The sequence below is a fragment of the Mesorhizobium sp. ESP-6-2 genome, from assembly GCF_020164675.1.
Classification (GTDB): domain Bacteria; phylum Pseudomonadota; class Alphaproteobacteria; order Rhizobiales; family Rhizobiaceae; genus Mesorhizobium.
This window is the reverse complement of record NZ_JAIUGT010000001.1, coordinates 1-112816: the sequence shown is the minus strand read 5'-3', so window position 1 is coordinate 112816 and position 112816 is coordinate 1. Positions and strand designations below refer to the sequence as shown.

At 63.6% G+C, this 112816-nt stretch carries 105 protein-coding genes, 1 tRNA gene and 1 pseudogene (1 of these 107 cut by a window edge); 69 read left to right on the top strand and 38 right to left on the bottom strand.

Annotation, left to right across the window (positions count from 1 at the left end; genetic code table 11):
- From LB532_RS00535 to tkt, 5 genes are all read right to left on the bottom strand, one after another.
- Window positions 1–179: the start of a class I fructose-bisphosphate aldolase gene (locus LB532_RS00535; protein WP_224556297.1), read on the bottom strand. Its footprint begins 847 nt before the window's first position; 179 of the gene's 1026 nt are visible here — the first part of the coding sequence; it begins with the start codon at window positions 177–179; its stop codon lies off the left edge, out of view.
- A gap of 125 nt (window positions 180–304) precedes the next feature.
- The gene (locus tag LB532_RS00530) at window positions 305–1501 is read right to left on the bottom strand and encodes a phosphoglycerate kinase (protein WP_140643625.1); all 1197 of its coding nucleotides are present in this window, start codon (window positions 1499–1501) and stop codon (window positions 305–307) included.
- Between the two features lie 155 nt (window positions 1502–1656).
- Window positions 1657–3540, bottom strand: a complete 1884-nt coding sequence (locus tag LB532_RS00525; RefSeq protein WP_140643624.1) for a potassium/proton antiporter — start codon at window positions 3538–3540, stop codon at window positions 1657–1659.
- Between the two features lie 213 nt (window positions 3541–3753).
- Window positions 3754–4764, bottom strand: coding sequence for a type I glyceraldehyde-3-phosphate dehydrogenase (gap, locus tag LB532_RS00520; protein WP_140554200.1), 1011 nt, complete (start codon window positions 4762–4764; stop codon window positions 3754–3756).
- 211 nt (window positions 4765–4975) lie between these two features.
- On the bottom strand, window positions 4976–6967 hold the full coding sequence (gene tkt / locus LB532_RS00515; protein ID WP_140643622.1) for a transketolase: 1992 nt from the start codon (window positions 6965–6967) through the stop codon (window positions 4976–4978).
- Window positions 6968–7226: 259 nt separating this feature from the next.
- On the opposite strand from tkt, the gene LB532_RS00510 reads away from it, so the two are divergent.
- The 4 genes from LB532_RS00510 to LB532_RS00495 all read left to right on the top strand — a co-directional run bounded on the left by LB532_RS00510 (window position 7227) and on the right by LB532_RS00495 (window position 9786).
- Window positions 7227–7499, top strand: coding sequence for a DUF4164 domain-containing protein (locus LB532_RS00510; protein ID WP_023763725.1), 273 nt, complete (start codon window positions 7227–7229; stop codon window positions 7497–7499).
- Between the two features lie 4 nt (window positions 7500–7503).
- Window positions 7504–7869, top strand: coding sequence for a cell division protein ZapA (locus LB532_RS00505; RefSeq protein ID WP_140500552.1), 366 nt, complete (start codon window positions 7504–7506; stop codon window positions 7867–7869).
- A 169-nt stretch (window positions 7870–8038) separates the two neighbouring features.
- A complete protein-coding gene (locus LB532_RS00500; RefSeq protein WP_140500553.1) occupies window positions 8039–8698 on the top strand; it encodes a peroxiredoxin in 660 nt (219 codons plus the stop codon).
- Between the two features lie 215 nt (window positions 8699–8913).
- Window positions 8914–9786, top strand: coding sequence for an MBL fold metallo-hydrolase (locus LB532_RS00495; protein WP_140643621.1), 873 nt, complete (start codon window positions 8914–8916; stop codon window positions 9784–9786).
- An 87-nt stretch (window positions 9787–9873) separates the two neighbouring features.
- On the opposite strand, the gene rpoH is transcribed toward LB532_RS00495, so the two are convergent.
- Window positions 9874–10785, bottom strand: a complete 912-nt coding sequence (gene rpoH / locus LB532_RS00490) for an RNA polymerase sigma factor RpoH (protein WP_027023478.1) — start codon at window positions 10783–10785, stop codon at window positions 9874–9876.
- 209 nt (window positions 10786–10994) lie between these two features.
- A complete protein-coding gene (locus LB532_RS00485; RefSeq protein WP_140643619.1) occupies window positions 10995–12050 on the bottom strand; it encodes an RluA family pseudouridine synthase in 1056 nt (351 codons plus the stop codon).
- Between the two features lie 25 nt (window positions 12051–12075).
- Here LB532_RS00485 and LB532_RS00480 point away from each other — a divergent pair, with 25 nt between their 5' ends.
- The 4 genes from LB532_RS00480 to LB532_RS00465 all read left to right on the top strand — a co-directional run bounded on the left by LB532_RS00480 (window position 12076) and on the right by LB532_RS00465 (window position 13855).
- Window positions 12076–12474, top strand: a complete 399-nt coding sequence (locus tag LB532_RS00480) for a fimbrial protein (protein WP_140500558.1) — start codon at window positions 12076–12078, stop codon at window positions 12472–12474.
- A gap of 38 nt (window positions 12475–12512) precedes the next feature.
- Window positions 12513–12920 (top strand): VOC family protein, encoded by a 408-nt coding sequence (locus tag LB532_RS00475; protein ID WP_140554190.1) that lies wholly within the window; start codon window positions 12513–12515, stop codon window positions 12918–12920.
- 90 nt (window positions 12921–13010) lie between these two features.
- Window positions 13011–13085, top strand: a tRNA-Glu gene (locus LB532_RS00470).
- A gap of 392 nt (window positions 13086–13477) precedes the next feature.
- Complete coding sequence (locus LB532_RS00465) at window positions 13478–13855, top strand: hypothetical protein (protein ID WP_140643617.1); 378 nt, start codon at window positions 13478–13480, stop codon at window positions 13853–13855.
- 184 nt (window positions 13856–14039) lie between these two features.
- Here the strand turns inward: LB532_RS00465 and LB532_RS00460 are convergent, their stop codons facing one another.
- On the bottom strand, window positions 14040–14243 hold the full coding sequence (locus tag LB532_RS00460; RefSeq protein WP_140500562.1) for a hypothetical protein: 204 nt from the start codon (window positions 14241–14243) through the stop codon (window positions 14040–14042).
- 262 nt (window positions 14244–14505) lie between these two features.
- On the opposite strand from LB532_RS00460, the gene LB532_RS00455 reads away from it, so the two are divergent.
- From LB532_RS00455 to phoB, 8 genes are all read left to right on the top strand, one after another.
- Entirely contained in the window at window positions 14506–15471 is a 966-nt protein-coding gene (locus LB532_RS00455) for a DUF2865 domain-containing protein (protein WP_224556294.1), read from the top strand.
- A gap of 606 nt (window positions 15472–16077) precedes the next feature.
- Window positions 16078–20214 (top strand): PAS domain-containing protein, encoded by a 4137-nt coding sequence (locus LB532_RS00450; RefSeq protein WP_181169564.1) that lies wholly within the window; start codon window positions 16078–16080, stop codon window positions 20212–20214.
- Window positions 20215–20731: 517 nt separating this feature from the next.
- Entirely contained in the window at window positions 20732–21790 is a 1059-nt protein-coding gene (gene pstS / locus LB532_RS00445; protein ID WP_140643612.1) for a phosphate ABC transporter substrate-binding protein PstS, read from the top strand.
- A gap of 65 nt (window positions 21791–21855) precedes the next feature.
- Window positions 21856–22845, top strand: a complete 990-nt coding sequence (gene pstC, locus LB532_RS00440) for a phosphate ABC transporter permease subunit PstC (RefSeq protein WP_140643611.1) — start codon at window positions 21856–21858, stop codon at window positions 22843–22845.
- A gap of 3 nt (window positions 22846–22848) precedes the next feature.
- On the top strand, window positions 22849–23700 hold the full coding sequence (gene pstA / locus LB532_RS00435) for a phosphate ABC transporter permease PstA (RefSeq protein ID WP_140643609.1): 852 nt from the start codon (window positions 22849–22851) through the stop codon (window positions 23698–23700).
- Window positions 23697–24500 (top strand): phosphate ABC transporter ATP-binding protein PstB, encoded by an 804-nt coding sequence (gene pstB, locus LB532_RS00430; protein ID WP_140554179.1) that lies wholly within the window; start codon window positions 23697–23699, stop codon window positions 24498–24500. Before pstA ends, pstB begins: the two co-directional genes overlap by 4 nt.
- A gap of 25 nt (window positions 24501–24525) precedes the next feature.
- A complete protein-coding gene (gene phoU / locus LB532_RS00425; RefSeq protein ID WP_224556292.1) occupies window positions 24526–25233 on the top strand; it encodes a phosphate signaling complex protein PhoU in 708 nt (235 codons plus the stop codon).
- Window positions 25234–25252: 19 nt separating this feature from the next.
- The gene (phoB, locus tag LB532_RS00420; RefSeq protein ID WP_010911896.1) at window positions 25253–25942 is read left to right on the top strand and encodes a phosphate regulon transcriptional regulator PhoB; all 690 of its coding nucleotides are present in this window, start codon (window positions 25253–25255) and stop codon (window positions 25940–25942) included.
- Window positions 25943–25949: 7 nt separating this feature from the next.
- Here phoB and LB532_RS00415 read toward each other — a convergent pair whose 3' ends face one another.
- Window positions 25950–27191: an ROK family protein gene (locus LB532_RS00415; protein WP_140643606.1), complete on the bottom strand. Its 1242-nt coding sequence runs from the start codon at window positions 27189–27191 to the stop codon at window positions 25950–25952.
- Between the two features lie 259 nt (window positions 27192–27450).
- On the opposite strand from LB532_RS00415, the gene xylF reads away from it, so the two are divergent.
- The 4 genes from xylF (at window position 27451) to LB532_RS00395 (ending at window position 32568) form a co-directional block, all read left to right on the top strand.
- On the top strand, window positions 27451–28491 hold the full coding sequence (gene xylF / locus LB532_RS00410; protein ID WP_140500579.1) for a D-xylose ABC transporter substrate-binding protein: 1041 nt from the start codon (window positions 27451–27453) through the stop codon (window positions 28489–28491).
- A gap of 141 nt (window positions 28492–28632) precedes the next feature.
- Window positions 28633–29985, top strand: coding sequence for a sugar ABC transporter permease (locus tag LB532_RS00405; RefSeq protein WP_140643604.1), 1353 nt, complete (start codon window positions 28633–28635; stop codon window positions 29983–29985).
- A gap of 15 nt (window positions 29986–30000) precedes the next feature.
- Window positions 30001–30801 (top strand): ATP-binding cassette domain-containing protein, encoded by an 801-nt coding sequence (locus tag LB532_RS00400; RefSeq protein ID WP_140554172.1) that lies wholly within the window; start codon window positions 30001–30003, stop codon window positions 30799–30801.
- Window positions 30802–30945: 144 nt separating this feature from the next.
- A complete protein-coding gene (locus tag LB532_RS00395) occupies window positions 30946–32568 on the top strand; it encodes a CHASE domain-containing protein (RefSeq protein ID WP_140643602.1) in 1623 nt (540 codons plus the stop codon).
- 173 nt (window positions 32569–32741) lie between these two features.
- Here the strand turns inward: LB532_RS00395 and LB532_RS00390 are convergent, their stop codons facing one another.
- The 5 genes from LB532_RS00390 to LB532_RS00370 form a co-directional block, all read right to left on the bottom strand.
- Window positions 32742–32987 carry a YMGG-like glycine zipper-containing protein gene (locus LB532_RS00390; RefSeq protein WP_140643600.1) on the bottom strand — a complete coding sequence of 82 codons (246 nt, stop codon included), beginning with the start codon at window positions 32985–32987 and terminating at the stop codon, window positions 32742–32744.
- Window positions 32988–33169: 182 nt separating this feature from the next.
- Window positions 33170–33376, bottom strand: a complete 207-nt coding sequence (locus LB532_RS00385) for a hypothetical protein (RefSeq protein WP_140643598.1) — start codon at window positions 33374–33376, stop codon at window positions 33170–33172.
- An 88-nt stretch (window positions 33377–33464) separates the two neighbouring features.
- On the bottom strand, window positions 33465–34496 hold the full coding sequence (locus tag LB532_RS00380) for a sensor histidine kinase (protein WP_140643596.1): 1032 nt from the start codon (window positions 34494–34496) through the stop codon (window positions 33465–33467).
- Between the two features lie 177 nt (window positions 34497–34673).
- Window positions 34674–34838 carry a DUF1328 domain-containing protein gene (locus LB532_RS00375; protein WP_006203859.1) on the bottom strand — a complete coding sequence of 55 codons (165 nt, stop codon included), beginning with the start codon at window positions 34836–34838 and terminating at the stop codon, window positions 34674–34676.
- 184 nt (window positions 34839–35022) lie between these two features.
- Window positions 35023–35817 carry a response regulator gene (locus LB532_RS00370; RefSeq protein WP_140500589.1) on the bottom strand — a complete coding sequence of 265 codons (795 nt, stop codon included), beginning with the start codon at window positions 35815–35817 and terminating at the stop codon, window positions 35023–35025.
- Window positions 35818–36036: 219 nt separating this feature from the next.
- Here LB532_RS00370 and LB532_RS00365 point away from each other — a divergent pair, with 219 nt between their 5' ends.
- The gene (locus tag LB532_RS00365) at window positions 36037–36240 is read left to right on the top strand and encodes a NepR family anti-sigma factor (protein WP_140643594.1); all 204 of its coding nucleotides are present in this window, start codon (window positions 36037–36039) and stop codon (window positions 36238–36240) included.
- 3 nt (window positions 36241–36243) lie between these two features.
- Window positions 36244–36795 (top strand): RNA polymerase sigma factor, encoded by a 552-nt coding sequence (locus LB532_RS00360; RefSeq protein WP_140500591.1) that lies wholly within the window; start codon window positions 36244–36246, stop codon window positions 36793–36795.
- Window positions 36796–36866: 71 nt separating this feature from the next.
- Here LB532_RS00360 and LB532_RS00355 read toward each other — a convergent pair whose 3' ends face one another.
- Window positions 36867–37316, bottom strand: a complete 450-nt coding sequence (locus LB532_RS00355) for a response regulator (RefSeq protein WP_140643639.1) — start codon at window positions 37314–37316, stop codon at window positions 36867–36869.
- Window positions 37317–37360: 44 nt separating this feature from the next.
- Between LB532_RS00355 and LB532_RS00350 the strand changes: the two are divergent.
- The 3 genes and pseudogenes from LB532_RS00350 (at window position 37361) to LB532_RS00340 (ending at window position 39060) form a co-directional block, all read left to right on the top strand.
- Window positions 37361–38066: pseudogene (locus LB532_RS00350) on the top strand (Crp/Fnr family transcriptional regulator).
- Window positions 38067–38258: 192 nt separating this feature from the next.
- Window positions 38259–38585 carry a YqjD family protein gene (locus LB532_RS00345; protein ID WP_140500593.1) on the top strand — a complete coding sequence of 109 codons (327 nt, stop codon included), beginning with the start codon at window positions 38259–38261 and terminating at the stop codon, window positions 38583–38585.
- 10 nt (window positions 38586–38595) lie between these two features.
- Window positions 38596–39060: a hypothetical protein gene (locus LB532_RS00340; protein WP_140643592.1), complete on the top strand. Its 465-nt coding sequence runs from the start codon at window positions 38596–38598 to the stop codon at window positions 39058–39060.
- 28 nt (window positions 39061–39088) lie between these two features.
- Here the strand turns inward: LB532_RS00340 and LB532_RS00335 are convergent, their stop codons facing one another.
- Window positions 39089–40621, bottom strand: coding sequence for a sensor histidine kinase (locus LB532_RS00335; RefSeq protein ID WP_140643637.1), 1533 nt, complete (start codon window positions 40619–40621; stop codon window positions 39089–39091).
- Window positions 40622–40779: 158 nt separating this feature from the next.
- On the opposite strand from LB532_RS00335, the gene LB532_RS00330 reads away from it, so the two are divergent.
- On the top strand, window positions 40780–40953 hold the full coding sequence (locus LB532_RS00330) for a hypothetical protein (protein WP_181169562.1): 174 nt from the start codon (window positions 40780–40782) through the stop codon (window positions 40951–40953).
- Window positions 40954–40982: 29 nt separating this feature from the next.
- Here LB532_RS00330 and LB532_RS00325 read toward each other — a convergent pair whose 3' ends face one another.
- Entirely contained in the window at window positions 40983–41903 is a 921-nt protein-coding gene (locus tag LB532_RS00325) for a diacylglycerol/lipid kinase family protein (RefSeq protein ID WP_140643590.1), read from the bottom strand.
- A 276-nt stretch (window positions 41904–42179) separates the two neighbouring features.
- Here LB532_RS00325 and LB532_RS00320 point away from each other — a divergent pair, with 276 nt between their 5' ends.
- Complete coding sequence (locus LB532_RS00320) at window positions 42180–43475, top strand: PRC-barrel domain-containing protein (protein WP_140643589.1); 1296 nt, start codon at window positions 42180–42182, stop codon at window positions 43473–43475.
- A gap of 59 nt (window positions 43476–43534) precedes the next feature.
- On the opposite strand, the gene LB532_RS00315 is transcribed toward LB532_RS00320, so the two are convergent.
- Window positions 43535–45100, bottom strand: coding sequence for an alkaline phosphatase family protein (locus LB532_RS00315; RefSeq protein WP_224556291.1), 1566 nt, complete (start codon window positions 45098–45100; stop codon window positions 43535–43537).
- 220 nt (window positions 45101–45320) lie between these two features.
- On the opposite strand from LB532_RS00315, the gene LB532_RS00310 reads away from it, so the two are divergent.
- The 4 genes from LB532_RS00310 (at window position 45321) to LB532_RS00295 (ending at window position 48399) form a co-directional block, all read left to right on the top strand.
- Window positions 45321–46253, top strand: coding sequence for a VOC family protein (locus LB532_RS00310; RefSeq protein ID WP_140643587.1), 933 nt, complete (start codon window positions 45321–45323; stop codon window positions 46251–46253).
- A 12-nt stretch (window positions 46254–46265) separates the two neighbouring features.
- Window positions 46266–46895 carry an alpha/beta hydrolase gene (locus LB532_RS00305; RefSeq protein WP_140643586.1) on the top strand — a complete coding sequence of 210 codons (630 nt, stop codon included), beginning with the start codon at window positions 46266–46268 and terminating at the stop codon, window positions 46893–46895.
- Window positions 46888–47187 carry a GNAT family N-acetyltransferase gene (locus tag LB532_RS00300; RefSeq protein ID WP_140500600.1) on the top strand — a complete coding sequence of 100 codons (300 nt, stop codon included), beginning with the start codon at window positions 46888–46890 and terminating at the stop codon, window positions 47185–47187. Before LB532_RS00305 ends, LB532_RS00300 begins: the two co-directional genes overlap by 8 nt.
- Window positions 47188–47340: 153 nt before the next feature.
- Window positions 47341–48399 carry a dipeptidase gene (locus LB532_RS00295; RefSeq protein ID WP_140643584.1) on the top strand — a complete coding sequence of 353 codons (1059 nt, stop codon included), beginning with the start codon at window positions 47341–47343 and terminating at the stop codon, window positions 48397–48399.
- Between the two features lie 5 nt (window positions 48400–48404).
- Here the strand turns inward: LB532_RS00295 and LB532_RS00290 are convergent, their stop codons facing one another.
- The 4 genes from LB532_RS00290 to LB532_RS00275 are packed head-to-tail and all read right to left on the bottom strand — an operon-like array spanning window position 48405 to window position 53108.
- Entirely contained in the window at window positions 48405–48659 is a 255-nt protein-coding gene (locus tag LB532_RS00290; protein ID WP_140517897.1) for a hypothetical protein, read from the bottom strand.
- 2 nt (window positions 48660–48661) lie between these two features.
- Window positions 48662–49885 carry an aminomethyltransferase family protein gene (locus LB532_RS00285; protein ID WP_140643583.1) on the bottom strand — a complete coding sequence of 408 codons (1224 nt, stop codon included), beginning with the start codon at window positions 49883–49885 and terminating at the stop codon, window positions 48662–48664.
- 51 nt (window positions 49886–49936) lie between these two features.
- On the bottom strand, window positions 49937–51502 hold the full coding sequence (locus LB532_RS00280) for a phytoene desaturase family protein (protein WP_140643581.1): 1566 nt from the start codon (window positions 51500–51502) through the stop codon (window positions 49937–49939).
- On the bottom strand, window positions 51489–53108 hold the full coding sequence (locus LB532_RS00275; protein WP_140643579.1) for a phytoene desaturase family protein: 1620 nt from the start codon (window positions 53106–53108) through the stop codon (window positions 51489–51491). Before LB532_RS00275 ends, LB532_RS00280 begins: the two co-directional genes overlap by 14 nt.
- A 200-nt stretch (window positions 53109–53308) precedes the next feature.
- Here LB532_RS00275 and LB532_RS00270 point away from each other — a divergent pair, with 200 nt between their 5' ends.
- From LB532_RS00270 to LB532_RS00255, 4 genes are all read left to right on the top strand, one after another.
- On the top strand, window positions 53309–53587 hold the full coding sequence (locus tag LB532_RS00270; RefSeq protein ID WP_224556289.1) for a methyltransferase domain-containing protein: 279 nt from the start codon (window positions 53309–53311) through the stop codon (window positions 53585–53587).
- Between the two features lie 85 nt (window positions 53588–53672).
- Entirely contained in the window at window positions 53673–54359 is a 687-nt protein-coding gene (betI, locus tag LB532_RS00265) for a transcriptional regulator BetI (RefSeq protein ID WP_224556287.1), read from the top strand.
- A gap of 34 nt (window positions 54360–54393) precedes the next feature.
- The gene (locus LB532_RS00260; protein ID WP_140643575.1) at window positions 54394–55494 is read left to right on the top strand and encodes an ABC transporter substrate-binding protein; all 1101 of its coding nucleotides are present in this window, start codon (window positions 54394–54396) and stop codon (window positions 55492–55494) included.
- Entirely contained in the window at window positions 55491–56801 is a 1311-nt protein-coding gene (locus LB532_RS00255) for a flavin monoamine oxidase family protein (RefSeq protein WP_140643573.1), read from the top strand. The genes LB532_RS00260 and LB532_RS00255 overlap by 4 nt, the downstream gene beginning before the upstream one ends.
- Here LB532_RS00255 and LB532_RS00250 read toward each other — a convergent pair.
- From LB532_RS00250 to LB532_RS00240, 3 genes are read right to left on the bottom strand one after another with little or no spacing between them, the layout of a single operon-like run.
- The gene (locus LB532_RS00250) at window positions 56765–57838 is read right to left on the bottom strand and encodes an ABC transporter ATP-binding protein (protein ID WP_140643635.1); all 1074 of its coding nucleotides are present in this window, start codon (window positions 57836–57838) and stop codon (window positions 56765–56767) included. The two genes, LB532_RS00255 and LB532_RS00250, sit on opposite strands and share 37 nt — an antisense overlap.
- A gap of 37 nt (window positions 57839–57875) precedes the next feature.
- The gene (locus LB532_RS00245) at window positions 57876–58700 is read right to left on the bottom strand and encodes an ABC transporter permease (RefSeq protein ID WP_140643572.1); all 825 of its coding nucleotides are present in this window, start codon (window positions 58698–58700) and stop codon (window positions 57876–57878) included.
- Window positions 58697–59614: an ABC transporter permease gene (locus LB532_RS00240; RefSeq protein ID WP_140643570.1), complete on the bottom strand. Its 918-nt coding sequence runs from the start codon at window positions 59612–59614 to the stop codon at window positions 58697–58699. The genes LB532_RS00245 and LB532_RS00240 overlap by 4 nt, the downstream gene beginning before the upstream one ends.
- 337 nt (window positions 59615–59951) lie before the next feature.
- On the opposite strand from LB532_RS00240, the gene LB532_RS00235 reads away from it, so the two are divergent.
- Entirely contained in the window at window positions 59952–61370 is a 1419-nt protein-coding gene (locus LB532_RS00235) for an aminotransferase (RefSeq protein ID WP_140643568.1), read from the top strand.
- A gap of 48 nt (window positions 61371–61418) precedes the next feature.
- Here LB532_RS00235 and LB532_RS00230 read toward each other — a convergent pair whose 3' ends face one another.
- On the bottom strand, window positions 61419–62621 hold the full coding sequence (locus tag LB532_RS00230; RefSeq protein ID WP_140643566.1) for an aromatic ring-hydroxylating oxygenase subunit alpha: 1203 nt from the start codon (window positions 62619–62621) through the stop codon (window positions 61419–61421).
- 67 nt (window positions 62622–62688) lie between these two features.
- Between LB532_RS00230 and LB532_RS00225 the strand changes: the two genes are divergently transcribed.
- The gene (locus tag LB532_RS00225) at window positions 62689–62925 is read left to right on the top strand and encodes a hypothetical protein (protein ID WP_224556286.1); all 237 of its coding nucleotides are present in this window, start codon (window positions 62689–62691) and stop codon (window positions 62923–62925) included.
- Window positions 62926–63061: 136 nt separating this feature from the next.
- Window positions 63062–63472: a hypothetical protein gene (locus tag LB532_RS00220; protein WP_140643564.1), complete on the top strand. Its 411-nt coding sequence runs from the start codon at window positions 63062–63064 to the stop codon at window positions 63470–63472.
- Between the two features lie 135 nt (window positions 63473–63607).
- Here LB532_RS00220 and LB532_RS00215 read toward each other — a convergent pair whose 3' ends face one another.
- On the bottom strand, window positions 63608–65695 hold the full coding sequence (locus tag LB532_RS00215) for a sensor histidine kinase (protein WP_181169560.1): 2088 nt from the start codon (window positions 65693–65695) through the stop codon (window positions 63608–63610).
- Between the two features lie 158 nt (window positions 65696–65853).
- Complete coding sequence (locus tag LB532_RS00210; RefSeq protein WP_181169558.1) at window positions 65854–66627, bottom strand: response regulator transcription factor; 774 nt, start codon at window positions 66625–66627, stop codon at window positions 65854–65856.
- A 45-nt stretch (window positions 66628–66672) separates the two neighbouring features.
- Here LB532_RS00210 and LB532_RS00205 point away from each other — a divergent pair, with 45 nt between their 5' ends.
- Window positions 66673–67374, top strand: coding sequence for a response regulator transcription factor (locus tag LB532_RS00205; RefSeq protein ID WP_140643562.1), 702 nt, complete (start codon window positions 66673–66675; stop codon window positions 67372–67374).
- Window positions 67375–67458: 84 nt separating this feature from the next.
- Here the strand turns inward: LB532_RS00205 and LB532_RS00200 are convergent, their stop codons facing one another.
- Window positions 67459–67626 carry a hypothetical protein gene (locus LB532_RS00200; protein WP_140554276.1) on the bottom strand — a complete coding sequence of 56 codons (168 nt, stop codon included), beginning with the start codon at window positions 67624–67626 and terminating at the stop codon, window positions 67459–67461.
- Window positions 67627–67953: 327 nt separating this feature from the next.
- Between LB532_RS00200 and LB532_RS00195 the strand changes: the two genes are divergently transcribed.
- Complete coding sequence (locus LB532_RS00195; RefSeq protein ID WP_181169556.1) at window positions 67954–68115, top strand: hypothetical protein; 162 nt, start codon at window positions 67954–67956, stop codon at window positions 68113–68115.
- A gap of 272 nt (window positions 68116–68387) precedes the next feature.
- Window positions 68388–68852: a L,D-transpeptidase gene (locus tag LB532_RS00190; RefSeq protein WP_140517911.1), complete on the top strand. Its 465-nt coding sequence runs from the start codon at window positions 68388–68390 to the stop codon at window positions 68850–68852.
- A gap of 131 nt (window positions 68853–68983) precedes the next feature.
- Here the strand turns inward: LB532_RS00190 and LB532_RS00185 are convergent, their stop codons facing one another.
- Together LB532_RS00185 and LB532_RS00180 are read right to left on the bottom strand one after the other, a co-directional pair.
- A complete protein-coding gene (locus tag LB532_RS00185) occupies window positions 68984–72067 on the bottom strand; it encodes an efflux RND transporter permease subunit (RefSeq protein WP_140643560.1) in 3084 nt (1027 codons plus the stop codon).
- Window positions 72064–73377, bottom strand: a complete 1314-nt coding sequence (locus LB532_RS00180; protein ID WP_140643558.1) for an efflux RND transporter periplasmic adaptor subunit — start codon at window positions 73375–73377, stop codon at window positions 72064–72066. The genes LB532_RS00185 and LB532_RS00180 overlap by 4 nt, the downstream gene beginning before the upstream one ends.
- Before the next feature lie 145 nt (window positions 73378–73522).
- Between LB532_RS00180 and LB532_RS00175 the strand changes: the two genes are divergently transcribed.
- The 8 genes from LB532_RS00175 (at window position 73523) to LB532_RS00140 (ending at window position 82545) form a co-directional block, all read left to right on the top strand.
- A complete protein-coding gene (locus LB532_RS00175) occupies window positions 73523–74092 on the top strand; it encodes a TetR/AcrR family transcriptional regulator (RefSeq protein ID WP_140643556.1) in 570 nt (189 codons plus the stop codon).
- 149 nt (window positions 74093–74241) lie between these two features.
- Entirely contained in the window at window positions 74242–75843 is a 1602-nt protein-coding gene (locus LB532_RS00170) for an inorganic phosphate transporter (protein ID WP_140643554.1), read from the top strand.
- A gap of 139 nt (window positions 75844–75982) precedes the next feature.
- Complete coding sequence (locus tag LB532_RS00165; RefSeq protein ID WP_140643552.1) at window positions 75983–76771, top strand: 3-hydroxybutyrate dehydrogenase; 789 nt, start codon at window positions 75983–75985, stop codon at window positions 76769–76771.
- A gap of 517 nt (window positions 76772–77288) precedes the next feature.
- Window positions 77289–78617, top strand: a complete 1329-nt coding sequence (locus tag LB532_RS00160) for an NAD(P)H-dependent oxidoreductase (protein WP_140643550.1) — start codon at window positions 77289–77291, stop codon at window positions 78615–78617.
- Between the two features lie 2 nt (window positions 78618–78619).
- Window positions 78620–79648: a thiamine pyrophosphate-dependent dehydrogenase E1 component subunit alpha gene (locus LB532_RS00155; protein ID WP_140643548.1), complete on the top strand. Its 1029-nt coding sequence runs from the start codon at window positions 78620–78622 to the stop codon at window positions 79646–79648.
- Window positions 79648–80646 carry an alpha-ketoacid dehydrogenase subunit beta gene (locus tag LB532_RS00150; protein WP_140643546.1) on the top strand — a complete coding sequence of 333 codons (999 nt, stop codon included), beginning with the start codon at window positions 79648–79650 and terminating at the stop codon, window positions 80644–80646. The genes LB532_RS00155 and LB532_RS00150 overlap by 1 nt, the downstream gene beginning before the upstream one ends.
- A gap of 3 nt (window positions 80647–80649) precedes the next feature.
- Complete coding sequence (locus LB532_RS00145) at window positions 80650–82062, top strand: pyruvate dehydrogenase complex dihydrolipoamide acetyltransferase (RefSeq protein WP_140643544.1); 1413 nt, start codon at window positions 80650–80652, stop codon at window positions 82060–82062.
- A 114-nt stretch (window positions 82063–82176) separates the two neighbouring features.
- A complete protein-coding gene (locus tag LB532_RS00140) occupies window positions 82177–82545 on the top strand; it encodes a hypothetical protein (RefSeq protein WP_140643542.1) in 369 nt (122 codons plus the stop codon).
- Window positions 82546–82563: 18 nt separating this feature from the next.
- On the opposite strand, the gene LB532_RS00135 is transcribed toward LB532_RS00140, so the two are convergent.
- A complete protein-coding gene (locus LB532_RS00135; protein WP_140643541.1) occupies window positions 82564–83541 on the bottom strand; it encodes a sugar-binding transcriptional regulator in 978 nt (325 codons plus the stop codon).
- A gap of 264 nt (window positions 83542–83805) precedes the next feature.
- On the opposite strand from LB532_RS00135, the gene LB532_RS00130 reads away from it, so the two are divergent.
- The 6 genes from LB532_RS00130 (at window position 83806) to LB532_RS00105 (ending at window position 90793) form a co-directional block, all read left to right on the top strand.
- On the top strand, window positions 83806–84792 hold the full coding sequence (locus tag LB532_RS00130) for an ABC transporter substrate-binding protein (RefSeq protein ID WP_224556285.1): 987 nt from the start codon (window positions 83806–83808) through the stop codon (window positions 84790–84792).
- 76 nt (window positions 84793–84868) lie between these two features.
- Window positions 84869–86572, top strand: coding sequence for an ABC transporter permease (locus LB532_RS00125; RefSeq protein ID WP_140584507.1), 1704 nt, complete (start codon window positions 84869–84871; stop codon window positions 86570–86572).
- Window positions 86560–87636, top strand: a complete 1077-nt coding sequence (locus tag LB532_RS00120) for an ABC transporter ATP-binding protein (protein WP_140643538.1) — start codon at window positions 86560–86562, stop codon at window positions 87634–87636. Before LB532_RS00125 ends, LB532_RS00120 begins: the two co-directional genes overlap by 13 nt.
- Window positions 87636–88802, top strand: a complete 1167-nt coding sequence (locus LB532_RS00115; protein WP_140643629.1) for an MBL fold metallo-hydrolase — start codon at window positions 87636–87638, stop codon at window positions 88800–88802. The genes LB532_RS00120 and LB532_RS00115 overlap by 1 nt, the downstream gene beginning before the upstream one ends.
- Window positions 88799–89554: a 5'/3'-nucleotidase SurE gene (locus tag LB532_RS00110; protein ID WP_140643536.1), complete on the top strand. Its 756-nt coding sequence runs from the start codon at window positions 88799–88801 to the stop codon at window positions 89552–89554. Before LB532_RS00115 ends, LB532_RS00110 begins: the two co-directional genes overlap by 4 nt.
- A gap of 189 nt (window positions 89555–89743) precedes the next feature.
- Window positions 89744–90793: a DUF930 domain-containing protein gene (locus LB532_RS00105; RefSeq protein WP_224556284.1), complete on the top strand. Its 1050-nt coding sequence runs from the start codon at window positions 89744–89746 to the stop codon at window positions 90791–90793.
- Window positions 90794–90835: 42 nt separating this feature from the next.
- Here the strand turns inward: LB532_RS00105 and LB532_RS00100 are convergent, their stop codons facing one another.
- The gene (locus tag LB532_RS00100) at window positions 90836–91510 is read right to left on the bottom strand and encodes an HAD family hydrolase (RefSeq protein ID WP_140643532.1); all 675 of its coding nucleotides are present in this window, start codon (window positions 91508–91510) and stop codon (window positions 90836–90838) included.
- An 86-nt stretch (window positions 91511–91596) separates the two neighbouring features.
- Window positions 91597–92238 carry a hypothetical protein gene (locus tag LB532_RS00095; protein ID WP_140643530.1) on the bottom strand — a complete coding sequence of 214 codons (642 nt, stop codon included), beginning with the start codon at window positions 92236–92238 and terminating at the stop codon, window positions 91597–91599.
- A gap of 192 nt (window positions 92239–92430) precedes the next feature.
- Between LB532_RS00095 and LB532_RS00090 the strand changes: the two genes are divergently transcribed.
- The 5 genes from LB532_RS00090 (at window position 92431) to ptsP (ending at window position 97258) form a co-directional block, all read left to right on the top strand.
- Window positions 92431–92868: a transcriptional regulator GutM gene (locus tag LB532_RS00090; protein ID WP_140643528.1), complete on the top strand. Its 438-nt coding sequence runs from the start codon at window positions 92431–92433 to the stop codon at window positions 92866–92868.
- 52 nt (window positions 92869–92920) lie between these two features.
- Window positions 92921–93688: a PTS glucitol/sorbitol transporter subunit IIC gene (locus tag LB532_RS00085; protein WP_140625045.1), complete on the top strand. Its 768-nt coding sequence runs from the start codon at window positions 92921–92923 to the stop codon at window positions 93686–93688.
- 16 nt (window positions 93689–93704) lie between these two features.
- Window positions 93705–94709 carry a PTS glucitol/sorbitol transporter subunit IIB gene (locus LB532_RS00080; RefSeq protein ID WP_140558471.1) on the top strand — a complete coding sequence of 335 codons (1005 nt, stop codon included), beginning with the start codon at window positions 93705–93707 and terminating at the stop codon, window positions 94707–94709.
- A 145-nt stretch (window positions 94710–94854) separates the two neighbouring features.
- Window positions 94855–95235, top strand: a complete 381-nt coding sequence (locus LB532_RS00075; protein WP_140643526.1) for a PTS glucitol/sorbitol transporter subunit IIA — start codon at window positions 94855–94857, stop codon at window positions 95233–95235.
- A gap of 52 nt (window positions 95236–95287) precedes the next feature.
- Window positions 95288–97258, top strand: a complete 1971-nt coding sequence (ptsP, locus tag LB532_RS00070) for a phosphoenolpyruvate--protein phosphotransferase (protein WP_140643524.1) — start codon at window positions 95288–95290, stop codon at window positions 97256–97258.
- Between the two features lie 19 nt (window positions 97259–97277).
- Here ptsP and LB532_RS00065 read toward each other — a convergent pair whose 3' ends face one another.
- The gene (locus tag LB532_RS00065) at window positions 97278–98078 is read right to left on the bottom strand and encodes a hypothetical protein (protein WP_140643522.1); all 801 of its coding nucleotides are present in this window, start codon (window positions 98076–98078) and stop codon (window positions 97278–97280) included.
- Window positions 98079–98233: 155 nt separating this feature from the next.
- On the opposite strand from LB532_RS00065, the gene LB532_RS00060 reads away from it, so the two are divergent.
- Window positions 98234–99244, top strand: coding sequence for a sugar-binding transcriptional regulator (locus LB532_RS00060; protein WP_140643520.1), 1011 nt, complete (start codon window positions 98234–98236; stop codon window positions 99242–99244).
- Here LB532_RS00060 and LB532_RS00055 read toward each other — a convergent pair.
- From LB532_RS00055 to LB532_RS00045, 3 genes are read right to left on the bottom strand one after another with little or no spacing between them, the layout of a single operon-like run.
- The gene (locus LB532_RS00055; protein WP_140643519.1) at window positions 99231–100082 is read right to left on the bottom strand and encodes a TIGR01459 family HAD-type hydrolase; all 852 of its coding nucleotides are present in this window, start codon (window positions 100080–100082) and stop codon (window positions 99231–99233) included. The genes LB532_RS00060 and LB532_RS00055 overlap by 14 nt on opposite strands.
- The gene (locus LB532_RS00050; protein ID WP_140643517.1) at window positions 100079–101404 is read right to left on the bottom strand and encodes an FGGY-family carbohydrate kinase; all 1326 of its coding nucleotides are present in this window, start codon (window positions 101402–101404) and stop codon (window positions 100079–100081) included. Before LB532_RS00050 ends, LB532_RS00055 begins: the two co-directional genes overlap by 4 nt.
- Before the next feature lies 1 nt (window position 101405).
- On the bottom strand, window positions 101406–102449 hold the full coding sequence (locus LB532_RS00045; protein WP_140643515.1) for a class II aldolase/adducin family protein: 1044 nt from the start codon (window positions 102447–102449) through the stop codon (window positions 101406–101408).
- Window positions 102450–102638: 189 nt separating this feature from the next.
- Here LB532_RS00045 and LB532_RS00040 point away from each other — a divergent pair, with 189 nt between their 5' ends.
- From LB532_RS00040 to LB532_RS00005, 8 genes are all read left to right on the top strand, one after another.
- A complete protein-coding gene (locus LB532_RS00040) occupies window positions 102639–103421 on the top strand; it encodes a DeoR/GlpR family DNA-binding transcription regulator (protein ID WP_140643513.1) in 783 nt (260 codons plus the stop codon).
- Window positions 103418–104785 (top strand): carbohydrate kinase, encoded by a 1368-nt coding sequence (locus LB532_RS00035; RefSeq protein ID WP_140643511.1) that lies wholly within the window; start codon window positions 103418–103420, stop codon window positions 104783–104785. The genes LB532_RS00040 and LB532_RS00035 overlap by 4 nt, the downstream gene beginning before the upstream one ends.
- Window positions 104782–106353, top strand: a complete 1572-nt coding sequence (locus LB532_RS00030; RefSeq protein WP_140643509.1) for a sugar ABC transporter ATP-binding protein — start codon at window positions 104782–104784, stop codon at window positions 106351–106353. Before LB532_RS00035 ends, LB532_RS00030 begins: the two co-directional genes overlap by 4 nt.
- Window positions 106350–107348 (top strand): ABC transporter permease subunit, encoded by a 999-nt coding sequence (locus tag LB532_RS00025; protein ID WP_140554329.1) that lies wholly within the window; start codon window positions 106350–106352, stop codon window positions 107346–107348. The genes LB532_RS00030 and LB532_RS00025 overlap by 4 nt, the downstream gene beginning before the upstream one ends.
- 80 nt (window positions 107349–107428) lie before the next feature.
- Window positions 107429–108367 (top strand): ABC transporter substrate-binding protein, encoded by a 939-nt coding sequence (locus LB532_RS00020; protein WP_140517934.1) that lies wholly within the window; start codon window positions 107429–107431, stop codon window positions 108365–108367.
- Between the two features lie 73 nt (window positions 108368–108440).
- Window positions 108441–109334 (top strand): sugar phosphate isomerase/epimerase family protein, encoded by an 894-nt coding sequence (locus tag LB532_RS00015; RefSeq protein ID WP_140643507.1) that lies wholly within the window; start codon window positions 108441–108443, stop codon window positions 109332–109334.
- Between the two features lie 310 nt (window positions 109335–109644).
- Window positions 109645–109998, top strand: a complete 354-nt coding sequence (locus tag LB532_RS00010) for a cupin domain-containing protein (RefSeq protein ID WP_140643505.1) — start codon at window positions 109645–109647, stop codon at window positions 109996–109998.
- A gap of 920 nt (window positions 109999–110918) precedes the next feature.
- A complete protein-coding gene (locus LB532_RS00005) occupies window positions 110919–112496 on the top strand; it encodes an alpha/beta hydrolase (RefSeq protein ID WP_181169553.1) in 1578 nt (525 codons plus the stop codon).
- The last annotated feature ends 320 nt before the right edge of the window (window positions 112497–112816 follow it).

Sequence of the window (112816 nt, the reverse complement as noted above, 5' to 3'; positions counted from 1 at the left end):
GTCATGGCGTCGCTGGTGCGGAACATCATCTCGCGGTAGTCGCGCCGGCTGTCCGCGGTCGATTCGACGCCGATGACGTCGAAGCGCTTCTTGATGGTTCCCGAGCTTTCGTCGGCGGCCAGCAGACCCTTGCCGTTGGCCACCATCGCGGCGGCAATGTCTTCGAGACGTTCGCTCATCGTGCTTCTCCTTGACGGTGTTGTTCTGCGCCTGACAGAACACTACCGCCAAAGGAATGACGCCGGAAAGCTCGAATCGATCGAAAGTCCCGGCAACGCCGTGCGCTCGCCTCGAGTTGATCGTCTCAATGCTTGAGCACGTCGACGCCCGGCAGCGGCTTGCCTTCCATCCATTCGAGGAAGGCGCCGCCGGCGGTCGAGACATAGGTGAAATCGTCGGCAACCCCGGCCTGGTTGAGCGCCGCGACGGTATCGCCGCCACCAGCCACCGAAACCAGCTTGCCGGCCTTGGTGCGCGCCGCCGCATGCCTGGCTGCCGCCATCGTCGCGCGGTCGAAGGGTTCGATCTCGAACGCGCCGAGCGGGCCGTTCCAGACCAAGGTCGCGGCGCGGTCGATCCAGTCGGCAACGGCCCTCACGGTCTTTTCGCCGACATCGAGGATCATGCCATCCGCAGGCACGTCGGCTATGGCCACGGTTTCGCTGGCCGCACCCGCCTTGAATTCCTTCGCCACGACACCGTCGACGGGCAGGATGATGGCGCAGCCGGCCTCGGCCGCCTCGATCATGATCTGCTTGGCGGTAGCGGCGAGGTCGTGCTCGCACAGCGACTTGCCGACGTCGGTGCCGCGTGCGGCGAGAAAGGTGTTGGCCATACCGCCGCCGATGACCAGCGCGTCGACTTTCTTGACCAGGTTCATCAGCAGGTCGATCTTGGTCGAAACCTTGGCGCCGCCGACAATGGCGACCACGGGGCGAATAGGATTTCCAAGACCCTTCTCCAGCGCTTCCAGTTCGGCCTGCATGGTGCGGCCGGCAAAGGCTGGCAACAGATGCGCCAGTCCCTCGGTCGAGGAATGCGCCCGGTGGGCAGCGGAGAAGGCGTCGTTGACGAAGATGTCGCCATTGGCGGCGAGCCGTTCGGTGAAGGCCGGGTCGTTCTTCTCCTCGGCCTTGTAGAAGCGGGTGTTCTCGAGCAGCAGCACGTCGCCCTTGTTCATGGCGGCGACCGCACTTCCCGCCGTGTCGCCGACGCAGTCGCCGGCAAAGCCCACGGGGCGGCCAAGCACCTCGGCCGTCGCCCTGGCGATCGGCTCCAGCGAGAATTCCGACGAGGGACCGTCCTTGGGCCGGCCGAAATGGGCGAGCAGGATGACCTTGGCGCCCTTGCCTGACAATTCAGCGATGGTCGGCGCGATGCGTTCGATGCGGGTCGTGTCGGTGACCTTGCCGTCAGCGACGGGAACGTTGAGGTCGACGCGCACCAGCACGCGCTTGCCATTGATGTTGCCGATATCGTCCAGTGTCTTGAAGCTGGCCATGCTGGTTCCTTTCGCTGAGAAATCGCCGGGACCATACCCCGCACCGACGACGATGCAAGACTTGGCTGGGGAGGGCGCGAAATTTTCAAGGCGAAGGCGTTGACGTCGCGAAGCGTCACGGCAGGCGGATGGGTGCGGCGCAAAGGATCGCCGTGTCAGCTTTCGGTCGTTGCTTTTTCCACCGCCGGCTCGGTTTTCTCGTCTGCGCGTGCCGCGGTGATCGGTGTTTCCACCGGCTTGCGCCAGGTTTGGACGAAAGCCTTGATCTGGTCGGCGATCTCGCCTGCGCTGAGGAAGACCGGTACCCGCGCCACGGGCGCGGTCGGTTCGAAGGAGAGGCCCAGGCCTGTGATCCTGCCCTTGTCGTCGACGTCACGCACGATCAGCTCGATCGGGCCGATCAGAACGCGATCGGCGTATTCGACATGACCGCCGAGCCGCGCCGTGACCAGAGCGCCGACGGTCAGGTTCTGTTCCGCCTCGCTCAGGCCCGGCGCGTAAGCGGCTTCCAGTTCGGCAGCGGAACGCGCCGGATCGACAGCAAACGCACCGAAGAAATCGGCATCCTCGGGGTCGACGACGGCGCGGCTGGCGAACAGCTTGTCGAGGAGGCGTGGATAGCGGTCCGGCACGAAGATGTAGACCTGGTCGCCGGCGGCAAGCCTGCCCATGTCTTGGAAACGCATCGAGCGTCCGTCGCGCAACACCAGCGAGGGCCGCGCCCAGCGAGGGATGCGCTCGCCGCGCGCCACCGGGCTGCCCGGCGCGACGCGGTAGGCGAGGAGCTCGTGATGGGCCGAGCCCGGCAGTTCGAGCTCGACCTTGTCCAGAGGTCCGAGCCGCGCCGGCACGATCAGGCCGAGACGGCGCGCCAGCGGACCAACGGTCCAGCCCTGGATGACGAGTGACACCAGGACGATGATGAAGGCGGCGTTGAAGATGGTGCGGCCATTCTCCAGCCCGCCGAGCAAGGGAGTGATGGCAAGCAGGATCGAGACGGCACCGCGCAGGCCGACCCAGGAAACGAAGGCGACTTCGGGGCGCGGCAGACGAAACGGGATCAGGCAAAGCCAGACCGCGATCGGCCGGGCGACGAACATCAGGAACAGGCCGAGCAGCACCGCCGGCACCATGATTGCCGGAAATTGCGAGGGCGTCGCGAACAGGCCGAGGATCAGGAACATGATGATCTGCGCCAGCCACGACATGCCGTCCTGGAAGCGTTTGAGGATAGTGACGGCGCGGATGTCGGAATTACCCGCGATGAGACCGGCAAGATAGACCGCCAGGAAACCGGAGCCGCCGATGGCGCCGGCGGCGGCGAAGACCATCAGCGACAGGGTCAGCACGAAGATCGGCAGCAGGCCATGGTCGAGATTGAGCCGGTCGACGAGGCGCACGATGGCGAGGCCCCCCAGCGCGCCGACAATGGCGCCCAGGCCCATATTGATGAGGAAGCCGAGCATGAGGTTGGTGACCAGGACATTGGCCTCGGGGTCGGCATGGGCGGCTATGATCTCGACCAGGGTGATGGTCAGGAAGATGGCGATCGGATCGTTGGTGCCGGACTCCACCTCCAACGTGGAGCGCACGCGCTCGCGCAGATTGATCTCGCCGGCGCGCAAAAGAAAGAACACGGCGGCGGCGTCGGTGGAGGCGACGGCGGCACCGAGCAGGAAAGATTCCAGCCAGGTGAGATCGAGCATATAGTAGGCGGCGGCGCCGAACAGGCCAGTGGTGAGGATCACGCCGAATGTGGCCAGCGACAGCGCCGGCCCGGCTGCCTGCCGCAAGGCATTGAGAGGCGTGCCGAAGCCGGAATCGAACAGGATCACCGCCAGCGCGAGTGAGCCGGCAAAATAGGCGATGCGGGCGTTGTCGAACTCGATGCCGAGGCCATCGGTTCCGGTGGCGAGCCCGATGCAGAGAAACAGAAGCAGCAGCGGTGCGCCGAAGCGGAAGGCGATCAGGCTCGAAAACGCGGCGACGACGACAAGCGCGGTGCCCACCAGCGTGACGAGATAGATCGCATGCTCCATCCGTGATTTGTCCCCTGCCTCTTCTCTCGATTCAAGGAAGAGTGGGGCGAAGGCATGGCCGGCGCAAGGCGGGAGAGCGGTTTTTTGGCCGAAGCCCTACAACTTCGTCGTCCTTAGGCTTAGCAGGAGCGAAGCGACGCCTTGCCGAGCACTCCGACGAAAAACGCCCGGACGAAGCCGGGCGTTTCAAGTCTCTGGAAGATGGGCCCGCGATCAGGCGATGGTCTTGCCGAAGGCGACCGCGGTATCGCCCATGCGATTGGAGAAGCCCCATTCATTGTCGTACCAGGACAGCACCGAAACGAAGTTGCCGTCCATCACCTTGGTCTGGTCGAGCGCCACGATCGAGGAGTGCGGGTCGTGGTTGAAGTCGATCGACACGTTCGGATGATGGGTAACCGACAGGATGCCCTTGAGCTTGCCGTTGGAGGCGGCGATCACCGCCTCGTTAATCTCCTGCGCCGACGTCGAGCGCTTGGCGATGAACTTGAAGTCGACGACCGAGACGTTCGGCGTCGGCACGCGGATCGAGATGCCGTCGAGCTTGCCCTTGAGCTCGGGCAACACCAGCCCGATAGCCTTGGCGGCACCGGTCGAGGTCGGGATCTGCGAGAGTGCCGCGGCGCGGGCGCGGTAGAGATCCTTGTGCATGGTGTCCAGCGTCGGCTGGTCGCCGGTATAGGAATGGATCGTCGTCATCATGCCCTTTTCGATGCCGACCGTCTCGTGCAGGACTGCGGCCAGCGGCGCCAGGCAATTGGTGGTGCAGGACGCGTTCGAGATAACGATGTGGTCCTTGGTCAGTTTGTCGTGGTTGATGCCATAGACGACAGTGAGGTCGGCGCCTTCGGCCGGCGCCGAAACGAGGACGCGCTTGGCGCCGGCGGTCAGGTGCGCGGCGGCCTTGTCGCGGGCGGTGAAGATGCCGGTGCATTCGAGCGCGATGTCAATGCCGAGCTCCTTCCACGGCAGCTGGGTCGGATCCTTGATCGCCGTGACCTTGAACGTCTCCTTGCCGACGGTGATCTGATCGCCGGAAACCGACACTTCGTGCGGGAAGCGGCCGTGTACGCTGTCGTAGCGCAAAAGGTGGGCGTTGGTTTCGACCGGGCCGAGGTCATTGACGGCGACGACGTCGATGTCCTTGCGGCCGGATTCATGGATGGCGCGCAGGATGTTGCGGCCGATGCGGCCGAATCCGTTGATGGCAACTCTGACGGTCATTTTTCTCTCCTTGGGAGCTGGAGGGCAGACGATTGGTCCGCAGCTTCATAGCGGCGGAAGCGGAAAGAATCCAGCCGCGGCGACGTGGATTTAAATCGATTAGGTCAGGCCAGTCCGGCGGAACCGCTGTACGCGGTTTCGCCGGGCGTTCTTGTTTCATACATGTCGCTGTCCCAAAATCGAGATACACTTTTGGGCAACATGCACGGCCTTACTTGCCATGCAGGCGGGCTTCCGCCGCCTTGGCGGCCGCCTCCGCGGTGATGCCGAAATGCGGATAGAGCTGCTCGATCGTTCCCGAGGCGCCGAAGCCGGTCATGCCGATGAAGATGCCATCGGAGCCGATGATATGATCCCAGCCTTGGCGGATGCCGGCTTCGATCGCCATCTTCACTTTCGCATTGCCGATCGTCTTGCGGCGGTAGTCCTCGCTCTGCTTGTCGAACAGTTCGAAGCAAGGAACCGAGACGACGCGGGTCGGATGGCCGTGCTTCTCCAGGAGGGCGCGGGCGCCGAGCGCGATCTCGACTTCCGAACCCGTGGCGAAGATCGTCACCGCGGCTTCGCCACTGGCGGCGGCGAGCTCATAGCCGCCTTGGCTGCTCAGGTTCTTCTCTGTGAATTCGGTGCGCACGGTCGGCAGGTTCTGTCGGGTCAGCGCCAGCGTCGACGGCGTCTTTTGCGATTCAAGGGCCAACTGCCAGCATTCGGCGGTCTCGACCGCGTCCGCCGGACGGAACACGTTGTGGTTCGGGATGGCGCGCAGTGCCGCCACATGCTCGACCGGCTGATGGGTCGGGCCGTCTTCGCCGAGACCGATGGAGTCATGGGTCATGACGAAGATCGAGCGGATGCCCATCAGCGAGGCCAGCCGCATCGAGGGGCGGGCGTAGTCGGAGAAGCACAGGAAAGTGCCGCCATAGGCGATCAGGCCGCCATGCAGCGTCAGACCGTTGATGGCGGCAGCCATGCCGTGTTCGCGGATGCCGTAGTGAACATAGCGCTGGCCGTAATCGTCCGGCGTGATGTTCTTGGTCTGGCTGGTCTTGGTGTTGTTGGAGCCGGTAAGATCGGCCGAGCCGCCGATGGTTTCCGGCACGGCGCCGTTGATGACTTCCAGCGCCATTTCGGAAGATTTGCGGGTGGCGACCTTCGGCTTGTCGGTGGAGAGCTTCTTTTTGTAGTCGGCAATGACGGCGTCGAAGTTGGACGGCAGCTTGCCGGCAACGCGGCGCTCGAACTCTGCCCTGAGCTTGGCGTCGGCCTTGGCGAGGCGGCCTTCCCAGTCGGCGCGCGCCTCGGCGCCAGCCGTGCCGGCGCTGCGCCAGGCATCGAGGATGTCGGCTGGAACCTCGAAGGGGGGTGACTCCCAGTTGAAGAACTTGCGCGCGCCGGCGATCTCGTCGGCGCCGAGCGGCGAGCCATGCGCCTTGTTGGTGCCGGCCTTGGTCGGGGCGCCGAAGCCGATGGTCGTCTTGCAGGCGATCATCGTCGGCTTGTCGGAATGGCGGGCGGCTTCGATCGCATAGGCGATGGCTTCCGGATCCGTGCCGTCGATGTGGCTGGCGTTCCAACCGGAAGCCTGGAAGCGCGCGACCTGGTCGGTGTTGTCAGCCAGCGACACCGGGCCGTCGATCGAGATGTTGTTGTTGTCCCAGAACACGATCAGCTTGTTGAGCTTGAGGTGGCCGGCAAGCGCGATCGCCTCCTGGGAGACACCTTCCATCAGGCAGCCGTCGCCGGCCAGCACATAGGTGTAGTGGCTGACGAGGTCGTTACCAAAGGCGGCGTTCATGATGCGCTCGCCGAGCGCGAAGCCGACAGAATTGGCAAGGCCCTGGCCGAGCGGGCCGGTGGTCGTTTCGATGCCGGCGGCGTGGCCATATTCGGGATGGCCGGCGGTTTTCGAGCCCAACTGGCGGAAGTGCTTGATCTGGTCGATCGTCATGTCTTCGTAGCCGGTCAGGTAGAGCAGCGAGTAGAGCAGCATCGAGCCATGGCCGGCCGACAGGATGAAGCGGTCGCGGTCGGCCCAATGCGGCGCCTTGGCGTCGAATTTCAGGAAGCGGGTGAACAGTACCGTGGCAATGTCGGCGCAGCCCATGGGCAGGCCGGGATGGCCGGAATTCGCCTTCTCGACGGCGTCCATGGAGAGAAAGCGTATCGCATTGGCCATCCGGTCATGTTGTTCACGCGACGTCATGGTTCCTCCGGGGTGGGGTTCGGGGCCTTGGGAGAGCCCTTGAAAAGCGTGCGCGACACATAGCAGGCGCGCACTTTTAGTCAACAAACCGGTGCGCATTTGCCGGCCTTGTGATGCCGCGGGCAGGCCTATATTAGCGTTAGCAGGGGACAGTCGCGAGAGCTTTGTTGACGTCGCCTTCACCCGGTGCCTAATGTTTCAGAGATAACGCGTTCTGAACGCGAACGATTCGGTGATGGGCAGGGCACAGGACGAGGCCATGACCGGGGAAACGACACTCAAGGAAGTCATCGCAAGGCTGGGCAAGGCCATGGAAGGCCTGGAAAACGCCGTCGCGGCCAAGCTCGAGCACGAGCGCGATTATTCGGAAGCCGAGGCCGAGGTGCAGCGGATGAATGCCGACCGCTCGCGGCTGGCGCAGGAGCTCGACAATTCCGAGGCGCGCGCCGAGCGGCTGGAGGATGCCAACAAGGAAGTGTCGCGACGACTGGTGACCGCCATGGAAACCATCCGCGCTGTGTTGGATAGGTAGGCTCATGGCACAGGTCACGGTTTCCATCGACGGCAAGCAGTATCGGATGGCCTGCGACGAAGGCCAGGAAGAGCATCTGATCGATCTCGCCGAGCGTTTCGACCGCTACGTCTCGCATCTGAAGGATTCATTCGGCGAGATCGGCGACCAGCGGCTGACGGTCATGGCCGGCATCATGGTCATGGATGAACTCTCGGAGCTGCAGAAGCGCGTCAAGGGCATGGAAAGCGAAGTGCTGACCTTGCGCAAGACCCGCGACGAGGCGCTGACCAAGGCCGACAAGAGCGACAGCGTGCTGACCAACGCGCTTGGCGCGCTGGCGCAGCGCATGGAAGATCTTGCGGCGACGCTGGCCGTCAACAAGGCATAAGCGGTCTCCCCGGAAAATCCTGCCGAACTTGGCGGCAAGATGAGAAATTTTTTCGCGGGCGCGACGGGCGCCTGTGGCTTTAGGCATTTGTGGGTTGCCGCCGAGGTGTTAAAAAGATTTGAGCGCTCGCCAGCCGTTGCCGGCATCATTTCAAGGGTAGGGAAACATCATGAGCCTTCGCATCAACGATATCGCCCCGGATTTCACCGCCGAGACCACGCAAGGACCGATCAGCTTTCACCAGTGGATCGGTGACGGCTGGGCGGTGCTGTTCAGCCACCCGAAGAATTTCACCCCCGTCTGCACGACCGAGTTGGGCACGATGGCGGGGCTCGAGGGCGAGTTCAAGAAGCGCAACGTCAAGATCATCGGCATTTCGGTCGATCCGGTCGAAAGCCACGGCAAATGGCAGGACGACATCAAGACGGCGACCGGCCATTCGGTGAACTATCCGCTGATCGGCGACAAGGATCTCAAAGTCGCCAAGCTTTACGACATGCTGCCTGCTGGTGCCGGCGAGACCTCGGAGGGTCGCACGCCCGCCGACAATGCCACCGTGCGTTCGGTCTATGTCATCGGGCCCGACAAGAAGATCAAGCTGGTGCTGACCTATCCGATGACCACGGGCCGCAACTTTGACGAGATCCTGCGCGCGGTCGATTCCATGCAGCTGACCGCCAAGCACCAGGTGGCGACGCCGGCGAACTGGAAGCAGGGCGAGGACGTCATCATCACCGCGGCCGTTTCCAACGAGGACGCCATCAAGCGCTTCGGCGCCTACGAGACCATCCTGCCCTATCTCCGGAAGACCAAGCAGCCTTCCGCGTAGACCATTTGTTTTTGCCCAGTTCCCTGGGCAAAGCGCTATGCGCTTTCCCGGGAAACCGCTTGGAATTGCTCCAGTTGCCTGGACGGCTTTTTTCGACTTCCGTAGCTTTTCTGGCAAGGCGTGCTTGACGGCAGCGCCCTGCTAGACAAGCATGCTCTTATGTTGCTCTGGCAGAGAAAATCATTCCTGCCCGGCTAACGGGAGGGGAAGTCGGATTGGACCTAGGTTCGGCAAAGCCTGAAGTCACCGGTTTCCACGACAAGCCGACCGGCGCCATCCAGTATGTCATCGCCGACCGGGTGACGAATCGGTGCGCCATAATCGATCCGGTTCTCGATTTCGACGAGAAGTCCGGCGCCACCTCGACCGGCAATGCCGATGCGCTGCTGGATTTCATCAGGGCGGAGGGACTGAGCGTTGAATGGATCCTCGACACCCATCCGCATGCCGACCATTTCTCTTCCGCGCAGTACCTGAAGCAGAAGACCGGGGCGCCGACGGCGATCGGCGAGAGGATCGTCGACGTCCAGAAATTGTGGAAGGCGATCTACAATTGGCCGGACTTTCCCGCCGACGGTTCGCAGTGGGATCGGCTGTTCGGTGACGGCGAGACTTTTCGGGTGGGGACGCTTCCAGCAAGGGTGCTTTTCTCGCCCGGGCACACGCTGGCGTCGATCACCTATGTGATCGGGGATGCAGCCTTCGTGCACGACACGCTGTTCATGCCCGACAGCGGCACCGCAAGAACGGATTTTCCCGGTGGCAGTGCCGCGCGCCTGTGGCACTCGATCCAGGACATTCTAGCCTTGCCGGAGGACACGCGCGTCTTTGTCGGCCATGACTATCAGCCCGGCGGGCGTCAGGCGCTATGGGAGAGCACGGTTGCCGCGCAGAAAGCCGACAACATTCATCTTGCCGCCGCGCGCAGCGAGGCCGAGTTCGTTGCCCTTCGCGAGGCGCGCGACCGGACATTGCCGATGCCGAGGCTGATCCTGCATGCGCTACAGGTCAACATGAATGGCGGACGCCTGCCGGAACCGGAAGCCAATGGCCGACGGTATCTGAAATTTCCGCTGGATGGGCTTTGAAGCAATCACGGCAGCCGATGCGGTATACGAAAAAGGCGGCGCCAGTTTCCTGACGCCGCCTGGATGTTTCGTTGCCGAACTTGGCTTTTAAGCCGCCGGCTGCGCCTCGATGGTGCGCAGCGCCTGGGTCTGGCGCTTGGCGGCGGCCTTGACCGCATCCTGCACCTTCTCGAAAGCGCGCACTTCGATCTGGCGCACGCGCTCGCGGCTGATGTCGAACTCGGCCGACAGTTCTTCCAGGGTCAGCGGCTCATCGGCGAGGCGGCGCGCCTCGAAGATGCGCCGTTCGCGTTCGTTGAGCACCGCAAGGGCGCCTGACAGCATGCCGCGCCGGTTTTCCAGCTCGTCCTGCTCGATCAGCATCTCTTCCTGGCTTTCGTGGTCGTCGACCAGCCAGTCCTGCCATTCGCCGGACTCGCCTTCCGTCGCCCGGATCGGCGCGTTGAGCGAGGCGTCGCCCGACAGGCGGCGGTTCATCGACACGACTTCCGCTTCCGAGACGTTCAGCCTCGTGGCGATTTCGGCGATCTGGTCGGGCTTGAGGTCGCCGTCGTCAAGCGCCTGGATCTTGCCCTTCACCTTGCGCAGGTTGAAGAACAGACGCTTCTGGTTGGCGGTCGTGCCCATCTTGACCAGGCTCCACGAGCGCAGGATGTATTCCTGGATCGAGGCCTTGATCCACCACATGGCGTAGGTCGCGAGGCGGAAGCCACGCTCGGGCTCGAATTTCTTGACGGCCTGCATCAGGCCGACATTGCCTTCCGAGATCACTTCGCCGATCGGCAGGCCGTAGCCGCGATAGCCCATGGCGATCTTGGCGACGAGCCGCAAATGGCTGGTGACGAGCTTGTGCGCGGCGGAAGTGTCCTCATGCTCGGCATAACGCTTGGCGAGCATGTACTCTTCCTGCGGCTGAAGCATCGGAAAGCGGCGGATCTCTTCCAGGTAGCGGCTGAGGCCGCCTTCGCCGGAAACGATACTGGGTAGTGACTGGGCCATGATAGCGCCCCCTCTCTATTGGAGTGATGCCCCCGAAACGAGGCGGGCATGTGACGCGAGCACCAAAGGCTTGCTCGCGACATCGGATATATACAGGAACAAAACCAGAAAAGACAGGCATTTGTTCAACACGAAACAGTGTGTCACGCTGAAGTGAACAACGCCAGTCAGGTTTTTTGACGGTTGATTTGAAGCTTGCCAGTGGCGGATCACAGATTGCGCAAGCCGCCGACGACTTCCTCCATGTCCCTCGGTATCGGTGCCTCGAACCTCATGGATAGATGGGTAGTCGGATGGCGAAATTCAAGGAGCCAGGCGTGCAAAGCTTGCCGGGAAAATGCCTTGACCTGGCTTCTCAGCGGTTCGGGCAACCGGTTCGCCTTGGTGCGAAAGGCCTGGCCGTAATCGGGATCACCGAGTACCGGATGACCGATATGGGCCATGTGGACGCGGATCTGATGGGTGCGGCCGGTCTCTAGCCGGCATTCGACCAGACTTGCGGTTGCGAATTCCTTTTGGTTTTCGCCGAAGCGCTCCTGCACCGCAAAATGGGTGACGGCGTGGCGGGCATCGTCGCGTCCTTCGGGTACCACGGCGCGCCGTACACGGTCGGCGGCGCGGCCGAGCGGGGCATCCACCGTTCCGGCCGGCCGCTGCGGTATGCCCCAGACCAGCGCCAGGTAGGCGCGCTCGAGATCGCCTGTCAGGCCGTGATCGGCAAAGGCCTCCGAAAGCGCCTTGTGGGCGCGGTCGGTCTTGGCCACGACCATGACGCCGCTGGTTTGCTTGTCGAGGCGATGGACGATGCCCGGCCGGCGCACGCCGCCGATGCCGGACAGGCTGTCGCCGCAATGATGGATCAGCGCATTGACCAGCGTGCCGGTCCAATTGCCGGCGCCGGGATGGACGACAAGCCCGGCGGGTTTGTTGATGACGATCAGTTCGTCATCTTCGTAGAGGATATCGAGGGCGATGTTTTCCCCCTGTGGCTCCGCCGGTTCCGGCTCCGGCATGGCGACCGAGACAGTTTCGCCCGGCGACATCTTGCGCTTGGTCTCGACAACGGCCTTGCCGTCGACCAAGACCGCGCCCTGCCTGATCAGCATCTGCACGCGACTGCGCGACATGTCCGGGCCGAGCCTGCCTGCCAGCCACTGATCGAGGCGCTGGCCGGCATCGTCGGCTCCGGCCACGAGCACGGTCGGTTCTGCCTGCATGAATTGGTCCTCTATCAATCCGGGGGCCTCTTCGTTATGAGCGCTCATCGAGAATCGTTCCGGAATGTTTGCCATGGCCCGCCCCGCCGCCGACGAAGACGCCGTTGTTGAAGGCGGGGAAAAGCCGCTCAACCCCGAGATCGAAAAGGTGCGCGGCAGGCTCATCCGCTTCATGGCCATCAATCTCGGCCTGCTGTTGCTGGCCCTTATGGTGGTGATCGCGGCGATTGTCTACAAATCCCGCAAGGCAGCGCCGGTGAGCCCGCCGCTGGCCGGCGACATCCAGGTGCCCGCCGGCGAGCCGCTCAGCGGAGACATCGTGCTGCCGGTCGGCGCCAGGGTGGTCAGCCAGTCGCTGTCCGGCAATCGCGTCTCGATCGACGCCGAACTCGTTGATGGCAGCCGCACGATCTTCGTCTACGATATGGGCGAGCGGCGCATAATCGGCCGCTTTGCAATCCGCAACAAATGAAGCCCGGCGACAATGCAGCAAACAAGTTTGCCGCAGAAATGACCGGCTTTGCCGAAAACCGTCATATCGCCACCGTCGCGCTGGTCGTCGACAGCTATGACGAGGCGATCGACTGGTATGTCGGGCGGATGGGCTTTGTGCTCCTGGAGAATGTGGACCTTGGCGGCGGCAAGCGCTGGGTGACGGTGGCGCCGGCCAGCGGGCGCGGCGCGCGGCTGCTTCTGGCCGAGGCCTCCGACGAGGCACAAAGAAAGAGCATCGGCAACCAGACCGGCGGGCGGGTTTTTCTCTTCCTCGAAACCGACGACTTCGCCCGCGATCATGCGGCGATGGTGGCGAAGGGCGTCGAATTTCGCGAGCCACCGCGCTTGGAGCCCTACGGCACGGTGGCGGTTTTCGCCGATCTCCACGGCAATCTATGGGACCTGATCGAGCCCAAACGCTAGCACCGGCCGGCTTTTTCTTGATCCCGGGAAAGCCGGCGGAACCCCAGTTGCTTTTTCTCCGCCGCCAGCCTATATCGCCGGTTCTTGAACGCGCCCATCGTCTAGCGGTCAGGACACCGCCCTCTCACGGCGGGAACAGGGGTTCGATTCCCCTTGGGCGTACCAAGAAAAACGGCTTAGCCGTTGATCCCCAGCATCGAACAATATTCAGCCGCCCCCGCTCGAGCGCTCCGTCAGATACAGTGCATGGAACGCTGGCTGGAGCCGGGTTCGGAGCTATGGCGTGGAGGCGGGCGTCGGTTAAGGTTTCGTTTACCTATAACCTGTCTACTGGAGACAATTCACCCGCGACCACGGATGTACTGGCGCTGCGGTGAAAACAAAGGTCGGCTCACGCCGGCCTTTTGTTTTTTGGCCGGCCGTTGCGGTAAGGCCGCCTCCAATGCTTTCGGCAATACCTTCGTCAAAGCATATTGTCCTTGCCATTTCAGGCCCTACCATCAATCCTGCCGTGCGCACGTGGGCGGCTGGAGAGGGTCGAAGGTCGAGGAATTGCAATGAAAAGAACCGCTGGAATGCTCCTGATTGCCGGCGCGGTGGTGATGGGCGCCACATCCCCGTCGGCTGCCGCTCAGCTCAACACGATGGACGAAGTCGGCACGGCGATCCAGGCATGCTGGACGCCGCCAGCGGATGCTGGAAATTCCATCGTCACGCTGAGCTTCAGCTTCAAGCGCGACGGCACGCTGCTTGGTCCGCCACGGCCGACCGCCGCCAAGGTGGCCGGCGACGACAAGGCGCGAAAGTCGTTTATCGACGCCGCAACGGCCGCGGTGAAGAATTGCACGCCGCTCAGCCTTTCGCCGCAACTCGCGCAAGGGATTGCCGGCAACGTGTTCACCTTGCAATTCGTCTCTCCCAAGGTCGGCGAATAGCTGTTTTCCGCAACTCTCCGCGCAGGGCGCGCCGCGGCTTATGTGTTGCGCCGTTCGGCATTCGGCGGATCGCCGATCCCGCTTCCATTTTTTACGCAATTCCTGAGGGAAAACATCTGCCGGCGTCAGTGAGCCGCTCAGGTAGCTACTACCAAACCATCTCGCCCGGCACCGCCCTCATCGGTCAGTGGCTGGTACGCCGCGCCTCGGCGTGCCGCGCCAGGTCGGGTGTCTCGAAGACGTAGTCGTTCCAGGCCGATTCCGGGATTTGCCCGGCCAGATAGCATTCCAGCAGCAGGTTTTGCTCGGCGCTCAGGGGCCTCGGATCAAGTCCCAGGGAATGAAAAAGATTTCTTGTCAGTTCCGATACCGTGACCTGGATCGACATCTGCGTTCTCCTTCGCGCTTCAACGCGAAAGGCCGGGCAAAGGTTTCAGGGCCGGATGCCGATAACGCCGGAGTGATCCGGCAGGCCTGCCAGCCATCGGTCCGGCTGCATTGTTTTGCAGTTCGTCTCAATCTTGAAATAAAAATGCAATATTGAATTCACAGAGGTTCTTCTATTAAACTAGAGACAAGTCTCTCAATGCATGGAGGCTAGAAAGATTAGATAAAACTCATTTAGTGAAAGCTTACCGAAGTCGAAAGAGTTGTCATTCCAGGTTCTCAGCAACAAGGGCCGCGTCCTTCCGATGATCCGTTTCTGGTCCCCCATGATGATCGCGTTCGTCACCCTGACCGTGCTCGCGCTCGGCATGTCCAGTTCTTATGCCGACAGTTGCAGTGCAATAAGAAATCAGTTGTCTTCGGCCGGCCGTGGCGGCGGCACGAGCCCCGAGCTTGCCCAGTTGCACCGCCAGCTTGCCGCCATCCAAGGCATCGAGAGGCAGCGCAAGTGTACGGCGAAAAATTCCCTCGGTGGTTTCTTCAACGCATGCGCCGATCTTGCCAGGAACAGGAGCGAGGTGCAGCGCCGGATCGCGGCGGCCTCCAATTCAGGCCGGGACATGTCGGGGCTGCGGGCGCGTTTTGTCGCGCTTGGCTGCGCGCCAGCGGCAAAGCGCGCGGCGGCGAAGACCCAATCGGTGTCTGTGACGGCGCCAGCGGCGAGGGCAACGGGCGCCGGCAACGCTATGCTGTTCTGTGTGCGCCTTTCGGATGGATATTTCTTCCCAGCACCCAAGTCGCAGTTCGCCGGCAGCGACGATGTGAAGGATATGGCCGATCAATGCCGCTACATCTGCGACGAGCCGGGGGTCGACCTCTATACGCTCAGCGACGTCAGCCTCGAAACCGAAAAGATGGTCGCTCTCGACACGCGCAAGCCCTACACCGATCTGCCGACCGCATTCCGCTACCGCGACGACGTCAATTTCAAGGCATGTGACCTAAAACGCTACTACAGCAGGGTCGCCGAATTGAGGGCCAGAACGGTGACGCCCACAAACATGACCAATGCCATCATCCCCTTGCCGTCGGCCAAGCCGGATCTCGGCAGCGTCGCGGCAATTCCCGCGGCGGACGCCGAAGCCTCCGGGGCGGCCCAGCATCAGTCGGTAGAGGCCGGCAAGCGGCCGGTGAGAATAGTTGGCCCGGCCTTCTTCCCAGCCGAATGATCATCCGCTCCGGGCGTAGGCGCGGTTTCCCAGCCAATGTCAATTTTGGGTGGCATCCATCAGTCGCAGACCATGCGAACCCTCTTTCCGGGTTCGCTGACATTCCTGCATGCCAGCGGCTTTTCCTCATCGGAGGACGGCGGAGGTGGCCTCGAAACTCTTGAAAGATGACGTCTCGGTGCGGCGCGCGGCGCGGTCCTGCGCTCGGAAAACCGGGCTGGCGGTTGTGGCGGCGCCGGAAAAGCGTCGTTTTCCATTCCGGACGGCCCGTATTCCACATTGGGCGGCGGCCGGTCCCAGAAACGCCGGGCATCGAGCGGGCGCGGAATGACGACCGTGCCGTCATAGCTGCGCGAACAGCCACTGCCGAAAAGCAGCGCCGCGCTCAGCAAGCAAGGCACAATCCGTCCAAACATCAGCAACACCCCTGTTCGGGTTTATAGCGCGGCTTCGATCCAGCCGACAACCGGGCGCAATGGCGCAGGCCAGGGCCGGCCCGGTGCGCAACGGCTCGTTAAGGTTAGCGGATCGTTAATGCTTCTCGGGCACATTCCGCCGACGAACCGCGGAGGGAGGGTTCGGCCTTGGATTCGGGGTGGGGACGGCATGGCTGAAGCGAACGAGACAGCCGGCGTGCGCGGCGAGCGCGGGTCGGGCGAAATGGCGGTGAACGACGCGGCCTCGTTCGCCGAGGGCATGGACTTGGCTATGCTACGCCAGCTGGTTGAGACGGGCTCGGACTGGATCTGGGAGACCGATGCCGAGCTGCGCTTTTCCTGGCTCTCGCACAACTACCAGACGGTCACGGGCATCGACCCGGCCAACGTGCTCGGCCGTTTCCGTTTCGATTTTCTGAAGCAGGTCCTGAACGGCAACCGCAGCGCGGCAATGCATCTGGAGGATCTGCAGGCGCATCGGCCGTTCCGTGACTTCGTCTACGAACTGAAGGGAGGTCGCGCCGATTGCCGCTGGGTGCTGACCTCAGGCTTTCCACGCTTCGACGACGAGGGGAAATTTGCGGGCTATCGCGGCATTGGACGCAATGTCACGGGATTGGCCGCCGCCTTCGAAGAGCTGGAACAGAAGCAGCAAGGAGAGGCGTCTTCGGGAGGCCTTGCCGATCTTCGCACGATGGTCGATTCGATGCCGATCGGCATCATGGTCCTCGACGCCGACCTGCGCGCCGAAGTGATCAACCGGGCCTTCTATGATTTGTGGAAAATCGATCCCCAGCGCGCCGGGATCGGCTCGGGCTTCCGCGAGTTGATGGAGGCCAGCCGCGCCGTCGATTCCTACGGTGCCGACGACGTTGCCTGGCAGCGCCATACCGCCGAGCGCGAGGCCGAGATCAGGGCCGGCGTCGCCGGCTCCAGACAATTGCCGCACAATGACGGGCGCACCCTGGTCGCATCGCTGGCCCCGCTGGCCGGCGGCAAGCGGCTCATCTCCTATGTCGATGTCACCGACATGAAGGATCGCGAAGCCGAACTGGCCGAAGCGCTGGAAAAGGCGCGACTGGCGGAAGCGGTGATCAACGGCGTCAAGGATCCGATCTTCGTCAAGGACGACGATCTGCGCTTCGTCTTCGTCAACGAAGCGTTCGCGGGCCTGTTCGGCCAGACGCCGCAAACCATGCTTGGCAAGCCCGGCGGCAATTTTCTCGCACCGGCCGAGGTCGCGCTGTTCGAGGAAAGCGAGCGCGCGGTGCTGGCGACCGGGCGCCCTTACGAGGTGGAAGAAAGCTTCGAAGTCGACGGCGTCAACTGCTCGCGCGTCGTCAGGAAGAACCGCGTTAGAATGGCAAGCGGCCGCAGCTACGTGGCCGGCTTCCTCTTCGACGTCTCGGACATGAAGGGTCGTGAGACCGAGGCGCAGGACGCCCGCAAACACCTGGCCAGCGTGCTGGAATCGCTGCCGGCCGCCGTGATCATCTACGACCGCGACGACAATTTCGTTTTCGCCAACCGCAAGATGCAGGACACGCTGCCGGCGTTGAAGCCGGCATGGCAGCCCGGCCGCACCTTTCGCGACGCGCTATCGCTCGGTCATTCGGCCGGCTATTTCCGCTCGAGCGGCGATCCGCGGGTCGATGCGCTCTATGATGGCGATCTCGATCCCTGGCTGGACAGCATCCTCGCCCGCTACCGCCTGCCATACTCATCCTTCGAACGTCTCAATCCCGACGGCCGCTGGTATCAGGTCTACGACATGCGCACCGATGACGGCACGTTCATCGGCGTGCGTGTCGACATCTCCGAGATCAAGAGCCGCGAAAAGGCGCTGCACGATTCGATGCGGCAGATCGACCTGTTCCGGCACGTGCTGGACGAACTGCCCGTGGCCGCCTTCATCAAGGCGCAGGACCTCAGCATCGAGTTCGTCAACAAGGCCTGGTGCGCGATCACCGGGCTCGCCAAGGAAGACGTCATCGGCCGCACCGATCGGCAGCTGTTCGGCGACGGGGACGGAGAGAGCTACAGCCTGGACGACACCGAGGTCGCCCTCACCGGCAGCGTCAGGGAGGTCGAGGAGCCCGTCACCCATCGCGACGGCACGGTGCGGCAGTTGATGACGCGCAAGAGCCGGCTGGTGGCGCTGGACGGATCGGTGCATCTGGTCGGCTCCAGCACCGACATCACCGAGGTCAAGGCGCGCGAGCGGGCGCTGGAAGAAAGCATGCGCGAGAACGAGGTGTTCCGCAGCCTGATCGACAACGTGCCGGTGTCGATCTACGCCAAGCGCTCCGATCTCAGGCAATTCTACGTCAACAAGGGCTGGTGCGATCTCACCGGCTTCAGCAAGCAGGACGCGATCGGCAAGACCGACATCGAAATTTTCGGGCCGGACGGCGAAGCCTTCGTCGATGGCGACCTCGCGGTGCTGCGCAGCGGCGAAACCCAGGAGGTCGAGGAGACGGTGACACTCCCGGACGGCAGCGTGCGCCACCAGTTCGCCCGCAAGGGCGCGATGATCGCGTCCGACGGGTCGCTCTACCTGATCGGGTCGACCACCGACATCACCGAATTGAAGCTGCGCGAGGCGGAACTGCGCGAGGCGCGCCAGCGCGCCATACTTGCCGACCGCGCCAAGTCGGAATTCCTCGCCAATATGAGCCATGAGATCCGCACCCCGATGAACGGCGTGCTGGGCATGGCCGAACTCCTGGCCAAATCCGATCTCGATCCGAAGCAGAAGACCTTCACCGACATCATCGTCAAATCGGGCAATGCGCTGCTCACCATCATCAACGATATCCTGGATTTCTCCAAGATCGATGCCGGCCAGTTGGTGCTCGATCCCGCCCCTTTCAATCTCGCCGAGGCGATCGAGGACGTGGCGACGCTGGTATCGACGCGCGCCAAGGAAAAGGACCTCGAGCTCATCGTGCGCATTGAGCCTGGGCTCGAAAACCTGTTCATCGGCGATGTCGGCCGCATCCGGCAGATCGTCACCAACCTGCTCGGCAATGCGGTGAAGTTCACCGACGAAGGACACGTGCTCGTCGACGTCACCGGCGAAAGTGTGCCGGACGGAACCAGGCTGACGATCTCGGTCACCGACACCGGGATCGGCATCCCCGAGGAAAAGCTGAAACAGGTGTTCGAGAAATTCAGCCAGGTCGACACCTCCTCGACGAGGCGGCATGAGGGCACCGGGCTCGGGCTCGCGATCACCTCGCGGCTGGTCGAATTGATGGGCGGCGACATCGGCGTGGAAAGCGCCGAAGGCAAGGGGTCGACCTTCTGGTTCGCGGTCACGCTGCCCAGGGCCGGACAACAGAACGCGCAGCGCATCATGCCGGTGGATGTGACCGGCGCGCGGGTGCTGATCGTCGACGACAATGCCGTCAACCGCGCCATCCTGACCGAGCAGATGACGTCATGGACCTTCGATTCCTGCGCGGCCGAGAGCGGCGCCGAGGGACTGAAAGTACTGATCGCTGCCGCCGCCTACGGCGTGCCGGTCGATTGCGTCGTGCTCGACTATCAGATGCCCGAGATGAGCGGCGCCGAGATGGCAGGTGTCGTGCGCAACACCGCCGGGCTTGCCGACACGCCGATCATCATGCTGACCTCCGTCGACCAGTCGCTGGCCAACACCAGTTACCGCGATCTCGGCATTGATGCCCAACTGATCAAGCCCGCACGCTCCTCGGTGCTCCTGGAAACGCTGGTCGCCACCATCCAGCGGCATCGCCACGCTACCGATGTCGCCCAGCCGCTTGCTGTCGAGGGAGGCGGGGGGAACGGTCCGCAACCATCGCCAGCGGCGGCGTCGGGCCAACGCGCGTTGCTGCAGCCGCCGCCGGTCAGGCCTCGGCTTGCCGCGACCGGCGGCGAGCAGCGGCTGGACATCCTCGTGGCCGAGGACAATGAGGTCAACCAGATGGTCTTCACCCAGATCCTCGGCGAGACCGGCTACGGTTTCGAGATCGTCGGCAATGGCCGCAAGGCGCTGGACGCCTTCGGCAGGCTCAATCCGTCCATGATCCTGATGGACGTCTCGATGCCGGAGATGAACGGGCTCGAGGCGACCGCCGCCATTCGCCGGCTGGAGGAGGAAACCGGCACGCATGTGCCGATCGTCGGGGTCACCGCGCATGCGCTCAAGGGCGATCGCGAACGCTGCCTTGACGCCGGCATGGATGATTATCTGCCCAAGCCGATCAGCCCCAGGGCCCTGCTCGAAAAGGTCGAGCGCTGGGTCGGCGCCGGTCGCCAGGCCCGGCGCAACGCGGGATAGGCTTCGCGCCTTCCACGGGATTGCGGCGAGAATCAGTCGGGGTCGGCCGCTGCCCTTCGAGCAAGACTATGGTGCGATCGCACCATATCAAAGCCGGCGTCCAGCCGGGACAATGACGGCATCGAATTTCCGCTCTCTTCTAGTTACGGGCGGGAGCAGCGACCGCCAGTATGAAGCAGCGTCAATCTACCCCAACGGACCTGTTTTTGGCGATGGCCCGGCCAAGACATCCTCTGGCCTCGAGCAACGCGCTCCCGTCCGGCTTTTCTTCGATCAGCGCTCCATGCCGAATCCGAGGGCTGTTTGGGTGGCCAGATAGCGCAAGTCCCTGATTCCCGAAGGCAAACCGGCGCCATGCCGCAGCCGCCGATCGCCATCGCCTTTCCAAGCGCCGGCGACGCGTTACCGGGCTGACACGAAACTGTCATGCGACTGTTATAATCGAACGCTATTGGCCTCAGCGGGCGCTGGCAAGGAATGGCGCCGAGAGACCATCTTCCGAACAGGAGCAGGCCACATGAGACATTTCATCCGCTCGGCGGCCGTTGCGATCGCAATGGCTGCGGCGTCCACCCTCACCCTTTCAGCGGCAATGGCAGCTGACATTTCCGGCGCCGGCGCCACCTTCCCTTACCCGATCTATGCGAAGTGGGCCGATGCCTACAAGAAGGAGACCGGCATCGGTCTCAACTACCAGTCGATCGGCTCGGGCGGCGGCATCAAGCAGATCAAGGCCAAGACCGTCACCTTCGGCGCTTCCGATGCGCCGCTGAAGGGCGAGGATCTCGAATCCACCGGACTTGCACAGTTCCCGATGGTGATGGGCGGTATCGTTCCGGTCGTCAATCTCGAAGGCATCAAGCCGGGCGAACTGGTGCTCGACGGCCCGACGCTGGCCGATATCTTCGCCGGCAAGATTACCAACTGGAACGACGCGGCGATCGCCAAGCTCAATCCCGACGTCAAGCTTCCCGACCAGGCGATTGCGGTCGTGCATCGCTCCGATGGTTCGGGCACCACGTTCAACTTCAGCTACTATCTGGCCGACGTCAGCGCCGACTGGAAGTCGAAGGTCGGCGTCAACACCGCGCTCGAATGGCCGGTCGGTATCGGCGCCAAGGGCAATGAAGGCGTCGCCAACAACGTCTCGCAGACCGGCGGCTCGATCGGCTATGTCGAATACGCCTACGCCAAGCAGAACAAGCTGACCTATGCCGACATGATCAACAAGGACGGCAAGAAGGTCGAGCCGACGGCGGCGGCGTTCTCGGCGGCGGCGGCCAATGCCGATTGGAGCTCGCAGCCGGGTTACGGCGTCATCCTGGCCAACCAACCGGGCGCCGAATCCTGGCCGATGACGTCGGCCACCTGGATTCTGGTCTACAAGAAGCCCGGCGACGTGGCGGCGACCGGTGAAGCGCTCAAGTTCTTCGCCTGGTCCTACGCGAAGGGTGACGACATGGCCGGGGCGCTGGACTACGTTCCGATCCCCGACGCGGTCGTCAAGAGCGTCGAGGACATGTGGACCAAGGACATCGTCGGCGAAGACGGCAAGCCGCTCTATTCCGCCATGTAATCCCTGCTGAATGAGGAGGGCGCTTCACGGCGCCCTCCCTGTCTTCCTTGAAACGCGAGGGCCAGATGACCGCCGTCTCCGAAGCCATGCCATCGTCGGCCGCCATGCGGGCCAGGGAAGCGACGGTCCGGCGCTTCGCGCTCACCGATACGATTTTCCGGGCGGCGACACGCTTTTCCGCCATCCTCGTCCTGCTCATCCTCGGCGGCGTGGCGATTTCGCTGGTTGCCGGCTCGTGGGAAGCGCTGTCGAAATTCGGGTTCTCCTTCCTGACGACCGAATCGTGGAACCCGGTTACCGAGAATTTCGGGGCGCTGGCCCCGATCTACGGAACCATCGTCACCGCCGCCATCGCTATCCTGATCGCCGTTCCCATCGGCATCGGCATCGCCATCTTCCTTACCGAACTCTGCCCGCGGCCACTCCGGCGCCCTATCGGCATCGCCGTCGAGCTGCTTGCCGGCATACCCTCCATCATCTACGGCATCTGGGGCCTGTTCGTGTTCGCGCCGTTCCTGCAGACGACGGTGCAGCCCTTCATCATCAAGCTTTTCCACGACGTGCCGGGGCTCTCCAGCCTGTTTGCCGGTCCGCCCTACGGCATCGGCCTTTTGACCTCGGCGCTGATCCTTGCCATCATGGTCCTGCCCTTCATCACCTCGATCACCAAGGATGTCTTCGACACGGTGCCGTCGGTGCTGAAGGAATCGGCCTACGGCATCGGCTGCACGACCTGGGAGGTCACCCGCCGCGTCGTCATCCCCTATACCCGCGTCGGCATCATGGGCGGCGTCATGCTCGGTCTCGGCCGCGCGCTCGGCGAGACCATGGCGGTAACCTTCGTCATCGGCAACGCCCACCGCATCAGCGCCTCGCTGTTCGCGCCCGGCACGACGATCTCGGCAACCATCGCCAACGAGTTCACCGAAGCCGACGGCGATCTCTATACGTCTTCGCTGGTGGCGCTCGGCCTGATCCTGTTCGTCATCACTTTCCTGATCCTTGCCCTTGCGCGCTACATGCTGCTGCGCATGGACAGCCGCACGGGAGCCTGACCGATGTCGACGGCCACATCGCTTCACAATCGACGCAAGCGCAGGAATGCCGTGATGATGACGCTATGCGTCACGGCGGCGGGCATCGGCCTGGCCTGGCTGGCGCTGATCCTCGGCGCACTGCTCTATAAGGGCCTGTCGGGTGTTTCGCTCTCGGTGTTCACCGAAATGACGCCACCGCCAGGCGATGCCGGCGGCCTGCTCAACGCCATCTACGGCAGTATCATGATGACCGTCATCGCCGTCATCGTCGGCACGCCGATCGGTGTCCTCGCTGGGACCTACATGGCCGAATATGGCCGCTTCTCGCGCCTCACCACCATCGTGCGCTTTATCAACGACATCCTGCTGTCGGCACCCTCGATCATCGTCGGCCTGTTCGTCTACGAACTCCTGGTGCGGCCGATGGGGCATTTCTCGGCGATCGCCGGCGCCGTCGCGCTGGCCATCCTGGTCATCCCGGTCGTCGTGCGCACCACCGAGGACATGCTCAACCTCGTGCCGAACGCCCTGCGCGAGGCCGGCGCCGCGATCGGCGCGCCGCGCTGGGTGGTCATCCGCTCGGTCGCCTACCGTGCGGCGCTGTCGGGCATCGTCACCGGCATATTGCTGGCCATCGCCCGCATTTCCGGCGAGACGGCGCCGCTGCTCTTCACCGCGCTCAACAATCAGTTCTGGTCGAGCAATCTCAACGCGCCGATGGCCAGCCTGCCCGTCACCATCTTCCAGTTCGCTCTCAGCCCCTATGAGGAATGGCAGCAGCTGGCGTGGACCGGCGCACTCATAATCACCCTTACGGTTCTCGGGCTGAGCATCTTCGCCCGCAGCCTTACCGGACGCAGAGAGGACAGATGAAACCGATGTTGTCCACCGAGTTGAACACGCCCGAAGTCGCGGTCGAGAAAGCCAAGATCGAGGTCAAGAACCTCAATTTCTACTACGGCCAGTCGAAGGCGCTGAAGGATATCAGCCTGTCGCTGCCTGAGCGCAGCGTCACCGCCTTCATCGGGCCTTCGGGCTGCGGGAAGTCGACGCTGCTGCGCGTCTTCAACCGCATCTACGAGCTCTACCCGAAGCAGAGCGCCGAGGGCCAGGTGCTGCTCGACGGCCAGAACATCCTCGACCGGTCGCAGGACCTCAACCTGCTCAGGACCAAGATCGGCATGGTGTTCCAGAAGCCGACGCCGTTCCCGATGTCGATTTACGAGAACATCGCGTTCGGCGTCAGGCTCTATGAGAAGCTCAGCAAGGCCGAGATGGACGGCCGTGTCGAGCAGGCGCTGAAGCGCGCGGCACTGTGGAGCGAGGTCAAGGACAAGCTCAACGCCAGTGGCCTCAGCCTTTCGGGCGGCCAGCAGCAGCGCCTCTGCATCGCCCGCACGGTGGCCGTGAAGCCAGAGGTCATCCTGCTCGACGAGCCTGCCTCGGCACTCGATCCGCTGTCGACCGCCAAGATCGAGGAACTGATCGACGAGCTGCAGGCCGATTATACGATCGTAATCGTCACCCATAACATGCAGCAGGCGGCGCGCGTATCGAAGCAGACCGCCTTCATGTATCTGGGCGAGCTGGTCGAGTTCGACCGCACGGAGAAGATCTTCACGTCGCCCCGCGAGAAGCGCACGCAGGACTATATCACCGGCCGCTTCGGCTGATCCCACGCACACGAGGACCAAGATCATGGCCGAACATACAGTCGCAGCCTTTGACGAAGATCTCGGACAGATCAGCAGGCTGATCCGCGACATGGGCGATCTCGCCTCATCGATGGTCGGCGGCGCCACCAAGGCGCTCCTGAATTCCGACAACGCGCTCGCCCAGCGCGTCGTCTCCGACGACGCGATCATGGATGCGCGCCAGCGCGAACTCGACGACCGCGCCATCACCCTGATCGCCAAGCGGCAGCCCATGGCGGACGATCTGCGCCATGTCGTCGGCTCGATCCGCATGGCGGGCGATCTCGAACGCATCGGCGATCTCGCCAAGAACATCGCCAAGCGCGTCGGCACCGTCGGCCTGGCCGCCACGCCGCGCAACCTGTCGCACTCCATCGATGTCATGGCGCAGCTGGTGCTGATCCAGGTGCAAGGGGTGATCGAGGAGTATGCGGCGCGCGATTCCGCGGCACTTGCCAAGCTGCGCGCCGACGATGAACGCATCGACGTCAAATACACATCGGTGTTTCGCGAGCTGCTGACCTACATGATGGAGGATCCGCGCAACATCACCGCCTGCACGCATCTTTTGTTCTGCGCCAAGAATCTCGAGCGCATCGGTGATCACGTGACCAACATTGCCGAAAATGCCTATTATGTGCTGACCGGCACGCAATTGCCCGCCAATCGCCCGAAGCAGGACGAGACGGCGATGTCGGCGCCAGCGGCGTGACGGCAGGGGTGACCAGTCGATGATCGCGCCACGCATCATGGTGGTGGAGGACGAGGAGCCGCTGGGTGTGCTGCTCCGCTACAATCTGGAATCGGAGGGTTATCAGGTCGAGGTGGTGACGCGCGGCGACGAAGCCGAGATCCGCTTGCAGGAGAATGTCCCTGACCTTCTTGTGCTCGACTGGATGGTGCCGGCGGTTTCCGGCATCGAACTCTGCCGCCGTCTCCGGATGCGGCCCGAGACCGAGCGGCTGCCGATCATCATGCTGACGGCGCGCGGCGAGGAAAGCGACCGGGTGCGCGGTCTCTCCACCGGCGCCGACGACTATCTAGTCAAGCCGTTCTCAACCCCGGAATTCATGGCACGCGTCAAGGCGCTGCTGCGCCGCGCCAAGCCCGAAGTTCTGTCCAGCGTGCTCAAGGTCGGCGACATCGTGCTCGACCGTGAATCGCACCGGGTCTACCGCAAGAAGAGCGAGATCCGGCTCGGGCCGACCGAGTTCCGCCTGCTCGAATTCATGATGCGCCACCCGGGCCGCGTGTTCTCGCGCAGTCAGCTGCTCGACAATGTCTGGGGCGAAACGATCTATATCGACGAGCGCACGGTGGACGTGCATGTCGGCCGGCTGCGCAAGGCGGTCAACAATGGCCGCATGCCTGACGTGATCCGCACCATTCGGGGCGCGGGGTATGCGATCCGCGAAGACTAGGGATATGTCACGCAACGTTCTCGCCTATGCCTGATTTCGCTTGTGCCCCCGGCGCGAAAATTTCCTGGTCGACGAAGGTCAGCGCGCGCATGGCGCAACCCTCGCGGATCAGCGGCAGTTCGTTCGGCTCGGTGTCGAAGGAAATCGATTTCGAGTGCTGGCCGCCGGCGGTCTGGGCGATCGCCTCGCGCAATGCCGGCTCGATCAGGTCGAAGGCGGCCGCGCTGACGCCGACCATGGCGACCGGCGCCGGATCGATCAGGGCGAACAGGCTGCCAAGGCCATAGCCCAGCGCCTCGCCGGCCTTGCGGTAGGCTTCGCGCTCCGGCCCGTCCTTTTCGCGCGCCGAGGCCGCCAGGGTGCGCATGTCGGCGTCGCTGACGTCGACGGGCTCGGTGTCCTCGCCAAGCTGCCTAGCGTTGCGCCAGATGGCATAGTTCCCGGCATAGGCCTCGACACAGCCGCGCCGCCCGCAGCGGCAGAGCGCCCCGCCGGGGCGATGGATCATGTGGCCGAACTCGCCTCCGGATGAATGGGTGCCGGTGAACAGTTCACCCTTCAACACCAGGCCCATGCCGATGCCGTGCGACAAAAGGATGGCGATGAAGTCGTCGCGGTAGCGCTGGGGATCGCGCCAGCGCAGCGCCACCGCCATCATGTTGCAATCGTTCTCCATGGTGGCGGGAATGCCGAACTCGGTCTCCAGTATGTCGGCGAAGGCGATGTCGGTCTGCGGCGTGATCGGCGACCACAGCATGGTGCGCGCATCCGTGTCGGTGATGCCCTGGATCGCCAGCGCGATACGGGCGATGCTGCCGACGTCGAGGTCGGGATCCTCGAACCGCCGCCTGACGATGGCCACACATTCGCCGATCAGCGCCTCGCGCGACAGGGTCAGCGTGTCCAGCCGGCGCTGCTCTTCAGATATCACCTGGCCGGCATAGTCGATGACTGCGACGGAGAGGAAATTCAGCGACAGCACCACGGTCATCACAGCCGCGGCTTCAGGGTTGAGGCTGAGACCGACCTGCGGCCGGCCGCGTTTCAGCGCACCGGCCTCGCTCGGCTTGCTCTGCGCCAGGATGCCTTCGCCAATCAGGTCGGAGGAGATCGCCGATATGGTGGAATGGCTGAGCCCGGTGGTCGCGGCAATCTCAGTGCGCGAGGGCTGCCCGGCACGGCGCACGGCTGCGATCACCATCGCCCGGTTGCGTCGGCGCAGATCGTCGTGGCGGATTCCGACCGACATTCTTCTCGCATCCTCCCGGTCGCCGCGTTCTCTCCCCAGGCCTCGACGACCGTCAAATACTGGCAGAACCGGCCTTGGCTGTCATTATTTATTCCGGAGCTCGAAAAAAATTCCCGAGGACATCAAAATACATCAGAATCGGCGTTGACAGCGTTCCGACGATGGATCAGTGTTTTTTCGAGGCTCGAAAAAATAGAGCCTTTTGTGCCGGCCTAAGGGCCTGTTTGGTCGCGCCATACGCGGCGCAGGGAGGATTAAGATGAAGAGATTCACAGCCGCTATCCTGGCGGGTGTCGCCATGTCGCTGACGCTCGCGTCGGTCGCGCAGGCGAAGGACAAGGTCATCGGCGTTTCCTGGTCGAACTTCCAGGAAGAGCGCTGGAAGACCGACGAGGCCGCCATGAAGAAGGCGATCGAAGCCGCCGGCGACAAGTATATTTCCGCCGACGCCCAGTCCAATCCCGGCAAGCAGCTCACCGACGTCGAGAGCCTGATCTCGCAGGGCGCCAATTCGCTGATCATCCTGGCGCAGGACGCCTCCGCCATCGGCCCCGCGGTGCAGAAGGCGCTTGACGAAGGCATTCCGGTCGTCGGCTATGACCGCCTGATCGAGAATAAGGACGTCTTCTATCTGACCTTCGACAACAAGGAAGTCGGCCGCATGCAGGCCCGCGAAGTGTTCAAGGTGAAGCCGGAAGGCAACTACGTCTTCATCAAGGGCTCGGGTGCCGATCCGAATGCCGATTTCCTGTTCTCCGGCTCGATGGAAGTGCTCAAGGATGCCATCGACAGCGGCAAGATCAAGAATGTCGGCGAAGCCTATACGGATGGCTGGCTGCCGGCCAACGCGCAGAAGAACATGGAACAGTTCCTGACCGCCAACGACAACAAGGTCGACGCGGTGGTGGCGGCTAATGACGGCACTGCCGGCGGGGTCGTGGCGGCGCTGACGGCTCAAGGCCTGGCCGGCACCGTTCCGGTGTCGGGCCAGGACGGCGACCACGCGGCGCTGAACCGCATCGCCCTCGGCACGCAGACCGTGTCGGTTTGGAAGGACGCGCGTGAACTCGGCAAGAATGCCGCCGAGATCGCCTCGCAGCTGGCCGACGGCAAGAAGATGACCGATATCGCCGGCGTCAAGGACTTCACCACGCCCGGCGGGAACACCGTCAAATCGCTGTTCCTGACCCCGGTTGCGATCACCAAGGACAATCTCAACGTCGTCATCGACGCCGGCTGGATCAAGAAAGACGAGGTCTGTGCCGGCGTCGCGGCGGGCAGCGTCGCGGCCTGCAACTGATCTTCCATTTCAAGCGATGAACGCCGCGGCTGCCAAGCCGCGGCGTTTTTTCAAGAAGATTTGTTTTTCCGCCCCGGGCGGGTAACTTCTAGGCTGGCTTCCGGCATCCGCGTCAGACGGGCAGGCCGGTGGGAGAAAATCATGACCGACACGACGTCCAACCCGCAGGCCGACACCGCGCGTGCGTCGGAACTCGGCGCCGTCGCCCGGTTCCTGAAGGCGACCGAGATCGACACGCGCATGCTCGGCATGATCGGCGCGCTGCTGCTGATCTGGATCGGGTTGCATGTCCTGTCCAGCCTGCGTCTCGGCGTCAATCCGCTCGATTTCGACAGCCGTACCTTCCTCACGCCGCGCAATCTGTGGAACCTGTCGGTGCAGACCTCGGCCGTCGCCATCATGGCCTCGGGCATGGTGCTGGTCATCGTCATGCGCAATATCGACCTGTCCGTCGGTTCCGCCGAAGGGTTGATCGGCATGGTCATGGGCTTCGCCCAGGTGCACTTCCTGGTGCGGATGGTCGGTCTCGAGCTCGGCAACCCGTGGATCTGGGTCCTGGCGCTGGTCATCGGCCTGGTGCTCGGCCTGTTGATCGGCGCCTTCCAGGGCTTTGTCATCGCCTATCTCGAAGTGCCGGCCTTCATCGTCACGCTGGGCGGATTGCTGGTCTGGCGCGGTGCGGCATGGTGGGTCACCAGCGGCCAGACGGTGGCGCCGCTCAACACGACGTTCCAGCTGATGGGCGGCGGCCCGGCCGGATCGATCGGCGCAACCTGGAGCTGGGTGGTCGGTATCGCCGCCTGCCTTGCAGTGGTGCTTGCGCTGTTCAACGGACGGGTGCAGCGCAAGCGCTTCCGTTTCCCGCTGCGTCCGATCTGGGCCGAGACGCTGATCGGCGTGGTGACCTGCGCCGTCATCATGGGCGCGGTTTGGCTGGCCAATTCCTATCCGTGGCCAGTCGGCATCGTGAACAGATATGCAGCCGCCAACAACATCACCGTGCCCGAGGGCGGTCTGTTCATCGCCCACGGCATCGCCATACCGGTGCTGATGGCCATCGCCGTCGGGCTGGTCATGACCTTCATCACCAAACGCACCCGTTTCGGCCGCTATGTCTTTGCCATCGGCGGCAATCCGGAAGCAGCCAACCTCGCCGGCATCAATACGCGCTGGATCACGATGAAAGTGTTCATGATCATGGGGGTGCTGGCCACGATCGCCGCCGCGATCTCGTCAGCCCGGCAGAACTCGGCCACCAACGTGCTCGGAACGCTCGATGAATTGCTGGTGATCGCAGCGGCTGTCATCGGTGGCACGTCGCTCGCCGGCGGTTCGGGAACCATCATCGGCGCCATGCTGGGCGCGCTTTTGATGCAGTCGCTGCAATCCGGCATGGTGCTGCTCGGCGTCGACTCGCCGCTGCAGAGCATTGTCGTCGGCGCCGTGCTGGTGATCGCGGTGTGGCTCGACACCGTCTATCGCAAACGCGTTTGAGGGAGGAGGACAATCATGGCTGACAGGATCGCTCCCGCCGGCAACCCGCTGGTCGACATGCGCAACATCTCAATCGCGTTCGGCGGCATTCGCGCCGTCGACGATGCCTCGATCGATCTTTTCCCCGGCGAGGTCGTGGCCCTGCTCGGCCACAACGGCGCCGGCAAATCGACGCTGATCAAGATTCTGTCGGGCGCCTACAAGCGCGACGCGGGCCAAATCTTCGTCAACGGCGAAGAGGCCTCCATCTCCAATCCGCGCGATGCCAAGAAATACGGCATCGAGACGATCTACCAGACCCTGGCGCTCGCCGACAATGTCGACGCCGCCGCCAACCTGTTCCTCGGCCGCGAGCTGAGAACCGCCTGGGGGACACTCGACGACGTCGCCATGGAGGCCGAGGCACGCAAGGTGATGGGCAGGCTCAATCCCCGCTTCCAGCGCTTCAAGGAGCCGGTGATCAAGCTGTCGGGCGGACAGCGGCAGTCGGTGGCGATCGCACGCGCGATCCTGTTCAATGCCCGCATCCTGATCATGGACGAGCCGACGGCAGCACTTGGACCGCAGGAAACGGCCCAGGTCGGGGAACTGGTCAGGCAGCTCAAATCCGACGGCATCGGCATCTTCCTGATCAGCCATGACATCCACGACGTGTTCGAACTGGCCGACCGGGTGTGTGTCATGAAAAACGGCCAGGTCGTCGGCACTGCCCGCACCAGCGATGTGACCCAGGACGAGGTACTGGGCATGATCATCCTGGGCAAATGTCCGCCCGGCGCCATTCCCGGACCAGGCGCGCTGAAGATCGCTGCCTGAAGCCTGCCCGGTTACCGCCTGGTCGCAAGGTCCCGATCGCCGGTCATGTGATATGCCAGCCGGCGGGATGGCTTGGCCTTGCCATTGTATTGGCCAAGCGACTTGCCCATAAAGGGCGCACATGCTGATGGGCCGCATCATCCGTTGAAGAAGCTTTTTCCAATCGTCGCTTTCGTTGCCGTTGCGCTGATCAGCATGACGATGGCGGGGTTCGCCTATTTCGCGACGCAGGAGGCGGCTCGCATCAAGTTTGACGCGACCGCGGACGACGCGCTCAATCGAATCGAGAGCCGGATCGACCTGCAGCTGTCGCTGCTGCGCTCGTCGCAAGCCTTGTTCGACGCCCGTAATGGCGACATCTCGCAGAATGAGTTCAAAGCGTTCTTCGATGCGCTCGATGTCGATACCAATTTCGCTGGCCTGGGCGGCATCGGCGTTCTCCGGCTGGTGAAAGCAGGCGACGAGGCGACGGTCGAACGCGATATGCTGCATGACCAGGGCATCAGGCGTCCGATCTATCCGGATACGACGCAGCCATGGCGCACGCCCATTGTGCTGTTCGAGCCGCTCGGCCCGTCCAACAAGGCCAGCATCGGCTACGACATGTTCACCGAGCCGGTGCGGCGCGCGGCAATCGAAAAGGCAATGGGCGATGATCAGCAGCACGCGAGCGGGCTGGTGCAACTCGGCCAAGGCACGGGCGCGGCGCAGACCTTCACCGGCTTCTACGTCTTCGTGCGGCTCAACGTCGAAACCGCACCCTACGCCATAAACGCATCGCGATCCTCGACTGTAGGCTTTCTCTATGCGGCCTTCCGGGCCCGGGATCTGTTCCAGATCGCGCTCAGCCGCGCGCCGCTGCTGCCGGTCAACACCGAAATCTACGATGGCGCCGTCGATCCGGATCATCTGCTGTTCCGGTCGGAGACGCCGCCAGTCTCGGGCTTTGGCGACAGGCTGTTGGTCACACGCAAGATCAGCGTCGCGGGCCGCCCGTGGACCGTGCAGTTCAGGCCGACAAGCGCCTTCTCGCAGCCATCGTCGCGGGCCATTCCGGTCATGCTCGGTCTGTTCGGGCTGCTGCTGGCCGGCGCCATCGCGCTCGTCGCGCGCTATCAGGAGCGGGCCTACGAGGCGGCATCGCTGCTGCACGAGACGACGGAAAAGAGCCTGCTCGAAAAAGATTTGATGCTGCAGGAGATGAAACATCGCATCAAGAATTCGATCACGCGGGTGCTGGCGATCGCGCGGCAGACCGCGTCGCGCGCCAGCGACGTCAATGAGTTCTCGGCATCGTTCTCGGCCCGGCTGCAGGCAATGGCCGCGTCCCAGGACATGCTGACGCGCTCGCGCTGGCAGAAGGCGGATCTGGGCGACCTGCTGCGCATCGAGCTTGGCCAGGTGTTCGGAAAGGAGCTGCCGGAAGAGCTTTTGTCCGGGCCGGAGGTGCTGCTTGACGAAACCACGACGCAGGCTCTAGGCCTTACCTTCCACGAACTTGCGACGAATGCGCTGAAATATGGCGAAGCCGGCAATACGGTCGGCGCCCTCAGGATCGAATGGTCGGTCGAAGGGCGCGGGCGTGACCGGGTCCTGGCTCTGAGCTGGCAGGAAAGCGGGCAGAAGAAGGTCGACGCGCCGGCCACGACCGGCTTCGGCACCAAACTGATCGACCTCAATGTCACGCGTGAACTGCGTGGCACGATCCACCGCGACTATCGCGATAACGGATTGAATGTGGAAATCAGGATTCCGCTGCCGGCGTGAATGCCATAGGCCCTTGCCGGAATCGCTCCAGGCCAGCCGATAATTGCCGCACCGCTGTCGGGTTCGCGAAAGAGCCTGACAGCAGTGCGGTTCACTATGCCCGGAGCGGTTCAGCGTCTGATAGAATCGCCGGCCCGCTCAAGCTCTTTGTTTCGCAATTCCCAGGAATTGCCTTAGTTGCAGCGCGCCGTGTAGATGCGACCCCGATGATCGCGATACTGGCAGTAGCCATTGCGCAGGTTGCGGACCAGCAGGCCCGAACCGGCACCGACGGCCGCGCCGATCAGCGCGCCCTTGCCGCCGCCGACCAAGCCGCCCACGCCGGCGCCGATCAAGCCGCCCCCGACGACATCCTGCTCGGTCGAGGTGCAGCCGCTGACGGCGACCACGGCAGCCATGGCAATAAGAACTTTCCGCATAGGGTCACTCCTCACTTCGTGTCCTCACTTTAATAAGCTCCAGCCGTCACTTAGCATGAAAAAAAGGCCTTTGCTGCTCCAATTTATTGTTGGTGAAGAGAGTCTTTTTCTGGGCGCGGGGCTTGCCAATGCCTTGGCCACCGAAAATCGCGAGCGATGCGCGCGCCAACGCAGGAGCGGGATCAGGCCAGCTGGAACAGGGCGATCAGGACAATTGCCGCGGCCAGCGCTGGAGCAACGATGCGCAGAATGCCATGAGCAGCCGGCGATGCTGCGGATGTCCCGGGATCCTGGAATTCGCCCATCGAAATGCGGGCGGCCTGCTCCAGCCTGTTTATGTCGACGATCGTCAGGACGCTCCTCCGCTGCTGCAAAGCCCTCGAAAGCATGCTCCTCGACTCGGCAGTTCCGTCGTATCTGGGAAACACCGCATCTGCCTTTATGGTGAACAGCCGGTTAAAAGCATGGCCGGATCGCCTAGTCCGTCTCGAAATTGCCGTGCGGAACGACGAGGCGGTATTCGAGGCGACCATCCGCGATCTCGAGTCGCGCCGTTCCGTTCAGGGAAGAGGGCACCACGCGTTCCAGTGCGACGCTGCCGAAGCGCTTCTTGCCCTCTTGGTTGCTGTCGGTTCGTACGGTTTCGGCCCAAGTCAGCGACAGTGCAATGTCGCCATCGGTGGCGGCGTCGAGGACGGCGGTCACTTCGACGAAGCCGTCCGGCCGCGACAGGGCGCCGTAGCTGACCGAGTTGACGGCAAGCTCATGCATCGCAAGGCCGATGTGCAGCGCGGCGTTGGGGTTGAGGTAAGGATTTGCGCCGCGGAAGCGAAGGCTGTGCGACGCGTCCGTCCCGTAGCGGCCAACCTGACCGGCGACGAGTTCGCGAAGGGCAGCACCGCGCCAGTTGGAGGAGGTTACCAGATCCTGGGAGGAGGCCAGCGACTGGAGCCGGCCGCGAAAGCGGGTCAGGAAATCGCCGATGCTATCGGAATAGCGCCCCGTCTGGGTGGCGATGCTCTGGATGATCGCCAGCAAATTCTTCGAGCGGTGCGTGACTTCGCGCAACAGCGTCGTCAGCGTCTGTTCGCGGCGTCGCTGCTCGGTCGTCTCGACCATGGTGGTGATGACACCTTGCACGTCGCCGGCCTCGCCATGGTCGGCGTCGATCCAGACCTGAAACCAGCGCATGCCGTCCTCCATCGGGACGCCGATCTCAAGGCGCTGCGGATCGCCGCTTGCGACGACGTTGCGCTTGGCAGCGCCAATGCGGTCGGCCTGTGCCGGCGGCAGGATGCCGTCGCCCTCGCTGCTGTCGGCCCAGGGTGCGCGCATGTTGCGCGCCCAGACGGTTTTCATGTCTCGGTCCTGGTAGAGGACGGAAATGCCGGCATTGTGCAGTGCGTGGAGAAGCGCCCGGCCAAGTTGCATCCCGCTTTCGGCGGGATGCAGGGCGATGACCTCGTCGCCCCGCTCGTTCTTCTTGGTATCTCGAGCCCTGGAACGCATCCGACCTGTCCACCCAACTCAGGCTGAACGGCTCACGGTCCAATGGGTTCCAAGGCAGGTTTTACGGGAACCGGACGCCTAAAAGCGGTCCGCCGGGCGGCGTCCTTGAGGGACACTGCCCGGCGGTGGCTGGAAACCGTTTGAGGGGTGCGGCTTCCAGTGTTCGGCTGGTATCGCTCACGCCCGCCTGAAAAGGCCGGCGAGAAGCGAAATGATGAGGAAAGCGAGAAAGATGAAGAACAAAATCTGCGCTATCCCGGCAGATGTGCCGGCAATGCCGCCGAAACCAAGCGCGCCGGCGATGATTGCCACGACGAGAAATACGAGCGCCCAGTAAAGCATGGTTCCATCTCCTTCCAACTATGCGAGAAAAACGTGGGTGGATGCGGTTTGTTCCACTTTTTGCCGAAAAAGACGATCCCCCGCGCACCATCGTGGCGCGAAAAAGCAAGGCACGGCCAGCGGAACCGTCGGCTGGCCGTGCCTTGCTTTTTCGCGCTCTTGCGGCGGCTTCAGATGCGCACGGCTATGCGGCTGCTTTCGCCTGCCGGTCGAAGAACAGAGCCTGGCTGATCAGCGCCTTGACCATGTCCGGGTTGAACGGCTTCGTCACCAGGAAGGCCGGTTCGGGGCGCTCGCCGGTCAGGAGCCGCTCGGGAAAGGCGGTGATGAAGATCACTGGCACCGAAGTCGACGACAGGATCTCGTTCACTGCCTCGATGCCCGAGCTGCCGTCGGCGAGTTGGATGTCCGCCAGCACCATCTTCGGCCGCGTCTTGCCGAACATCGTCACCGCTTCGGCATGGGTGCGGGCCGTGCCGACGACGCGATGACCCAGGCTCTCGACCATCTCCTCTATATCCATGGCGATCAGCGGTTCGTCCTCGATGATCAGCACGTCGGTCGCCACCTGGCGGGAAATCTCGTTGCTCGCCTGGGCAAGCAGTTCTGAGAATTCCTGTTCGCCGACGCCAAGGATTTCGGCCGCCTCATCCTCGCTGAAACCCTCGACGGCCACCAGAAGGAAGGCCTGACGGGGGAGCGGCGCGATGGCATTGAGATTGGCCGCGGCGCGCTGTTCCCATGCCGATTGCGCCTGCTCCTGTGGAACGCGGATGGCGACGGACGTGAACAGTTTGGCGAAGACCTTGTACAGCGCGATGCGGTCGCTGGATGCCTCGGGAAAAATGTCGACATCGGCGATGATGGCCTCGAGCATCGCGGCAACCAGCGCGTCGCCGCTCTCCTGCGATCCCGATACGGCACGCGAGAAGCGGCGCAGGAACGGCAGATGCGGAGCGATGGTGGCGGATAAACTCATGACGGACGTCTCCCTCAGATGACGTGATTGACTAAAAATGCAGGTCAAGCCCCATTGCAAGCCCCAACGACACAAACGCGGGCTTTCGCAAAAAGTTCCGGGCCCGGGAACTAATACGCCTGAACGGCGTTTGAATTGGGGATGGGCAACCAGACGAGGATGCCGCTTGCGTTGTGTTGAGTTATGTTGAGCGGCTATGGGGCTGGATTAAAGGGCGAAATGAAGGAAATGACGAAAGATGTCTCGACTGGCGCCGCAAGCAGGCGCCGGAACGGCGTGGGCGACCCGCTCGGGCCGAATTCCGAAATCGGACGCAAACTCAAGCAGTATTATGACGAGCTGGTCTCCGACGATGTGCCGGATCGCTTCGCGCAGTTGCTCAGCCAACTGGAGCGGGCCGAGCCCGCACAGAAAAAGGACTGAGGCATGGCAACGGTCTCACAAGGCTTCAAGACCGATCTGCTTGGGGCAATACCGAGCTTGCGTGCCTTCGCAGTGTCACTGACGCAGAATGCCGACAAGGCCGACGACCTCGTTCAGGAAACGCTGGTCAAGGCCTGGGACAAGCATGAGAGCTTTCAGCCCGGTACCAACCTGAAGGCATGGCTCTTCACCATCCTGCGCAACGAGTTCTATTCGCAGATGCGCAAACGCGGCCGCGAGGTGCAGGACAGCGACGGCATCATGACAGCCAGGCTTGCGGTGCATCCCGCCCAGCACGGCCAGCTCGACCTCAAGGATTTCCGCGGTGCGCTCGAGCAGTTGCCCGAAGACCAGCGCGAGGCCATCATCCTCATCGGCGCCTCGGGCTTCTCCTATGAGGAAGCGGCCGAGATTTGCGGTTGTGCGGTCGGGACGATCAAGAGCCGCGTCAGCCGAGCCCGCACGCGCCTGCAGGAGATACTGAAAATTTCCGGCGAAGACGAGTACGGTCCCGATGCAATCTCAGCACAGGTCACGGGCACGGCGGCGCACTGAAACGCGTCGCATCGAAACGGCTGACAGGACCGCCATCGCGGCCGCTCCGGCTCTTACGCAATGCGGCGCCGTCAGGCGGGCGGGACTCGTCCGCAGGCCAGGGCCACCGCTTCCACAAGATCTTCGCCCGAATAAGGTTTGCTGACCAGCCTTATCCCTGGAAAGGCAGCCTTGATCTCGTCCGCATCCGAATAACCGGAGGCAAAGACGAAGGGCACACCCGTTTCGCGCAGGCGCGATGCAAAGTCGAAGGTCGGAGTGCCGCCCAGCATGAGGTCGACGATCGCCGCATCGAATTGGGTGGCAACCTGTCGGCCATCGATCTCGGCCAGGTCGCGGACAAGCACCACGTCGCCGGCGCCGTGATCACGGCAAAGCTGCTCGACATCCATGGCGATGAGAAATTCATCTTCCAGGACAAGAATGCGCAATCCGTCAAGCAAAGGCGACACAGGCAATGGCTCCTTGAAACGCAGCGAGTCATGATCGCTATTTGACGCGCTGTCATTTAAAAAAGACATGCCACCGCAGCGGCTGAGCCCGCGGTTCTCGAGGAGCGGTCGAAATGTCAATCCAGAACGGCCTTGCCAGCTCCGGCCGTCGCATTGATTGCGAGAATTGCCCATTGTGGCCGCTGCCGGGGTTCCGCAAATTCGAGAGATCGGAACTGGCCTTTATCGACAAATTGAAGAAAGGCGAACTCGCGGTCGACAAGGGCGCAACGGTGCTGGTGGAAGGACGCCGCGGCGCCCACTTCTACACGGTGCTGTCGGGCTGGGCTTTCCGCTACAAGCTGTTGTCGGATGGCCGCCGTCAAATCCTCAACTACGCCGTCCCTGGAGATCCCATCGGGCTGCAAGGCAGCGTGATGGGCGAAATGCAGCATTCCGTCGAAGCCTTGTCGCCGATGCTGCTTTGCGTGTTCAAGCGGGAGTCCCTGCATGAGCTTTTCCGCAACCATCCGGGTCTGGCCTATGATATCATCTGGATCGCGTCGCGCGAGGAGCGGATGCTGGACGAGAACCTGCTCAGCGTCGGCCGCCGCAGCGCGATCCAGCGCACCGCCTATCTCATCGCCTTCATCGGCAGCCGCAGCACATCGCCGATACGCTCGGCCTGTCGTTGGTCCATACCAACAAGACGATTCGCAAGCTGATGGGTCGCAAGCTGATCGCGCGGCGCCATGGCGGCTGCTAGATCAACGACCATGACGGGTTGAAGCAGCTTGCCGGCTGGGAGGGCTGGGCAAGGAACGGCGGCCGCTGATCTGAACGGATGCAGGAGGACCCATTTTGAGCTAGGGTCCAAATAGATGGAACCGGGATGGCCTCTATCCATTGGATTGGGCGTGATCTTTTCGGCAAACCGACACCCTCTTTGCGGATCATGTCCGTTTATCCGAGGGCTCGGAACCTTGAGACATGCAGCGCGTTGAAACCAAAGCAATCACAAGGAGTTAAGCAATGGCAGCGGCCGCAGGAAAGAACGCAGGCGAAGCGCGGGCGAATTCGGACCTCGAAGCCGATATCAGGCAGTTGAAGGCCGATATCGACAAGCTCACGAAGCAGCTGGCCAAGACGGGCGAGCATGGATACGGCACCGCCCGCCGTGCCGCCGCCGAAGGTGTCGAGCATCTGCGCGCCCAAGGCGAGGCAGCCTTTGACAGCCTGCGCAGCAACACCAGGGATATCGAGGCGCAGATAGCGGCAAGCGTGCGCGAGAAGCCGGTGACATCATTGGCGATCGCCGCCGGCGTCGGCTTCCTGTTCGCGCTCCTGGCGCGCCGCTAGTCCCGCTCAAATGGGATTGCTGGCTTCCCTTGTCTCGGGCCTGGCTTCGGGCGAAACTGTTGCAGCCATGCGCCGCGCGCGCACGGCTGCAATCGTCTATGCGCTTGCCGCGCTCGCGGCGCTGTGCGGTGTCGGCTTCCTGATCGGGGCCGGCTATATCTGGGCTGCGGGCCGCTATGGTCCGCTCGCGGCGGCGTTGGGATTCGGCGTCGGCTTTCTGATCGTCGCGGGCCTGATCTTGTTGGTCTATCGTTTCTCGGCCGGCTCACGCGCACGGCGCCGGGCAGAACGGCGCAAGGCCGACATGACGGCAATCGGCGTCACCGCCGCACTGGCCGCGCTGCCGGCGCTGCTCAAGGGAAAGGGCGGCCTCGGAGCTATTCTCGGTCCCGCCGCGGCGTTGGCGGCCTATGCCATCTACCGCGAGAATGTGAAACCAGGTCCCGACGGGCCGGCTGGCGGCGATCCTGATTAAGGGCTGACCGGGATTAAACCTGGGCCCGTCACTTGGAGAGATCCTCCAGTGGCATGGATATTTCGGCAAAGACGCCTTCCGGCCGGAACTCGTGCGCCACTTCGCTGGAGATGACCTTGGCCAGGCTGCGGCGGATCAGGATCGAGCCGAAACCATGCCGCTCGGGCGGGGCAACCGCAGGACCGCCGCTTTCGCGCCAGGTCAGGACAAGGCGCCGGTTGCTTTTCCTGCCTTGCGTCTTCCAGTTCAGATCGACCTTGCCGGATGTCGCCGACAGCGATCCATATTGCAGGGCGTTGCTGGCCAGTTCGTGCAGGATCAGGCCCAGCCCCACCGCCTGGTCGGGCGACAGCAACAGATCGGGACCTGTGATCGTCATGCGCAGCTGCTCGGCAGTGTCGAAGGGCCTCACCTCGATCTGGACGAGTTCACGGATGCCGATGCCACGCCATTCCCGGTCGGACAGGAGATTATGAGCGATGCCGAGTGCCTGCAGCCGGGCGCCGAAGGCCTCGAGGAACGCGCTCGGCTCGCGGGCGTGGCGCACGGTCTGCGTCGCCAGCGCCTGAACGGTGGCCAGCGTGTTCTTGACGCGGTGATTGAGTTCGCGCAGCAGCAGCCGCTGCCGTTCCTCGCCAAGCCTGCGCTCCGATATGTCGTAGTTGACCCCGAAGATGAGCGTCGGCTTGCCATCGCTATCGCGCTCGATGACGCGGCTGCGCGTCGCCAGCCAGCGCGGCGGATGGAGGCCTTTCACGCGGTACTCGCCGAAATAGTCGTCGCCGCCGGCCAAAGCGTCGCGGAAGCGGGTTTCGGTCTGATAAACGTCGCGTGGATCTATTGCCATCAGGATGTCTCGCGCCCGCAACCGGTTCGATCGTGGCAGATCGAACAATTCGGGCAGCAGAGCGTCGCATTCGATCATGTCGGTGCGGATGTCCCAGGCCCAACTGGCAAGCGATGCCGCATCGAGCGCTATGGCGCGCCGTTTTTCTTCACGAACCAGCGCCGCCGCGGCGATGGCGCCGCTGCGCGTCGCGTCCTTCAGCGTGAACAGGCTGGCGGCGAGGCCGGCCAGCGCCTTCAACTGGTCGAGCCTGGCGCGCGATGGATGGGGACGGGGTTTACGGTCGAAAACACAAAGCGTTACGATCCTGGCACCCGCGACGGTCACCGGCGCGCCCGCAAAGAAGCGGATGTGATGCTTGCCAGTGACCAGTGAGTTGGCTTTGAAACGCGGATCCAAGGTCGCGTCGGGTACCACCATCGGTTCGCCGCCCGCGGCAATCGCATGGGCGGAGAAGGAGATGTCGGTTGCGGTCTCAATCTCGTCCAGGCCGACACGCGACTTGAACCATTGCCGCTCGACGTCGACGAGCGTAACCAGCGCGATTGGCGCGCGCATGGCGGCCGCGGCAAGGCGGCTGACGCCGTCGAAGTCGGCGTCAGCCATTGTATCCAGCGCCTGCAAGCCGTGCAGCACGGCCAGCCGGCCGGCGTCGTTGACGACGCGCAATACTTCGGCCGGCAGGCCCGACGCCAATTTCGCCGCCTTGTTCACCAGCGCCCCCAACGCCTCCTCGCGAGCCCTCCGACTTCGCCTTGCCGGCTTGCCGGCGAAGAGCTTGGCCAAGCGCGGAACCTTCGTAGCAAGGAACCGTTACCCGAAGATGTTTTGCCAGAGACGCGCAACGCGTCCATATCGCATCGAGGCCGACCATGCCCAAGACCATTCCGGAAAACAAAGCGCGTCAGGGGCACTGGGGCTGGCACGGTTTGCGGATCCTGATTGCCGGACTTCTGCTGGCCTTCGTCGTCTGGGGTGTCGTCGAGATTTATGGCGAGTACACGAAATCGCCGACCACTGAACAAGGCAGCGCTCCGAGCGGCTAGTCGTCTGCTCCTCGTCGGCCGCCTCTGCATCAGGCCGCCTTTGCCCGCATGGCGTGCCGCGGCACCAGCACGTTCAAGGCGCCCGGATGGATTTCGATGGTGATTTCGTCCTCGAGCTTGATAAGTTCACCGTCGAGGACGGCGCGGTATTTCCTGGCCGCCGACCGGATCCTAAGCACAGCCCGCTCCGTCTGATGGATCTCGACATGCTCATTGTCACGCCATTTGCCACGCGCGACGTTGAAGAAGAACTTGACCAGTTCGGCGCGCTGCCGCGCTACCGTGACATAGATGCCGAGCACGCCGCCCGCCGGATTGTCGGCAAAGGGCAGGTGACCCTCGCCAAACAGGTTGTTGGTGACGCCGACGCCGGTGGTTCGCGCCGTGATCTCGGCCTCGCCAATGGTCAGGGTGACCGTCATCGCCGGCGGGTTCTTGATCGTCTCCCAAGCCGCCTTCACGGATGCCCGCATCTTTCCCAGCCGGGATCCGAACTCCATCTTCTGGCGTAGCTGCACCATCTTGGCGTGCATGCCGATCGAGAACTGATGCACGAAAGGCCGGCCATTGGCGGTGGCGATGTCCACCGCTATCACCTCGCCATCGGCGAAGGATCGCAAGGCCGCATCGAGCGTCTGTGGGATGCCGAGCCCGCGCGCGAAGAGGTTCATGGTGCCTGCGGGCAATATGGCCAGCGCCTTTTTCTTGCCCATCAGCCGGGCCGCCGCAGTCGATATCGTGCCATCGCCGCCGCCGGCGAGAACCACGTCGATGCCGCGACGCGAAACCGCGTTATCCAACGCCGGCACGATGTCGTTGCCGGCAACCACGTCGATATCGATGGAATGGCCTGCCGCCTCCAGCAGGTCGCGCATGCGATCGCGAAAGGCACCTAGGTCGGTGGTGCGCAACGTGCCACCGTCCCGGTTCAGCACCGCCGCAAACCGCATGCCCCCTCCATGTTCTCAAAAAAGCTCCAAGCCGGAGAAGCTCCAGCCGTCGGCTGAACGGCGCAAGCGGCAAAAAGGTTCCGGATGATGCGGGGAATTTCCCTTTGCAGCACGCAAGTTGCGAGCCACGTGTGCGGAGAATATGCGTCCTGGCTTTTGTCGGAACAATGGGCGCAGTCACGACGTTGTGATCACGCGAATGCCGCGTTCGCCCGTCCCGATGACGGCGGAGGCCGGTGCGGCATGCATGAAAATCAGGCACGAGGAGAAACCATCATGATCCGCAATCTTTTAGCCACGACTGCTCTTGCCATGCTCGTGGCGACGGGCGTGCATGCGCAGACAACACCGACACCGGCTGCGCCTGGCGCGGAGCAACCCGCCGCTCCTGTGGTGCACGCCGAGGGCAGCATCGCCACCAACATCGTCGGTGAATCGGTTTATAACGGCACCGGCGACAATGCCGAGAATATCGGCAAAGTAACCGACATCGTCTTCGACAAGGACGGTCAGGCCAAATCCGTAATCATCGGCGTCGGCGGCTTTCTGGGCGTCGGGACGAAGAATGTCGCCTTCGATTATGACAAGCTGCAGTGGGCCGAGAAAAACGGCGACCGGTGGCTGGTCGCCCAGACGACCAAAGACCAGTTGACGGCGCAGCCGGAGTTCGACACCAAGCCCTATGCTCCGGCACCGGCCGCATCGACAACCGCACAGGCGCCGTCCACATCCGCGCCGAGCGATACCGCCCAGGCGCCAGCCGACATGAACGCGGCTCCCGCGGAACCGGTGAAGCGCGCCGACGGCAATCTCGCCACCAACATCATCGGTGAGAGCGTCTATAACGGGACCGGCGACGATGCGCAGAACATCGGCAACGTCAACGACATCGTCCTGACCAAGGAAGGCAAGGCGCAATCACTGGTCATCGGCGTCGGCGGCTTCCTCGGCATCGGCGAGAAGAATGTCACCTATGATTTCGGCAAGGCCCAGTGGGCCGAGAAAAACGGCGACCGCTGGCTGGTGGCCCAAACCACCAAGGAAGAGCTGCAGGCATTGCCGGACTTCAACCGCAAGGCCTACGATCCGGCTCCGGTCACGACCGCTTCTAATGCGCCGGCGGCAACCGCGCCGGCTGCTACCACGGCTCCTGCCGCCGCTCCGGCTGACAAGACAGCCGAAGCTCCGGCAGCCACGACTCCCGACCAGACGCAGACGGCCGCCATCGACAAGTCGACGCTGACCGCTATGCCGGTTGGCGAAATCAGGGCCGACGATCTGAAGGGCACCACCGTTTACGGCGCCAACGACGCCAGGGTCGGCGAGATCGGCGATGTCGTGCTGACGCCCGACAACAAGCCCGACGCGGTCATCGTCGATGTCGGCGGTTTCCTCGGTATCGGCGAAAAGGAAGTCGCCGTCGGCATGGACAACCTGAAATTCATGACCGACAAGGACGGCAACAAATATCTCTACACGACCTTCACCAAGGAGCAGCTCGAGGCCCAGGCCGCCTATGACAAGGGCAGCTATGCGCAGAACCGCGAGCAGCAGCGGATGATCGTGAGATAGCTAGGGCAGTAGGGCAGTAGGGCAGTAGGGCAGTAGGGCAGTAGGGCAGTAGGGATTCCCTATTCCCCTACTGCCCTACTTACATAGCCCACAACGCCATCCCTGGTCAGCTCCGCCAGCGCCAGTGACTGGTCGAGATGTTCGGCCCGCCAGGCAAGCAGCCGTTCGGCGAATTCGAGCCTGATCGGGAGATAGGCGGGATCGGCGGCGAGATTGGCGAGCTCGGCGGGGTCCTTCTCCAGATCGAACAGCAATGGTGGCAGGCCGCCGCCGAAATGCACATATTTGAATTTTTCCGTGCGGATCACGGCGAGGTTGCACTGGCGCGCGGCAAGGCCGAAATGCCGTTCGGCATCGCCTTCCGCGATCGAGCGGAAATCGAATTCCCAATGCGCGGCATCGCGCCAGTCCGACGGCTCCTTGCCGGCGATGAACGGCTGCAGCGAATGTCCGTCGAGGTGCGGCGCCGGTTCGCCCTCCAGCAGGTCGAGCAAGGTCGGCAATATGTCCACCGCCTCGGTAAAGCGGTTGACGGCCACGCCCGCGGTGCGGCCGTGACGCGGGTCGCGGATGATCAGGGGGATATGATAGCTGGCGTCGAAGAAGCCGCCTTTGCCCAGCATGAAATGGTCGCCCATCATCTCGGCATGGTCGGAGGTAAGCACAATGACCGTGTCGTCCCAGGCGCCCGCCGCCTTGACCGCCTGCCAGATTCGGCCGAGCTGCGCATCGACTTCCGAGATCATGCCGTAATAGATCGCGCGGATGCGGCGGAAATCATCCTCGCTCCAGTCATGTACGCTGCCTGCGGCGCGAGGTCGAAACTTGTGCTTTTTCTGCCTGCCGAAGTCGTAAGCGAGATAGGGATGGCTGTCCGCCTCGTCGCGCCAGCTCGCCGCACGGCGAAAGCCGGGGCCGTCGGCGGGGTCGTACATGGTGTCGTATGGTGCAGGCGCGATGAAAGGCGGATGCGGGCTGATGAATGACAGATGCGCGAACCAGGGCGCGGCATGCTCCTGTTCGCCCAGCCATCGGATGAACTCGCCGGCGAGAAAAGCGGTCGGCGTCTGCTCCTTCGAATAGACAGGCGGCGCAGTCGTCACCGAGCCGGCATCGCCTGCCCCGTTCGCCGGCCGATGGATCGCGGGAGAGCCCGCGCCGGTGTCGATGCCCTGAATTCCCAGCCATGACAGCCACTGCTTCTGATGCTCGGGCAGCAATTGGCGCACCGTGAAGCCAGGCAGCACGCCTTCATAGCTTCGCAGCCGCGGATCAGCCGGAGCGAGCCGGCGCGGATCCAGCGACACGTCCGTGTAGCCAAACAATGTCGGGTCATAGCCCAGCGCGCGCGCCGAAAGCGCTATATTGCCATGACGGGCATCGAGCGGCGTGCCGTTGCGGCAAACCCGGTTGTTCATCTGGTAGAGGCCGGTATAGAGGCAGGCGCGGGCCGGCGAGCACGGTGCGGCGCCGCCATAGTGCCGTTTGAAAAGCACGCCCTCGGCGGCCAGCGCGTCGGCGTTCGGCGTTTTCACCAGGGGATGGCCGGCCGCCGAAAGGCAGTCACCGCGCCATTGATCGCAGGTGATCAGGAGAACGTTCGGACGCGTGCCTTTTGCGGTCACTGGCGATATCCTTGCCTTTATGTTCGAGCGCCGCTCATGGAACCGAAATCCAGCCGCGGCGCAAGCCCGGCCCGCTGGTGATTGGTGAACAAACTGCCTTCGATTGTTCACTTCCAGAGTACAGTCCATCTCGCCTTTGCCGCCTTTGACGGGGACAGGCCGATGCTCATATTGACGGGGACAGCGGCAGGGGCCGCAACAGAACAAGGGAGCAGCACTCATGCTCGACCAGATCAAGGGATTGCATCACGTCACCTCGATGGCCAGCGATGCCCGCCAGAACAATGAGTTCTTCACCGGGAAGCTCGGCCTGCGCCGGGTCAAGAAAACGGTCAATTTCGACGCACCCGACGTCTACCACCTCTACTATGCCGACGAGCTCGGCACGCCTGGTTCGGTGATGACCTATTTTCCGTTTCCCAACATCGGCAAGGGCCGTCACGGCGTCGGCGAAGTCGGCACCACCGCCTATTCGGTCCCAGAAGGCACGCTCGCCTATTGGGAAAGGCGCTTCGCCGAGGAAGGCATCACCGGCCTGTCGCGCGAAGAGACCTTTGGCGAGAAGCGTCTGGCCTTCGCCGGACCGGACGGCGACGGTTTCGCGCTTGTCGAGGACAAGGCCGACACCCGCGAGCCATGGACAAAGGGCGGCATTCCCGCCGACGAGGCGATCCGTGGTTTTCACTCCGTGTCGCTGCGTCTGAAGGATGGTGGCGCCACAGAGGAACTCCTTAAGTTCATGGGCTATGAGGAAGTCGACAAATCCGGCAATGTCAGGCGGCTGGCGATCAGGAACGGCAATGGCGCCGATGTCGCCGACATCGAATCGTTGCCCGGTGCGGCCTTTGCCGATCTCGGCGCGGGCTCGGTCCATCACGTCGCTTTCGCCGTCGAGGATCGCGCCAGGCAGCTCGAAGTGCGCAAGGCGCTGATGGATACCGGCTACCAGGTGACGCCGGTGATCGACCGCGATTACTTTTGGGCGATCTATTTCCGCACGCCGGGCGGCGTTCTGTTCGAAGTCGCCACCAACGAGCCGGGCTTCGACCGCGACGAGGACACCGCCCATCTCGGTGAAGCCTTGAAGCTGCCGGCGCAGCATCAGCACCTGCGGCCCTATCTCGAAAAGCATCTGCAGAAGCTGGAAGACTGAGGGGGCGGGGTCATGAGCACAGACAGCTACATCCACAAGGTGCTGCCCGGTTCGCCGGGCGGTCCGCTGCTCTTCGTCTTCCATGGCACCGGGGGCGACGAGGGCCAGCTCGTCTCGCTGGGTCGCGATCTCGCGCCCCAGGCAACCGTCATCTCGCCACGCGGCGATGTGTCTGAACAAGGCGCCGCGCGTTTCTTTCGTCGCACCGGCGAGGGCGTCTATGACATGCAGGACCTGGCGCGCGCGACGCGGAAGATGGACGGCTTCGTCAAGGCGCAGATAGCAGCGGCGAAGCCGTCCGCGATATACGCTCTCGGCTACTCCAATGGCGCCAACATCCTGGCATCGCTGCTGTTCGAAGCTCCTGACCTGTTCGACGCGGCGGTGCTGATGCACCCGCTGATCCCGTTCGAACCGGAGGTGAACGGCAGTCTTGCCGGGCGCCGCATTCTGGTGACCGCCGGCAGGCGGGATCCGATCTGTCCGCCGAACCTGACTTCGCGGCTCGAAGCTTATTTGCGCGCCGATGGCGCCGATGTCACAGTGGAGTGGCATGAAGGCGGCCACGAAGTGCGGCCGAACGAAATCGAGGCGGCGCGGCGGCTCTTTGCCGGCGTGGCCCAAGGAGTAAGTGATGCCTGACCAACTGCCGGAGATCGAACTTGAAGATCGTGGTTCCAAGGGCCGCTACGTGCTGCGCGGTCCGGGCGGCGCCGAGGCGGAGATGACCTTCACCAGGATCGGCGAGCACCAGATCATCATCGACCACACCGAAGTGCCCGACGCGTTTCGCGGCCAGGGTGCCGGGCTTCGGCTCGTCACCCGCGCCGTCGAGGACGCGCGCGCGGCGGGCAAGAAGATCATCCCGCTCTGTCCCTTCGCCAACGCCCAGTTCCGCCGCCATCCGGAGTGGGCCGACGTGCTGAAGGGTTAGGATCAGCCGGCGCTTTACCATTCGGGACCCGCGGGAGTAAAACAGTGTGATAGGCCAGCACGGCTTTGGCATTTGCACGCTCGGCCCATCTTGCCTAAGTAGATATGGTATATCGCGGGCGGCGTGCGACACATCGAATCGAATGATCCCTTCATGACCGAAACCGATCTCGTTCCCGTCTTCGACGGCCATAACGACACGCTGCTCAGACTCTATCAGTCGAAAGACCCGGACGTCGAAAAGCTGTTCATGGAAGGGAAATCGGGCGGCCACATCGACCTGCCGCGCGCACGGGCCGGCGGGTTCGCCGGTGGCATGTTCGCGATCTTCCCGCCGCCTGTCGAGAGAGGTCGGCGCGGCGCTGTCCCATCGACGCCCAGCGATACCGAGCCTTTGCCGCCCGAACTCCCGCACAGCGATGCGCTGGCCTCGACGATCGCGATGGCCTCGATCCTGTTCAGGCTGGAACGGGCCGGAGCGCTGAGCGTCTGCCGCAATGCCGCAGATGTGCGCGGCGCCATGGCGCGCGACTCGATCGCGGCGGTATTCCATATCGAAGGGGTCGAGGCGATCGATCCCGAACTCACCATGCTCGACGTGCTGCATGCCGCCGGCTTGCGCTCGCTCGGCATCGTCTGGAGCCGCCCGAACGCTTTCGGCCATGGCGTGCCGTTCCGCTTTCCGTCCTCGCCCGATACCGGGCCCGGCTTGACCGATGCCGGCAAGGCGCTGGTCAAGGCCTGCAACCAACTCAGGATCACGATCGACCTGTCGCATCTCAACGAGAAGGGGTTTCGCGATGTCGCCGCGCTCAGCGATGCGCCGCTGGTCGCGACCCATTCCAACGTGCATGCTATCTGCGGCCACTCACGCAATCTCACCGACTGGCAGCTCGGCGCGATCCGCGAAACCGGCGGCATGGTCGGGCTGAACTTCGCCACCGGCTTCCTGCGCGAGGACGGAAAGATGAATGCCGATACCGGCCTCGACATCATGGTGCGCCACATCGAGTCCCTGCTGCAGGCGCTGGGTGAGGATGGGGTTGGCCTCGGCTCCGATTTCGACGGAGCCATGATCCCGGCCGTCATTGGCGACGCCGCCGGCCTGCCGAAGCTCATCAATGCGCTCGCCGCACGCGGCTTCGGCCGCGCGCTGATCGAAAAGATCGCCTACCGAAACTGGCTGGCCATGCTGGAGAAGACCATAGGATAGGAAGTTCAGCCGAATCCCATGCGCTTCAGCCAGTCCTTGCCGACGCCGCGGTCGCGGATGATCGGCAGCGGGTTTTCCGAATCGAGCCGCGCGCAGATGCGGTAGACCTCAAGCGTCTCGGCGCTCATCTCGCCGCGCTTGTAGAAGAACATGGCGGCGGCATAGCGTGTGCGGCCCGACCATTTTTCGCCGAGTGGCGTGTTGACCAGTTCCCACTGTTCGGCCGCCTCTTCTTGCTGCTTGTCGGCTTCCTCGCCCATGGTCAGAAATCCACCGGCGGATTGGCGGTGCGGCGGTTGAGCTTGATGAATGGCCGCGGCACCACTTTGGCCCGCTTCATCAGCTTTTGGTATTGCAGCTCGCGCATGGCGTAGATCTCGACCCAGAGGTCGTCGACGACAGTATCACCATATGGTCGCGCCAGCGAAGCGATGGCGATGTTGCGCTTGGCCATCGGCGACCACATGGCGGCACTGACCAGCCCGACCTCCTGGCTCTTTCCGTGATACACGATGGCGTGTTCGGCCGGGATGTTGCCTTCGATCTCCAGCCCGACCAGCACATGCCGCAGCTTGCGCTTGGCGCGCGCCTCGAAGATGGCGTGACGGCCGTTGAAATAGGCCTTTTCCAGATCGATCATGAAGCCGAGCCCGATCTCATCGGGCATGCGCAAGCGGTCGGCGCGGATGGCGTGTTCGGCTGTCGTGAAGTCGGCTTTAGCGACGATCAGCCCGGCCTCGATCCGGGCGCGGTTGAGCGCGGTATAGCCGATGGCGCGGATGCCGCGCAGTTCGCCGGCCGCCATCAGCCGGTCCCACAGGCTCAGCGCCTTGTCGGCCGGCACGAACAATTCATAGCCGAGGTCGCCGGTGAAGCCGGTGCGCGAGATGGTGACGGTTTCGCCATCATGCGGGAATTCGGCGACGTCGAATGTCTTCAGCCTCTCGACTCCGGCAAAACCAGCATCACGCAGCACGGCGAAAGAGGTCGGACCCTGCAATGCCAGGCCCGCGACGGCCTCGGTTTCTTCCTCCACAGTCACATCGAACCCAATGGCGCTGTCGAGCAGCCAAGGCAAATGCCGCTCCTGCGAACACAGTCGGAACCGTGTCGGCGACAGGCGGAACAGCGTGCCATCATCGAGGACAAAGCCCTGGTCGTCGCACCATGCAGTATAGTGGACGCGGCCTGGCCTGAGCCTGGTCACGTCACGCAAGGTGACCCGATCGAGGAAGGCTTCGGCGTCCGCGCCCTCGATACGGTATTTGGTCATAGGCGAGATGTCGAAGAGTGCCGCCTGGCTGCGAATGGCGAAATATTCCAGCTCCTCGTCCCACAGCGAATGGGGGGCGCGGTAGCCCACCCAGTTGTACCAATCCTGGGTCCTGGCCAGAGCATCGATGCGCGGCTGGAACGGCGTGCCGAGACGCAACGTGCGGAAGTGGGATTGGGCGGCGATGCGGGCGGATGATGGTTGCTGATTCATGCTGGCGATCCTTCGCCGTAGAACGCGACTGCGGCCAACTGAAACATCACCTTACCCCTTCATCGCAATGATGCGCCGAGCGGCGTTCAATCCAGGCGCGCCGGAGACGCCGCCGCCGGGATGTGAACCGGCACCGGCGAGAAACAGCCCGTCGAGCGGCGTGTCGTAGCCGGACCAGCCTGAGACCGGGCGCGAGATCAGCATCTGGTCGGCCTGCAATTCGCCGTGGTGCCAGTGGCCGCCCGGCATGCGGTAGCGCGTTTCGATGTCGGCGGGCGTCAAGAGCTCGGTATGGCGCACGGCCTTGCCGATGCCTGGCGCGTAGGTTTCGAGCTGAACCATGATCGCCTCCAAGAATTTTGCCTTGCCGGCGTCCCATCCCTCTTTCAGCGCATAGGGCGCATATTGCACCACCGCCGACAGCACGCAGGCGCCGTCGGGCGCGAGCGATGGATCGGCGAGGCTGGGCAGTGTGATCTCCATCACCGGTTCGGGCGAGAACGCGCCGTATTTGGATGGATTGAAGGCGCGCTCGACGTGGTCGGGCGAGGGGGCGATAACCAGCCGCCCCCTGTGGCCGGCGGCATCGACATTTGTGAATTGCGGCGGCCTGTCGAGCGCCAGGTGAAGCTTGGCGACATCACCCTTCATGCGGATGTTGTTCACCTTGCGCACGAAGCCGGTGTCGAGTTCGCGTGGACCGACAAGGTCGAGCAAAGTCGTCGCCGGATTTGTCGCCGAGACGATCGTCCTGGCACGCAGCACCTCGCCATCGTCGAATGCGATACCGACGGCACGGCCTTTCTCGACAATGATCCTTGCGACAGGCGCCGATGTGCGGACGTTCACGCCGGCCTTTTCGGCCGAGGCGCGGATGGCGGCGATCACCGCGCCCATGCCGCCCTTCGGCACTATCTGCGCGCCGGCCGCACCGCCGGCCTCGCCGGCCAGCCGGTAGTAGAGGCCGAGCAGCGAGGTGGGCGAGCGCGGGCCGAGATGGCTGCCGAGCGTCGCGTCGAAGGCAAGCAGCCCTTTCAGCCTGATGTCTGCAAGCTGCTCATCGAGCAGGTCGGCGACGTTCATCAAGAGCACGCGCAGGAAATCGCGCATGTCTTCCTTGCCGAGTCTTTTCAGCGCCAGAGCGGTCTGGCCGAGCGCCGCCGTCTCCAGCAGCGACATGCCGGCCAGATCGGGCGGACGACGCGAGAGGAAGGGTTCCAGGATGCCGGCGTAGCGCAGCAACTGCGCGCGCAACTGCTTCCACGCGGATTGCTCGGACGAACTTGCGCCGGTCAGCATTTCGCCATAGGCGCCGTGCAGGACCAGCGAGGGGCCGTCCATCGACAACGCAACCGACGGCACGAAGTCATCTGGGGTGATCCGCAGGCCATGCTTCTCCAGCTCCAGCGTCTTCACCACGTCGGGATGCAGGCGGTTCAGCAGATGGGCGATCGACGAGACACGGAACCCCGGCGCGAATTCCTCGGTGCACGCGGCACCGCCGAGATCGTTCCCAGCTTCCAGCAGCAGCACCTTGCGCCCTGCCTTGGCCAGCGTGGCAGCAGTGACGAGGCCATTATGGCCGCCGCCAATGACGATAGCATCATATGACGTCATGGGCCGGGCTCATATGCGAGGTCGATCTTGCGAGATCGCGCAGGATCTCGGCGGCTGCGTTGCGGCCGGGCGCGCCCATAACGCCGCCGCCGGGATGGGTCGAGGAGCCGCACATATAAAGCCCGCCGACCGGCGAGCGGTATTGCGCGTAGCCCGGCACCGGGCGATTGAACAGGAGCTGGTCGAAGGTGAGTTCGCCCTGGAAGATGTTGCCTTCGGTGAGCCCGACCTCGGCCTCGATCTCGCGCGGCGTGCGCACCTCCATGTGGACGATGCGGTCGCGAAAGCCGGGCGAGTAGTCGGCAATCTGCGCAATCACGCTTTCGGCGAATCCGTCGCGATCGGCGGCGGACCATTCATGGCCGTCTACCTTGGGCGGCGCGTATTGCACGAAGCAGCTCATGAAGTGTTTTCCCGGCGGCGCCATCGTCGGGTCGAGCGTTGTCGGGATGACCATGTCGAGGAAGGGATCGGCCGACCAGCGCCCGGCCTTCCAGTCGTCATAGGCGCGCTCCATGCGCTCCATCGAATCGGTGAAATGCATGTCGCCGCGATAGACCGGCGAATCCTTCGGCAGAGCCGGGAATTCGGGCATCGAGTCCAGCGCGATGTTGACCTTGCCGGACGAGCCTCGGATCTTGAAGTTCCTGACCCGGCGCAGGAAAATCTCTGGCAGTTCCTTTTCCTCGACCAGTTTCAGGAAGGTTCGCTTCACGTCGGCGTTGGAGACGACGAGCTTGCCACGGATCTCCTCACCGCCGGCCAGCACCACACCCTTGGCCTTGCCGCGGCTCACCAGAACTTGGTCGACCTCGGCGCCGGTGCGAATGGTTCCACCCGACGCCTTGAAGGATGCCGCCAGCGCCTTGGTCACCGCGCCCATGCCGCCGCGCGCATAGCCCCAGGCGCCGACCGAGCCGTCGACCTCGCCCATATAGTGGTGCAGCAAAACATAAGCCGTGCCGGGCGACATCGGCCCGAGCGCCGTGCCGATGATGCCGGACAAAGCGAAATTTGCCTTGATGACATCGGTCTCGAAATATTCATCGAGGAAATCCGAGATCGACATGGTCCAGAAGCGCAGTGTCAGCGCCATTTCCTCCGCCGACAGGCCCGCGAATTTCTTGCCCAGATAGAGGAGCTCGCCCAAGTCCCGCGGCCGCAGACTGGTCGGGTCGGGCGCGGTGCGCATCAACAGCGGCTGGATGAAACGGCACTGGCGCGTCACGTCGCGCGCATAACGGTCGTAGGCTTCGGCATCGCGCTTCGAGAAGCGCGCAAATTCGCGCCGGTGTGCATCATGGTCCCGGTAATTGGCGAGATAATCGCCATCCCTGGTGAACACCGCGCCGCCCTCATAGGAGATAACCTGCAGGCCGAAGCGCGGCAGTTCGAGGTCGCGCATGATTTCGGGGCGAAACAGTGAACAGACATAGGAACAGTTGGAATAGAGGAAGCCCGACGTCAATTCCCGGCTGGTGGCGGCGCCGCCGACCCATGGATTCTTCTCCACCACCAGCACGTCGAGCCCGGCGCGCTGGAGATAGCAGGCGTTGACCAGGCCGTTGTGTCCGCCGCCGATGACGATCGCATCCCAAGCTTTCATTTTGGCCCAGTCTTTCGATGCGATCCGCTGTTCATTTTGGCGTGATCCGTCCCCTCAATGCGCGAAATTTGCCATGGCGGGCGTCGTTTTGTCCAGCTATATTGAATGAATGTTCAACAAATGATGTTGCGTTTTCCCAGACATGGGCTAGGCTTTGCAGGCGTTCGAGACGGATATTCATCGATTGGGGATCGAGGTTGATGATCGAAACGGCCGAGGCCGAGCCGGAGTATGACGATGCCGCCATCCGCTTCCTCGAGGCGCTCTGGGGCGACGGGTACCTGTCGCCGGGTGGGCCCGACGAAGTCGACCGCGTGCTCGAGGGACTTTCGCTCGCAGGCAAGACCATCCTCGACATCGGCTGCGGGTCCGGAGGCATCACGCTGCATCTGATCGAACGGCATGGCGCTGCGCACGTCACCGGCTTCGATGTCGAGCGGCCGGTGATCGACCTGGGAGGCCATGCAGAAGGTGCTTGACAGTGGCGAGCACCGTCCCACTCATCTTCGCGGGCAAAAACCGAAGATGGTCGGCTAGCCGGCGATGTGGAGCATGACCGCACCCATGAAAATTGCAGCACGCCAAGAGCAGTCCGCCGAGGCATCGAGCGAACCCGAGAAACGCGGGCGCAAGGCCTCCAAGGAGGTCAGGCAGCTTCAGCTGATCGAGGCGACGATCGATTCGCTGGCCAAGCGCGGCTATTCGGAGACGACAATGGCCGACGTCGCCGATGGCGCGGGCCTCTCGCGCGGCATCGTCAATTTCCATTTCGAGAGCAAGGAAAAACTGCTGATCGCGACCTTGCGACATATGTATGACGAGTACTCGGCGCATTGGCGCAATGCCTTGGAGAAAGCGGGGAACGACCCCGCCGACCAGTTGCGGACCCTGGTCGCGGCCGATTTCGACCGTTCGATCTGCAACAAGCGCAAGCTGGCGGCCTGGTGCGCCTTCTGGGGCGAGGCCAAGTCGCGGCCGACCTACCAGGCGCTGAGCAGCGCCCGCGATGCCGTCTACCAAAACATCTTCATCGAGCTTTGCGCGACGCTCAAGCAAAGCGGCGGCTATGCCTATGAGCCGCAGGTCATGGCGCTGGCGCTCAGCGCGATGCTGGAGGGACTGTGGCTGCGTTTGATGATGGGCACCGAAGACACCACCCGCGAGAGCGCCTTGCAGGCAGCCAATGAATTCCTGTCGGCCGCATTCCCCAAACATTACCAGGGAGCAGCCGCCACGCGTCGCAAGGCATGAAGCAATCGATAAAATAAAAGAGGATGGAACAGCAATGAAGATATCAATCCAGCGACTGACATTGGCCCGACGCCTGACATTGACCCTGGCATTGACTGGCGTGCTGGCGGCCTCGGCCGCAGCCCTGGCGGTTGCCGCCGACAAGGACCTGGTCGTGTTCGACTGGTCCGGCTATGAGGATCCGAGCTTCCATCCGAAATATGTCGAGAAGAACGGCGATTCGCCGACCTTCGCCTTCTTTGGCGACGAGGACGAGGCGTTCGAAAAGGTGCGCTCGGGTTTCAAGGCCGATCTCGGCCATCCCTGCTCGCAGAGCGTGGTGAAATGGCGCGAGGCCGGCCTGCTGCAGCCGCTCGACACATCGAAGATCACAGGCTGGAAAGATCTCAATCCCGGAATCATGGCGATGAAGGATCTCGCCACGACCGCCGACGGCAAGGCCTGGTTCATGCCCTGGGACTGGGGCAATACGCAGCTCACCTACAATTCCGAGAAGGTCGACGCCAAGGACGTGCAGTCGCTGAAGGCTTTCGCCGACCCGAAGTTCAAGGGGCGGGTTTCGATCGGCGACAATGTCGACGACGCCTATGCGCTGGCAAGCCTCGCCATCGGCGTCAAGGACTGGACCAAGATGACCGACGACCAGTTCAAACAGGCGTCGGATTTCCTGCGCCAGGTGCATAAGAACGTGCGCTCCTACTGGACCGACACAACCGATGTGGTGCAGCTTTTGAGCGGTGGCGAGGTCGATCTTGCCTGGGCGTGGAACGACGCCACCGTGCAGTCGGTCGCCGCCGGCGTGCCTATCGAGGCCAAGAAAGACACTGACGAAGGCATTTCGACCTGGGTCTGCGGCTATGTGCTGTTCAAGGACGCGCCCGGCAATATCGACAAGGCGTATGATTATCTGAACGCCGTCAACGATCCCGAAACCGCCAAGGTGCTGGTCAAGGACTGGGGCTATGGCCAAGCCAATGCCAAGGGCATGGCCGGCGTCGATCAGGCCGTGCTGAAGGAAAAAGGCTATGACGATGTGCAGAAATTCGTCGACAAGACGCTGTTCCAGTCGCCGGTGCCGTCGCAGCTCAAGCTCAAGATGATCGCCGAGTTCGAGAAGATCAAGGCCGGCTATTGAACAGCGAATCCGCAAGAGCTGATGTCGTCATCATCGGCGCCGGCTTCACCGGGCTGTCGGCCGCGCTCGAGCTGAAAAAGGCCGGCGTCGATTTCGTGCTGCTCGAGGCGCGCGACCGTGTCGGCGGGCGCGTCGAATCGGTGGAGATCGGCTCCGGCGAGCGCATCGACAGTGGCGGCCAGTTTCTGTGCGAGGACATGCCGGAGCTGATGACGCTTGTCGAAGCGCGCGGCAAGACGCTGGTCGAAACCTACGTCGAGGGCGCGGTTATCGCCCAGCCGCCAATCTCCGCCGCCGAGGCGAAGCGAATCTATTCTGGCTCGATGGCGATCCGCGAGCGGATGAACGCGATTGCACCGGGCGATCCCTCGATTGCCGGGCTGACCGTTGCCGCCTGGCTCGACCGGCAGGACGATGCCGATGCCGCCAAGGCAGCCTTCCGCTCGATGATCGAAGGCCTGTGGTGCCTGGCGCTGGAGAAACTGCCACTTTGGCACCTGATCGACAATGATCGGCGCATCACCAATGAGGTGCCGGAGCTGCAGTATTTCCTGCGCGAGACGATGCAATCGGTGGCCGAGGACCTGGCCAGCGATCTCGGCGACCGGCTGCGGCTCAACGCAGCCGTTTCATGCATTGAGCATGGACCGCAAGGCGTTCGCATCGTCTCGGCGGCGGGTGGCATTGAAGCGCGGGCGGCACTTGTCGCGGTGCCCCCGGTCATGGCGGCGAAACTGGACTTCACGCCCGCTCTGCCCGAATCCCTGGCGAAGGCGCTCGGCATCTGGGAAAGCGGCGCCGTGATCAAGGTGCTGGTGCGCTACCCCGCTGCCTTCTGGCGCCGCCGCGGCTTGAGCGGCATGGTGATGTGGCGCGACCCGCCGGGGCTGTTCGCTTGCGATGCCAGTCCGGATGAAGGCCACGCGGCGCTGGTCGTCTTCGTCGGCGGCCCGCTCGCCTTGCGCTGGGGTGAGCTTGGCGAGGCGGCACTGCGCGCCGAAGTGACCGGGAAACTGGTGAAAGCCCTCGGCCCCGACGCGGCCGAAATCGCGGAGTTCACCCAGCGCGACTGGACGCATGACCGCTGGAGCGGCGGCGGCTACAGCGACATCATCGTCGACGTCGCGGCGACCGATGCCGAGCCTATGCTCCTGGCCGGCGCGCCGCCTGTTCATTTCGCATCGTCGGAGCTGTCGCCGTCATTCCCCGGCTATGTCGAAGGAGCGATCATTGCCGGTCGCATAGCGGCGCGAAAGATCATCGCAGACCGTCAATCCGCCATCGCCACCAGGGCTTCTGGATCGTAGGCAAGGCGGATCGAAGTGCCGACCGGAATATCGTCGGCGCCGAAATCGTTGGTCTCGGTTACCGACAGCGGCTTTTCCAGGCCGGGGATCTCGACGATCAAATGGGTGATCTCGCCAAAATAGTGGCGTTCGACCACCTTTCCGGCAACCTCGAACTTGGCCGTCGCGTTGTCCCACAGGACGCGCAGGCGCTCCGGGCGGATGCCGAGCGTGGCGCCGCCGCCATTGCGCACGAAGGCCTTCGGCTTGTCGGTCTTCACACGGCCGAAGCCCAGCGTGTCGACGACCAGCGAGCCGCCGTTCTCCTCGACGATCTCGGCCTTGACGAAGTTCATGCCGCCGAGGAAGTCGGCGACCTGGCGGTTGACCGGTCGCTGGTAGATCTCCTTGGGCGAGGCGACCTGCGCGATCCTGCCGCCGAACATCACGGCGATGCGGTCGGACATGGCCAGCGCCTCATACTGGTCGTGGGTGACCAGCACGAAGGTGATGCCGACGGCCTGCTGCAGGCGGCGCAGCTCGACCTGCATCTGCTCGCGCAGCTTCTTGTCGAGCGCCGACAGCGGCTCGTCGAGCAGCAGCACCTTCGGGCGCATCACCAGCGCGCGGGCAAGCGCGACGCGTTGCCGCTGGCCGCCGGACAGCTCGGTGGCGAGACGCTTGCCGAGCCCGGTCAGCGAGACCTGCGCCAAGGCCTCCTCGACGCGGCGCTTCTCCTCGCCGGCCTGCAATTTCAGCCGCTTCAGGCCATAGGCGACGTTCTGCTCGACATTGAGATGCGGGAAGATCGCATAGCTCTGGAACACCATGTTGGTCGGCCGGCGATTGGGGGCAATGCCTTCCATCGGCTGGCCGCCGACCGAAATCGAACCGCTGGTCGGGTTGTCGAAGCCGGCGATCATGCGCAACAGCGTGGTCTTGCCGCAGCCGGACGGGCCGAGCAGCGAGAAGAATTCGCCCTCGCGAATGGTCAAGGAGGCATCGTCGAGCGCCTTGAAGGCGCCGTAGCTGCGGGTGACGCCGTTGATCTCGATCATCGTCCGTTCGGACAGGGCTCCTCCGGATGAAACCTGCTCAGGCATAAAGCCCTCCCTCGTTCTGGGTGCGTCTGGCGGCGCGGCGGCGCAGGATTTCGGCGACGGTCATCAGCAGGAAGGAGGCGACCAGCAGCAGCGTTCCGAGCGCGAGCACGCCCGGCAGTTTGGCCGCGAAGCGCAACTGGCCCCAGATATAGATCGGCAGCGTCGCCTCGGTACCGGTCAGAAAGAAGGCGATGATGAACTCGTCCAGCGAAATGGTGAAGCAGACCAGCAGGCTGGAGATGATCGCCGGCGCCACCATCGGCAGCGTCACCCGCCGGAAGGTGCCGAAGGCGCTCTCGCCGAGGTCGGCCGAGGCCTCCTCGAGGCTGCGATCGAAGCCCTCGAAGCCGGAGGTCAGCACCGTCATCGAATAGGGGATGCAGACCAGGACATGGCCGAGCACGACGGTGAACAGGGAGAGGCTCAAGCCGAGCTGCAGCATCACCAGCAGCATCGAGATGGCGACGATGACTTCCGGCAGCACGAGCGGCGCCATGATCAGACCGTTGATGGCTCGCCAGCCGGGATAGCGGTAGCGGGTGATCGAGCGGGCGGCGAGGATGCCGAGGACCGTCGAAAGGACAGACGCCGAGACGCCAACGATCAGGCTGTTCCAGGTGGCGTCGAGCAGCGCCGGCGTGTTGGGCAGGTCCTCGTACCATTTGAGGGTGTAGCCGGTGAGCGGGAATTTCGGTGTGGCCGCCGTGTTGATCGAAAAGATCGGCAGGAAGATCACGGGCAGATAAAGGAAGCCGACATAGAGGAAGGCGTAGGCCGACAGCCAGCCGCCCGGCAGCAGACGTCGCGCCGTGCTCATCGCGCAAGCCTCTGGGCGGCACGGATGACCAGCACCGTGGCGCCGGCCATCAATGTCACGACCAGCATCGTGGTGACGGAAAGGGCGGCGCCCAGCGGCCAGTTCGAGGCCTTGCCGAACTGCGCCTGGATGGCGTTGGCGATCATGACGCCGTCCTTGCCGCCGACGAGCTTGGGGGTGACGTAGTCGCCGACCGTTGGGATCATGACGATCAGCGCCGCCGAGATGATGCCTGGTGCCGACAGCGGCAAAGTCACGCGCAGGAACGAACGAAAGGGACCGTCGCCGAGATCCGTAGCCGCCTCCACCAGGGTCCGGTCGATCTTCTCCAGCGAGACGAAGATCGGCAGGATGGCGAAGGCCGCCCAGGCGTGGGTCAGCGTGATGATGACGGCGCTCGAATTGTAGAGCAGCGCCGTCGACGGCTCGTCGATGATGCCGAGGCCGATCAGCCCGGAGTTCAAGACGCCATTATAGCCGAGGATGACCTTCCACGACATCACGCGCAGCAGGTAGCTGGTCCAGAACGGGATGGTGATGAGGAACAGCCACAGGCTCTTGTGGCGGCCGCCATGGAAGGAAATGAAATAGGCGATCGGATAAGCCAGGACGACGGTGAAGAAGCTGACCGTCAGCGAGATATACAGCGAGCGCCACAACAGATCGCGATAGATCGGCTCGGTCAGGGCGATGCGGTAGTTTTCCAGCGTGAAGGTGCGGTCGATGGTCAGATAGTTCTGTGTCCAGAAGGAGTGGGCGATAACCACCAGGATCGGCAGGACCAGGAGGATGAGCGCGTAGAGAAAGGTCGGGCTGATCAGGGCAAAGCCCTGCACGGGTTCGGATTGCAGAAGGGCATTTCGTCTGGCCCGCGTCATGCGCAACGGGGGCGACCCTTCCGCCGCCGCCGTCATTGCCAGACTCCGGGGGGGCAGGACTCCGGCTGTGATCTCGGTTGCTGGCCTGGAGCGTCCCGCCATGCGGTATCCCATTGGACTGGCGCCGGCGGTTTGTTCCCAATTTTGTTTTGGAGCGCGATCGAACGCAAAACCGGTGACCAGTTTTTGCTGACCGCGCTCCGAGCTTGCCGGCTTTCTTTCATCATGCCCGCATCCGCGGATTGAAATCAAGCGCTATTTCTGAGATATTGATTGAACGGACATTCAAAATGGTGCGGATTATGCCGGAAATTCCCGGCACTGCCGGCCAAATTTCGAAATCCTGAATTCGACGAATGATGTGGAGATGACGATGGCGGCTGCGAGGGACCTGAAGGCGAGCGAAATGGCCGGAGCTGGAGCCGCCGATGCCGTCGAGTTGGCCAGGCGCCATCTCGTCCAGCCCTGGCCGTATGCCGGTTCGGTCGGCGCGGAAGCGCGCGCGTTGATCGGCGAAGGCGACGGCATCTACATCACCGACGGCACGGGCAAGCGGTTGATCGACGGGCCAGCCGGCATGTGGTGCGTCAATGTCGGTCATCGGCGCGAGGAACTCGCCAGGGTGATGTACGACCAGGCGATGGCGCTGTCCTACAACACGCCGTGGTACACGATGAACGCGCCTTCGGCGGAACTTGCCGCTCGCATAGCCGGTCACGCGCCCGGCGATCTCAGCCACGTCTTCTACACCACGGGCGGCTCCTCGGCGGTGGAGACGGCGCTGCGCTTCATGCAGTTCTACAACAATGTGCGGGGCCGGCCGGAGAAGAAGCTGATCCTGTCGCGCGGCGGCGCCTATCACGGCTCGACCTATCTGTCGGCCTCGCTCAATGGCCGCCCCCGCGACCGCGACTGGATGGACGGCGCCGACGATCTGGTGATCAAGCTGTCCTCGCCCGATCCGTTCCGTCGTCCGCAGGGCATGAGCATAGCTGATTTCACCGACTTCCTCGTCGGCCAGTTCCGCGACACCGTTGCGCGTGTCGGTGCTGACCGGATCGGCGCTTTCGTCGGCGAGCCGGTGCAGGCCTCCGGCGGCGTCATCGTGCCGCCGGACGGCTACCTCAAGCGCATTCGCGAGATCTGCCGCGACAACGACATCCTCTATGTCTCCGACGAGGTGGTGACGGGCTTTGGACGGCTGGGCCATGTCTTTGCCTCCGGCGATGTGTTCGGCATCGATCCCGACATGATCACCTTCGCCAAGGGCGCGACGTCAGGCTATTTCCCGCTCGGCGGCGTCATCATATCGGAACGGCTGCTGGAGGAACTGCGCCGGTCGAACCATCCCGACGCGATGTTCGGCCATGGCCTGACCTACACCTCCCATCCGGTCGGCTGCGCGGTGGCGCTCAGGAATCTCGACCTTCTGGAACAGGGCATACTCGCCCGCACGCAAGCGGTCGCGCCCTACTTCCAGGCGCAGCTGAAGACGCTGGAAGAATTGCCGCTGGTCGGCGAGGTGCGCGGCCTGGGATTGATGGGCTGCGTCGAATGCGTCGCCGACCGCGAAAGCAAGGATCCGCTGCAGCTCGACAAGAATGTCGGCAAACGCATCGACGCGCATTGCCACGAGCTCGGGCTGCTGGTGCGGCCGCTGATCAACATGTGCGTGATGTCGCCGCCGCTGGTCATCACGCGCGAGCAGATCGACGATATGGTCGGCATTTTGCGCGAGGGCATTTCGCGCACGATGGATGATTTGAGGAAAGAAGGCGTGTGGCGGGGGTGATTAACCGATTTCCCCCACGAGGGGGAGATTAGCAGCTCCAGCGCCCGCTTACCCACGCGACCGCAGCGCGTCGTTCAAGTTCCACATGTCCTTCTCCTCCGGCGCCGTTTCGAGCCCAAGCACGGGGATCTGCCTGCGCAGATGGTCGTGGTGGGTGCGCACTCCGTATTCGAGGTCTGAGAGGTAAAAGCCCTCGAAGGCTTCCGACAGCATGGATTCGTTCGACCACACCGAAAGCTGGACATCCTCCGACATGGTGTCGCGGTCGATGCGGAAGGAGAGATAGCGGGCCGCAGCCTGCTCGCGGCTTTCGTCGCGACAGCGGTAAATGGCGCCGCGCAGCAGGGTCTCACCCGTCGACAGCGGGAACTCCTGATAGAACTGCACCGATTCCGGCATCACCGACAGGACGGCATTGGGGAAGATGCCATAATAGACCCAGGCCTTCTTCAGATAGTCCGGCAGATGCGCCGGCTCCGGCGCGATCTTGACGTAGTTCCTGACGCTCCAGCGACGGCCGGCATGCGGGTTGTAGCTGGCGAAGGAGCGCGACACGCCGTTGACGAAGGGTTCGTCGAAATAGGTCGCGCCATAGAGGTCCTGCAGGGCCGGGTGCGCCATGGCGACGTGATAGCCCTCATTGTCGACGTCGCGCACCGACTTCCAGTTGACCGGAGTTTTCTGGGTCCAGATGCCCCAGGAGGGCACCATGTCGGCGGCCTTGTAGTGTGAGAATTCGGGCTCGATCGGCTTCATCAGCTCGGCGACGGACGGCTGCGGGCCGCCAGCGCGGAAGCGGATGAAGATGAAGCCCATCCAGACCTCCAGATCGAGCGGCATCAGGCCGAACTCGGTCTTGTCGAGATCGGGAAAGGAACGCGGGCGGGCAGCGCCGCGCAACGTGCCGTCGAGATTGTAGACCCAGCCGTGGAACGGGCACACAAGCGCGTTCTTGCAGTTGCCCTGGCTGTCGGCGACGACACGGCTGCCGCGATGGCGGCACATATTGTTGAAACCGCGCACGACGCCGTCCTTGCCGCGCACGATCAGGGCGCGTTCTCCGACGACGTCCATGGCCAGGTAGTCGCCTGCGTTAGGGATGTCGCTGACATGTCCGGCGATCTGCCAATGGTTGCGGAAAACGTGCTCCTTCTCGAGTTCGAGGAGGGCATCGGAATGGTAGCTCCAGCCAGGCAGTCCCCGCCGGTCCCAATCGTTGGGAATGGCCACGTCAGGGAGATGCGGGTTCATAAATCGTCTCTTCTTTTTATTGAATATCCGTTCAATATAATCATATTTTTCATTGAAATGCAATGGCTTGTGGAAACAAGCATATTTTCGAAAGAAAATTGGCGCGCCGATTTCAATCCAATCCGATGTGACGGTTCGCCCCGAAACCCCGGAGAATCCGGGCGTTAACCTGGGTTTCAAAGCTTGGTTCCGGCGTGTTTTCGAAGCAAATCCTGCCAGGGCGGAAGCCGAGGCAAAAGGCGTCGCCGCGCGTCTTTGCCCGCTTGCCGATCCGCCGAGCCGAGATCGGCAAGCGGGCGCGTGATGCCCAGTTGGTGGGATTTGGCCGCGGGTGCCGTTTCAAAGCGGTTACAATGTCAGATTCACGCCAGCTTTCCGCTGATACAGAGCGCGACTAAGTTCGTTTTATCAAAAAAAGAAAGTCAACGAAGGGGATGATGATGCATGCGAAAGTTCAGATTGCCAGCAACGACCGCCGGTCCCAGGCTCCAGAGCGCATTAGCCGCCGCCCGAAGCTGGCGTTGCGCCAGCGCGCCAGCGACCACCCCATGGCGATGTTCATGGCGCTGGCTGCTTGCGCCTTCGCCGGCATGGCGTTCGCGCCGACGGTCGGCCCGGCCTTTGCTTCGCTCAATCCACCGGCCAACGTCGTCGGCGGCGCAATGACCACCACCAGAACCGCACGCCTGCCGATGCCGATGATCGACTTTGCATGCAAGGGTCAGGCTTGGGGCGCCGAGAGCGTCGATTGCCTGCGGGCCATAGCCGAGCAGTCCGGAGCCCACAAAGCCCGTGCGATCCGGATGATCGCCAATGCCGCGCCGCTGACCAATACGCCGAATATTTTCTGAGTTCGACTGAAACATGGGTCCGAAGCGGCTCCGCTTTGGAACGTGCCGCGGCGCTCCCCGAGTGCGTCCAGCGCTCCCTTCGGCTCCCGCCGCTTTGTCGGTCGGGGGCCTTTTTTTAATACCGGTTGGCGCGGCCTATCCCTTCAAAGCCGCCTGTTCGGCAATGGCGGAAAGCACGCTGCGCACATCGAGCGTGCTGAACGGCTTCTCCAGTATCTGCGGACGCTGCAAGGGCGGCAACGCCTCGATTTCGGCCTTGGCGCCGATCAGGTCGCCAGTGACCAGCACAAAACGCCGCGCCAGTTCCGGCCTTTCGGTAAGCAACTCTCGATAGATGGTTATGCCGCTTGTTCCAGGCATGCGCAGGTCCGAAAAGACGATGTCGGGCGGCATGTGGCCAGCCAATATGGTTGTGGCCGTGTCCCAGACGAGCGCGATCCGTGACTTGATACCCATTAGTTCGAGTATGTCGGAGAGCGAACCGGCGACGTCGGGCTCATCATCGATGATCAAGGCGTGGCGCAGCCCGCTCGATCGCGGCTGGCTCTGGCCGGCAATGGCGATGCCGGCTGCAATGGCCGGCAGCTGGACGACGAAACGGGCGCCATTCGGCAGCACTTCCTCGAACCAGACATTGCCATTGTGCCGCTCGATAATCGATTTCGAGATGGACAGGCCGATGCCGGTGCCGACGCCGACCGGTTTGGTGGTGAAATAAGATTCGAAGATGCGGGACCGGATCGTTTCCGGCACGCCAGGCCCATTGTCCTCGACCGAGAAACCGGGATCGCCACGCTCGCTGCGGAAGGTCCGCACCTTGATCAGCCGGTCGCCGCCTACGCCGGCCAGCGCATGCTGGCTGTTGATGAGGAAATTGGCCGCCACCTGGGTGACGTGATCGGCGTCGGCCATGGCCAGCAACGGGCCAGGCGCGAAATCGGTATCGATGATGATGCCGCTCGAGCGCGCGCCGTAGGCGGTCACCTCGAGCGCCGCGCGGATCACCTGGTTGAGGTCCGTCTCGGCCCGCTCCGTGGGATGCAGCCGGACCATCGACAGGAAGCTCTTGACGATACGGCCGCAGCGCTCGGCGGCGGCGCGCACTTTCTCGGCGCGAACCTTGGTCTGCGGATCGGAGGCGAATTCGTGCAGCAATGTCGACTGCGCGACAACCACGGCCAGCGGGTTGTTGAGCTCATGCGAGACGCCTGCAAGCAGCGAACCCATTGCCGCCATCTTCTCGTTCTGGTGCAGCTTCTCGCGCTGCCGGTTGATCTCCTCCTCGGCGCGCAGCTTGTCGCGCAGGTCGCGGATGGAGCCGAAGATCAGGCGGCGGTCGGCGACCCGCATCTCGGTCGCCGTCAGTTCGATAGGAAAAATCTCGCCGGCGGCGTTCTGGGTCACCGTCTCGAGCCGCTGTCCGACCATCGGCGCGCCGCGCCCGGACATATACTCGGCTCCCGAAGCATAGCCCTTGCGGTAGTAGATCGGCACGATGGTATCGAGCAGGTCCTTGCCGAGGATGTCGCTGCGCAGGAAGCCGAACATCTTCTCGGCGGCCGGATTGAATTCGACGATCGAGCCGGTCTCGTCGATGACGATGATGGCATCGAGCGAGGCCTGCAGCATGGTGCGGCGGATGACCTCGCTGGCGTGGGCGTCGGAGGGCGAGCGTTCGATGGCATCGCCGATGGCCAGCGCGATGATGTGCAGCGTCGCCTCTTCCTCGTCGGTCCATTCGCGCTCCTCGACGCAATCATTGACCGCCAGCGTCCCCCAGAGATGGCCGTGCGCGAAAACGGACACGGACAGGAACGACTTAATGCTCTGTTTTTCGAAATCGGCTCTCAGGAAGCCTTCGAGATCGCGCGTATGGCCGGCGAAAATCTTGCCCTGCCGTTCATCCTCCTGCAGGCGTTCCAGCAACGGGTCGGCGTTGATGATCGACTGCACGATCACCGTCGGCGAAGCCAGCTCGCCACCGAACACCGGATCGATCCAGTAGGCGGCGACGGATTGGGCAAATCCCTGGCCGGGCAGTTCGCGCAGGCGGAACAGGATGCCGCGCTGGCAATCCATGGCGCGGCACAGCGTTTCCAGTATGGCGTCCATCTCGCGCTGCCAGTCGCCGGCCTCGCGCAGCCGGCGGACCACACGCACTGCCGCCATCGCCGCGCCTTGCCGGCCGTCTTGCATGTCCGTGCCTGCTGCTTCAGCGGTCATTTTCAGCCATTGTTGCGGTGCCAAGCGGATTCCATGCGCCGCGCTTCAATCCTTGTTTTTATGCCTTGTCCCAAACCGAGAGCGTTTTTGGACGGCAGGCATTGCGTCGAATCCGTCCACAGACCAGCACGGGCGAAGGAGGAATCTCCCGCGCCCGCTCAGTTGCCGTCGCCGGCCGGCAGCGAGAAGATATAGCCTTCGCCGCGCACCGTGCGCAGGAATTTCGGGTTGGCCGGGTCCGCCTCGATCTTCTTCCTCAGGCGCATGATGCGGATGTCGACGGCGCGCGAGGATTCGGGATCCTCGGTGAAGCCGATCGCCTCCGAGATCGCGGCGCGCGTCAAAAGCCGGTTGGCGCGGGTGAGGAAAATCTCCAGCACGTCGAATTCGCTTTTGGCCATGTCGATCACCGCACCGTTGGCGCCGGTGACCAGCCTGCCGTCGAGATCGGCCAGGAACGGTCCGAAGGCGACGGAGCGGCGCCCCGTCCCGGCTTTCCTGTCCTGCGGTTCCGTTGGCTGCGGGACGCGGCGCAGCACGCTGCGGACTCTCGCCAGCACCTCGCGCAACTCGTATGGCTTGACGATGTAGTCGTCGGCACCGAGTTCCAGCCCGACGATGCGGTCGAGCGCGGTGCCGGCGGCGGTGGCGTAGATGATGCCGATCGGTAGTCTCGAGCGCAACCAGCGGCCGAGCGATAGACCATCCTCACCCGGCATGGCGATGTCGAGGATGGCGAGATGGAACGACTGCGTTTCGACCAGGCTGCGCGCGGCGGCCGCGGTTTCGGCGGTGGCCACGTCATAGCCGGCGGCGCCGAGATATTCGGCAACCGCCTCTCTCAGATCGGGCTCATCCTCGACAATGACAATTCTCGCCCGCACGATGCGCTCGCTCCCACTTTCGGTGGAAAGTAGATTGGGTATAAACATGATGTCCAGCACTCATATCGGGTTGCCAGGAAACGGTTGGAAAACATGGCCGCACGCGCCGTCATCGGGCTTATCTGCGTCGCCGACGTGGTGGCGACCGAACTCGCCGATCATCTCGATCGCCGGGGCCACGACGTGCGTCAGGCGCGCCAGCCCTGGGAGGCGGAATCGATGCTGGCCGGAAAGGACGTCGACGTCGTCGTCGTCGGTGACAGCCTCAGCCAGGCGGAGGGGCGTGATCTGCTCAGGCGTTATGGCAACCAAGGCGGGGGTGGCGAGGGCGGGCCGGATTTCATCCTGATCTGCCGGCCGGCCGATCTCGTCGACAAGGTGCTTGCGCTCGAGCTCGGTGCCGCCGACGTCATCGAAAGTCCGCTCAATGTCAGGGAACTCGCCGCCCGCGTCGGCGGCCTGCTGACGCGGCGGGGCAGGGCCGCCCAGGAACTGATCGTGCTGGAGAACGCGACCGTCGATTTGAGGTCGGCCATCGTCATGCACCGCTCGGGCACGGAGGAGCAGCTTTCGCCCGGCCAGGTGGCGCTGCTTCGGCTGTTCCTGGCCAGTCCCCGCAAGGTGCTGACGCGCGACGACATAATCGCGGCGGCGCCCGCCGAGAATGCCGACGCCTTCGACCGCTCGATCGATTCGCGCATCGTGCGGCTGCGCCGCAAGCTCGATACGGAAGCCATCACCACTATACGCGGCGCCGGCTACCGTTTCGATCCGCCGGCGCAATTCGCCGATTGACGGCCGGGCGCTCACGTCATTCCCCTGGCTGAACATCGGATTTCCCAGAACGGCTTTTCACCTTGGGCCCGATTGCCATGCGGCTCAGCGTACCACCAGTAGCGATGGCCCCGACGGCATGTCGCCGCTTGTCGCGAACTCGCCTGCATGTGCGCGCTCTTTCAAGAGCACGGTGGCAAGCCCGGCAAAGCCGAGCAGGCCCTGCGCGTAGAGCAGTGCCGAAAGCACGGAAGCTGCAAGTTTCGTCTTCATTGCGTCAATCCCCCAGTAATTCATGTTGCGGCGGCTTGTTTTCCGAAGACCAACGCCCGTCTTGGGTGGGCGCGTGACGCCTCGGCATACTTCAGGAACTCCCGAAGTGCCCGCGCCGTCTACGGAGCCCCCCGTCACGGCGCGGGCCTTCGGTCCTCTCAGCAGCAAGTTGCCGGAGGGGCCGCGCAATGCCAGCAGCCGAAGGCCAACCCGCCAGTGGGCCTTGAGCCGGACGATGCGCAGGCTGGAACAATCCAGACCGTGGCACAAAACAGGACGGTATGCAGGGTTGAGATCTCACTCGAACTCATCGCCGCGAGGCTGGCCATGGAACCGTCGGCAACCGTGCCGGCGCCGCTGATGGCTGCTGCTGCGATGCTGATCCCGAGAAACCAGGACCACATATTCGTTTTCGTTCCCGTGGTCGTTGCCGTCTGCTTTCGTTACGTCAACTCTGCCGGCGGCCTGTATCCGCTTCATGCCGCCTGAAGTAGCGCTTTGTTGCAGATCAGTTTCGAAATCGAGCTCCAGTCTTTCAGCTTGGGGAAATTCGAACTTTCGTTTCGAGCTGAATACCTATGTGCCGTGTCCTGTCCAAGTTGACAGCTTCGATGTCCGCCATTTTTGGCTTAGGTTCTGTTAATCAGAGGAAACACATTCGAAACACAAACGAGCGTTTCACGAAATCTCACCGAAACATGATGCAAGGATAAGCCGCTCATCGAATTTGGGCCGGCCAGACCGGCAGAGAGAGGGACATCATGCATACTGCTATTTCCGCCAAGCTCATCAACATCACCGCCGCCGCTGCCCTGACGGGCGCGGCACTTCTGTTCGGCGCCGGCACGGGTACCGCGCATGCCGCCAACAAGATCGTGGCGCGCGTCTCGCTTTCGCAACAGGTCATGGAAGTCTCGGTCGACGGCCGCCCGGCCTTCGCCTGGAAGGTTTCCACCGGCGACAGGGCGCATGTGACGCCGACCGGCTCGTTCAAGCCGACGCGCATGCATGAAATGTGGTATTCGAAGAAGTATGACAACGCGCCGATGCCGCATTCGGTGTTCTTCAGCGGCGGCTATGCGGTGCACGCCACCTATGCCATCAAGCGGCTTGGCCGGCCGGCCTCGCATGGTTGCGTGCGGCTGCATCCTGACAATGCCGCCGATTTCTACCAGCTCGTCGAAACCTTCGGGCCGGCCAACACCAGCATCGTCATCGTCAAGTAGCTGGCTGGCAACGGATCGGCACAGCAGCCATATCCGTTCAGGGCTCCCGCCGGAACATGTTTTTCACGGTAGTCGAGCACAGCCAAAAAAAGAGGCCGGGGTGTTCCGGCCTCTTTTTTTGTTAGTTTTTGTTAGTTCGGCAATGCCGGCATCAGTTTGGGATCCGGCTTCTCTGCCACCTCGGGCAGATCCTTGCTGGCAATGAAGGTATAGAACATGGGCACGACGAAGAGCGTGAACATGGTGCCGACCAGGATGCCGGTGAAAATGACGAGGCCCATCGAATAGCGGGCAGCGGCGCCGGCGCCGCTGGACGTGATCAGCGGCACCACGCCAAGCGCCATCGCCGCCGTCGTCATTAGGATCGGCCGCAGCCGCACCTTGGCCGAAGCGATGATGGCGTCGCGCCGCCGCATACCGTGGATCTCGCGCTGCTGGTTGGCGAACTCGACCAGCAGGATGCCGTGCTTTGTGATCAGGCCGATAAGCGTGATCAGTCCGACCTGCGTGTAGATGTTGAGTGTGCCGAGGCCGAGATTGAGCGGCACGATGGCGCCGAAGATCGACAGCGGCACCGCCATCATGATGATCAGCGGATCACGGAAGCTTTCGAACTGCGCCGCCAGCACCAGATAGATGACGATGACGGCCGCCCCGAAAGCGATCAGGATCGTATTGCCCTGTTCCTTCTCCTGCCTGGACTGGCCCGAATAGTCGATGAAGAAGGTGTCGGGCAGGCTCTCCCTGGCGATGTCCTCGAGGACTTTCAATCCGTCGCCCGTGGTGACGCCGGGCAGCGGCAGCGCCGAGATGGTCGACGAATTCAGCTGGTTGAACTGCTCGATCGCGGCCGGCGACGCATTGGTCGAGATCTTCACCACCGCCGACAGCGGCACCATCTCGCCCGTCACGCTGCGCACGAAGTATTCGCCGAGTTTTTCGGGATTGTCCCGGAATTCTTTCGGCACCTGCGGGATGATGTCGTAGCTGTTGGAGTCGCGGTCGAACTGCGCCACTTCGGCGCCGCCGACCAGCAGCGTCAGCGTCCGGCCGATATCGGCGATCGGCAGGTTCAGCGCCGCGGCGCGGTCGCGATCGATGGTCACCGTCACCTGCGGCGCGTCATAGGCCATCGAATTCTGCACGACGATGAAGCGGCCGGAGGCCTGTGCCTTGTTCTTGATCTTCTCGGCCACGTCGTACACTTCCGAGGAGTCGCCGGTCGATCGCACCACCAGGGCGATGGGCAGGCCGCCGCCGGAGCCCGGCAGCGTCGGTGGCGCAAAGACGAAGGCCTGGACGCCCGCCACCTTGGCGAGACGGGCTGTGATGTCGGCCTGCAGCTCCTTCGAGTTGCGCTTGCGCTCCGCCCAGTCCTTGAAGGCGAAACCGACGAACGCACTGTTCGTCGTGCCGCCGAACGCGACGGCCGAGAACTGCGCCCGCGTTTCGGGAATATCCTTCACCAGACCGAGCATCTGGTTGACGTAAGTCTCGGTGTAGTCGGATGTCGCGTAACGCGGCGCCGTTACAAGCGAGAGCAGGAAGCCCTGGTCTTCTTCCGGCGCCAGTTCGGTTGAGGTCTTGGTGAACATGAAGCCGGTCACCCCGACAAGCGCCAGCACGATGATCAGCGTCAGCGGGCGATAGTTGAGCGACCCCGTGACGGCCCGCTCATAGACGTGCTCGACCCGCGCGAAAGTGCCGTCGACAATGCGCTGGAAACGGCCTGGCGTGCCGGACTTCAGCAGGCGCGCCGACATCATTGGCGTGATGGTGATGGCGATCACGCCCGACAGCACCACCGAGCCGGCAAGCGTGACCGCGAATTCGCGGAACAGCGCGCCGGTCAGGCCGCCGGTGAAGGCCAATGGCGCGAACACCGCGGCCAGCGTCATGGTCATGGCAACGATAGCGGTGGCGATCTCGCGCATGCCGTTGAAGGCCGCCTGCATCGGCGACATGTGGTCCTCTTCCATGTGGCGGTGGATATTCTCCACCACCACGATGGCGTCGTCGACGACGAGGCCGATCGCCAGAACCATGGCGAGCAGCGACAGAAGGTTGATCGAATAGCCCACCGCGAACAACAGGAAGCAGACGCCGATCAGTGACAGCGGGATGGTGACGATGGGCATCATCACCGAGCGGAAAGAGCCAAGGAACAGAAGGATAACGACGACGACGATGGCAACAGCCTCGCCGATGGTCTTGAACACTTCGTCGATCGAGGCGCTGATCTGTCCGGTCGCGTCGTAGACGATCTCGATCGTCATGCCTTTCGGCAACGTCTCCTGGATTTGAGGCACCAGTTTGGTGAGCGCCGCCGCTGTGGTCAGAGGATTGGCAGCCGGGGTCGGGAAGATGGCGAGGAAGGTGCCTGGCTTGCCATTGAAGGAGACCCTGGTGTCGGTGTTCTCGGCGCCCAGTTCGACGCGGGCGACATCGCGCAGCCGCACCACATTGCCGTCGGTCGAGCGCAGCGGCAGCTCGGCGAAGGCTTCAGGCGTCTGCAGCGTCGAGCGCACGGTGATCGAGGAGACGACATATTCGTTCTCGGTGTTACCGGGTGCCGACAGGAAGTTGGAGTTGTTGATCGCTGTCAGCACTTCCGATGCCGTCACGCCGCGCGCGGCGAGCCTGACCGGATCGATCCAGACGCGCATCGAGTATTCCTGGGCACCGAAGATCTGCACGTCGGCGACGCCTTCGACCGTCGACATGCGGGGCCTGATGACGCGCTCGATATACTCGGTCAGCTGCTCCTTCGTCATGTTCGGGTTCTGCATCGAGATGTACATCATCGCGAACTGCTGGCCCGTGCCCTTGACGATGACGGGATCCTTGGAGGCGTCCGGCAAGGTGCCGCGCACGCCCTGGACCTTGGACAGCACCTCGGTCAGCGCGACGTCCGGGTTGGAGCCGAGCTTCATCTGCACCGTCACGGTGCTGGAGGACGGGCGGCTCGACGACGTGACGTAATCGATGTTCTCGGTCGAGGCGACAGCGCGCGCGATCGGAGCGGAAATGAAGCCCTGGATCAGATCGGCGCTGGCGCCCGGATAGGCCGTCGTGATGGTGATCGCGGTTTCGTCAACCTTCGGATACTGGCGGATCGACAGGCTGAATATGCCCTGGAAACCCAGGAGCAGGATCATGCATGCAAGGACCGTGGAGAGGACGGGCCGGCGAATGAAGAGATCGGAAACGCTCATTGCTGGTCGGCCTGCTTGTTCGCCGATTTGGTTGGGTCGATGGTGTTGTCGACGTTGACGGACATCCCGTTGAAGAGGCGATTCTGACCTGCCGTGACAACCTCATCGCCCGCCTTGAGGCCCTCGACGATCTCGACCATGCCCTCGTTGCGGCGGCCGGGCTTGACGAATACCTGCGACAGGACCAGGGCAGGCTGCTCGCCCCCCGCGGCCGGCTTGGCCTGATCGGCAGCCGCCTTGTCCGCTGGTTTTGCCGCGTCGGCGGCAGGCTTCGCGGCTTCGGCCGGTTTGGCATCGGCCGCGGGCTTGGCGTCCGCCGGCTTGTCGGTCGCCGCCGCCGCGGGCTGCGCCTCCGGCTTGGTCGGCTGCGCCTCGGCGGGCTTTGCCGGGTGCACCACGAATATGTAGTCGCCATAGAGGCTGGTGGTCAGCGCCGTCTGCGGCAGCGCCAGCACATTCTGCTCCTCGGGCAGTTCGACACGCACTTGCACGAACTGGCCGGGGGTCAGCTTGCCTTCGGGATTGGCGACTTCCGCCCGGATGTTCACCAGCCGGCTGGACGGGTCGATCTTGGGGTCGATGCCGCGAATGGTCCCGGCAAAAGGCATGTCGCCGCCACTGAGGCCCAGCCGAACCGTCTGCCCGATCTTGAGCAGCGGCAGTTGCTGTTCGGGAACCGTGAAGTCGACCCGCATCGTGTCGAGATCCTGCAGCGTCACCACGGCGGTGCCGGGCGCCAGATATTGGCCGAGATCGATCTTCGGGATGCCGACGGTGCCGGCAAAGGGCGCCGTCAACTGCTTCTGGTCGAGCACTGCCTGAAGCCTGTTGACCTGGGATGCCGAAGCGGACGCGGCCGCACGTGCGGTGTCCAGGGTCGAGTCCGAGCCGACACCGCGCTTGGTCAGTTCGAGCGCGCGGGTCAGCGATGTCTGATCGAGCGCCGCCTGCGCCTTCTGTGCCGCGAGATCGGCGCGCTCTACGGCGTCGTCGAGTTGCAGCAGCACCGCATTGGCCGCCACTTTCTCGTTGGCATGGAAGGGGATCTCCTTGACGATGCCGGCGGTCTCAACCGTCAGGTCGACACCGCGCACGGCGCGGACCGTGCCGATCGCCTCGATGCCCGGCGTCCAGTTCGACGGCTTGACGATGGTTGTCGACACGGTTGCCGCTGGCGGCTTCATCGTGGCGAAATATTGCTTGATGCCGTTGTCACGCAGGAAATTGAACCCGACGATGCCGCCGACCACAATGACGAGCACGGCCAACACAAGAATGATGATAACGAAACGGAGTATGCGCTTGAACAAGGAAGTCCCCTCAGTCGAAATCCGGCGCGAAGCGCGGATATCGGGACACATATCGACTGCGGGCCCCGATTTCAAATGACCGCGGTCTTACTGTACCGTCTGGACGGTCTTGTCAATTGGGCCTAAGCTTGCCATGGGAGGCGCCATGAAAGCCCAACGAACGAACTCGCGCGAGAGGATTCTCGCTGCGGCGGCGGACGTCGCACGGGAATCCGGCCCCGGTAGCCTGTCCCTGGATGCCGTCGCCAGCCGCGCCGGCGTATCGAAGGGCGGACTGCTCTACAATTTCCCGACCAAGGCCAAATTGATGCAGGGTCTGGTCGAAGGCTATCTGCGCGAATTCGGGCAGGCGCTGGAGACCGCCAGCAGCAACGACAATGGCGCAAATCCGCTCGCCGTCTACATCAGGCTTTCGGCCAAGGATTGCGAGGACAAGCAGCCATCGGCGTCGTGGATATTTTCGGCGATCGCCGAGGATCCGGACTTCATGTCGCCGATAAAGACCTTCAAGCGACAACTCTTCCAACGACTGAAGAGCGAGACGCCGGATCTCAAGTCGCTGCTGGTCTGCTATCTCGCCATCGAGGGCCTGCGCAGCATGAACCTGTTCGACGCGGATGTGCTTTCCCCGGACGAGCGGCAATTGCTGGTGTCGTCGCTGCTGGAAATCGCCGGATCGCCCGATGTCGGTCCTGCCCGGGCCAAGCGACCCTGACGGACCATCAGGGCGGTTCGGTTTCCAGGCAATTCCGGACCGACAACCGCCGAGCGCTTTTCCAGGATGTCGCCCCGCGTCATACAGGGTTCATCGTGCGGACATAGCATCATTCCCGGTTCTTTGCTGCAATGCAAAAGGAGCGGGACGTGGTGGACATAGTTTCAAACGAGGCAGGCATTCCGAGACCGGACCACCCGCTCGCGCAATCGGGTGGGGCCAAATGGTTCCTGCCCGTCTTCGGCGTGCTGGTGCTGGTCGGCATCGTCTATGTCGGCTACGCGCTCAGGCAGGACCTGGCTGCCGCCAAGACAGTGCCGTGGATCCTGCTCGGCATCGCCCTGCTGATCGCGCTCGGCTTCGAATTCGTCAACGGCTTCCACGACACCGCCAATGCGGTGGCGACCGTCATCTATACGCGCTCGCTGCCGGCCGAATTCGCCGTCATGTGGTCTGGCGTGTTCAACTTCCTCGGAGTCCTCACCTCCAGCGGCGCTGTCGCCTTCGGCATCTTGTCGCTACTGCCCGTCGAACTCATCCTGCAGGTCGGCTCTTCCTCCGGCTTTGCCATGGTGTTCGCCCTGCTGGTCGCGGCGATCCTGTGGAATCTCGGCACCTGGTTCCTCGGCCTGCCGGCCTCGAGTTCGCACACCATGGTCGGTTCGATCATCGGCGTCGGCCTCGCCAACCAGTTCACGGCGCCCGCCGGCAGCGCCACCAGCGGCGTCGACTGGTCGCAGGCGACCAATGTCGGCACGACCCTGCTGGTGTCGCCGGTCGTCGGGTTCTTCGCCGCCGCCGCCCTGCTCTATGCGATGAAGCTTCTAGTGCGCAATCAGGCTCTTTATGAGGCGCCGAAGGGCAACACGCCGCCGCCATGGTGGATCCGCGCGCTGCTGATCTTCACCTGCACCGGCGTCAGCTTCGCGCACGGCTCCAATGACGGCCAGAAGGGCATGGGCCTGATCATGCTGATCCTGATCGGCGTGGTGCCGACGGCCTTCGCGCTCAACCGCACACCCGACATCAACTATCTCGAAGCCTATAAATCCGCTTCGGCCGGGGTCGAGCAGGCCCTGGGCAAATATATCAAGCCGGGAATCAGCGTCACGGATGCGAAGGCGACTGTGCAGGATGCCGTGCGCACACGCACCTGGAACGACCAGACGACGGTCGCGCTGCAGACCTACATCCACAACACCACCGCCGGGCTGCAGCCCTACGCCTCGGTCGATACGGTGCCCACCGACCTCGTCAGCAACGCCCGCAACGACATCTACCTGATCGGCGAGGCGCTCAAGCTGATCGACAAGAAAAAGCTGCTGCCGATGGAGGGTGCCGACCTCAAGGCGGTCACCGATTATCACAAGGCCGTCGACAACGCGACGAAGTTCATCCCGCTGTGGGTGAAGATCGCCGTGGCGTTGGCGCTCGGCCTCGGCACCATGGTCGGCTGGAAGCGCATCGTCGTCACCGTCGGCGAGAAGATCGGCAAGAGCCATTTGACCTATGGTCAGGGCGCCGCGGCCGAACTCGTCGCCATGGTGACCATCGGCATGGCCGACAGGCTCGGCCTGCCGGTGTCGACGACCCATGTGCTGTCGTCCGGCGTCGCCGGAACCATGGCCGCCAATGGCTCGGGCCTGCAATGGTCGACGGTGCGCAACCTGCTGCTCGCCTGGGTGCTGACGCTGCCATGCTCGATCACGCTGGCCTTCGTGCTGTTCATCGTCTTTCGCCAGGTGTTCTGAGTCGGCGCAGCCACTTTCAGAAAAAAAAGGCAGCGCCGGTCGCCGGCGCTGCTTTTTTCTTTGCGCGAGGCTCTGTCATTGTCATGCTGCGACGCACAATTATATCGTCATCTTCCGTCCCACTTCTCGCGAGATCGCCATGGCTTCCCTGTCTTCGAAAAACGCGCTCGTCACCGGCTCGACCAGTGGCATCGGCCTGGCTATCGCCCGCGCCTTCGCCGCAGAAGGCGCCAATCTCACCATCAACGGGCTGGGCAATGCCGCCGATATCGAGCGGGAGCGCGCCGGAATCGAGAAGGATTTCGGCGTCAAATGCCGCTACTCCGACGCCAACATGATGGACGGCGCGGCGGTCAGCGCCATGGTGCATGAGGCCGAGGCGGCGTTCGGCAGCCTCGACATCCTGGTCAACAATGCCGGCATCCAGCATGTCGCGCCGATCGACGAATTCCCCGACGACAAATGGGAAGCGATCATCCGCGTCAACCTGCTGTCGGCCTTCTACGCGGTCAAGGCGGCGCTGCCCGGCATGAAGAGCCGCAAATGGGGCCGCATCATCAACACGGCTTCCGCGCATGCGCTCGTCGCCTCGCCGTTCAAATCCGCCTATGTCTCGGCCAAGCACGGCATATCAGGCCTGACCAAGACGGTGGCGCTGGAAGTCGCGCAGGACGGCATCACCGTCAACGCGATCGCGCCCGGCTATGTCTGGACGCCGCTGGTCGAGAAGCAGATCCCCGACACGATGAAGGCGCGCGGCATGACCGAGGAACAGGTCAAGCGCGATGTGCTTCTGGCCGCACAGCCGTCAAAGGAATTCGTCGCCGTCGAGGACCTTGCCGCCCTGGCGCTGTTCCTGTGCTCGGATTCAGCCAGGCAGATCACCGGCACGACCTTGCCGATGGACGGCGGCTGGACGGCACAGTAAAGCCCAGGCGAGGCGTTCTGTTTCCGGCTGATGCCTTCGGGAGCCGGCAAGCGGTTGCAAGGGGCACAGGACCGGTCGGTCCTCCTGTTTATGCACCACCCGCCGTTCGGCATCCACATGCCGGTGCTCGACGAGGTCAGGCTAACCGACGCCGATGCCCTTCAAGAGCTACTGCAACGCCATGACAATGTCCGTCACACCTTCGCCGGACATGTCCACCGGCTGATCGCCAGCAACTGGCGGCATTCCGGTCAGCACGATCATCCATGCCACGATTTTCCGGTTGGCTAGGCGCCGGGACGCGCAAGCGCGTCTGAGCCCGAAGTTTTCTGGGCCCGAATGCGTCGAACCGTCGCGAGCCGTTTGGTTGTCGGATTTGCCGGCTTTCCCACCTTGCTCGTGATGCTGGGAAGTGCTGCAAAAGTGCTGCAAATCTGGACATTAGTCTTGACAGAAATACAGATGTTCAATACCCGTCAGGTGATTGAATAGCAGCATTACGGGAGGAATGAGCGATATGGCTTCCAATGTTTCGTTGACGGGCCTTGCCCGTGATCTCGAGGTGCGGGCCAAGTCGGGCAAGCCAATCCGCATCGGCTTGATCGGTTCGGGCGAGATGGGAACCGACATCGTTACCCGCGTCGCCCATATGTCCGGCATCGAGATCGGCGCCATTTCCGAGCTGAACCTGCCGACGGCCAGCAAGGCCGTGGACATCGCCTTCCAGGAAACCGGGCATGCGCGCGAAGTGTCGAACGCCGCGGCGATGACGGCCGCCATGGAGGCCGGCAAGGTGGCGGTCACCAACGACGCCAGCCTGGTCATCAACAATGACCTGATCGACGTCGTCATCGACGCCACCGGCGTTCCCGCCGTCGGCGCGGAGATCGGCTTGCGCGCCATGGAGCACGGCAAGCACCTGGTGATGATGAATGTCGAGGCCGACGTCACCATCGGCGCCTATCTCAAGAGCGAGGCCGACCGGCTCGGCGTCACCTATTCGCTGGGCGCCGGCGACGAGCCGTCGTCCTGCATGGAGCTGATCGAGTTCGTCTCGGCGATGGGCCATCCGATCGTCGCCGCCGGCAAGGGCAAGAACAATCCGCTCAACATCGATGCCACGCCGCCCGACTATGAGGAAGAGGCCCAGCGCCGGCACATGAACGTACGCATGCTGGTCGAGTTCGTCGACGGCTCCAAGACCATGGTCGAGATGGCGGCGATCGCCAATGCCACCGGGCTGGTGCCCGACAAGGCCGGCATGCACGGTCCGGCGGCGACGCTCGGCGAATTGTCCAAGGTGCTGGTGCCGCAGAAGGACGGCGGCGTGCTGTCGAAGGTCGGCGTCGTCGACTATTCGATCGGCAAGGGTGTCGCGCCCGGCGTGTTCGTCGTCGCCGACATGTCGCATCCGCGCATTTCGGAGCGCATGGAAGATTTGAAGATGGGCAAGGGGCCGTACTTCACCTTCCATCGGCCCTACCATTTGACCTCGCTCGAAGTGCCGCTGACCTGCGCCCGCGTCGTGCTCTACGGCAAGGCCGACATGGTGCCGCTGGCAAAGCCGGTGGCCGAAGTCGCAGCCGTGGCCAAGAAGGACATGAAGCCGGGCGAGAAGCTCGATGCGATCGGCGAATATTGCTACCGCGCCTGGATCATGACGGCGCCGGAAGCGCATGCCGCCAGGGCTATTCCCTGCGGCCTGCTGCAGGGCGGTTCGGTGACGGCGCCGATCAAGAAGGGCGAGCTCATCACCTACGCCAATGCCGCCCCGGCCCCGGGTTCCAAGATCGCCGAACTGCGCGCGCGCCAGGACAAGCTCGTCTACGGAACCGTGGAGGCGTGATCATGGCCGCAGCCAGCAAAGCCGTCGCGGACAGCCGCGCCAACCTGCCCTTCGTCTATCGCCAGTACAGCGCCGAGCAGCTCAGACAGGTGCTCTACAAGATGTACCTCATCCGCCGCTTCGAAGAGGGCGCGGAGGAGAGCTACACGCGCGGCCTCATCCACGGCACCATGCATCTGTCGATCGGCCAGGAAGCCAGCGCCATGGGCATCTGCATGCCGCTCGGCGAGGATGACCAGATCACCTCGACGCATCGCGGCCACGGCCACTGCATCGCCAAGGGCGCCGAGGTCAAGCGCATGTTCGCCGAGTTCTTCGGCAAGACCACCGGCTACTGCAAGGGCCGCGGCGGCTCGATGCACATCGCCGACGTCGCCAAGGGCAATCTCGGCGCCAACGGCATTGTCGGCGGCGGCATTCCGATCGCCGTTGGGGCCGCACTCTCCTCCAAGATGATGAAGACCGGCAAGGTCGTGGTCTCCTTCTTCGGCGACGGCGCCAACAATGAGGGCGCTTTCCACGAGGCGCTCAACATGGCGGCGATCTGGAAGCTGCCGGTGATTTTCGTGTGCGAGAACAATGGCTACGGCATGTCGACGTCGACGGCCCGCTCGACCGCCGTCAAGAACATCGCCGAGCGCGCCGCCGCCTATTCGATGCCCGGCGTCATCGTCAACGGCAACATTTTTTCGGAGGTGGCCGAGGCGTCCTACAGGGCCGTCGAGCGCGCACGCGCGGGCGAGGGGCCGACGCTGATCGAGTCCAAGACCTACCGCCATCGCGGCCATTCCAAGAGCGACCGCAACCGCTATCGCACCAAGGAGGAGATCGAGGACTGGATGTCGAACCGCGATCCGATCACCCTGTTCGAAAGCGAACTGCGCGACTTCGGCTTCATCGACGAGAAGGGCATCGAGGCGATCCGCGAAGCGGTGGCGCAGGAAATCGCCGACGGCATCGAGTTCGCCAAGGCGAGCCCGTCGCCTGATGTCAGCGAGACCGGAAATTACGTGTATACGGAGCAGGCGTGATGGACGCGATGGTGCGTGAACTGAGCTACGCCCAGGCGATCCAGGAAGCCATGGCGATCGCCATGGACATGGACGAACGCGTCTTCCTGATGGGCGAGGATATCGGCGTCTATGGCGGCGCCTTCCAGGTGACCGGCGATCTGGTCGAGCGCTACGGTCCCGACCGGGTCATGGACACGCCGATTTCGGAACTGGGCGGCGCGGGTGTCGCGGTGGGTGCCGCCGTCACCGGGATGCGGCCGATCTTCGAGTTCCAGTTCTCCGACTTTGCCACGCTCGCCATGGAGCAGATCGTCAACCAGGCGGCCAAGATGCGCTTCATGCTGGGCGGCGAGGTTTCCGTTCCCGTGGTGATGCGCTTTCCTGCCGGTTCCGGCACCGGTGCCGCCGCGCAGCACAGCCAGAGCCTGGAGGCCTGGCTCGGCCATGTGCCGGGCCTGAAGGTCATCCAGCCGGCGACGCCGCACGATGCCAAAGGCATGCTTTTGGCTGCCGTCGCCGATCCCGATCCGGTGATGATCTTCGAACACAAGCTGCTCTACAAGATGAAGGGCCCGGTTCCGGAAGGCTACTACACGGTGCCGATCGGCAAGGCCGATATCCGCCGCGAAGGGCGCGATCTCACCATCGTCGCCACCTCGATCATGGTGCAGAAGGCGCTCGACGCCGCGGCCGCGCTGGAGGCGGAAGGCATCGACGTCGAAGTCGTCGACCTCAGGACGATCCGGCCGATGGACAAGCAGACCGTCATCGACAGTGTCAAGAAGACGTCGCGGCTGATGTGCGTCTACGAAGCAGTCAAGACGCTGGGCATCGGCGCCGAGGTCAGCGCCATGATCGCCGAGAGCGAGGCGTTCGACTATCTCGACGCGCCGATCGTGCGGCTGGGCGGCGCGGAGACGCCGATCCCGTACAATCCGGAGCTGGAGAAGGCGACGGTGCCGCAGGTTCCCGGCATCGTCACCGCCGCGCGCGACCTCGTGAGAGGGGTTCGCTGAGACATGCCGACTGAAGTCATTCTTCCCAAGGTCGACATGGACATGGCGACCGGACAGATCTCGCGCTGGTTCGCCGAGGAAGGCGCCCGGGTCAAGAAGGGCGACGTGCTGTTCGAGATCGAGACCGACAAGGCGGCGATGGAAATCGACGCGCCGGCCAGCGGCATCCTGCGCGATGTCTCCGGCAAGGAAGGCGTCGATATCCCCGTCGGCGCGCCGGTTGCGTGGATCTATGCCGATGATGAAAGCTACGGGGACAAGCAGGACAAGGCGCCAATCTCCCCCCTTGAGGGGGAGATGTCGACGAAGTCGACAGAGGGGGTTGCCTCAGAAGGCACCGCCCTCGCGCTGAGCCCGGTCGAACCGGCCCCACCCGACCGGCCTTCGGCCGGCCACCCTCCCCTCGAGGAGGAGGGGAAAACCCGCGCTACACCCTTGGCGCGTCGATTGGCTCGTGAAGCAGGACTGAATCTCTCCGGCATATCAGGTACAGGCCCACATGGCCGCGTCGTGAAGGCGGATATCGATGCGGTACTCTCCTCCCCCCTCGAGGGGGAGGTGTCCGCGAAGCGGACGGAGGGGGTCGTCTCAGGAGGCACCGCTTTTGCGCCGAGCCCCGTCGAAGCGACCCCACCCGACCGGCCTTCGGCCGGCCACCCTCCCCTCAAGGGGGAGGGTGATGTGCTGCGCCTGTTCGAGGAAGGCTCCTATGAACTCGTCCCGCACGACAACATGCGCAAGACCATCGCGCGCCGGCTGGTCGAGGCCAAGACCACCATCCCGCATTTCTACCTGACGCTCGACTGCGAGCTCGATGCGCTGCTTTCGCTGCGCACGCAACTCAATGCGGCCGCACCGGTAAAGAAGACCGACAAGGGCGAGGCGCCCGCCTACAAGCTGTCGGTCAACGACATGGTGATCAAGGCGATGGCCATGGCCCTGAAGGCGGTGCCGGATGCCAATGCCTCGTGGACCGAAAGCGCCATGGTCAAGCACAGGCATGCCGATGTCGGCGTCGCCGTGTCGATCCCCGGCGGCCTGATCACGCCGATTATCCGCAAGGCGGATGAAAAGACGCTGTCGGTGATCTCCAACGAGATGAAGGACCTGGCCAGCCGCGCGCGCAGCCGCAAGCTCAAGCCGGAAGAATATCAGGGCGGCACCACGGCGGTGTCGAACCTTGGCATGTTCGGCATCAAGGATTTCGCCGCCGTCATCAACCCGCCGCATGCGACGATCCTGGCGGTGGGCGCCGGCGAGGAGCGGGCGGTGGTCAAGAACGGCGAGATCAAAATCGCCACGGTGATGTCGGTGACGCTGTCGACCGACCATCGCGCCGTCGATGGTGCACTCGGCGCCGAACTGCTGGTCGCCTTCAAGAAGCTGATCGAGAATCCGATGGGCATGCTGGCGTAGGTCACGTTGACGTGAGCCGGCGTTGAATGATGCGCCGGCTCACCACAGAATCGACTTGTCAGGCGCGAACCCTTCGCCCATGTTTCAGGTGGACTGTGATCAAGGGAGGTCCGCATGCCCGCATTCGATCCATCCGACGTCAAGACCCTGTTCGGCAAGGTGATGGGCGCGTCTCCGTCCGACATCAAGCTGGTGGCGCAGCGCCTGCACGACCACGCCTTCGAGCCGCGTATGTCGGCGGACGAAACCAAGCAACTCGTCGCGCATCTCGGCTATGAGAGCCTGGATGCGTTCTGCGCCGACATCGGCCTGCCGGCGCATATCGCAGAGCGCTGGGGCCGCTTCGGCGTTTCCGGCGAGATGAAGCAGGTGTTCACGCTGCTAGCGGCCCAGCGCAGACGGGTGGCCGAGGCGATCGCCGAATTCGAATCCATGACCCATGTCGGCGTCGAGGATTTCTTGCGCGAACGCGGCCTTATCTGAGCGGCACTGAAAGCAGCCTCAGCCAGCCTTTGCCAGCAACGCCGTCGCCGTATCGCTGTCGGTGATCAGCACATTGGTGCTGACGGCCTTCAGCGCGGCCAGGATCGCGGCCACCTTGCGCTTGCCGCCGGCGGCCAGCACGACATTCGGTACCTGGCCGACGACATCGAGATCGATGGCCATGACGCGGCCGTTGACTTCGTGGTCGACCAGCCTGCCTGAGGCATCGACGAAATAGCACAGCATGTTGGCGACGGCGCCCTTTGCCTTCAGCGGCGCGATCAGCGACGACGGCACAATGCCGTGACGGAAGATGGTGGCGTCCGGCGACATGTCGCCGACGGTGAGCAGCGCGATGTCGGCGGTGGCAGCGCGCCGGCGCACGTCCTGCAGCGTCGGCTGCGCCCATAGCAGGTCACGCAGCGAGGGGTCGTCGACCGTAACCGGCGCGGTGATCTGATAGCTGTCGACCTCGAAGACGTCAGCGACCTTGGCGGCGACGATCGACGGATTGATCCATTGCGAATGCGGCAGGCTGCCCACGAGCGCCACGACCGAGGCGTGCTTCAGCTGCCGGCGGGCGAGAAATCCCAAACTGGCATGCAGGGTCGCGCCGCCGCCGATCGCCAGCGTCATGCCGTCCTGCATCTGCTCGCCGAGATAGGCCGCCACGGCGTGGCCGATCGCCTTCTCCAGGTGCTCTTGCGCCGAAGGTGTCGGGATGACGACGGCTGCGTCGAGGCCCCAGCGCTTCTCGAGTGCACGTTCGAGCGCCACCTGTTCGGCGGTGGGCGCGTTGATCATGGTGACGACGATGCCCTCGGCCGTGCACGCGGCCAGCGTGCGCATGACCTTCACCCTGGAGACATCGAGCTTCTCGGCGATCTGCTCCTGCGTGAAGCCCTCCACATAATAGAGCCACGCCGTCTTGACGTTGAGATCCGACGACACCATCGGCAATCCGGAGCGGGCCGGTCTGGGTTTTTCCACAGGCATCGCTTTTCGTCCTCATGAGCCTTGGCCTTGGCCTCGCATCGCCTCTTCGGAGAAAGGCCGGCCGCGTGTCAACTGGCGCCGGATGTCCAGCGTGTCGATTGTTGCACAGTTTTGTTCATTTGTAATTGACATCGAACATATGAACATATTTTGTATATCCCACGCGCTGTGTCATCCACCAGTCATATGCGCCGTGCAGGGAGGAAGAGACAGGGAACCGGCCGGGGGCCGGACCGGTCGTGCACAGACAGGACAGGAGGTCTCATGAAGACGCTATTCATCAAACTGCTGGGCAGCCAGCTGGCGCTCGCGGCAACTTTGTTTGCCGGCATGGCAAGTGCCGAAACGTTGACGCTCTACACATCCCAGCCGGAAGCCGATGCGGCCAAGACCGTGGAGGCCTTCAAGAAGGCGCAGCCCGGCATCGACGTGGCAATCTATCGTTCCGGTACCAGCGACATCCTGACAAAGATGGCGGCCGAATTCGCTGCCGGCAGCCCGCAGGCCGACGTGCTGTTGATCGCCGATGCGGTCTCGATGGAGTTGCTGAAGAAGGATGGCCGGCTGCTGCCTTATCCCGAGGCAAAGCTCGACGGCATCGAGCCGGATGCGTACGACGCCGACAAGACCTATTTCGGCAGCAAGCTGATCACCACCGGCATCGTCTACAACACCGCGGCCGCCGAGAAGCCGGAACATTGGGCCGATCTCGCCAAGCCGGCCTATGCCGATGGTCTCGTCATGCCGAGCCCGCTCTATTCAGGTGCCGCCGCCTACCTGCTTTCGGGCTTCGTCGGCGATGCCGATTATGGCTGGGATTTCTTCCAGAAGCTGAAGACCAACAACACCGTCAGCGTGCGCGGCAATGGCGCGGTGCTGAAGTCCGTGGCATCAGGCGAGAAGCCCTATGGCATCCTCGTCGACTTCATGGCGATGAACGCCAAGAAGAAGGGCTCGCCGGTGGAATTCGTGTTCCCCTCGGAAGGCGTGCCGGCCGTGACCGAACCGGTCGCGATCATGAAGACCGCCAAGAATGTCGACGGCGCCAAGAAGTTCGTCGACTTCATTCTCTCGGACGAAGGCCAGAAGCTGGCGCTTTCCATGGGCTACCTGCCGGCACGGGCCTCGGTCGGCCGGCCCGAATGGCTGCCGGAAGGCGTCAAGGTCAAGGTGATGTCGTTCGACACCAAGGCAATCGTCGCCAAGACCGACGCCGACAAGGCGAAGTTCTCGGAACTGTTCGGCGGCTGAAGGCTTGCCGATCCGGCCGGGATGCCGCTTCGGCGGCATCCCCACTGCGCGCTGGTCGAATTTCAGGAAAGCAACCATGCCATCAACGATCAGGGAAAGCCGGGGCCAGGAAATGGTCCTGACGGCGGCGGTAGCCGTCGTCATCGTGCTGCTCTCCCTGCTGCCGATGCTGCGCCTGATCAAGGAAATCGTGGCGCCCGGCGGCACCGTGTCGACGATGGCCCTGGAGGCTGGACTGAGAAGTCCGGCGACCTGGATCGCCACCTGGCATACGCTTGTCGTCGGCATAGGCGGCACGGTGCTTGCCGTGCTGTCGGGAACGCTGGTGGCGGTGCTCATCACGCTGACCGACATACGCGGCCGAAGCGCGCTGGTGCTCTGCTATGTCATGCCGCTGATGATCGCGCCGCAGGTCACGGCGCTCGCCTGGCTGCAACTGTTCGGACCGGCCAGCCCGTTCCTCAAGCTGTTCGGCGCCGCACCGCCGCTCGGCACCAAGAACCCGCTCTATTCCACGTCGGGCATCATCCTGCTGCTCGGCGTGCAGTATGGCCCGCTGGTGTTCCTGCTGGTGCGCGCCGGCCTGCGCAAGCTGCCGCGCGAACTGGTCGAGGCGGCGCGAGCCGGCGGCGCGAGCTGGTTCACCGTGCTCGTCACCATCGTGCTACCCCTGATGACACCGTCGATCATGGCGGCAGCGGCACTGGCCTTCGTGTCCTGCGTCGGCAATTTCGGCATTCCCGCCTTTCTCGGCATTCCCGCCAATTATCTCGTGCTGCCGACCTTGATCTATCAAAAACTCGCCGGCGGCGGGCCGGCCGTGCTCGGCGAGACGGCGTTCCTGTCGGTGCTGATCGGCATCATCGCCATGGCCGGCATCATCGCCCAGGAGGTCATGAGCCGGCGCCGCGACTACCGCATCAGCTCCACCTCGCTGCCCGCCGAGCCCTACGAGCTTGGCCGCTGGCGTCCGATCGTCCAGGCCGGCATGTGGCTGCTGGTCGTACTGGTGTTGTTCCTGCCGCTGTTCGGGCTGGTGCTGACGTCGCTGGTTCCCGGCTACGGCATCGCGCTCAGCGCCAAGACGGCGACGCTCGACAATTACCGTTTCGTGCTGTTCGAGCACGCTGCCGCCAGCCGTGCCTTCTTCAACAGCTTCTGGCTGTCGATCGCCGCCGCGTTCTTCGCGGTCCTCGTCGCCGTGCCGATCGGCTATCTCATTGCCTGGGGCAAGCAGCGCTGGGTGCGGCTGCTCAATCTTTCGGTCGAGCTGCCCTATGCCTTGCCCGGCGTGGTGCTGGCGATCGCCTCGCTGCTCTTGTTCCTGCGGCCGATCCCGCTGACCGGCATACAGCTTTACAACACGGTCTGGATCATTCTCTACGCCTATCTCGCCCGCTTCCTGGTGCTGGCCTTGCGGCCGACGATCAGCGGCTATCACCAGATCGACCGCACGCTGGAGGAGGCTGCACAAGTGGCGGGCGCCGGCCTGTTCACGCGCATGCGCACCATCGTCTTTCCGCTGGTGGCGCCGGCGGCGATCGCCGGCGGCCTGCTGATCTTCATGACAGCGCTCAGCGAGCTCACGGTCTCGGCGCTGCTGTGGTCGTCGGGTTCCGAGACAATCGGCGTGGTGATGTTCTCGTTCGAACAGGGCGGCGATTCCAACTACGCGGCGGCGATGTCCGTCATCACGGTCGCGGTCACCTTCGTGCTGATGCTGGTGACCAACCTGCTTGCCCCTCATCTTCCGAGCGGAGTTCTGCCATGGCGCGATTGACCCTGGACCATGTGACCAAGAGCTTCGCCGAGTTCGATGCGGTCAAGGACGTTTCGATCGATGTCGGCGACGGCGAATTCCTTGCCGTGCTCGGGCCTTCCGGCTGCGGCAAGACGACGTTGCTGCGGCTTGTCGCCGGCTTCGAGAAGGTGACGTCGGGCGAAATCCGCATCGGCAGCGAGGTCGTGTCGGGTGGAGGCGGCAGCGTTCCACCAGAGAAGCGGCGGGTCGGCATCGTCTTCCAGAACTACGCATTGTGGCCGCACATGACGGTCGCCGAGAACATCGGCTATTCGCTCAAGGTTGCAAAGCTGGACAAGGCGGTGGCCCGCCAGAAAGTGGCCGATGCGCTGGCCCTGGTCAATCTACAGGGGTTAGGAGACCGCAGGCCGGCCAACCTCTCCGGCGGCCAGCGCCAGCGCGTGGCCCTGGCGCGCTGCCTGGTCGCGGCGCCCTCGCTGGTATTGTTCGACGAGCCGCTCGCCAATCTCGACGTGCATCTCAGGGCCTCGATGGAGGACGAGTTCGCCGCCTTCCATAAGCGCACCGGCACGACCATCGTCTACATCACCCACGACCAGGCCGAGGCCATGGCGCTGGCCGATCGTATCGCGGTGATGGATCACGGTCGCCTGGTCCAGCTCGCGACGCCGCACGAGCTTTATCATGAGCCGGCGAATGAAATGGTGGCCTCCTTCATTTCGCAGGGCATTCTGCTTCCGGCCGACGTGCTGAGCGCCGAGGAAGCCGGTCATTGCAAGGTCCGGGTTCTCGGAACCGAGCTGGTCGTCCGCTGCCGGGCAGGCGAGCGGCCGCGCGCCGGCGCAAGGATCTGCTGCCGGTCGGCCGATCTCGACGTCTCGCCGGACGGCCCCGGCTTCGATGGCCTCGTCAAGCGGGTGATCTACCAGGGTGGTTCGGCGCGCATCGAATTTACGCCTTCCGCAGGACCTGATCTTACCTTGCATTTCGAGCAGCCCGACCCGGTCGTGCTGGAGAGCGGAGCCCAGGCGCGCCTGCGCATTAAGTCCGGCTGGCTGATCCCGGCGGAGGCGGCGTCGTGATGAAGCTGGACCTGGCCGGCGGCTTCGGCGAAAAGGGCCGCACCAGCGTTGCCGTCCGCAGCGGAAACGATCGCATCCTGCTCGATATCGGCATAAAGGTCGGGGCCACGGGGGCGGAGTACTATCCGGCACTTGACGGGTCGTTCGCCGACATCGACGCATTGTTCGTCTCGCATGCCCACGAGGATCACGTCGGTGCTCTGAGCTGGCTTTTGTCGCGCGGCTATGCCGGCCCGATTTTCATGACGGCCGAGACCCGTGCCGAGGCTCCGGCCACGCTGGCCGGCTATGCCGATCCCGGGGATCTCAAGCGGTTTCCCTTTCCGGAAGATCGCATCGAGATTTTCGAACCCGGCGATTTGCTGAAGAGCGGCAATCTCACGATCAGGACGGGGAGGTCGGGACATGTCGTCGGCGGCGTCTGGTTTGCCGTCGACGATGGCAAGAGCCGCGTCGTCTATTCAGCCGACGTGGTGCCGGACAGCAACGTCTTCGTGATGGACGCGATCCCCGAATGCGATCTTCTCGTTCTCGACGCCTCCTATGGCGCCGATCCCGTGCCGGGTGCGGCGCGCGCCGAGGCCATTTCGGGCTGGGTGGCGCGACATTCGAACGGATGCCTCCTGCCGACGCCGCTGTCGGGGCGGTCGCTGGAATTGATCGCGGCCTTGCCGGGACCCTTCGCCATCCATGCCGGCATGCGTGCTTCGCTCGAAGCGCAGATCGCCGCCACTTCGGCGCTGCTGCCTGGCGTATCCGAGATGCTGCGCTTACGGCTGGGTAGAGCCGCAGACTGGGCCGACGCCGACCCGCTGCCCTCGCTGCCCTTGCTGGCCGATGACGGCATGGGCGAGGCCGGGCCTTCGTCCCGCCTGCTGCCGCGCGCCGATCGGGCCGGCTTTCCGGTGTTGCTGACCGGGCATCTGCCCTCCGGCTCCCCCGGCGATCTGCTGCACAAAGCCGGCCGGGCGGACTGGGTGCGCATGCCCACCCACCCAACGCTGTCGGGCAATGTCGATATCTGGGAGAAGGCAGGGCGCCCGGAGACGCTGGGCCATTCCTGCGCGAGCGAACTCCTCGACGATCTGAAAGCCCATATTCCATCGCTGCGCCCGCAATGCCGCACCGGCCAGAGCATCACGGTACGCCGAGGAAAAGAGACATGAGACTCCTGATCTGCAACGATGACGGCATCGAGGCGCCGGGCCTTGCCCGGCTGGTCAAGGCGGCCGGCAGCCTGAGCGACGATTTGTGGGTGGTGGCACCCGACGGCAAGCGCACCGCCGCGGGCGCATCGCTGACGATCGCGCGGCCGTTGACGATGCGGCGCGTCAAGCCCGGCTGGTATTCGTGTTCCGGCACTCCGGCCGACTGCGTGGTGAGTGCGATGGCCTGGCTGTTCGCGGATGGCCAAAAGCCCGACCTGGTGCTGGCGGGCGTCAATGACGGCCGCAACGTCGCCGAGGACCTTGCCTATTCCGGGACGCTGGGCATTGCGCGCGAGGCGACATTCTGGGGCATTCCGGCGGTCGGCTTTTCCCGGGTGAAGAATCCGGACTTCAGCGGTGCCGACGACGAGTGGCTCGGCGCCTTGATTGCCTCGCTCTGGCGGTCGCGTGAAGAGTGGGCGGCGGATGGCCATTGGCTCAGCATCAACCTGCCGGCTTCGCTGCCGGCCGGGATCCGGCAGCCGCGCATCGGCCGCGACAAGATCGGCCGCAAGGCTGAAATCCTGGAGAGCGACGGCGATCGCACTGTCATCACAGTCCCGCGCGGGCGCGCTCACGCAAGTGAGCCGGGCGACGAGAACGAGGCGATCGATGCCGGCTTCGTCAGCATCAACCGACTGAACTGGTTTGGCGAAACGCGGCTGGACGGACGGTTTCTGGACGAGATCCAGCACCAGCGGCAAGGCTAGTCAACAGGTCACAGAACTGGGTCGCCGCGAATATTCAGGACGGCACGGCCGCTCGACCAGCCGTGCCAACGCCTGAACGGCGGCGCAGCGGCGCGGATCATCCAGATCACCAAGCTGTGCAGCGGTTAAATTGCGTCAATCCAAAGCCGATGCTTGAAGCCGCCGCTATTTCATTCCACATCGGTCAGCATGAAGGACGAGGCACGAGAGCGGCGTCGGGATCTGTTGTGGGCGCTGCCCGCATCGCTGATCCTGCATACGCTCCTGGCAGCGCTGGTGTTCTACAACCTGCCGAGGTCAGCCCAAGAGCCGCAGCAGGACCAGCCGGTAAATGTCGCGCTCGTGCCTCCGCCCGATCAGCCAAAACCGAAACCTGCTCCCGCACCGCCGCCAAAGGAGCCCAAAGCCGAGAAGCCGCCGGAAACGAAGGCTGAAGAACCGGCTACGCCGGAAAAGCAGCCGCGCAAGACGTCGCCGTTCGAGACCTTGAGACCTGTCTTTCAGTTCGGCGACAAGGACGCCGGCCCCAGGAAATCCCTGGAAGGAGCCAGCGCTCAAGACAATTCGCCGGCGCCTGTCCAGGAGGAGGCCTCGAAGCCCCCTGCGGCGCCTGAGCCTGCAGAGACCAAGTCTGGCGCGCCGGCGGCCACCGAAAAGCCGGCAGAGTTGCCCGAGGCCGACAAGCAAACGGCTGCGGCACCGCCGTTGGCCGCCGATGACGGCGACACTGAGGTCGAGCTTCCCATATCGGCTGAAAAGCCGACGCCAAAACCCGCAAATGCGCCGAAGCCCGGCTCTTCAAAAGTTCCGAAGTCCCCCAACGGGAGCGCGGGAAGCCCAGCTTCCCCTGATGTCGCCAGTGCCGCGTCGCGGCGCTATTCCGGGCTTCCGGGCGTTCGCAAGCTCTATTCGCAAGACGCTACCGGCGATGCGCTGGCCACGACCTCGATGGGCGGCGTGCCGCGCGCCCAGCGTGGTGCCAAGCTTTGCGCCAGCGCATTGCAGCAGCAATTGCTGGACGCCTCTTATTTCCCCGATTTGATCCCAAGCGTGCCGCTGAAGGCCGGCAATATTCTCAACGCCCCGGATGTCGCTTTCCGCGCAACGGGCACGTGGTACCATCTGGGCTTCCGCTGCGAGGTCGACAGCGATGCGACCAGGGTTTTGTCCTTCGGCTTACGTGTCGGATCTGTGATTCCGCCCGACGAATGGGTTCGCCTCGGACTGCCCACTCGCTAAAGCAATTCCAGGAAAAGTGTGTACGGTTTTCCCGGATTGCCCTTAGGCCGGCACACCGAGCCCGGACAATTGCCGGCTGATCTCTTGCCAGTCGGCGCAGACGAAGTCGGCGCCGGCCGCCTTCAGCCGCGCACCATGCTCGGGATAGGTGTGGCCGCCGCCGGTGTAGCCGATCGCCGTCATGCCAGCGGCAACCGCGCCCTGGATACCGAAGGGCGAATCCTCGATGACGATGCAGTCCGCCGGATCGGCGCCCATCTTTGCCGCGGCGAACAGGAAGATGTCCGGCGCGGGCTTGCCGTTCTTCACCATCGAGGAGCTGTAGATCGCGTCGCCGAAGAACCGCGCCAGCGCGGTTACCGCCAGGCTGTGGTTTATGCGCTCGACGGAGGATGAGGAGGCAACGCAGCGGTCGCCCTCAAGCACTTCCAGAAACGCGGCGATTCCTGGTGTCGGCTTCAGTTCCTGCGAAAACAGGATCCTGGTCTCGGTCCAGATGTCGGCATCCGCCGCCGCCGGAAACTGATGGCCGGTCAACTCCCTGATTTTGACGATGATGTCGGACTGTTTCATGCCGATGCACTGGGCGATGATGCCGCCGTGGACGCCCTGCATGCCGTGCTTTTCATAGACGCGCTCATAGGCCCTGGCGGCCAGCGGCTCGCTGTCCACGAGAACGCCGTCGCAATCGAAAATGACAGGCCTTGATCGCGCCACGCGCTTCTCCCCGGAGTTTTGCACTTTGCTACCGGCAAAAAGTCAAATGTTCAATAGCGTGGTGTTCGGGCGCCAAAATCTGGGTGTCAAAGCTGGCGCAGCGCATCGCTGGCCCGGGCCGACCCAAGCGCGCGCTGCATGGCCTGCCGCGATTGCGCACGGTCCGGCGTGATCCAGTTCGGTTCGGCGCCAAGGAAGCGGTCGAGGAAAGCCACGGCATAGGCCGGCATCTCGGTCACGTTCTCGCGATAGGACCACCATGTGCGCAGGTCGTCGGCGCATTTGTCGATGCTTGGGGCTGAGCCGAATTCCTGCTCGTAAATCGCCGAAATCACCGAAACGCAATAATTGGTGTAGAGGAACCCCTCAGGCCAGAAGCGCACGATTTCCAGCGTGCCGGCATTCTGCTCGGTCTCGACGAGATGGCTCAGGCCGGAGACTTCCCTGGCCGGCGCCTGTCGTATCAGTTCGCGCAGCACGAGGCCGGCGGCAAAGACGATGAAGTCGGCGCGGTCGACCGCGGCGAAACGCTTCTGCGCCTCCATGATCTCGACCCAGTCGAGAAAGGCCCTTGTGAGCCTGGCTTCGTCGATTTCAAAACGCACGCCGAATGTGTCGGACACCACCTTGGCGCTGCCGCGAAATGTGGCGCGGAACCAGCGCAACTGCCGCAACCGATGGCGAAGGTCGGGCATAAGGGCCAGTTCATCCCTGAAGGGCAGTTCCATTTCACATATCCCGTTTGACGACAGGCTAGCACAACCGTGCCGTCGCCGAAATCGGCCGACGGCCCTGTGGATGACCGTGACCGAGGTCAATATCATACATATTGACATTCTCGGAAACAAATGTTCTCACTTTGCTGTTGTCGCGCATCCGTCCAAGATGCGGTTCAATGAAGGCTTCGGGAGGAGAACCGAATGGCGATTTGGCAGTGGGGACTGCTTCTGCTGGTTATTGTGTGGGCGCTGCAGTCGCTCGGCGTCTGGCTACAGATGCGGCACTATTCGGACGTCTTCCGGGGCGTCACCGACCAGTACAAGGATGGCTTCGTCGGGGCCGGCAATTTTCGCGGGCGGCTGGCCAAGGGCACCATCGCGCTCGTCGTGGTGACGCCTGACCTGATCGTGCGCCGCATGATGATCATGAGCGGGCGCTCGGTGTTCACCAAATTCAAACGACATCAACAGTTCGAGGGTGTTCCCCTCGATCAACTCCGGTCCAACCCTGCGATTATGGGGGAGGGGGAACCCGGTGTGGCCGAGGCCGTGAAACGGGCGATCGAACAGATCGACAAAGCACGGTCGGAGCCGGGGAAGAAGCCGGGCTTGTCCGGCTTGAACGTAGCAAGGGCCTAGAGGACGCCGCGCACCGGCCGGGATCAACCGGCGGGCGGCATAAGGAGGAGAAATGTCTGTATTTTCGTTATTGGCGCAGCATGCCGACATGGCCGTGCATAACCTGCATGTTGCAGGCACCATGGTCTCGGATGCTGCCTGGCACGGCAGGCTCGGCGTCGAGCATGCCACCGATCATCTCGTGGTCTTGGCGCAGGCGCAGACCGACAGCGCGCCGGTCACCGCCGATCAGCTGAAGGAACAGCTGAAAAACGTGCAGCAGGAAGAGCAACTCGGCTGGCTGACCGCAATCGGCAAATACTTCATCGGCATCTTCCAGAAGGGCGGCGAAGTGTTCGCCGGCTTCGTCACCGGCATCATCCCGACACTCGTGGTGCTGATGACCGCCTTCTACGCCGTGACCGAACTGGTCGGCGAGGAGCGCGTCCACGGCCTGGCACGCGGCGCCGGCAGGATCGCGCTGACCCGCTATACGCTGCTGCCTCTGCTGGCGGTGTTCTTCCTCACCAATCCGATGGCTTACACGTTCGGATCGTTCCTGGAAGAAAAGCACAAGCCCGCCTTCTATGACGCGGCTGTCTCCTACGTGCATCCGCCGCTCGGCCTGTTCCCGCATATCAACCCCGGGGAATACTTCGTCTGGGGCGGCATGCTGGTCGCGTTGCTCGACCTCGAGAAGCGGGGTGTCGTCGCCGGAGGTTATCACGTCAAGGTGGCGATCTGGTACGCCATCGTCGGCCTCGTCGTCATCCTGCTCAAGGGCATGCTGACCGAGCGCATCACCGCCATCATGGCACGCCGCCAGGGCGTCGAGCTGTAAGGGCGGGGAGGACATCATGGCCAAGACATACAAAGCCGTAAGGATCTCCCGGGGCTCCACAGGCTGGGGCGGCCCGCTCGTCATCGAGCCGACCGCACAGCGCGACAAGATCGTCTCCGTCACCGGAGGCGGCATCCATCCCGTGGCACAGCTCATCGCCGACATGACCGGCGCCACGGCCGTCGACGGCTTCAAGGCGCCGCCGATCGAAAGCGAGATGGCGGTCGTCGTCGTCGACTGCGGCGGCACTGCACGCTGCGGCGTCTATCCACGCAAGCGCATCCCGACCGTCAACCTGACGCCGGTCGGCCAGGCTGGGCCGCTCGCCCAGTTCATCACCGAGGATATCTACGTTTCGGGCGTGAAGCCGGCCAATGTCACGATGGCGGACGGATCCGAGGCGGTCACCACTGCGGGGGGAGCAGCATCGATGAGTCCAGGCAACAACACCGCGGCCGCGGCACCACAGCCGCTGCCGAGCGAAGGCGGGCTGATCGGCCTGATCAGCTCGATCGGCCGCGTCATGGGCCGCGTGGTCGGCATCTTCTTCAATGCCGGCCGTCGCACGATCGACCAGGTGGTGCGCAACGTGCTGCCGTTCATGGCCTTCGTGACCATGCTCATCGGCCTGATCCTGTACACCGGCATCGGCGACGTGCTGGCCCAGCCGATGGGACCGCTCGCCAACAACATCGTCGGCCTGCTGATAATCTCGGCTATCTGCGGCCTGCCGTTCCTGTCCCCCATCCTGGGACCGGGCGCGGTCATCGCGCAGGTCATCGGCGTCGCCATCATCGGTCCGCAGATCGCCAACGGCACGATTTCGCCGGCGATGGCGCTGCCGGCGCTGTTTGCCTACAACACCCAGGTGGGCTGCGACTTTGTCCCGGTCGGCCTGGCGCTCGGTGAAGCCAAGCCGAAGACGATCGAAATCGGCGTCCCGGCGGTTCTCATCAGCCGCCAGATCATGGGCCCGGTCTCGGTGCTGATCGCCTGGGTCGTCAGCCTGATCGTGTTCTAAGCAAATTCCGGGAAAGCCTGAAACGGCTTTCCCGGGAAAAAGGCGCGTAGCGCTTTCCCCGGGGAATTGCGCCGAAGCACGGAGATAGAGGGGTTCACGGGGTCCGTGACCCCCTCGAGAAAAGTAAGGAAATGAGGTTCGCCATATGACGGTTCTGCTGAGAACACGGGTCACTTCCATCGGGCCTGAAGTGGCGGACCTTGCCGAAGGGGGCGTGCTCATCCTGTTCGCGGATGGCTCGCCGCCGGAGCTTGCCGAGGTTTCCGTGCTCCACAAGACGGAACTCGGGCCCAGCGAAGGCGCGCCCCAAAAGGGTGCGTCGATCACCCTTGGACCTGTTTCCGCTGTTATCACGGCGGTCGGCTCCAGCGCCTGGAGCAAGGTGCTCGAGATGGGGCATGTCGTCATCTCGTTCAATGGCGCCACCGAGGCCGAGCGGCCGGGCGAGATCTGCGCTTCGCAGGTCGACACCCAAGCGCTCGTGGCCGCCCTGAAGACAGACGCGATCATCACCATCGCCGCCTGAAGCATTCGCGCCGCGACCCATGTCGGCGCGGCGCCATAACAGAGTATTTGCCATGGAACGCTCGACCATCGTCAGAGTGCATGAAGGTTTGCACGCCCGTCCCGCCACGCGCTTCGTCAAGCTTGCCAAGGGTTTCGAATCCGATATCGAGCTGGTCAAGGACGGGAAGGCGGTCAGCGCCAAGAGCTCGGTCAAGCTGATGCTGCTGGCGGTGAAGGAAAACCAGGAAGTCACCGTGCGGGCGACCGGCGCGGACGCCATCGAAGCGATCGAGGCGCTGATCGGCTATCTCGAGAATCCGAAGGCAGGTCTCGACGATGACGATCCGCAACCGGCCGCCAGTACGGGCGAGGAAACTGTGCTGGCGTCCGAACCCGTACCGGCTGTTTCAGGTGTGGCCGGTTTGCGCGGCGTCGCGGCGAGCGAAGGCGTCGCCATCGGGCCTGCCTTCGCGCATTTTCCGCCTGACATCGCTGGACAGGGCCGCATGCTGCAGGCGGAGGAGATCGCCGGCGAGATCGACAGGTTCCGCGCCGCCGTCGCCGCCGTTCAGGCGCGCATGGACAAGGCGCTGGCGCAGGACACCCTGTCCGCCGGAGATCGCGGCATCATCGCGGCGTTGCGGGACATCGCCGCCGACGACAGCCTGACCGGCGAGGCTGAGAAGGCGATCAAAAGCGGCAATGACGCTGTCTCAGCCGTCATCACCGCCGCCTCCACCATTGCCACCGATTTCAGCGCGGTCGACGATCACTACCTCAACGCGCGCGCCGACGACGTGCATGCGGTCGGACGACAGATCTGTCTGGCGCTGCTCGGCCAGGATGACGCCAGCCTCGAAGATATCCCCGAAGGCGCCATCCTGATCGCCGACGACATAGGTGCCTGGGACCTGGCGCGGGCGCCGCTGAAGCGCATCGGCGGGGTGGTGTGCGGCCATGGCGGGGCCACCTCGCACATCGCCATCATTGCACGTTCGCACGGCATTCCGGCAGTGCTGGGCCTTGGCGACCAGATCAATGCCCTGCGCAGCGCGCGGGAGGTGGCCGTGGACGGCAATGGCGGGCAGGTGATCGTCGACCCCGATGCGGCGACCCGCGCGGACTTCGCTGCCCGCGTCGAGGCGGCGGCCAAGGAGCGCGCTGGACTGGCCGTCTTCAAGACCGTGACGCCAAAACTCGCCGGTGGCAGGGTCATCGAGGTCGCCGCCAATATCGGCTCGCTGGAGGAAATCGAGGCAGCGCAGGAAGCCGGCGCCATGGGCGTAGGCCTGTTCCGCACCGAGCTTCTGTTCATGCGCCATATGCATCTGCCCTCCGAGGACATGCAGGCCGAGACCTACGCGGCGCTGGCCAAGGCATTCGCGCCCTATCCCGTCATCGTGCGCACGCTCGACATAGGCGGCGACAAGCCGATCGCCGGCATCGAATTTCCCGACGAGGAAAATCCCTTCCTCGGCTGGCGCGGCATCCGCATGTGCCTCGACCGGCCCGACATCTTCAAGCGCCAGCTACGGGCGCTGCTCAGGGCAGCCGTGCACGGCAACATCAAGGTGATGTTGCCGATGGTCTCCGACATATCGGAGGTGCGGCAGACGCGGGTCCTGGTTGCCGAATGCGCGGCGGAACTGGAGGTCCAAGGCGTACCGCATGCGGCGTTCGATCTCGGCGTGATGATCGAAACGCCGGCCGCCGTGCTGATCGCGCCGGCGCTGGCGAAAGAAGTGTCGTTCTTCTCGATCGGCACCAACGACCTGACCCAGTACATCATGGCCGCCGACCGGCTCAACCCGACCGTGGCCAAGCTCAACGATGTCGCCAACCCGGCCGTCATGTCGGCGATCGCGTTGACGGCAAAGGCCGGCGTGGCCGCAGGCATCATGGTGGGCATGTGCGGCGAGGCGGCCGGTCGGCCGGATCTCATCCCGGCCTTTCTTGAGATGGGGCTGACCGAGCTCTCGATGAGCCCGGCCTCGATCCAGCGCGCCAAGAAGACCATCACGGCCATGGCGGCCGGGCGGTAGTCTCGACCGGAACCGGCAGCTAGGGCAGATGGGCAAGCAAGGTGGCGAAGACAGGTGTCAATTCATCGACCGGGCTCGCCTTGGCACAGGCGCTGACGATGCGGTCGTGACGGATGCCGGCCGCCAGAACCGCGATCTCCAGCATGTCGGGCTCCGGCGCACCGTCGCTGGCCGTGGTGGCCAGGCCGCAGGCCAGGACGACAGGCGCCAGGCAAGCTATGTCGAGCGTCCGGTCGCCGATCGCATCCGGTTCGGCTTCGGTAAAGCGGACAGGACGGTGGTTGAGGCACTCGACCAGCAGCGCCGCACAGGCAGCGGCGACGGCCGGCAGCGCGGCGGGGGCGGGTCTGGCGGGTATCGCGGCCAGCAGACCGGCGTGGCGCTTTCGCATGGCGGCGTGGACGGCGGCGAAATCCGCCTCGTGGATCCGGGCATTGTCGATCTTCAGGGCGGCGAGCACGGTCCTGGTCAGATAGTACATGTCGCGCCGGAAGACGCGCTTGGCGCTCGACCGGCGTTCCTCGTTGCCGGCCGGGAAATAGATGCCAAGGCCTTTCACGGTCGTTCCGTCGATCTTCGTCGGGCGTTCATGCGGGACAAAAGATTCGGCGATCGACAAGGCTTCGTCGACGGCACTGGCGGCATGGCCGAGCAGGCCTTCGATGCCTTTGCCCGGGAACGGCGGCAAATGGCTGGTTGCTTCCCGCACGAGATTGGCATCGCTGTCGCTGTCGTGGCGGCTCTGGCGAATGATGTCGCGGACGTCGCGCAGCCGGTCCTTCAAATTGACGCGGACATCCCTGGAGATTTGTCGGAGCATCGCGGATCGCCTCGAAAACGTCTACCGGCCTCGGCCGCCGAAGCCGGCCGCTGACCCTACATTGTTCCTATCGATTGGTAGATCAATAGGCGATATTAAACCAGCGTGGAGAATCGGCGAGGGACTCCTACATCGCCGAGCGGGGAGACGGACAGTTGGGCAGGCGACGGCAGGGCGATAGTGAAAACGTCGGGACCGAGGCGCCCGAACAGGTCGTCAACGAGAGCCGTACGGACCGCCTCAGGATTCGCGCCGCCTGGATGTATTTCGTCGAGCAGATGACGCAGAACGAGATCGCCGACGTGCTCGGCGTCGGCCGCGTCACCATCGTTCGCATGCTGGCGGAGGCGAGGTCCCGCAACGAGGTGAAAATCACCATCGAGAGCGAATTGTCCGAGATCGTGCGGCTAGAGCGCGCGCTGGAGCGCACGTTCGGCCTGAAGCAGGCGCTGGTGGCGCCGCTGACCGCGCCCAATGCCGATCCGATCCCCGCGATCAGCGCCAAGACCGGGAGCTTCCTGTCCGACACGATGAAATCCGGCATGCGCGTCGGCGTCGGCTGGGGTCAGACGCTGTTCTCGAGCCTGCCCTTCATCAGCGCCAAATCGCTCACCGACTTCAAGGTGATTTCGCTGCTGGGCGGTGTGGGCGTCGTGCGCCGCTACAACCCGGCCGAGTTCGCCTGGCGCTTCGCCCAAATCTTCCAGGGCGACGGCTATCTGATCCCGACGCCGGCCGTCGTCGACAGCGTCGAGACCAAGATCGCGCTGGTCGAGCGTTGCGGCCTGCAGGAAGTTTTTGAGATGGCCAACGTGCTCGATGCCGTTCTGCTGAGCGTCGGCGGTATCGCTTCGGCGACCACCTTCTCTCGCGGCGGCTTTCTTAAGGAGGCGGACCGCGAGGCCCTGGTTGCGCGTGGCGCCGTCGGCGACCTTCTGTTCCATTTCTTCGACCGTAATGGCGATCTGGTCGACCATCCCGTCAACAGCCATGTGATGTCGGTGGAGGTCGATCGGCTTCGCAAGGCGCCGATCCGCATTCTCACGTCCGGCGGCGAAGAGAAGACAGCGGCGCTGCTCGGCGCCATGAACCTGATCGCGCCGACGATCCTGATCACCGACGAAGAAAGCGCAAGGCGCATGCTCGAGGCGGTCAACGGAAGCTGAAGGACCCCGTGACGTAGTCCGGCTGGGCCCCGTATTCGTCGAAAATTGCGGCAAGGTCTGGCGCGTCCGCCAATATCCCGCTTAGAACCAGTGCGGTGGCGAGGTCGACCCCCTTGCCGCCAGCGATGTCATGCTCGACGCTGTCGCCGACGCAGACCACAGTGCGGCGGTCGGGCGCACCGGCCAACGCCAGTGCTGCCTCGAAAATCGCCGGACCGGGCTTGCCGATGCGAGTGACGCTGCCGCCCAGACTCTCATAAAGGTCCGCCAGCCGGCCGGCGCCGAAGCGGGGACCGACGGTCGTCAGCATGATGGTGTCTGGATTGGTGCAGAAGCACGGCACCTGCCGTGCCGCTGCCGGCGCAAGCAGCCGGCGATAGTGGTCGAGGTCGTAGCGGTCGCCCTCGCTGGCCGCGATCAGTACCAGGTCGGCGGTATCGCCGGCTCCGGTCAACACAAAAGGCAGGCCCTCGATCGCTGTGCGGTCATTATCGCGGCTGATCAACAGGCAGTTCGTGCCGGGCCGCAACGCTCCGGTCGCCGCCATTTCATGGAAGGATCGCCACGCCACCTCGCCGGAGGAAACGAAATGATCCCAGCTTCCGGCCTCGAAGCCGAGCCTCAGCAAACGGTCTTCGTTGGGCTTGGCGCGCCTGCCGGAGTTGGAGACCAGCACCACGGTCTTTCCGGCGCGCTTCAGTGCCGACAACGCTGCCACCGCGCCTGGATAAGGTGCGGAGCCGTCATGCAGCACGCCGAACTGGTCAAGCAGGAAAACCTGGTAGCGCTCCACCAGCGGCCCGATGCCGTCGAGGCGTTCGATCATTGCGGTACTCATAGCGGCCCGGCCTCTTTCAGGCATAGCAACCCTGCCTTGTCTGCCCCCTTCAGCGCCAGCCTGGCGGTGCCGGCGGCTGCCTCGTCGGAAAGGGCGGGCACGAACTCGACGCCGAGCTTGCGCTGTCGGATCGCGCTCCACGCGGGATTTGCCGCGCCGCCGCCGACGCTGCGCACCGAAGTCAGCGCCGGCGCGCCGAGCTCGCCAAGCCGGCGATAGCCGAGCGCCTCGATCGCGGCCATGCCTTCGAACATTGCCTTGAGATAGTCGGCATCATCCGCCGGGCGCGGGACGAGGCGCGGGGGGAGCGCCGGATCGGCGATCGGGAACCGTTCGCCCGATGTGGCGAGCGGATAATAGTCGAGGCCGGTATCGGTCGCCGGGTCGATCATGGCACTGAGCTCGATGATGCGCGCGAGCGGAAAATGCTGCGCCAGCACCTTGCCGCCGGAATTCGAGGCCCCGCCGGCCAGCCAGGCATTGCCCAGCCGATGGCTGTAGATGCCGTATCGCGGCGCCGAAATCGGCCGGGCGGACAGGATCTTGATGGTAAGCGAGGATCCAAGCGCCGTCACCCCGTCGCCGACCCCCGCGGCACCCGTCGCCAGGAAAGAGGCGCAGCCATCGGTCGTGCCGGCAATGACGATCACGTCGCGGGCCAAGCCGAATAGATCCGCCATGGCCGCGGTGAGCGTGCCGGTGACGTCGCCCGGCTCGACGACGTCAGGCAGCAAATCCATGCGCATTCCGGTCGCCGCGATCCACTCCGGCCAACGGCGGGCCTCGACATCGTAGCCGGTTTTCAAGGCGTTGTTCTCGTCGCTGATGTCGAAGCGGCCCGAGAACTGTCCGGCGATCCAGTCCGCCTGATGCAGCACCGCCGCCACGCCCTGCAGATGCTGGAAGTGAAGCGCCTTGGCGAGGCCTGATGTCGCGCCGTGCGCGGCGCTGCCCGCCGGCGCCTCGCGTGCGATCACGGCCAGTATATCGTCGTCGGCGACCTTGTCGTTGTACATCAGCGGTTCGGCGAGCGGTCGTCCGGCACCGTCGACCGGCAGCAACGTGCCCGAGGTGCCATCCACGGCGATGGCGCGGACCGTGGTCCGGTCGATGCCCGCAATCAACTCCGCCAGCGCTGCGCGGACCGCTTGCCACCAGGCCGCCGGGCTGCGTGGATCCTGACCAAATGCGTCGAGGCGGACGGCGGCTTGGCCGGCAATGGAAAAGTCCGGGCGCATGGCTACGGCGCGGGCGCCCGAGGTGCCGATATCGACGCCAATGACTAGGCGATCCGAGAGAGGCGAGCCGGCGACGGGCGACATGTCAGCCACCGGAGGCGTTCAGTTTCTGGCGGTACTGCTCGGCGTCCCAGTTGACGAGTTCGTCGTTCTCCGCCTCGGTAAGGTAATTCAACGTCGCCGTAACGTCGACCCGCGCCGTGACGTCGGCAAGGCAACGCTGCATAGCGTCGGCGCCGGCGCTGGCATTGGCGCGCATCAGGACGCCGAGGCCGGGGAACAGGATCGACACGGGCTGGGCGCCGCGGCGCCTGACGACAGCGGCGACGTCCTCGCCGGGCGCAGCCACCACCGAGCCCTTGCCGAGGAAGATGACGTGGTCGGGATAGAGGCTGCCGCCCGATGCCATGCGACGGCTGTCGGGATCGATGGCGACCGCGTGCGCCTCGACATCGACGGGCAAGCGGTAGCCGGAGTTTGCGGCAAGCGCGGTCAGTGCCGCTATGTCAGGCGCGGCCGCCTCGCGGGGCGCCCTTGCCAGAAGCCCGGTGACACGGCGCAACAGCACCTCGGCCCCGGTAACGGTCTCGGCCGCGACGACAAGGCCGTGATTGCCCAGGATCAGGACATCGACGCCCGGCCGCAGCCGTTCGGAGATGCCCTGGGCCAGCGGCAGGCCCGGCCGCCGGTAGGGAACATAGGCCCATTCGATGCCTGCGAGCCGGCGCGCGGCCAGGACCTCGCAATCGGCCTGCACCGCAAGCGAAATGGTGTCGACGCAGTGGACATGCAGGACCACGCGCTGCGGCATCAAGGCATGCACCGTGGTCTCGATCGAGGGACGCAGCCCGCGCGGGTTGAGCGCGCCGATGGCGAAGGCCTGAGGCTGGTCGGCGGCGGGATCGCGTCGTTCAACCGCCTCGAGCAATGGCGCCATTGTCACCGGCACCATGATGTCATCGGCGAGCGCGTCTTTCAGCCAGGTCCCGGAGGCCTTGATCCACAGCGTGTCTCCGGCTTTCAGCGAGGTGTTGCCGCCGGCGGCCTGGGTCAGACGCGGATCCTGTCCAATGGCGGCCGAAAGCGCCCGCAGCGCCGCCAATTCCTGCGCATCCGCCTGGGTCGCCATCACGCCTCTCCTCCAACAATCCGCCAACCGTCGAATGCGGTGGTCGGGCATTCGACGGGGTTGATATCGCAGATAAGAGTGAGTTCCGTCAACCGTGATCGAATACCGTCAGTTGCGGCTTGCAATCGAGCTAATGTTGAGTAAGTTACACCAACTGCCGTCGCAGAACGGCGTTTTTGGAGGAAACAGTTGAGCGACTCCGGCCGCCAGCGTCAGATCGTCGAACTTTTGCGCGATCGCCCCTTCGCCTCGGTGCGGGAGCTGCAGGAGCGGCTCGGCGTTTCGGCCGCGACGGTGCGGCGCGACATCGACCGGATCGACGAGGCCGGCGAGGCGCGCAAGGTCTATGGCGGTGTTTCGGCGCTCGATGGCACGTCGCATGCCGGCGTCGCCTATGCCCGGCCCTATGACGAGAATCGCGACCTCGCGGTCGAGGCCAAGCGGCAGATCGCCAGCGTCGCCGCAACCATGGTGCGAGACGGCGACGCGGTCATCGTGCATGGCGGCTCGACCTGCTTCCATCTCGGGGTCAAGCTCGCCGAGCGCAACATACGGCTCTACACCAACTCGATGCCGCTGGCGGCCTATCTGAGCGATCATGGCCATTGCAGCCTGACCGTTGCTGGCGGCGACCTGCACCGCGAGCCGGGGATCATTCACTCGCTCACCCATCCGGCACCTTTCTACGCTTCGAAGTTCTTTCTCGGCGCGCAAGGCATCGGCCAGGAAGGCTTGCTGGAATCGCACCCGCTGCTGGTGCGCTCGATCGTCGACCTTAGCCAGTGCGCCGACCAGATCGTCGTGCTGGCCGACAGCCGAAAGCTGTCGATCCAGGCCCGCAACGTCGCGCTGCCCCTGTCGCGTATCGGCACGCTGGTCACCGACGACGGTCTTTCCGATGCCGACGCGCGCATGCTGGAGGATGCCGGCGTCATGGTGCGGATCGCTTCCCCCATGGGAGCCATCGCATGAAGGTCGCGGTGCTCGACTTCGGCAAGACGAATTCGAAGCTGTTCGTCTTCGGCCAGGACGGACGTATTCTCGACGAGCGCCGGACCCAGCCGAAATGGACGCGCCAAGGCGGCTTCAGCGTGCTCGATGAGGCCGACCTTCACGATTGGGCGCTCGGCGCCGTCACCGCTGCGATCGAAAACCATGGCGTGGAAGGGGTGATGGTTTCGGGCCATGGCTGCACCTTCGCCCTGGTGGACCACGCGGCGCTGACGCATCCGATCCTCGACTATGAGCAGGAGCCGCCGGCCGAAATCGCCGCGCGGATCGATCGCCGCATTCCGGACTATGCCGAGACGTTCTCGCCGCGGCTGCCGCTGGGCTTCAATTATGGCCGCCACATGCTGTGGCTGCAGGAGGCCGCACCCGACGCTTTCGCGGCGGCGAAATGGATCCTCGGCTATCCGCAATATTGGAGCTGGCGCCTTGGCGGCAGGCCGGTTTGCGAAGTGTCCTATCTCGGCTGCCATTCGCATCTGTGGGCGCCGCGTCGTCACGATTTTTCCTCACTGGTCGACGCCGAGGGGTGGCGCCACCAGATGCCGGCCTTCGCGCGTGCCGGCACTGTCATCGGCGAACAGGACTTCGGCAGCGCGGCACGGCCGCTCGCCATCCACAACGGCGTCCACGACTCGAATGCCGCGCTCCACGCCTATCGACGGCAGGGGCTGGGCTCGGTGACTGTGGTTTCGACCGGCACCTGGGTCGTCGTGCTCAATCCCGACTGTCCGCTCGAGACGCTCGACCGCGATCGCGACATGCTGGTCAATGTCGATGTCGACGGCGGCCCGGTGCCGACCATCCGCTTCATGGGCGGGCGCGAATTCGCCGCAATCAGCGCCGGCTGGCAAGGCCCGGTCGAAGGCGCGGCGGTGCAGCGGGCGATCAATGCCGGCATGATGGGGCTGCCGAGCTTCGCGCCGGGCGGGCCGATGCCCGGCCGTTCGGGCCGGCTGGTCGGACGCACGCCAGATGCCGGCGAGCGTGCGGCCGTAGCCCTGCTCTATGTCGCGCTGATGCTCGACCTCTGCCTCGACCTCATCCATTCCAGCAACACCGTGATCGTCGACGGCGGGCTCAACACTGGTGGCCTGCTCGCCGGCCTCCTGGCGCAGCTGCGGCCGGAGCAGGCCTTCATGCAGGGCGCTTCGCTGGAAGGCAGCGCCACGGGCGCGGCGGCTCTGGCATTCGAAAGCGTGGGGCGTGAATTCGCCGCAGAGCCGCCGGAGCCGGTGAAGGCAGCGCGCTTCACCAGCCTCGCCGGCTACCGCGACGGCTGGCGCGATCTGGTCGCCGGGACCGCCGGCAAGGTCGCAGCCCGATGAGCGCGGTGGCCAAGACTGAGACAGCCGGCACGGGGGCAGAACGCCACCCGGTGCTGGAAATGCGCCATATTTCGAAGACGTTCGGCGCGATCCGCGCCCTGCAGGATGTTTCGCTTACCGTCCAGGCCGGCGAGTTGCACGCGTTGATGGGCGAGAACGGCGCCGGCAAGTCGACGCTGATGAAGGTGCTTTCGGGCGCCTATCGCCCCGATCCGGGCGGCGAGATCCTGATCGATGGCATGCCAGCGGCGACCGGCGATCCGATCAAGGCGCGCGCCAGCGGCGTCGCGGTGATCTACCAGGAACTGTCGCTGGCGCCCAATCTGACCGTGGCGCAGAACATTTTCCTCGGCAATGAACCGCGCCGTTTCGGCATCGTCGACCGCGACCAGTGCAACCGGCGCGCAACCGAGATCATCGGCCGGCTCGGCGTTTCCTTTTCGGCGCGTGCCCTGATTTCCGGCCTGTCGCTCGGCGAGCGCCAGCTGGTCGAGATCGCCCGGGCGCTGTCTACCAATGCGCGCATCATCGTCATGGACGAGCCGACCACGTCCCTGACCTCGCGCGAGACCGAGCGGCTGTTCGAGGTGATCGCGACGCTGAAGGCGCAAGGCATCGCCATCATCTACATCAGCCATCGCATGGAAGAGGTCTACCAGCTTGCCGACCGCGTCAGCGTGCTGCGCGACAGCGGCTATGTCGGCACGCTGGAGCGCGCCCACCTCAGCGCCTCGCGCCTCGTTTCGATGATGGTCGGCCGCGATCTCTCGGCGTTCTACAAGAAGGATCACCGCCCGCCGGGCGAAAAACGCGCCGTGGCGCTGTCGGTGCGCGGCATGTCCGACGGCAGGCTGCTGAAGGACTGCTCCTTCGACCTCTATCACGGCGAGGTGCTGGCGCTGGCGGGCCTGGTCGGCTCGGGTCGCACCGAACTTGCCAGGCTCATCTTCGGCGCCGACCGGCGTAGCGCCGGCACGTTGGAGCTCGACGGCAAGCCGATCGCCATCGGCTCGCCGCGCGAGGCGCTCGATGCCGGCATCGCCTATCTCACCGAGGACCGCAAGGAACTCGGCCTGTTCCTCGACATGTCTATTTCCGACAACATCAACATGGGCGTGCTGGCCAGGGATGCGCGCGCCGGGGGCTTCCGCGACTTCGCCGCCGCCGACAGGCGCGCTGCGAAAGCCGTCGCCGATCTTTCGATACGCACCCGCTCGGCGCAGGCCAATGCCGGTTCGCTGTCGGGCGGCAATCAGCAGAAGGTGCTGCTCGCTCGCCTGCTGGAGACCGAGCCGAAGGTCGTCATCCTCGACGAGCCGACGCGCGGCGTCGATGTCGGCGCCAAATCGGAAATCTACCGGCTGATCGACGATCTCGCCAACCGGGGCATCGCCATACTGATGATCTCCAGCGAACTGCCTGAGGTGATCGGCGTCGCCGATCGGGTGTTGGTGATGCGCGACGGCGCCATATCAGGCGAGGTGACGGCATCCCGGGGCGAGCCGCTTCGCCAGGAAGCGATCATGGAACTTGCGACGGGAGCGGCCCAAGAAGGACCGAAGGAATGACCGACAGAACGACCGCGACGACGACGGTGGACCAGGCGGCAGTCAGGAGCCGGCGGCTGCGCACGGCTTTGGCCGCGCTCGGCATGCTGCCGGTGCTGGTGTTGCTGGCGGCCGGCTTCCAGTTCATCAATCCGCGTTTTCTCACCGGCACCAACCTGTTGATCGTCACGCAGCAATCGTCGATCAACATCGTGCTCGCGGCCGGCATGACCTTCGTCATCCTCACCGGCGGCATCGACCTGTCGGTCGGCTCGATCCTTGCCGCTTCCGCAATGGTGGCGGTGCTGGTGTCGCTGGTGCCGGACTGGGGCCTGCTCGGCGTGCCGGCGGCCATTCTGGTTGGTCTCGGCTTCGGGGTCATCAACGGGCTGCTCATCGCCTATATCAGGCTGCCGCCCTTCATCGTCACGCTGGGATCGCTAACCGCCGTGCGCGGCGTCGCCCGCCTGCTCGGCGAAGACACGACCGTGTTCAACTCCGACCTGCCGTTTGACTTCATCGGCAATGGATCGCTGTTCGGCGTTCCGTGGCTGGTCATCATCGCGCTGACGGTGGTGGTGGTGTCGTGGCTGGTGCTGAAGCGCACCGTGCTCGGCACCTGGATCTATGCCGTGGGCGGCAATGCCGAGGCGGCGCGGCTGACCGGCATCAAGGTGCCGCTGGTGCTGCTCTTCGTCTATGGCGTGTCCGGCCTGCTGGCAGGCCTCGGCGGCGCCATGTCGGCGGCCAGGCTCTATGCGGCCAACGGCCTTCAGCTCGGCCAGTCCTACGAACTCGACGCCATAGCCGCGGTCATCCTGGGCGGCACCAGCTTCGTCGGCGGCGTCGGCTCGATCTGGGGCACGCTGATCGGCGGGCTGATCATCGCCGTGCTGTCCAACGGGCTCATCCTGGCCGGCGTCTCGGACATCTGGCAGTACATCATCAAGGGATTGGTCATCATCGTGGCGGTCGCCCTCGACCGCTACAGGCTCCAGGCAGGGGCAAGAACGTGAGTGACCTTGTCGCCGGCATCAAAGACCGGCTTGTGTAACGCACCGTGAGAGGCGCGGGGCATCAGGAGGAAGTAAGCGTAATGAAGACCATCGCCAAACTGCTCTGCGGCGCCGCGTTCGCGGCCGTCGCCATTGCGCCGGCATCGGCCAAGGACCTGAACAAGGTCGGCATCTCGGTCGGCCTGCTCGGCAACCCCTTCTTCGTCGCCACCATCAAGGGCATCGAGGACGCGGCCAAGAAGATCAACCCGAACGTCGAGGTGACGTCGGTGTCGGCCGACTATGACTTGAACAAGCAGGTCTCGCAGGTCGATTCCTTCATCGCCGCCGGCGTCGACGTCATCATGCTCAACGCCGTCGACGCCAAGGCGATCGCGCCCGCGGTGAAGAAGGCGCAGGCGGCGGGCATCGTGGTCGCCGCCTTCGACGTCTCCGCGCCAGGCGCCGACGTCACCGTGATGACCAACAATGTCAAGGCTGGCGAGGAGGCCTGCCAATATCTGGTCGACCAAACCGGCGGCAAGGGCAACTACGTCATTCTCAACGGTCCGGCGTCTTCGTCGATCCTGGAGCGGGTGAAGGGTTGCAAGAACGTGCTTGCCCAGCATCCCGACATCAAGATCCTGTCCGACGACCAGAACGCCGAAGGCTCGCGCGACGGCGGCCTGAAAGTGTTCCAGTCGCTGCTGACCCGTTTCGACAAGATCGATGCGGTGTTCGCCATCAACGATCCGACGGCGATCGGCGCCGAGCTCGCCGCCAAGCAGCTCAACCGCTCGGAGTTCATCTTCACCGCCGTCGACGGCGCGCCGGACATCGAGAAGGAGCTGGCATCCGGCAAGTCCATGATCAAGGCTTCTGCCTCGCAGGATCCCTATGTAATGGCCGGCCAATCGCTGACGATGGCCGCCGACGTGCTTGCCGGCAAGAAGCCGGCGGAGCCGGTGGTGCTGCTCGATCCGAAGCTGATCACCGCCGAGAATCTCAAGGACTACAAGGGCTGGACCGCGGCCCGCTGATCAGTCCGACACGGGCGCGGCCGGTTGACCCGGCCGCCCCCCCTCCATATCTCGCCGCAAACCGGAGACGATCATGTCGCGCATCGGAATCCATTCTTTCGTCTGGTCGGCGAGTTCGACGCAGGCCGAGCTCGAACGCACGCTGGCCAACACCAAGGAGGCCGGCTTCGACCTGATCGAATTCTCCTATCTCGACCCCGCCAATGTCGATATTGGCGGGCTCGCCAAGCGCATCGCCGATCTCGGCCTCGGCGTGGCGATCAGCATCGGCCTGCCGGCCGACGGCGACATTTCGAGCGCCGACAAGGCAGTCGCCGCGCGCGGCGTCGGGATCCTCAACGACACTGTTGCGCTGACGCGCGACCTCGGCGGACAGAAGGTCGCCGGTATCCTCTCGACCAGCCACGGATTGCAGACCGAGGCGCCGACGCAAGAACAGTGGAACCGCAGCGCCGGGACGCTGGCCAAGGTTGCCGAAACCGCGAAGGCGGCAGGCGTCACGCTCAACCTCGAGATCGTCAACCGCTTCGAGAGCAATCTGCTCAACACCGCCGCGCAAGGGCTGGCCTTCATCGAGGACACCGGCTCCGACAACATCTTTCTCCATCTCGACACCTTCCACATGAACATCGAGGAGGCCGATGTCGGGCTGGCCATCCGCCATGCCGCCGGCAAGATCGGCTATGTCCATATCGGCGAGAGCCATCGCGGCTTCCTCGGCACCGGTACTATCGACTTCGCCGCGATATTCGATGCGCTGACGGCGATCGGCTATGCCGACGATCTCAGCTTCGAATCCTTCTCGTCGGAGATTGTCGACGAGAACCTGTCGAAGAAGACCGCCATCTGGCGCAACCTGTGGACGGACAACATGGCGTTGGCCAAGCACGCGCGCGCCTTCATCGGGCTGGGAATGGAAACGGCAAGGCGCAAGGCGGAACTCGTCGCGGCGCGCCACAAGCCCTGAGGACTTCAGCTGACGAGCAGCGGGGTTGCCAAATCGCCAACCCCAGGCGTGGACGCGCCTGGTTCCTGGTGCAAGGCCGCGAACTCAGCTTCATTGACTGTGAAGGCAGTTAATGCTACAAAGTACCTATGGTGCTGAGTCGCGCCAGTGACCCGCCGAGCAGGCGGGTTTTTTCGTTCAGAGCTCCGTCAAACAGTGCGAAGGCGCCGGTGAACCCGGATTGGTCGCCCTGGTCCCCCTGGCGGCATTGCCCACGCCACGCGTAACAGCTATCCGACGGTGCGACAGCGAAGCAAAACGGAGCCCCGGCATGACGAACAAGACGATCCTGAAATTCGGCACCGTCGAACACGCGGAGGCCGGCGACCTGCCTGGCTGGATCGCGGTCGAGGGCCGGCCGACGATGCAAACCGCGGTCCAGCACACGACCGCGGACGGCAAGGTGATCTCAGGAACCTGGCGGGCGTCGCCCGGTACGTATCACGCCACCTACACCGACTATGAGTTCGTGCACATGATCGCGGGCCGCATCCTCATCACGCCCGACGGCGGCACGCCGGTCGAAGTCGGCCCCGGCGACGCCTTCGTGGTGGAAGCCGATTTCAAGGGAACCTGGAAGATCATCGAGCCGGTGACGAAACATTTTGTGGTCAGGGTGGGCTGAGGCAGGCTGCGGACAGACAAGCCAGCCGCTCGCTGGCCTTTGATACTTTTCGTCAATCCGGCCATCCTCGCATGTTCATTCAACTGGCGGGGCCGTGGCTGGCGCCCCGTTGGGGCGAATGGGACCAGAATGCCGGCAGGGCGAACGGTGTCCGCCTTGCTCATCGTGCCATCGCGTGAGACCCCGCGGCGAGCAATCTCGCCATCGGAGCACGCAATCGGGCTACAGGACCTGCGGCCATCTCATTGTTTACTGAGAAAGGCCTTGCAACTCGGCGTGAGTTCGCTGAGGTGCTGTTTAAGGCAGCCTTGCGCCTTCACTTCGTTGTCCATGTGGCACACCCGCTTGGCGTCCGCTCTACAGGGTGTCTTGTAGGCATCTTTCGCTAAAGCGGCGTCGGTGAGAAAAAGCGATATACAAGCCAAAAGCGCCAGTTGAAGTGACTTTCGATTCCGCATCGTTGTGTTCCCATCGTGAGTGCAGAAGCGCGGTCTTTATATGCGTTAATGCTAAAGAATGGGAATCCACCATAAGGAGGAGGGTGCGAGCACCCGCGCAAAATCGGATGAGCAATGTAGCGCAAAACACGCTTACATAAGCGCAGTGCTGACCAACTGTCTCGCGCACGGCTCAATCAAAAGCGCTAATATAATCCCCGGTTTGTCGAGCTTGTTTCCAATTTTGTGTTGGAGTAACCCAATATCGCTTGGGAGCACAAAATGGAGAGGGTCGTCAGGATGCATGAGGGATAGGTTTTCCTGACATTTTTCTGAAATACAGAATTGTTCCTTGGCAACACCGGAGGGAGAGACTCTCCGTATAGAATAAATAACAAAGCCGCGATTACGGGCGTTTTATTCTTTAGGAATATTCGAGCTGTGATCGAGCAGTTTTAATCTAACTTATAAATGAGGGGCGAGATGTCTACCGTGTTTAGACGCGTGTACATCAAACCAGCTTGGTGTTTTCTTCTCGTGGTCACGTCAGTTGCGTTCCTCATTTGCCTGGGGGGTGGGGAGCTCACTGCGGGTGAGTTCAAGAAAACCAGCTGTTGGTTCGAAATTCCCCGAGATCGGGCAATGACGTGTGGGACCGTGAATGTACCAGAAAATCGAAAGAAGACGGGTGGTACCGAGGTCGTCCTGTCCGTGGTCGTATTCGAACCAGATCGCGAACGGCACGAACCGGTCGTGTTTCTCACAGGAGGACCGGGGCAGCCTACCGACATTGCCAATAGCGACGACATCGATGGATGGTGGGAATTCATCAGCGCCCAGAGCTGGATGATCGGACGCCGCGTAATCGTTGCTGATCAGCGGGGTATCGGAAAGTCCGCTCCCGCCTTGGACTGCTCTCAATATTTCAAGCCCGACCATTGGAACGCCATTCTCTCGAGCGTTGAGGTCGAAACCACCTTTGGCAAGCTCAAAAAAGATGAAGTTCTTGCGTGCAGGACGGCGTTGATCGCAAAAGGCATCGATCTTGATGCCTACAACACCGAGGAGAATGCGGAGGATATCGATGACCTTCGAAAAGCTCTAGGGATAGAAAAGTGGGTTCTCTATGGCGTATCGTATGGCACAAGGCTTGCTCTGGAAGTGATGAACCAGCACCCCGAAGGGATCTCGGCGAGTATATTGGATTCAGTTGTTCCGCTGGACATCAATTATCTGAACGAAGATGGGCCTAACCTGGACCGTTCGCTAAAACTGCTAGAGCGAGACTGTGAGGCAGCGAACAGATGCATGAAGGGGGTATCCAATGCTGTTCAGCTTATCACAAGACAGCTGGATCGGCAGCCTTTGCTCTTGCGCAGCACGGATAAAGAGGCGCGCTACACATATGTCTCGGGGGCAGATTTCCTCGAACTTATATTCGGCATTTTATACGATCGCGATGCGATCCTGACCCTACCGGAGCTGATCGAGAGGACATACAAACAGGATTTCAGGCCCCTGGCGGAGATATTTTTCGATGCTGACGACCTGGAGATCTCCCAAGGTATGGACTTCTCTGTAAGTTGTTCCGACAGCGATCTCCCCGATCTGAAGGGCAAACAGGACAAATACTGGTCGAAATGGGTTGAGCTGAACGACTACTCCTGGGCATGCCCTCTTTGGATGCTTGAGAACGGGTCAGCATCGCGGATGCAGCCGCGCCGCACGGACATACCCACTCTTCTGTTGTCAGGAGAATATGATCCGGCAACGCCGACAGCGTGGGCGGACCACGCGGCGGAAACCCTTCCTTTCGGCCAGGTGGTGGTCTTTCGGGGGATCGGACACGATGTCATAGATTCCGATCCGTGCGGGTCGAAAGTAGTTGCTGATTTCCTCGCAAACCCCAAGCTCAAGTTGAAGACTGAATGTATCGGCGAGATGGGGGCCCCGCAGTTCCCAAGCCCGCCAAAGGAACTGTGGTCGGGGGCGGAGACACTACGCTCACTATCGGCAGCTCGCTCCAAGCAGTCTAGGTTGAGACTCCGATTTTGGCATTGAAGTTCTTCTCGAGACAAATTGTGAGCGTCCGGAATTAGCTACCGGCGAACTCCGTATAAAGCTGAATCCGCGAATAAATTAAATACCAGGTTAGCAACATTTAAGAACCCATCTCGTCTTGGGGATGCAAGTCGCGCGCCTGTCACATTCTGTAAAATGCCGAAAATGTCACAGAAATTCTAGGAGGATCGAACAGTGTTTACGTCTCGTCGTGTATTGCTTTCGGCCTTGGGTGCAAGCATCGCATACGCCGCCTTTGGTGGCATCGCGCGTGCGAAGGGCGGTGGTGGTGGAGGAGGCGGCGTATGCGATGCTTGCAC

Excerpts from the sequence above, each read along its gene's own strand:
- LB532_RS00530 (WP_140643625.1), bottom strand. The coding sequence starts at position 1,501 with ATGGCCAGCTTCAAGACACTGGACGATATCGGCAACATCAATGGCAAG.
- LB532_RS00525 (WP_140643624.1), bottom strand. The coding sequence starts at position 3,540 with ATGGAGCATGCGATCTATCTCGTCACGCTGGTGGGCACCGCGCTTGTC.
- gap (WP_140554200.1), bottom strand. The coding sequence starts at position 4,764 with ATGACCGTCAGAGTTGCCATCAACGGATTCGGCCGCATCGGCCGCAAC.
- tkt (WP_140643622.1), bottom strand. The coding sequence starts at position 6,967 with ATGACGTCGCGTGAACAACATGACCGGATGGCCAATGCGATACGCTTT.
- LB532_RS00510 (WP_023763725.1), top strand. The coding sequence starts at position 7,227 with ATGACCGGGGAAACGACACTCAAGGAAGTCATCGCAAGGCTGGGCAAG.
- LB532_RS00505 (WP_140500552.1), top strand. The coding sequence starts at position 7,504 with ATGGCACAGGTCACGGTTTCCATCGACGGCAAGCAGTATCGGATGGCC.
- LB532_RS00500 (WP_140500553.1), top strand. The coding sequence starts at position 8,039 with ATGAGCCTTCGCATCAACGATATCGCCCCGGATTTCACCGCCGAGACC.
- rpoH (WP_027023478.1), bottom strand. The coding sequence starts at position 10,785 with ATGGCCCAGTCACTACCCAGTATCGTTTCCGGCGAAGGCGGCCTCAGC.
- LB532_RS00485 (WP_140643619.1), bottom strand. The coding sequence starts at position 12,050 with ATGAGCGCTCATAACGAAGAGGCCCCCGGATTGATAGAGGACCAATTC.
- LB532_RS00480 (WP_140500558.1), top strand. The coding sequence starts at position 12,076 with ATGGCCCGCCCCGCCGCCGACGAAGACGCCGTTGTTGAAGGCGGGGAA.
- LB532_RS00475 (WP_140554190.1), top strand. The coding sequence starts at position 12,513 with ATGACCGGCTTTGCCGAAAACCGTCATATCGCCACCGTCGCGCTGGTC.
- LB532_RS00465 (WP_140643617.1), top strand. The coding sequence starts at position 13,478 with ATGAAAAGAACCGCTGGAATGCTCCTGATTGCCGGCGCGGTGGTGATG.
- LB532_RS00460 (WP_140500562.1), bottom strand. The coding sequence starts at position 14,243 with ATGTCGATCCAGGTCACGGTATCGGAACTGACAAGAAATCTTTTTCAT.
- LB532_RS00450 (WP_181169564.1), top strand. The coding sequence starts at position 16,078 with ATGGCTGAAGCGAACGAGACAGCCGGCGTGCGCGGCGAGCGCGGGTCG.
- pstS (WP_140643612.1), top strand. The coding sequence starts at position 20,732 with ATGAGACATTTCATCCGCTCGGCGGCCGTTGCGATCGCAATGGCTGCG.
- pstC (WP_140643611.1), top strand. The coding sequence starts at position 21,856 with ATGACCGCCGTCTCCGAAGCCATGCCATCGTCGGCCGCCATGCGGGCC.
- pstA (WP_140643609.1), top strand. The coding sequence starts at position 22,849 with ATGTCGACGGCCACATCGCTTCACAATCGACGCAAGCGCAGGAATGCC.
- pstB (WP_140554179.1), top strand. The coding sequence starts at position 23,697 with ATGAAACCGATGTTGTCCACCGAGTTGAACACGCCCGAAGTCGCGGTC.
- phoU (WP_224556292.1), top strand. The coding sequence starts at position 24,526 with ATGGCCGAACATACAGTCGCAGCCTTTGACGAAGATCTCGGACAGATC.
- phoB (WP_010911896.1), top strand. The coding sequence starts at position 25,253 with ATGATCGCGCCACGCATCATGGTGGTGGAGGACGAGGAGCCGCTGGGT.
- LB532_RS00415 (WP_140643606.1), bottom strand. The coding sequence starts at position 27,191 with ATGTCGGTCGGAATCCGCCACGACGATCTGCGCCGACGCAACCGGGCG.
- xylF (WP_140500579.1), top strand. The coding sequence starts at position 27,451 with ATGAAGAGATTCACAGCCGCTATCCTGGCGGGTGTCGCCATGTCGCTG.
- LB532_RS00405 (WP_140643604.1), top strand. The coding sequence starts at position 28,633 with ATGACCGACACGACGTCCAACCCGCAGGCCGACACCGCGCGTGCGTCG.
- LB532_RS00400 (WP_140554172.1), top strand. The coding sequence starts at position 30,001 with ATGGCTGACAGGATCGCTCCCGCCGGCAACCCGCTGGTCGACATGCGC.
- LB532_RS00390 (WP_140643600.1), bottom strand. The coding sequence starts at position 32,987 with ATGCGGAAAGTTCTTATTGCCATGGCTGCCGTGGTCGCCGTCAGCGGC.
- LB532_RS00385 (WP_140643598.1), bottom strand. The coding sequence starts at position 33,376 with ATGCTTTCGAGGGCTTTGCAGCAGCGGAGGAGCGTCCTGACGATCGTC.
- LB532_RS00380 (WP_140643596.1), bottom strand. The coding sequence starts at position 34,496 with ATGCGTTCCAGGGCTCGAGATACCAAGAAGAACGAGCGGGGCGACGAG.
- LB532_RS00375 (WP_006203859.1), bottom strand. The coding sequence starts at position 34,838 with ATGCTTTACTGGGCGCTCGTATTTCTCGTCGTGGCAATCATCGCCGGC.
- LB532_RS00370 (WP_140500589.1), bottom strand. The coding sequence starts at position 35,817 with ATGAGTTTATCCGCCACCATCGCTCCGCATCTGCCGTTCCTGCGCCGC.
- LB532_RS00365 (WP_140643594.1), top strand. The coding sequence starts at position 36,037 with ATGAAGGAAATGACGAAAGATGTCTCGACTGGCGCCGCAAGCAGGCGC.
- LB532_RS00360 (WP_140500591.1), top strand. The coding sequence starts at position 36,244 with ATGGCAACGGTCTCACAAGGCTTCAAGACCGATCTGCTTGGGGCAATA.
- LB532_RS00355 (WP_140643639.1), bottom strand. The coding sequence starts at position 37,316 with ATGTCTTTTTTAAATGACAGCGCGTCAAATAGCGATCATGACTCGCTG.
- LB532_RS00345 (WP_140500593.1), top strand. The coding sequence starts at position 38,259 with ATGGCAGCGGCCGCAGGAAAGAACGCAGGCGAAGCGCGGGCGAATTCG.
- LB532_RS00340 (WP_140643592.1), top strand. The coding sequence starts at position 38,596 with ATGGGATTGCTGGCTTCCCTTGTCTCGGGCCTGGCTTCGGGCGAAACT.
- LB532_RS00330 (WP_181169562.1), top strand. The coding sequence starts at position 40,780 with ATGCCCAAGACCATTCCGGAAAACAAAGCGCGTCAGGGGCACTGGGGC.
- LB532_RS00325 (WP_140643590.1), bottom strand. The coding sequence starts at position 41,903 with ATGCGGTTTGCGGCGGTGCTGAACCGGGACGGTGGCACGTTGCGCACC.
- LB532_RS00320 (WP_140643589.1), top strand. The coding sequence starts at position 42,180 with ATGATCCGCAATCTTTTAGCCACGACTGCTCTTGCCATGCTCGTGGCG.
- LB532_RS00310 (WP_140643587.1), top strand. The coding sequence starts at position 45,321 with ATGCTCGACCAGATCAAGGGATTGCATCACGTCACCTCGATGGCCAGC.
- LB532_RS00305 (WP_140643586.1), top strand. The coding sequence starts at position 46,266 with ATGAGCACAGACAGCTACATCCACAAGGTGCTGCCCGGTTCGCCGGGC.
- LB532_RS00300 (WP_140500600.1), top strand. The coding sequence starts at position 46,888 with ATGCCTGACCAACTGCCGGAGATCGAACTTGAAGATCGTGGTTCCAAG.
- LB532_RS00295 (WP_140643584.1), top strand. The coding sequence starts at position 47,341 with ATGACCGAAACCGATCTCGTTCCCGTCTTCGACGGCCATAACGACACG.
- LB532_RS00290 (WP_140517897.1), bottom strand. The coding sequence starts at position 48,659 with ATGGGCGAGGAAGCCGACAAGCAGCAAGAAGAGGCGGCCGAACAGTGG.
- LB532_RS00285 (WP_140643583.1), bottom strand. The coding sequence starts at position 49,885 with ATGAATCAGCAACCATCATCCGCCCGCATCGCCGCCCAATCCCACTTC.
- LB532_RS00280 (WP_140643581.1), bottom strand. The coding sequence starts at position 51,502 with ATGACGTCATATGATGCTATCGTCATTGGCGGCGGCCATAATGGCCTC.
- LB532_RS00275 (WP_140643579.1), bottom strand. The coding sequence starts at position 53,108 with ATGAAAGCTTGGGATGCGATCGTCATCGGCGGCGGACACAACGGCCTG.
- LB532_RS00270 (WP_224556289.1), top strand. The coding sequence starts at position 53,309 with ATGATCGAAACGGCCGAGGCCGAGCCGGAGTATGACGATGCCGCCATC.
- betI (WP_224556287.1), top strand. The coding sequence starts at position 53,673 with ATGAAAATTGCAGCACGCCAAGAGCAGTCCGCCGAGGCATCGAGCGAA.
- LB532_RS00260 (WP_140643575.1), top strand. The coding sequence starts at position 54,394 with ATGAAGATATCAATCCAGCGACTGACATTGGCCCGACGCCTGACATTG.
- LB532_RS00250 (WP_140643635.1), bottom strand. The coding sequence starts at position 57,838 with ATGATCGAGATCAACGGCGTCACCCGCAGCTACGGCGCCTTCAAGGCG.
- LB532_RS00245 (WP_140643572.1), bottom strand. The coding sequence starts at position 58,700 with ATGAGCACGGCGCGACGTCTGCTGCCGGGCGGCTGGCTGTCGGCCTAC.
- LB532_RS00240 (WP_140643570.1), bottom strand. The coding sequence starts at position 59,614 with ATGACGGCGGCGGCGGAAGGGTCGCCCCCGTTGCGCATGACGCGGGCC.
- LB532_RS00235 (WP_140643568.1), top strand. The coding sequence starts at position 59,952 with ATGGCGGCTGCGAGGGACCTGAAGGCGAGCGAAATGGCCGGAGCTGGA.
- LB532_RS00230 (WP_140643566.1), bottom strand. The coding sequence starts at position 62,621 with ATGAACCCGCATCTCCCTGACGTGGCCATTCCCAACGATTGGGACCGG.
- LB532_RS00220 (WP_140643564.1), top strand. The coding sequence starts at position 63,062 with ATGCATGCGAAAGTTCAGATTGCCAGCAACGACCGCCGGTCCCAGGCT.
- LB532_RS00215 (WP_181169560.1), bottom strand. The coding sequence starts at position 65,695 with ATGACCGCTGAAGCAGCAGGCACGGACATGCAAGACGGCCGGCAAGGC.
- LB532_RS00210 (WP_181169558.1), bottom strand. The coding sequence starts at position 66,627 with ATGTTTATACCCAATCTACTTTCCACCGAAAGTGGGAGCGAGCGCATC.
- LB532_RS00205 (WP_140643562.1), top strand. The coding sequence starts at position 66,673 with ATGGCCGCACGCGCCGTCATCGGGCTTATCTGCGTCGCCGACGTGGTG.
- LB532_RS00200 (WP_140554276.1), bottom strand. The coding sequence starts at position 67,626 with ATGAAGACGAAACTTGCAGCTTCCGTGCTTTCGGCACTGCTCTACGCG.
- LB532_RS00195 (WP_181169556.1), top strand. The coding sequence starts at position 67,954 with ATGGAACCGTCGGCAACCGTGCCGGCGCCGCTGATGGCTGCTGCTGCG.
- LB532_RS00190 (WP_140517911.1), top strand. The coding sequence starts at position 68,388 with ATGCATACTGCTATTTCCGCCAAGCTCATCAACATCACCGCCGCCGCT.
- LB532_RS00185 (WP_140643560.1), bottom strand. The coding sequence starts at position 72,067 with ATGAGCGTTTCCGATCTCTTCATTCGCCGGCCCGTCCTCTCCACGGTC.
- LB532_RS00175 (WP_140643556.1), top strand. The coding sequence starts at position 73,523 with ATGAAAGCCCAACGAACGAACTCGCGCGAGAGGATTCTCGCTGCGGCG.
- LB532_RS00165 (WP_140643552.1), top strand. The coding sequence starts at position 75,983 with ATGGCTTCCCTGTCTTCGAAAAACGCGCTCGTCACCGGCTCGACCAGT.
- LB532_RS00160 (WP_140643550.1), top strand. The coding sequence starts at position 77,289 with ATGGCTTCCAATGTTTCGTTGACGGGCCTTGCCCGTGATCTCGAGGTG.
- LB532_RS00155 (WP_140643548.1), top strand. The coding sequence starts at position 78,620 with ATGGCCGCAGCCAGCAAAGCCGTCGCGGACAGCCGCGCCAACCTGCCC.
- LB532_RS00150 (WP_140643546.1), top strand. The coding sequence starts at position 79,648 with ATGGACGCGATGGTGCGTGAACTGAGCTACGCCCAGGCGATCCAGGAA.
- LB532_RS00145 (WP_140643544.1), top strand. The coding sequence starts at position 80,650 with ATGCCGACTGAAGTCATTCTTCCCAAGGTCGACATGGACATGGCGACC.
- LB532_RS00140 (WP_140643542.1), top strand. The coding sequence starts at position 82,177 with ATGCCCGCATTCGATCCATCCGACGTCAAGACCCTGTTCGGCAAGGTG.
- LB532_RS00135 (WP_140643541.1), bottom strand. The coding sequence starts at position 83,541 with ATGCCTGTGGAAAAACCCAGACCGGCCCGCTCCGGATTGCCGATGGTG.
- LB532_RS00130 (WP_224556285.1), top strand. The coding sequence starts at position 83,806 with ATGAAGACGCTATTCATCAAACTGCTGGGCAGCCAGCTGGCGCTCGCG.
- LB532_RS00125 (WP_140584507.1), top strand. The coding sequence starts at position 84,869 with ATGCCATCAACGATCAGGGAAAGCCGGGGCCAGGAAATGGTCCTGACG.
- LB532_RS00120 (WP_140643538.1), top strand. The coding sequence starts at position 86,560 with ATGGCGCGATTGACCCTGGACCATGTGACCAAGAGCTTCGCCGAGTTC.
- LB532_RS00115 (WP_140643629.1), top strand. The coding sequence starts at position 87,636 with ATGAAGCTGGACCTGGCCGGCGGCTTCGGCGAAAAGGGCCGCACCAGC.
- LB532_RS00110 (WP_140643536.1), top strand. The coding sequence starts at position 88,799 with ATGAGACTCCTGATCTGCAACGATGACGGCATCGAGGCGCCGGGCCTT.
- LB532_RS00105 (WP_224556284.1), top strand. The coding sequence starts at position 89,744 with ATGAAGGACGAGGCACGAGAGCGGCGTCGGGATCTGTTGTGGGCGCTG.
- LB532_RS00095 (WP_140643530.1), bottom strand. The coding sequence starts at position 92,238 with ATGGAACTGCCCTTCAGGGATGAACTGGCCCTTATGCCCGACCTTCGC.
- LB532_RS00090 (WP_140643528.1), top strand. The coding sequence starts at position 92,431 with ATGGCGATTTGGCAGTGGGGACTGCTTCTGCTGGTTATTGTGTGGGCG.
- LB532_RS00085 (WP_140625045.1), top strand. The coding sequence starts at position 92,921 with ATGTCTGTATTTTCGTTATTGGCGCAGCATGCCGACATGGCCGTGCAT.
- LB532_RS00080 (WP_140558471.1), top strand. The coding sequence starts at position 93,705 with ATGGCCAAGACATACAAAGCCGTAAGGATCTCCCGGGGCTCCACAGGC.
- LB532_RS00075 (WP_140643526.1), top strand. The coding sequence starts at position 94,855 with ATGACGGTTCTGCTGAGAACACGGGTCACTTCCATCGGGCCTGAAGTG.
- ptsP (WP_140643524.1), top strand. The coding sequence starts at position 95,288 with ATGGAACGCTCGACCATCGTCAGAGTGCATGAAGGTTTGCACGCCCGT.
- LB532_RS00065 (WP_140643522.1), bottom strand. The coding sequence starts at position 98,078 with ATGCTCCGACAAATCTCCAGGGATGTCCGCGTCAATTTGAAGGACCGG.
- LB532_RS00055 (WP_140643519.1), bottom strand. The coding sequence starts at position 100,082 with ATGAGTACCGCAATGATCGAACGCCTCGACGGCATCGGGCCGCTGGTG.
- LB532_RS00050 (WP_140643517.1), bottom strand. The coding sequence starts at position 101,404 with ATGTCGCCCGTCGCCGGCTCGCCTCTCTCGGATCGCCTAGTCATTGGC.
- LB532_RS00045 (WP_140643515.1), bottom strand. The coding sequence starts at position 102,449 with ATGGCGACCCAGGCGGATGCGCAGGAATTGGCGGCGCTGCGGGCGCTT.
- LB532_RS00035 (WP_140643511.1), top strand. The coding sequence starts at position 103,418 with ATGAAGGTCGCGGTGCTCGACTTCGGCAAGACGAATTCGAAGCTGTTC.
- LB532_RS00030 (WP_140643509.1), top strand. The coding sequence starts at position 104,782 with ATGAGCGCGGTGGCCAAGACTGAGACAGCCGGCACGGGGGCAGAACGC.
- LB532_RS00025 (WP_140554329.1), top strand. The coding sequence starts at position 106,350 with ATGACCGACAGAACGACCGCGACGACGACGGTGGACCAGGCGGCAGTC.
- LB532_RS00020 (WP_140517934.1), top strand. The coding sequence starts at position 107,429 with ATGAAGACCATCGCCAAACTGCTCTGCGGCGCCGCGTTCGCGGCCGTC.
- LB532_RS00015 (WP_140643507.1), top strand. The coding sequence starts at position 108,441 with ATGTCGCGCATCGGAATCCATTCTTTCGTCTGGTCGGCGAGTTCGACG.
- LB532_RS00010 (WP_140643505.1), top strand. The coding sequence starts at position 109,645 with ATGACGAACAAGACGATCCTGAAATTCGGCACCGTCGAACACGCGGAG.
- LB532_RS00005 (WP_181169553.1), top strand. The coding sequence starts at position 110,919 with ATGTCTACCGTGTTTAGACGCGTGTACATCAAACCAGCTTGGTGTTTT.